Below are 115,343 nucleotides of genomic sequence, written 5' to 3'. Positions count from 1 at the left end.
ACTGAAGCGAGTGGTGGTTTAGTCCACGTCATCAGTGAAATGCAAGGCCGTTACCCTGGCATCGATACTCAATCTATCGCCAGCTTCATGCAAGTGGATTACAGCATCACACAAGATTGGTCACTACAGGCGGGTTATCGCTTCCAAAGAATGGACGTCGATGTGTCTGATTTCCAAGCGATCTCTCGTTCTGATTTTATACCAGGAGGCTCGACAGATTACACCGAAGGCTTGCTTAATCTAGGAACCATTTATCATGTAAACCCTACGTCTCAGGTTTGGGCAAACTTCTCACAAGGTTTTGATATCCCTCAGTTGTATCGTTACTACGGTAAAAGCGCAACTCAAGATGTCGACGCTTCTAAGCTCGACGGAATCAAAACTGACAGCTATGAGATTGGTTACCGCAATGATCTTGACGCTATCTCACTCCAATCTGCACTCTATTACTCGCACTCAAGTGCGACCGTTCAGTACGAAGATGATTTATCAATTTCTGGACTTGCAGAGCCTAAACGGGTCTACGGCGCGGAAGCACAACTTAGCTACTGGGCGACAGACATGCTACAGCTTGGTGTTTTAGGTCACTATGTGGTCACTGAAACCGAGACAAAAACGGGCTGGGAAGATCACAAAGCAATGGAAGCAAGTACTTCTAAAGCCGGTGCTTGGGTTGGTTGGTTCGACAATGACTACAGCCTTAAGTTACAAAGCCTAACTATGTTTGATTATAAAGATGCGGACCAACGAAAACTCGATGGCTTCACAGTCGTTGATTTCACAGGTAACTACCAGCTGCCTATTGGTAATCTCGGCTTCGGTGTAAAAAACCTGCTCAACGAAGACTACTACACAACTTGGAGTCAACGTGCTCAATACTGGTACAGAGGCAGCGATGCGCTATACCAGTACAAAGGTCGCGGCCGCACTTTCACACTAAACTACCAAGTGACGTTCTAATCACTTGAATACCAGAAGCCGCCCAACTGTGGGCGGTTTTTTATTATCAACAAACAGGCAAGCGACAGGTTAGAAACAGGATAATCATCACGCCCTCCGCCAAACGGTATAAACTCATCATAAGCGCGCAGCCCCCTACTTATCTACGTGAATTAAAAATATAACCCCTTGACGTATCGTTCAAAAAATCATCACGAGAGTTCAAGGTGCCTAGTCAAGGTGATCCATTTCTGGTAAAAGTAATGGCGTTGACTAATATTCGGGAAAATTCGAGCCATGACAGAAAGAAAGCAAGGCCGCAGAAGTGCCGAAGCCGCCGAGCAGACTAAGTGCCTGATCCTTAAAGTCGCGGCGAACATGTTCTGTGAGCTAGGATTTGAACGAGTTTCGCTGCGCAATATTAGCGAAAAAGCGGGGGTGTCCCACAGTTTGATTCGCCACCACTTCGGCAGTAAAGAAAAAATCTGGCAAGCAGTGAGTGACGGCATGGACGACTTCATGCAAGGCTACATGGCACAGCTTATCAGCGAAATGCCAGAAAACACCCCGTCTAACCAAAAAATCTACTTGTTCATGGTCAGAATGTTGGCATTTGCGCTCATGAATCCGCACCCCATCCAGATGATTGCAGATGCAATTCGTCAAGATGACGATGCCCTACTGCAATACTTCTTGCGTTCAGAAGATGAATTTGCGGCGATCTTCACGCAACTGTTCTCGGATTATAACCGTGAGAACTCTGAATCACCAACCGACCAGTGGGAGTCTAAGTGGCAAATGTTGTTGTTTGCTCATGGCGCAGTTAGCTTAACGCCTATGATGCAAAAAACATGGCCGCAGGCAGAAAGCCGCGAGAAGGCGTTACTCAAACATTGGGAGTTGTTCAACACCATCATGGCGAATCAGTTTGGCATCAGCAAAGAAAAAATGATTCACCCAACTCATCTGAGTGACATTGTCATCAAGATGTGTTGTCCGATTGAAGAACTGACCGCTTCAAGGATGTCCATAAAAAGAACATAAAGATACATATAATAGTATTTTATTCTGAAATCACCTCATGGTTATATGAGAATTTGTTTTTAAAATAAAGCGTTATACCCATCACCACGCTCAACAATATCCAAGTGCACATCATATCAAATGCCCTTTCGATAAAGGGCTCCACATTGAACCCAGTTGAGTGAGTGTAGAGGGTAACCGGGACTAATACCGCAGACATGAAACCGACTTCAAAGTTAGGTATGTCTTTATGGCGCAGGTCCTCATGTAGAGAAAAATAAATTATCACAGTGGTAAATAAAAATAATAGAACCGCGAATAAAGCTATATTATTTTGGTGGCCCAGCATCAAGACATTAAAAAACATCCCAACTAAACAGCCAGTAATTTGTATCGGAATAATAGAAGCGATAACCAATTTGCCCTGTTTTACACTGGAGCGGAGTGCGACGTTGATCGCAACAGATAAACAGAAAAGAGCGCGACCAATTTCAATCGCTAAAAATATCGTTAAGGCGCAAATAATAAGAGCAACAATCCATTGTTTATGCCGTTCGGATATTTGAGACTCTTGTTTTAATTCAACCTGACCAGTATCAACATGTTTAGAAGGGAACAATTTGAAGCATAGCCAAGCTAGAGGAATCATATAAGCAACGGCAAAGAGAAGCTCTCGAATGGTGTCCTCCATAATAAAGCCGCTAGTCGTATTAATCAGAGCATAGCAATAAAGGAACACAGGCACGCTGTACGTAATTATTTGCGATGGATACTTAATGAAGTAGAGTAAGCCCCAGAGCAGCAATGCACTGATTAATATAGTAAAAAATAGATTGTTGTAGAATATTTCTCCCACTAGAGTCCCCACGACGACAGAGCTGAGAATTCGTATGATATAAAACCCTGACTTAACAAAGTTGAATTTATGCCCACCAATAAGCGTATGGCCCAAAAAGATACATAAGACAACTGACCGCATGTTGAAAAGTTCAGCCAGCACAATGGAAGCAGTAAAAAACACACTCGTCCTCACAATCACATTTGTATTCATATCCTGCTCCTTAATAGATAAAGTGGAACCAAGATATAAATGTCATGATTGTTGAGCTGAAGGTTCTCCAAAACCCATGATTTTTAGGCTTGATCATTGCCGTGGCTTTTGATCCAGAAACTAGCTCTGCGGGTAAATTGTCTATTTCAATCACAGAGCGAACTTGTTGACTTTTTCTTATCCAACGATCGTCACGTTGTATGTAGGCTTCTTTACCTATATCGGCATCGGCATGCAGTGCGAATTGAACTGCTGAGTCTTTTGAAGTGACCTTCCCTTCAAAGATTTGACCCGGTAAAGCATCAAATACAACAAGGACATTTGCACCATCGAGCTTGCCCAAAGCTTTCTCGTTGAAGTTTGCAATGAGCCTAGTATGTTTTCCAGATGTAATAGCAACCTGCGGGCGGCTACTGTTAATTGCTTCACCAACGTTTAACTGCATATTGGTGACCAAGCCAGAAACTGGCGCATAGGTGGTCGTTTTAGCGATTTTGCTGTCTGATCTATCCAACAAGGCTTGTGCCAACAGTAAACCACCATTGCCTCCGTCTTTTCCCAACTCAATCTGCTTAGATTCAAGCTCAAGTTGGCTATCTTGTAGATCTTTCCTTGCTTCTAGGTACTCTAAGCGCGCATCGTCGAGCTGCTCTGTACTAATCGTGTGTTTTTTGCTCAGCGTTTTGTAGCGTAGAAAGTGGCGTTTCTTATTGTTAAGGCTCTCTTTTTGTTGCTCTATTTTTTCTTCAGTCTGACTGATTTCGACTCGTAAACGACTCAGGTGTTGTTGGATAATCACCATATTCGCGTAGGCAACGCCTCGGTCTTCAACGATATCGTGCTTATCAATCGAGAATAATGGGTCTCCTTCTTTTACAAAGTCTCCGTTGTGGACAAAAATCCTTTCTACGTTACCTTTCACCTCGGTCGTAATGGATACGACGTACTTTTGTAGGTACGCATTGGTCGTAAATGGTGCGTATAAATCACTGAGCACCATGCTTGCTCCGAGTAACAGCAAAATGATAAAGACAGTCATACCAACTTTACGAGTACAATGTTGTAAATTCATTCTTCATGATCTCCAGAGTTGATGTGTCAGTGATTTGGCTTGGATAAAGGTATGGATAATTCGGAACGGACTATGTACCCAAATAAATCCAAGATGACTTGTACGAGAATAACTGAGTGTGTAGACGTGGCAGCGATTCAAAATATCTCATGCATCTGTAAATCACTTATGTAGATGTATTTCTTTCGCTAGAAGAATAAAACGAAGTTTATCTGAGATCGATTGTGTGAAGCTTAATCAGCTTTTAAGTTGTACTTAATTGCCGTCACGAATCTTTCCATTGCCATTACGGCAGTAGTTGCACTTATCCAAGTTACAACATAGAGCGTGGAGGCACGGAGGAGCATACTTTAGGATGATGTAGATGGCAGTTTCAGCTTTCGTTACGGAAGGCTTGAGTCGCTTCTATCAAAGCGTTTCTTAACCAAACGTGACCGTTATCTTTGCTTTGAAATTTATGCCAAATCATATAGATAGGAATGGGTTCTATTTCGAATGGAATTTGAAGGACTTGGAACTGATTGTTTGTGTTAAGTTTTGATGTAAGCCGCCGAGTGCTGATGCATAACCAGTCAGTCTCGCTTGCTAAAATAAGGCCGTGTAAGGTTGAATTTGTTTTATACCCCACGTTGAGTTGCGGAAAATCGATTTGAGAAACCAACTTTAAAGTGTACTGATTCAGTGTATCTGTTTCCATTAAGATATGTGGTTCTGAGAAAAACTGATCAGCCGTAATCTGTCCTTGAACTCTTGGGTGATCAATACTCGCTACGACGACCAACTCTTCTTCAAAAAGCTTATGGTTGAGAAAGCCGTACTCCTGTAATGGAATAGTAGAAAGAGCAATATCGACTCTATGATGGCGGAGGTCGTTTTGTCTATCTATCACAGTGAGGTGACCGGGGCTCGCTTCAATCTTAGTATTAGGTGCGTGTATTGAGCGATATGCAGTAAACGGCGGAACGACAAGCAAGTCGATATCTTTATGACTGGAAATACGAAATGTTCTATGACTATTGAGCGCGTCAAAATGTAGGCGTGATTTTACACCATGGAGTAATAGATTGAGTGGTTCCTGTATTTCGGCGTGGAGCTCCATAGCGAAATTTGTTGGGATAATACCTCGTCCACTGCGGATAAAAAGCGGATCTTGATACTGCTCGCGAAGTCGATTGAGCGCTTGGCTTATTGCGGGGGCGGATATGCCTAGCGCATCAGCGGCGCCACTGACACTCCGCGTTTGGAACACGGTATCAAAGGTTTTAAGTAGGTTTAAGTCCATACGCAATTAAAAAGTTAACTAAAATTACAGTATGGATGAAGTCAAACTTTATTCAAAAATTTGAATGGTTTATTTGCCGCTATTTTCCCTTAGCTGCGCGAGTGTCCTATCCACTCTCGCTAAACGTCATCACTGGGGAGTGGCTCCATTGGCGTAACAAAACTGTTTTACTACGCCAATGGATTCATACTATTAACCGCGGTAGTATCGTTGCGGTACAAACGGCATTTTTTCTACCGTCATTGGAAGCATTTTACCACGAACTTCTGCGAACAACTCAGTACCAACCACCGCAAGGTCAGCGCGAACATAACCCATGGAAACAGGTTTACCTGCGTTTGGCCCTGCTGTTCCACTGGTTACCACGCCAATCTTGTTACCATCAGCGTCGAACAGCTCTACCCCCTCACGTACCGGTGCTTTCGTTTGACCGACTAAGCCAATACGCTTACGTGCCACGTCTTTAGTTTCGATCTGGTTAAGAATGATGTCCACACCTGGGAACCCACCCTCACGCTCACCACCCGCACGACGCACTTTTTGGATACCCCATAATAAGCTGGCTTCAACCGGAGTCGTGGTTGTGTTTAGGTCGTGACCGTACAGACACAGACCACACTCAAGACGAAGTGAGTCACGAGCACCAAGGCCGATCCACTCCACTTCCTCTTTGCCAGTTAACTCAAGGGCAAGCTCAACGGCTTTGTCAGCCGGTACCGAGATTTCGTAACCATCTTCACCGGTGTAACCACTACGAGAAACAATGCACTCAACGCCAAGCAACTCTACGTTACGAACATCCATAAACAGCATATCAGCGACTTCAGGCGCTAAGCTCGCGAGTACTTCCGCTGCTTTCGGCCCTTGAAGCGCCAACAGCGCACGATCATCAATGACTTCGAGCTCAACGCTAGGAGGAAGATGCGCTTGGAGGTGCGCAATGTCTTGTTCTTTACAAGCCGCATTGACCACCACGAACAGATGATCGCCCAGGTTGGCCACCATCAAATCGTCCATAATACCGCCCTGATCGTTAGTAAAGAACGCGTAACGTTGCTTGCCCTCTTCTAAGTCAACAATATCCACTGGGACCAGAGTCTCTAGGAAAGCGGCGGCACCATCACCAATCAAACGAAGTTGACCCATGTGAGAAACATCGAACAGACCTGCTGCGTCACGTGTGTGTAAATGTTCTTTCTTCACGCCGAGTGGGTATTGAACTGGCATGTCGTAACCCGCGAACGGGACCATCTTTGCGCCTACTTCAACGTGAAGTGCATGCAGTGGTGTTTTCAGAAGTTCTTGAGTCATTTTCGTCTCCATTTAAATAGACCCGAGAATGCTGTCGGCATTCGCTGTGTTTCCAATAATAAACATGCTTGCTCTAATATTGCACGAACAGGTATCGTTCGACTTGCAAAAGTGTGACTTTTAACATTCCAGTCACATCCAAGGCCGTGAACAAGACGCCTTTCTGACTGAATTATCATCAATTAAACGCCATCATAACGCATTAAAAGCCAATAGCAATCGTTTGCTTTCACTATAAGAAATTTACAACTATTTATCACTATTTGGCGGTCACCCACAAAATGTGCGCGTCTTCCTCGCTCACACTGGTCAACATGTGACCCATATTCGCATCGTAATAAACACTGTCACCCTCGCTCAATACTACGGGCTCATAGAACTCGGAATAAAGCGTCACTTGGCCAGATAAGATAAGCAAAAACTCTTCGCCATCGTGACGTACCCAGTCTTTGTATTCGTCAAAACTGCGGGCACGAATCTGGCTTTTAAAAGGCATCATTTTTTTATTAGAAAGTTGAGTGGCTAACAGCTCATGCTCATAGGTTTGGGTAGGATGTGGTTTTCCCTCTTTTTTCTTGGTCACATCCCTGCGCCCTGTCGCTACCTTTTTCCTTGGTGGTTCAAACAGTTGTGGCATATCGATTTGCAAGCCGTTAGCTAATTTTTGCATCGCTTGGAACGTCGGTGAAATCTGCTCATTCTCAATCTTACTCAACGTCGAACGCGCAAGGCCTGTGCGTTGGCTCGCCTCCTCTAGAGTAATACCGAGTTTGGAGCGGATATCTTTGATGCGTTGACCTAGCTTCAGCGGTTCGATATTTCGATCTTGTCGCTCTTTCGCCAATGTCATTGACGGGTATTCATCGTAAATGTTTTCTGTCATAAATCCCTCTATAAAACTCCCTTATACCTGTCCTCTAGCATTGTGCATGAAGCCCATAGTGGATAAAAGGACACCAAGTTAATTAAAGCGTGCTCTTGTTAACAAAACCAGAAATCACGTTTCCTATAGGAAATTTTTGGTTGATTGTTCGTGCCTCAAACGCTATGTTACCAACTTGTTAGCTATAGAGATGCATATTTCCGTAATAGATTGGCTAGGAAAATCACAATCCAACGGAGTTTTGCCCACTTTCTTCGGGCCGAGAGTCACTCTGTTCTGCTATGCAGTTCAGCTGTTTTGAGGACAAATGAGCCATCATCGCAAACATAATACTTCTACCGCGGGCTCATTTTCAGATTTGGAAGGTCAACTACCATGAACAAGAGTTACCCTAACCACAGCTTGGAAAACTTTTTCTCTACCAATCTCTCTGCAACAGATGATGCCGTCTTTGCTGGAATTCAGGCTGAATTCACTCGCCAAAGCGAACAAATCGAACTTATCGCTTCTGAGAACATCGTTTCTAAAGCGGTAATGCAAGCTCAAGGCACGTGCCTGACAAACAAATACGCTGAGGGTTATCCAGGTCGCCGTTACTATGGTGGTTGTGAGCACGTCGATACAGTGGAAGCCATTGCTATCGAACGCGCAAAAAAACTTTTCAATTGTGAATACGCAAACGTTCAACCCCACTCAGGCGCTCAAGCAAACGGAGCGGTAAAACTGGCGCTGCTGCAACCGGGTGACACCATTCTTGGTATGTCTCTCGACGCAGGCGGTCACCTAACGCACGGTGCACGCCCAGCCCTCTCTGGTAAATGGTTTAACGCTGTGCAATACGGTGTCGACCGTGAAACACTGGAAATCAATTACGAAGACGTTCGCCAACTGGCACTTGAGCACCAACCTAAAATGATCATCGCGGGTGGTAGCGCTATCCCACGTACTATCGACTTCGCAAAATTTCGTGAAATCGCAGACGAAATCAACGCAATTCTGATGGTCGACATGGCACACATCGCTGGTCTTATCGCAACGGGTGCACACCCTAGCCCGCTTCCACACGCACATGTAGTGACGACAACAACGCACAAAACATTGCGTGGCCCACGTGGCGGTATGATTCTGACCAACCACGAAGCCATTATTAAGAAAATCAACTCTGCGGTATTCCCGGGCTTGCAAGGCGGCCCACTGATGCACGTGATCGCTTCCAAAGCAGTGGCATTCGGTGAGGCGCTCGGTCCAGAATTCAAAACTTACATTAATTCAGTGATCAACAACGCTAAAGTCATGGCTGAAGTGTTGCAAGCTCGCGGATGTGACATTGTCACTGGTGGCACCGATACGCACTTAATGCTGGTTGATCTACGTCCTAAAGGTTTGAAAGGCAATAAAGCAGAAGAAGCGCTAGAGCGTGCAGGCATCACATGTAACAAAAATGGCATCCCATTCGACACAGAGAAGCCTATGATTACATCGGGCATACGTTTAGGTACGCCTGCGGGCACAAGCCGCGGCTTTGGCGCTGAAGAATTCAAACTCATCGGTAATTGGATTGGTGACGTACTGGATGGTTTGGTTAGTAACCCAGAAGGTGACGCAATCATTGAACAACGCGTGCGTAAGCAAGTCAAAGAGCTTTGCAGTCGCTTCCCTCTTTACCAGTAAGCAATTTTTTAAATCAGAATAGATCCTAACAAGTTATTTGGAGATTAAGCAATGGACAAAACACTGAAGTTTACAGATAGCCACGAGTGGGTACGTGACAACGGTGACGGCACAGTAACGATCGGTATTTCAGAGCACGCTCAAGAGATGCTAGGTGACGTGGTATTCGTTGACCTGCCAGAAGAGAATGATGAAGTCGAAGCGGGCGAAAGCTTTTCTTTGGTTGAGTCTGTAAAAGCGGCTTCAGACATCTACTCGCCTGTCACCGGTGCAGTAGTTGAAATCAACGAAGAACTAGAAGACAGCCCAGAGCTAATCAATGAAGAACCATACGAAGGTGGTTGGATTGTGAAAGTGAAGCTTTCAGACCCATCGGAGTTGAATGACTTAAAAGATGCAGACGAATACCTAAACTCTATCGAAGAAGAGTAATTAGGATGAAACGAAAGCTGTCCCCTAGCATAACCAATAGTGGGCAGCTTTTTTTCTAGGTTCGGACGTATAATTTATATTATCAGTAGCGTAAACCTGTTACCCGAACCAAGGAGTAGGTAAAGGACAATGACTGAATTACTTCAAAGCCTCAGCACACAAAACGAGTTCGTTGCTCGCCACAACGGACCAAACAAATCTGACCAACAAAAAATGTTGGAAGCGATCAACGCAGTAAGCCTAGATTCGCTCATCGACGAAACCGTACCAGCACAAATCCGCTTAGAGCAGCCAATGAACTTGGCAGAGGCAAAAAGCGAAGCCGACATGCTGGCAGCGATGCGTGAATTCGCTGATCAAAACCAAGTTAAACGTACATTCATTGGTCAGGGTTACTACAACACCTTCACCCCAAACGTCATCCTACGTAACGTGATGGAAAACCCGGGCTGGTATACCGCTTATACCCCTTACCAACCAGAGATCTCGCAAGGCCGTTTAGAATCGCTTCTCAACTACCAACAAATGGTAATGGATCTTACGGGCATGGAAATCGCGAACGCGTCCTTGCTGGATGAAGCAACGGCAGCCGCTGAAGCGATGACACTTTGTAAACGTGCCGGTAAAAGCAAAAGTGACGTATTCTTCGTTGCTGACGACGTTCACCCACAAACCATCGAAGTAGTAAAAACTCGTGCGAAATTCATCGGCTTTGAAGTTCTCGTTGGTTCTCTAGATTCACTGCCAGAACAAGATGTATTCGGTGCACTGGTTCAATACCCTAGCACCACAGGTGAAGTTCGTGATCTAACGGAGATCATCGCACAAGCGCAAGCGAACAAAACGCTCGTGACCGTTGCGACCGATCTATTGGCCTCTGCCCTTCTAAAACCTGCGGGTGAAATGGGCGCAGACGTCGCAATCGGCTCTGCACAACGTTTCGGCGTTCCTATGGGTTACGGCGGTCCACACGCGGCCTTTATGGCAACACGAGACAAGCACAAGCGTACAATGCCTGGTCGTGTTATCGGCGTTTCTATCGATACTAACGGCAATCAAGCACTGCGCATGGCAATGCAAACGCGCGAGCAGCACATCCGCCGTGAAAAAGCGACATCAAACATCTGTACCGCTCAGGCACTGCTTGCCAACATGGCATCTTTCTACGCGGTTTATCACGGCGCAGAAGGCCTACGTACCATTGCTCGTCGTACTCACCACATGACAGCCATTTTAGCTGCAGGTCTAACCAAAGGCGGCTTCGAACTTGCACATAACAGCTTCTTCGACACCATCACCATCAACACAGGTGCACAAACGGAAGATCTGTACGCAAAAGCACTCGCAGCAGATTTGAACCTACGCAAGCTAGATACACAGCTCGGCGTGAGCTTCGACGAAACCACCACGGTGGCAGATATAGAAGCGTTGTTCGCCGTGTTTGGTGTCAAAGAGCAAGTCGCGTCACTATCAACTGAAATCTCAGGTAACGAGTTTGCCGCGATTCCTGAAGCACTGCGCCGTACATCGAGCTACCTTACGCACCCTGTGTTTAACACGCACCACAGCGAAACACAGATGATGCGATACCTCAAACAGCTAGAGAACAAAGACTTCTCGCTCACACACGGCATGATCCCACTGGGCAGCTGTACCATGAAGCTGAACGCCGCAGCAGAGATGATTCCAGTAACATGGCCTGAGTTTGGTTCTATCCACCCGTTCGCACCAGCAGAACAAGCCGCAGGCTACGCTGCGCTAGCGAAAGATTTGAAACAAAAGCTCTGCGAAATCACAGGCTACGATACGTTCTCACTGCAACCTAACTCTGGTGCATCGGGTGAGTACGCTGGTCTTATCGCGATTCAACGCTACCATGAAAGTCGTGGCGAAGGTCACCGCAACGTGTGTTTGATCCCAAGCTCTGCGCACGGTACCAACCCTGCGACTGCGTCTATGGTGTCAATGAAGGTTGTGGTCGTGAAATGTGATGAAGAAGGCAACATCGACATCGACGATCTCGCTGCGAAAATTGAGAAACACAAAGATAACCTATCAAGCATCATGATCACTTACCCTTCTACGCACGGCGTATACGAAGAGCAAGTGAAAGAAGTGTGTGAAATGGTGCATGCAGCAGGCGGTCAGGTTTACCTAGACGGCGCGAACATGAACGCACAGGTTGGCCTCACCACACCGGGCTTTATCGGCTCTGACGTTTCTCACCTTAACCTACACAAAACCTTCTGTATCCCACACGGCGGCGGCGGTCCGGGTATGGGTCCTATCGGTGTAAAATCGCACCTAGCGCCTTTCCTACCGGGTCACATTGAAAACGGTGCAGATGGTGAAAACTTTGCGGTATCCGCAGCGGATATGGGCAGCGCATCTATTCTGCCTATCTCTTGGGCTTACATTGCAATGATGGGTGAAGCTGGCCTAACGGACGCAACAAAAGTAGCGATTCTGAACGCCAACTACGTGATGGAGCAATTGCGCCCTCACTACCCTGTTCTTTACCGTGGCTCGAACGGCCGCGTGGCGCACGAATGTATTATCGACATTCGCCCACTGAAAGAAGAAACAGGCATCAGTGAAGAAGACATCGCGAAGCGTCTGATGGACTACGGTTTCCACGCTCCAACTATGTCGTTCCCTGTCGCGGGTACACTCATGGTTGAGCCAACAGAATCAGAAGATTTGGAAGAGCTCGATCGCTTCTGTGATGCGATGATCGCTATCCGCGAAGAGATGTCGATGGTTAAAAACGGAGAATGGCCGCTCGATAACAACCCGCTTGTTAACGCGCCTCACACTCAGTTTGACCTAGCGAGAGAAGAATGGGACCGCCCTTACTCCCGTGAGCTTGGCTGCTTCCCTTCTAAAGCAACCAAATCTTGGAAGTACTGGCCAACGGTCAACCGCGTAGACAACGTATACGGCGACCGTAACCTCATCTGTTCATGTCCGAGCATTAATCACTACGAAGATTAGTTTTTGTAGAATCTAAATAGACAAAGGCGAACCGATTGGTTCGCCTTTTTTGTTTTTGGGCAAGACTCTTGAAAACTCACTTTTGGACATTTTCGTGTTAGGACTTTTGCACTAATGAAAACATTTCAGATTACCAAAAGTATGGAAAAGTTCTAAACCTGTGGCCAGTATTACTTGACCACTACAGTTGGTCTCTTACTTGAGATTGTTAGCTTTGTTTGTAGTCACTCAACCAATCCACCAATGTATTATAATCTGCCAACGTTACGTCCCATTTACTAGACGCTTCATGCTCAACAAAGTTTTTGGCACCCTTTGTGAAAGTTGAGGTGGTCACTAGAATCGTTTTATTTGGACCATCTTTCGTGTTTTTAACTCCTTGCAGTGCTCTTACTAGGGCAACGCCAACTTTTTTATTTTCTGCGTAACGCTTACATTCGATGAAATACTTGCTTTGTATTCCCAATGAATCTGTGTGAATTGCAATAACATCCTTACCACCATCGGCAGTTCTCTGAGTCAGATCAACTTCGTATCCTTTTGATCGAAATATCTCTGAAACAACTTCCTCAAACTCTCTCGGTGTAATTTCTCTCATTAGCTCTGGACTAGATCTCAGTGCAGCAATGAGTTCCTGAATGTTCTCATAGAATAACAGAAGATCTTCAGCACTATATATTTCTCGAAGATACTCAATGTCGGGTTCGCCTGATGTTTCTGCTCCAGTAGATTTATTCAGAACAAAGTTTAAAAACTCTACAGGATACTCTGACACTTCGTACTTTAGAGAAATGGGGCTGTTGCACTCACAGCAATCAAATTCATACGACAACTCGTATATGCATTCTTCGCCCATGCCTCTTTCAGAGCCACCGATACAATCATTGTTGAAATCGCTTATCGGTATAAGATCACTGTCGCCACAATTTTCACACGTATATTCAATATCACCACAAAATTGCCACATATGTTCGTATTTCCTTCTTGACGCTAACCGCGTTCTTCGAAATCATCAATCATGATTATTTTCCCAGACTCGGTATCTCGCCACATTTTATTTAACTTTATATGCATGTCCCGTAGCTCTGAAATCCTATTGATTAGCATCAACGTCTGGACTAAGAACCAATCAGCTTATCTAGTGTATATAGATATCTTAATTAGCTGGTTGCCAGAGAACATCATCAAAATGCTTGTCGTTGACTATGAAAGCGACGCTATACCGGGCTCTAGTAATAGCGACATACAGTTTATTTTGACTAGTTTGCTTATCGGCAAAAGCGCCATTTTGTCCTTTCAGAAACTTTGTAAAGCGGTCTGTCGGATGAATTAGTACATGGTCAACCGTTTGGCCTTTGGAGTCACCAAAGGTCATCAAGTTTTCGTATATATCTAACTCTTTACCTGAGTTAGCAGAGTGCCTGAGTATCAGGGGAGTATGTTGTTTGACATACTTTGAGACATCTTTTTTGGAAACGAAATGTATACCTGTATGTATGCCTATGTCAGGGGCTTCTACTTTAGATACTGTTTTGGAATACCCCTCTCCCTTATGAACTGTATCTGCAAACTCACATATTGGCTGTATTGATCGCCAACACTCGTTGAGAGCGCTAGAAATAAACCCCATTCTCCCGTAAGCCTCAAGTTTTTGTTGGCTATCGGATGGCGCTTTGGGCTTTGAGGAAGTGTGGTATATAGTTTGTCTAAAGTCCCCAACAGCATGAATCTCAAGCTCTTTAGATTTTGCAATTAGCTTGATTAAGTCAAAATCCCAGCCAGCAAAGTCTTGGGTTTCATCAAGATAAACACGGCTATATATCGAGCTAATTCTCTCAGAAATGGCAATGTTGTCCTCTTTTACAATCCTGCATCCTAGCTTTGAGAGAAACTCTGTATGGGCACGATTTTGGCTGGTCAGAAAATGCTTTTCATTGTATTTCGCTCCTATCTTTTCTTTCCTGCCAGGAATACTCATTCGCCCTCTCTTGTGGGGGTTACTGCTATTGAGGTTGATGCCATCAATGCGAGTGGTGAAAATACATCTCTGATATGGTCTTACTACATCTTCTAATATGAAGGAGTACCAGCCCTTGACTATGAACAAGTCCCTTCGCTGCCCGCCAAGTTCATCAAATTTCTTGTAAAGCTCATTTTGGTTACTACGTGTGTAAGTAATAACCAAAACCTTTTTACCTTCATCAGTCAGTTCTATTGATTCCTTGACTATTCGAGTTGTCTTACCTGCACCAGCACAGGCAATAAAGAGTTTCTTAGTCAAACTTCAATGCCTCCAACAGGTAGTTTGGATACTGAATGACGTCTGCGCTATCGAATATGCGTACAGCAGAATCTACTTTTTTAGAACCGTAGTTCTTGTCTCCTTTTTCACCTACGTAGACAGCCTTGAAGTATTCAATCTTCTCGTCCAAGCTTTTAATCTCTTTGTATTCGTTGTAGGCGATTTTTGATAAGGCTATTTCTGCGAATTTATCTAAAGTCTTTTCATCTTTTCCATTAGCAGCTATCAATGAAGGCTCTAGTGACTTTAGTTTGTCGTTTGGCTCAGAGAAGAACTTAATGTTTTTGAAATTGAAGTTATTTGCATAATCAACAATGTTGGTTTGGTATGAACCATCATTATCTTTTACCACGTTTACCTTGGTTCCGATGAGTTTAGCTATTTGAAGGTAGTGCTTGAAACCTATACCTCTCACAACGATGATATCAATGCCATCTTCTTCGGGTAACCTTTTGTTATCTTGTAAGTATTTCTTCTTCAGAATCAACTCATCAGAAGGACCTTCAACTAGAATGACTTTTTTGGAGAGAACAATTCTCAATGTGTCATATCCCGGTAATCTTTGAAGAGTTTTGGCTGTGCCAGAATCAATTTCTTTTAGCCTGAGATAGTCATCAGAAATTAAGCATAAATGGTTAAGGCTAAGCTTGTTAAGAACATAAGAGCTATGGGTGGTAATAAATATTTGGTTATTAGTATTTTCTGAAATGAATTTTACCAGCCTGCTTAGGTTTGTATGAGACAAGTGATTCTCTGGTTCCTCTACAGTAACAAAGTTGACATTGCCACCTTTATTTAAGAGAGCTAGCTTAACCTGTATTTTATTTTGCTCCCCTTTACCTATATGGTTAAACGATACTTCGTCTACCGCTAGCTGGAGCCCAGCTTCGACAGTTCCCGAGTTAGTGTCAGCTATTATCGAGAGGTTTTGCTCTGTGACCTGATTCTCAGAGTCAAGGTCATTGTTGAGATCTTGAATTTGCTGCTGCTCTTCAAAGGAGTTTTTCAATTGGCGATAGTTTAGATGAAGTAAGGCTTGCTGCTCCTTGGTTAAGGACGAGTTAATGATGTTGGATAAATATTGGGTCTTACCATAAGTGGGGTGAAGTCTAGTAGGATCGATAAATAGGCCCTTTACTTTTCTGCTCAGAAACTTGATCGGCTCCCAAGAAAAACTAAACCATTCGACTTTATAAAACTCTGTTGGGATACTTTCGACTTTAGCGCTTTTGCAAAACTCTTCATATGTGCTGGTTAAATCTTCATCGAAGCAAATCTTGATAAATACACCTTCATACTCTTTATTTTGTGAGTTGTTCTTACCTCTGTATTCAGGGCAGCCAGATAAATATGCTTCGATAAGAATTTCAGGCAGCGAGCCTTTGGATAGGTCCCCTTCAAGGTATGTTCTAACCGCCTTATTATTGAATAACTGTGGAGATAGAGAGGAATTTATAGATTTACCTCTGTAGTTAGAGCTTGAAACAAGCTCTAACGCTTCTAGTATTGTAGTTTTACCTGAATCGTTATCTCCAACGAGTATATTCACTTTCTCATTAAACTCGTATTCACCTGATTCGATTTTCTTAAAGTTCTTGATAGTTAGCTTTTCGATGTACATAAGATTACCCATACTAAATTACATGCTTATTAAATGAATATAACTTAATAAAAATCAGAAAAATATGTTGCAAATCATATATGTAGGTTTAGCTATAGAGTTTTGAGAAAAAACCTCACAGAGTGGGGTTTAGAAGAGCAAGGTAATATGTACGGAAGAGTCTAATAAGTATCTCTATCAGCAGGGCATGTATCGCTCACCCATTAAACATTAGAAAAACTAAACCAAAAAATTTCGTCAACTAAACCATAAAACTCTTGTTCTAACCCCAAAAGGGGCATTTCTGTGTTAAAAGTCGTCCCGTGGAAGTGTGATCACCAAGCGATTCTGTCGTAACTTTTTCTCATAACTGCTAATAAAAAAGAGCCAGCTTATCTATTTCTGGCTCAGAGTCAGAGATCAAATTAGTTTAATAAGTAACTAAGTCTCATTTTGACGATTTACTAGGCTTTAACCCCGGCGTATTACCTGGAGTTTTTTTATTGTCACGTCGACGTTGGTCAGGCTTTCCCGTCGATTTAGCAATTGGTTTTGGACCTGGTTTCAAACCCATAATGATATCCTTAGCATAATAAAAGTAATTTCCCATTCACAATCTTTAAGCAACAACGGAGTCTTTCAATGCGTGAATACAGATAGTGTAAGTTCCACTTTCTGAAACACGACTGGGACAAAAGTGAGACTTTCATTCATGCCCCTACCACCGTAACGTACATCATAAAATCAAAAAACTGATCCTTCAAAAGGGATATTGAATCGTCTCGATAGAAATTTTTCTTCTTAATGAGTGCTTGAACCTAGGTAGGAACATAATGCGTTGAAAGTAGATTCCTAGTCTCGCTTGGGCTCGCTGGAATAACGCTTGTGATGATGCCGAGTGTCGTGGGTCAATATGAGTGAAAATTGTGGCTAACGCTTTGGTAATCAGCCCCAAGAAACGACTGCCTCAGATCGCTGACAGTAACTCCAATCCCCCCCCTCTTTCGATCGTGAGCAGCCGATTCAAGGTATCGTCATTCTGAACAGTGAGGGACGAACGTGATTCAGAATCTACTCGCCAAGTGATGAAGCAACAGAAACTTGTCGGGCCGCTTTACACTTGAATGCTTATATTGGTTAGCTTTGCAATTAATCCACCTACTTAGAACCGTTATGAATATGGCAATGATGTCTGCCATCTAATGTAGCCAGTTTCTAAGGCTACTTATGAACAATTACTTGCGGCAAGTAAACCCAAAAAGTATTCATAACACGGATAATGTTCAGTTTGCCGATTTAAACCGTGATGGTCTCACTGATCTTGTGTTCTTTAATGGGTTCAAAGTTACCGTGTAGCCAAGACAAGCAAAAGTGATGACACCTTCACTCCAGAAGTTTATTTTATTAAACAGCACCTTGAATCAACAGAACTGACTGTGGACAATTCTGCTCAAGTCATTAATGCGTTCAATTATGAACCATTTGGTGATGTGGAAGCTCAGTTTGGTCAATCCGATCAAACGGTTTATCGTTTTACCGATAAAGAGCAAGACAAAGAATCTAGGCTTGGTTATTTCTCGCAACGCTATATGAACCATATCTACGGGCAATTCATCGCCCGCGATCCAGTGTTTGCGAGAGATGCCCGATTCATGGATCCTCAACGCTGGTCACCTTACGCCTATGGACGAGGATATCCGCTGAGGTATAGCGATCCTACGGGGGAGTCATCGGTGACATTATGAGTGGGCGATACGATTTAGGTAGTTTGGATTACCATGAAACGATGTCAAATATCGAAAGCATTGCAGCTAAAACCCATGCAGAAACAATAAGTAACGCTAAAGCTAGTACAAAACAAGCGGCAGAGGTTGCTTATCACGAAACGTCTAAGCAAGTGAGTCATATTGCTGGGGCTTCTAATGAATCTACCAATGAAGGGGCTTCTAGTACTGCTTCAGACAACACATAGCACCTAGGTCCATAAAATTAAAAGCCCTCATTGCGAGGGCTATATTGAAAAATTAATTTACAAAAGAGTTACTAGATGAAAATATCAAAATATAAGTACTCGGTAATATGCTTAATAGTCATCACTGTATGCAGTTACCCATTCATATACTTCCCTTCGGGGGAGTATGATTCAGATAGAGTTTACTTTGTTACTGTACTAAGCTCATTTTTTATGTTTTTTCTCTTAGTGTTTACCGTGGCACAGCTAGCACTGATAATAAAAAATAGGGATGATAAGTACCAAACTAAAAATCATCATATCGGTATTTATTTTATCATAGCCATATCACTATCTACTTTTTACTACTTTAAGGTTGAAGAGTATAAAGAAACAAGCACTAGTCACGTATATTGCGGATCAATATTAAAGATGAGAAGTTCTGTAGGGTTTTTAGAAAAGTTTGCAATCTCGAGAGATAAATGTTTCGAATGACTTTTCTCGCCGGTGTTGTAATAAAAATGTATACGCATTTATGAATCAGTGACTTTGTTAAATTGGGATTCATCGGTTAGATTTGGTGGGTAATTTTTGTTCGTCTTATTGACGAATATTCGCATTAGGTCGTCTTAATAATCGTCCAAATATTTGGCTCTTGTACAGGTCCTGAACGCGTTGAAAGTAGATTCCTAGTCTCGCTTGGGCTCGCTGGAATGACGCTTGCAATAATGCCGAGTGTCGTGGGTCAACCATGGCGTATAAACTAATTTTTGTTATCTAAATTTAACCGAAAGATCAAAAAAGCGAACCTGTTGGTTCGCTTTCAGTCTATGGTTACATTGTTTCATCTTGCGCAATAAATCAGCTAAGGAAAAGCTAACGATCTCGTTTAGATGATGACGTTGATGACTCTCTGCCGATTCGAGAAACACACATCTCGGCTTGGCTTAGATGACATCTTTGCAATCTTCGTTCTTCACAACGTACGTCAAAAGATGTTGGTGGTTTATATCAAGCCATGTGATATGCAGATTAATACCCATTTGAAGTAAATCAGGCGTTTCACACTTTTCAGCAAGTAACGCGTTTTTATCGACCTCTAATGTCTCATCTTCTGCAAATGTATCTTGATAAACGATGATCTGCTCTACGTAATCATGACCAGCAACAACGTCTTCAAAAACTTGAGATTCACTCATAGGAACCGGAAAGTCAGTCTTTTTTTTCACTTGATCAACGATGATCTTGATTTTTTCATATTTCTTTAAGGCTTTGCTCATCTGAGAACGGCTACTTTCAGACAGCTCTTCAGTGATTGAGGGTACAAAAGCCGCGAGTGCTTCTCTTTGGTTCGCCGTCGTTGCTTGCTCAAGCAAAAAGTTACAACCTGCCAATTGCTTATCTTTATAAGTACTATCCTGTTCCGCAAAAAGCGCATATTCAGTTAGATCGGCCCAACTAAAACTGTCACTACATGCCTCTGATTTGATCGCAGCTGCGAATACCTGCATCTGCTTGGGGGGCAGAACTTCCTTAAAAATTTTATTCAAACGAGCTTTATGTTCATCGCCAAAATATGATTTGATTAGACTCTCTTTGATAATCAGATGGTAATTTGGATCAGTACTAATGCTAGGTTTGTCTGGCATCCGCTCTGCAAACGCTTTTATGTAATGTTGTGCAACTTCTCCAACCTCATCAGCATTGAACAGCTCATTGATAACGTTGTCATAAATAGCGTCGCTTTGAGTATGGCTATGTTCGAGTTTAGAGGCTTTCTGATACCAGTAAATCGCTTGTGTAGCATCTCTTGGTACGCCTTTTCCCTCTGTATACATTTTTCCAAGATTACTTTGACCTAACTCGTGTCCCTGTTCAGCCGCTTTCCTGTACCAAGATACCGCTTGCTTATAATCTTGGAGTACACCTTTACCCTCCTCGTACATACTCCCTAGGCTGTTTTGAGCATCAGCGTCTCCTTGATCAGCAGCTTTTTGATACCAAGATACCGCTTGTTTATTGTCTTGTGGAACGCCTTTACCTTGCTCGTACATCCATCCTAGATTAACTTGACCAATCACACTCCCTTGCTCAGCGGCTTTTCTATACCAAGATACCGCTTGTTTATTGTCTTGCGGGACACCTTTACCTTCTTCGTACATCCATCCTAAGTTGTTTTGAGCTGTATCGTCTCCTTGCTCTGCTGCTTTTCTATACCAAGACACTGCTTGTTTGTCATCTTGCGGAACACCTTTACCTTTTTCATACATCCATCCTAGATTAGTTTGACCTCTCGCATATCCCTGCTCAGCCGCTTTTCTGTACCAAGACACTGCTTGTTTGTCATCTTGCGGAACACCTTTACCTTCTCTGTACATCCATCCTAGATTAGCTTGCCCAGTTGCCAACCCTTGCTCTGCTGCCTTTCTGTACCATGACACGGCTTGTACATCGTCCTGAGGGACACCTTTACCTTCCTCGTACATCCACCCTAGATTAGTTTGACCTCTTGCATATCCCTGTTCAGCCGCTTTTCTATACCAATATACAGCTTGTTTATAGTCTTGCGGGACACCTTTACCTTCTTCGTACATCCATCCTAAGTTGTTTTGAGCTGTATCGTCTCCTTGCTCTGCTGCTTTTCTATACCAAGACACTGCTTGTTTGTCATCTTGCGGAACACCTTTACCTTTTTCATACATCCATCCTAGATTAGTTTGACCTCTCGCATATCCCTGCTCAGCCGCTTTTCTGTACCAAGACACCGCTTGTTTATTGTCTTGGGGGACACCTCTACCTTCTCTGTACATCCATCCTAAATTAGCTTGCCCAGTTGCGAACCCTAGCTCTGCTGCCTTTCTGTACCATGACACGGCTTGTACATCGTCCTGAGGGACACCTTTACCTTCCTCGTACATCCACCCTAGATTAGTTTGACCTCTCGCATATCCCTGCTCAGCCGCTTTTCTAAATAAAAACACCGCTTGTATGTCATCTTGAGGAACACCTTTGCCCTCCTCATACATCCAACCTAAGTAGCTTTGGGCTCTTGCATAATCCTGCTTCACAGCTTTTCTATACCAGTCAACTGCTTGCATGTTATCTTGAGGCACACCTTTACCTTTTTCGTACATCCAACCTAAGTTGGTTTGAGCTCTTGCATATCCTTGCTTCGCCGCTTTTCTGTACCAAGAGACTGCTTGTGTATCATCTTTAGGCACACCTTTACCTTTTTCGTACATCCAGCCGAGATTGGTTTGTCCTGTAACGTAACCTTGATCCGCAGATTTCTTATACCAATACACCGCGCGAGTCATGTCTTGGGGCACTCCTTCCCCCTCTTCGTACATAGTCCCTAAGTTGTTTTGAGCTCGCTCATATCCTTGCTCTGCGGCTTTCCCATACCAATATACTGCTTGCGTATCATCTAGTGGCACGCCTTTACCCATATCGTACATGCGACCTAATCTGTTCTGAGCCCTTGCATATTCCTGCTCTGCCGCTTTTCTGTACCAATAAAGTGCTTGTGTATCATCTTTTGGTACACCTTCACCATATTCGTACATCCAACCTAAGTTCGTTTGAGCTTTTGGATATCCCTGCTCCGCCGCTTTTCTGTACCAATAAACGGCTTGAGCATCATCCTGAGAGACACCTTTACCTGCCTCATACATCCAACCTAGGTTCGTTTGAGCTATCGTATGTCCCTGCTCTGCAGCTTTTGTATACCAATAAACCGCTTGTGAGTGATCTTGGACTACACCATCGCCATTTTTGTAAATGTTCCCTAGCTTATTTTGAGCCTTAGCGTCTCCAAGCTCCGCATTTTGAAAATAGTTGCTATTTTTCACTTCCAAGTCGGCCTTATTCATCCCTTGAGTACACCCAGCCAAGGTAATAGAAGCGGTTAATAAGATTAAAGTTCGCATCTCTGTCTCTTAATATCGTTAGTCATTATTAGTTATGAGTGGTTCGCGGTTTTCACATAGTGGATAACAAGCTGCTGTCGTTGTAACAACGCGCAATGGGGCGACTTTATTGCTGAGCTCTCAATCTCGCCTTATATTCAACTCGATTTACAAACAACTCCGACTCTATAACTCGCTGTAGCGTGGGAGATATAAACAGGTTAATTTTGTTTAAAGCTTCAGTTTCAACAAAGTCGATAAAACCATTGTAAAAACGCTCAAATAAAAATGGGGGAAATTATAGGTCTGTTGTGACACACCTTTACCGCACTCTATGATTTATAAAATATCACCGCGCGTGCTTTAAAACATAAAATAAGAATTATTTCAATACATTGGGCTATCCAACGTGATGTTAGGGAGAGTTTTTTACTTTTATAACCCTTGAGATTGGAAAACTCGTACCGAGGCCAAATCCGAAGCAAGAGAATTGACCGCAATTTCATTTAGATTTTTAAGCGAAAGTAAAGCTCAACTTACCTCTCTAACATAACGATAGATAACGCTTAGGCATCCTGAAGCTCCGATAAACTAGCTAACAATCGTTCCCTACTCTCGCTTTGGTTCTCTGAAATAACTGACGTTATAGTGCCGAGTGTCATGGTTCAATTTTGAATACAGATTGTAGCGGACGATGCTCCTCCACTGCACTTTCACTGAATTCAAAAGCTGAGCTGCTTTATGACATTTTTTAACAATCTAAAACTTAACAACCATCATTGACAGATTTACCGATTCGGTTGGCATAGGTTGATTTTAACTGGAGAAACTATTGAGGCTGCTGACATGAGTGTATCAATCGAGCAATTATTTCAAGAGTTAGTAACAGACCTAGGTATCGGCTCAGTTCAGCCTAATGAGGATGGACATTGCACTTTGATGGTTGATGAGACGCTCTTATTAGACATTGAGTTGGATTCTAAACGCGAACGACTGGTTCTCAATTCTTTGATAGGCCCATTGAATTCCAAGCAAGATTTTAAACAGCTGTCGACTCTAATGACGTTCAATAAAAGCTTGTATAGAGAGCTCAACATGTCTCTCAGCTTAGAATCTCACACAAACAGTATCGTGCTGACTTACTGCATTGATGCGCAAGGTTGTAGTGTCTTTGACCTAGAAAGTGCACTCTCGCGTTTCATCAGTCAAACAGAGAAATGTCGACACTTGCTAGAGAGTACCCCAGAGGACTCCACACCTAAAAATAGAATGCTAACTACCGCGATTTGCGTTTAATTTGCCTCGATGATCTAGGGAGATACCATTATGGCTATACAATTACAGCAATTTCTGAATGTTGCTAGAGGTCACACTGTGGTGGTGAATCAGGACAACCAAGGTGGGGTCAGTTTAAAAAGTGGGCGTTTTGAAGGTAAAACGTTTTCTCCTTTTACAACGCAGACTGAGACTAAAGCTCGATCTGATCTTAACCTACAAACCATGGGGCTGTTTCTCAACTCATTACAAAAAGAGTACGGCAGTGATATCGCCTCGCATCTCGCTTCTAAGCTCGATATCACCTCTGGCAGTAAACCCTTAAGCGCAAGAGTCATTCAGAACATGGTTGGCGAGGCAGATGCAATCCGCAAAGCAATGACCACTTTCAATGCTCAATCTGTTCAAGATTTTATTCTCTCCCCGACTGCTAAAGCATTACTTGCTGAGCACGGACACGAACAATGGTTGATGCCGAATAACACCGCATCAAAACAGTTTGCAATTTTGCTCCACGAAGCGTGCGACAAACAACAACATCAATTGAGTCAAAAAGAAATTGCTGGAATCGCCAAATCCGTCATTGATGACGTGCACCACATTCAGCAAAGTATGCCGATCGAATTAACTCAGTTAACAGAGTCGTTCAATCAGGGGGATCATTACCAAATACTTCATAATCTAAACAGTTGTGCGCAGAAAGCTTATATCACCACGCAATTTGATACTTCAAAGAAAGGCGATGATTTTAACCTTCTTATTTCGTCCTCTAAGCTAATGGAAAGTCTATCTCCGACTCAAGCAAATGTTCTTCTTAACTCTATTCTTCATCACCCAACCAGCAAAGAACTGTTTATGTTGCTAACGCCATCATTCACAATGGAACTGGACCTAGAGCAAGCCAGTACTGAATATGAAGATCAGCAGCGAATAATGAAGCAACTATTTCAAAGTCACGGAATGCTTGCTGCAGTGATGGTGGAGTTAGATAAACGCGCACATAATAGCGACAGTGTATCGGAACGTTTAAATGATTGGGTCAGTTACTATTCACAATGTATTCGTGGTGGTGAGAGTGCGATTTCAGCGTCAGATCCTGAGTTTGCTTCTGCCTACTTGAAGATGCAAGCGACTGACAACCAGTTAAATCTTGCTGATTGCGGGGTTACTGCAGAACCAGATGCTACGTTAACCGGTCAATACATCACAATTACTGATCCAAGTAACGTCATCAATGCTCTAAAAGAAATCGCCGCAACAGTGAAAGAAACACACTCTAAACAATTTCTGGATGATTTTAATCGCCAAACTTTCCGAGTTGACGATGTGCAAATCAGTCGCAACGAAGACTCAGAAATGGATGATATGAGCATAATGCCAACAGAAGCAAGCTACTTTGCCCAGCAAGAGCTGTTTGCGCCTGTACTCGAGGATTTGATGAAGGAGCACGGCATCTCGCCAGTTGGTGCGTCAAAATCTACATTCAATTTGTACAACAAAGAAGATGGCACGATAGAGCTTTTCGCCCAGTTGGAAAAGCCACTTGAGAAAATGCTTTCTCTAAGCGATGGAGAACTAAATCTCGATCCAGATAAAAGCTCATTGATTCTCGAAGTGAATCTAACGATATCCAAACACAATAACCAAATTTCTGCCAACTTAAACGCACCAATTAACGTTGACTATCGAGCAACGCCCGCTTAAACCTGCATGCTGAGATGGGAAAAATAACAAAGCCTCGAGCGTATCGAGGCTTTTTGGGGACGAGAGTGCGTTTAATAGAATTAGTTCGCTTTTGACGCCTTGTGCTGCTGCTTCATGAACTCAATAGCTTGTTCATTTAAGCAAGATTTACTGATGTATTGGCGCTGTTTACCCAGGTGAAGAATAAAACCTAAATCGGTTTCCTCTAGCTCATCGATTTCACTCCAAGTGATACTGCGGTCGATGTTAGCACTCTTATAACTTACGCCATTCGCGCCCACTTGAAACGCCACTTTGCTGCCGCGGCTTGAGCTGATGCTCTGTCGCCATAACCACCATGTTCGCCTGCAGTAAACAGCGAACGCTTCAATCACACTTAATACGATAAAGAACCACCCCACATAACCGTTAGGCAACAGTTCAAACTCTAACAAGATCACGCCAAATATCAGAAACAATATCCCTTTTAGATAAGCATGTGGGAACTTAACTGGCTGGCTCGTTTGATTGTAGCACTCGGCAAAGAAGGGTTTATCGAGTGTGTATTCTGTCGTGAATTCAAAATCTTTAGGCATGTATGATTACTTTAGGTTTTCTGTGAATGTGTGTTTGGGCTTGCTGAGTTGAGCATCTCCACCAGCGGATAGATTTAGGCGCTCAGATTAATGATGAAACATGAGCTAAAAGTGTGGCAAAGCTGAGTTTAGAAAACGAGCGCGATGAGTAACACATCGCGCTCGCTAACAGACTTGGTTGAGTCGTCTGCTACGTGCCATCACATAATAAATACGATGTCGGCACCTAACAAAAATCAGGTTCGTTCAGTCAAATCCTCACAACCAAAGAAAATCACAGCGCATGAGGCAAGATAAAAGCTAATGGTGACTGCGTGCTGAAATGGTACATCTGTAAGGGCAGCGACAGCGTACCCAAGAACAATAAAAATGCCGGCGATAGATTGCTGTATATACGGATTACGAATACCACCTCGACACAACGAGGTGAACTTTTCACCGCTAGCATGTTGTTGCACTGTTTTTTTGAATAAGAAAAACGGGAGATAAAGCATTAATAAAAGCATCACAACGCCAGTCAAACCATCTAAAGCCCAATCACTAATAAATTCATTGTGGTAATGAGTAAATGGCACAGCATCTTGAGTTATAATACCTTGATCAGCTAATAATTGCTTGGCCTGCTTGTGGTCGTCACCGTACCCTAGTAATGGTTTTTCCTTGATTAGATAAACGGCAGCTTTCCACATTTGAAATCTTAAACCGATAGAAGAATTCATATCACTACTTTCAATCCTTTGCATTTCATTTGCTGTAAAATCTATACGGTTTTGAATTAAGTGAGTATTGGCTAACAGTGATACAATAACAATTAAGAATATATACGTAAGCTGTTTTCTTATTTCAAGTTTGGAGTAAACAGCAAAAAGTATGACAAGAGCGGCAACGGAGCAAAGCGCTAACGCCGTTCCTCTTGCTTGACTAAATATGATCACGTTTAAAGATAATGCAAATGACAACAGCATCATTCTTTGTATTTGCTTACTCGCGTTAGAAAATAAAAAATATAAACTGCCAACACCGATAGCGACTGATACCGTTGAATACGGTATCGGATTGATTGACCAAGCACGCCCCAACTCTAGAACGTAGGTAAACCAAAAACCGTAAACGAACGAAATAATACCAGACAAGAGTAGCAAAGCGGGTAGCTTATTTTTGATAGAACTGAACGTTGACTTGGGTATAAATGCAAAATATAAAAGTAAGCCGGAAAAAGCTCGAATCACACTACTGCTGTAGCCATGTAATAGTTTCAAAAAGACAGCACCAATAGTCAAAAACAACAGAAATTTAGCGAGCTGGTTTTGTTTTACATTATCAATAATTGTTTTCTTATCATGAACGATAAAAGAAGAAATTATTGCCAATAGAACTAAAATAACTTGTGTCTTATCCGCGCTCGGATAGATCAACATTCCTGAAAAACACCAAATCAATGGTAAATACATTAATACCATGAATATGCTTTTCACTCTTACTGAAAAATCACTCTTTACCAAAAAGTTAAACATTTAAGCTGCTCCAAAGTTCTGAATAATTCAATGTTAATCTTGTTTGAAGTTGTCAACCTAACCTTTGTCTTCCCTTCTTTTTCAATTACAAAGGGGGGATCGACTCGATAACACAAACTAGGGAGAGAGTGAATTTTGTTTTTCAAGACGAGTTCTTCTTTCATATGGCGACTTAACATTAATCGAAAATGCCTCAAGTGTGAGGTATTGTTTATGAGTAAATATAGCCGCATATTACCACTATTTAAAAGAAAGTACGCCAATGTTTTTGGTTATGGCTTTGTAAGATAATTCTGCCTTAGAGTTGTGTTGACTTGCTTAGTGAATCACGTTTACTAGTCAGCGGTAAGCTCACTTGGCTTACTTGTTGCAAATCATAAGTAGCGGGTTCGCTTTTCCTGCCCGTGCTTGGTCATAAGTTGTATGAACAATATTTATATCGCCATCAACACGCATGTTTACAACTCTTGTCCTGTGACTGCGAAGAGCAGAGCATCACGAGCCTCGTTTGATCGCTCCCAGAAGTTTGCCATCATTTCGAGGCTAATCGCCTCACAAGGAAGGCCTGTTGAAAACACAACAGTACGATCATCTGCCGCTAATGAAAATGCACCGAAGCCAATAATACCAGGATGATTATTCAGCAATAAAAGGGTGTGGTTTAAATCTTCATCCTGAGGAAGTCGTCCGAGGTGGAATGGAAATAGGATAAGTAGTCGATCTTGATTGAGTTGAATCGTAACCTGGTGCTCGCCCTCACTATTTGTAAGATGACACTCTCCATCTTCGAGTTGCCATTGATTTTGTGACATATCGGCTAGCCATTGATTGACGATGTTTTCAGTTTTCATTATCTACCTTTATATTGTTAATTATATAACTAATTAGTATCAATTTAAGAAAAAGCTAACATTGCTATAAATTCCGATATATTAATATTGAGCGGAATTTTATAATAAATGACAGAAACGCTTTTTATCGTCACTGTCAAATGGTGTAAATATATTCAACACAATAACTCTTACTAGCATCTCATATTGATTCACTGACTACGCTAACTCATGGTCAATCTAGATGCTTTAATCACTTAGAAATCAGTTAGCTTACTGATACTTAGCTATAAGTTCGAATTTCGAATACTCATTTTTTCAAGTAGACATTAACCAAACATTGGTGATAATGAGACCAAAATACAATTAATTGGGCCTTATTTTGCGATATATATCATTATTACTACTATCAATAACCAGCTTATTTAGCATGTCTGTTTGTGCACAAACACATTCAACCTCGCCGCAACTTGAGTCAAACCAACCACTTGATTCGTACCAACCTAAAGGCGCGACTTGCGTTATTCATAATAAAGATGGACAGGTCGTTTTAGTTCAAGACTACCTGACTCGCACGCTCTCTCTACCAGGAGGGTATATTGATAGTGGCGAGGAGCTGCGTGCAGCGGCAAAGAGAGAAACCTTTGAAGAGACAGGGCTTAGTGTTGAAGTTGGCGATCAACTTTCCATTGATAATAACAGAGTTGTGTTTGCTTGCCATCCCAGCACAAGTGTTGGCTATATCGAGCCAGCTGTTGAGAACGATTTTGGCGCAGCAATTATACCGGCTCTCAATTCCGAGCACTTTGGCAAAGAAATTCGTCAGGTCTACTTTACCTCTTTAACGCCAACGGTTCTCAATAAATACCGCTACCCAAACGATAATTCTGCTCTAATATCTTGGATAAAGGAAAGCCGCCCTAGCGCTTTTCATGTGATTGAAAACTTGACCGACAATGCAAGCGAACTGCAGACAAGGCAATTGTCCATCATGGCATCTTTCCAAACATGGATAAAATCGGTGCCCTTCATTGATAGCCTACTCAATTTAGCTAACGGTTTGGGTGACGGAACATTCGCCGTCGGACTACTGGTTTTGCTCTTACTATTATTACCTTTGCGCTATGGGCTGACATTCGCCTTTGCTCTGCTTGCAACAGCCTACTCGGTTAATCTTCTAAAAATGGGCTTTGCGATACCGAGGCCTTTCTATTTACTTCCCAGCTTACAGCAAGCTCAAGCCAGCGGTTTTAGCTTTCCTAGTGGTCATACGACACAAGCGGCCGCTATCTTAGGTCTGTTGCTGGGGTGGATAACAAAACGGGGTGATCAAGATGGTTATATTAGTGCTCGCGCAGCGATAGTCAGCTGGTTGATGCTTACCATTTTGGCCGGAGCGGCTAGAGTTTGGCTGGGTGTTCATTACCCAACCGATATAGTGGCAGGAATCTGTTTAGGTGGTTTGATTGCTTTCGCATCTTTAATCTTACATCAGCGTAAATACGCCGGGCAAAAACGTCTCATTGAATCAAAGCGTTTATGGCTGCTGTTATTAATCGTCTATCTCTTTGGTACTTTACAACTACTGCAACCTCTTTTTGTCTTCTCATGGTTTGCTGCCCTCGGATTGTTAGTCTCATTGTTTTTTAATAGAACATCACTCGAATTTAAGATCAATCCTTGGCAACAGGTCGCCGTATCCATAATCGGAGTGCTTGTAATGGCTGGAGTGACTATGTCTTTGGTCACGTCTGACACTACGAGCATTGTGATAATACTCGTTAACGCAATGGCTGTCTTAACTGGAATGCTTTGGATCTTGGTAGGCGCTCCCTGTTTAACTAGACGCTTTAAGAATTAACTTTTTGTGGCACTGTCAAGCTGGTTTTGGTTCTTTCGAGCTAGACAGTGCCACGGCTAAAGAGTCAACCAGAGAGGTTTTAACACAAAACCAAGCCCACCAAGCATAGAACCAAAATAGCTCGCTCTCTAGAGGCGCTAAGCTGGTATAAGAATGTTGCAAGACGACAGCGGAAGTCGTCCACTTCCCCACAAAATCTTACCAAATCCCAACCCTGACTAGGGTCTAACCAAGTTTTGATGGCTTTGTTCCATCTTTTGATATCCGAGTCGATGACCCTTGTGTGAAGAGTATTACAAGGTCATTATTGCTAACAGAAAGATAAATAACTATGTACAAAGCATTATCACCTATCCTATTTCTGCGTAGCTGATTGGCTCATCAGGATCTGACACCAGCGTAAGCACAAACAAAAAACCTTCATATACAACAAGATTAAAAGTTATTTATGTAAATAAACGCGAGCAATTTAGGTCTATATCATTGCAGATTGAAGCAAATCACGTAGAATTTGAAAGGTTAAAGAGACATAATGGAAGTTTAATGATGAAAAAAACATGTATTGTTACAGGCGGCAGTTCTGGTATCGGCTTAGCCGTTGTTGAACTATTCACTCAAAGTGGCTATGAAGTTTTCAATCTGGATATTACAAAAAGTGATTCCGATAACTTCATATATTGTGATATTACCGATCACAATAGCGTCATCGAAAGTATCCAAAAAATTGCTGAACATCACTCCATTGACACTCTAGTTACCAGTGCTGGCGTTCACTTCTCTGCCAATATAGAAGAGACCTCAGAACAGGATCTTCAACGTGTATTTGATATCAATGTCAAAGGCACCTACTCAGCAGTGCAAGCCGTTCTCCCTAGCATGAAAAAACGTGGCGCGGGCTCGATTATTGTTATCGCATCCGATCAGTCATTGGTCGCTAAGCGTAATTCGTTTGCCTACAACCTCAGTAAAGCGGCACTTGCGTCACTCGCAAAAACAACAGCATTGGATTACGCGCAATATAACATTCGCGCTAATGCAATTTGCCCCGGAACCATAGAAACGCCTCTCTATCACAGAGCAATCGAAAATTATTGTGATAAATCAGGTGACAACATTGAAGAAGTTCACAAGAATGAAGAAGCGTTACAGCCACTAGGTCGACTAGGCCAACCTCTTGAAGTTGCACAATACGCTCTGTTTTTAGCCAGTGATAACGCAACCTTTATCACCGGAAGCACACAAGTGATTGATGGCGGGTACACAACAGGCTAAGACAAACGACTAAGGGACGGACAATGATGGATTTGATTGATGCACATCTGCACTTTTTTGACCTCGATAAAGGTGATTATCAATGGTTAAAGCCCCATAACCCGCCGTTTTGGACAGACAAACCTGTCATTGCTCAAAATTGGACAGAGTCGGATCTTACCCTTCCATCAAACCTAAAACTTGCAGGCTATGTCCACATAGAAGCTGGCTTTGACAATACTCGTTCTTGGCGCGAAATAGAATGGCTCGAACACCAAAATCAGTTACCTTTTCGCTCGGTTGCTTGTATTGATCTTACCAAAAAGAACAAGGAATTTGTCCAAGACTTACGCCAGCTTAAGCAATACCAAACCGTTGTTGGAGTAAGGCACATCTTAGATGACGATGCCAATTCCCTTCTTAGTTTGTCGAGCGTAAAAAAGAACTTAGAGCAACTTGCCGATCACGACTTTCTATTCGAGCTACAAATGCCGTTTACCAACAAGGCATCGGTTGAACAACTTGATTCGATTCTGAGTAACATCCCCCACCTATCCATTATTATTAATCACGCTGGCTTCCCGCCTAAAGTCAGCGATGAACAATTCTCTCTATGGGTTAGCAATATGCGCTCGATCGCCAAGCACCCAAGAGCGGCAATCAAATGCTCTGGCTGGGAAATGAGTGATAGAGAATATGATTTAGAATGGGCCTTAACCGTCATCGAACAATGCATATACGATTTTGGTCAAGATAGAGTCATGCTCGCAAGTAACTTTCCCTTGTGCCTGTTTTCTAGGGGCTATTCTGAGTACTGGCAGTCATTTCTTAATTTGCCTGACGACACAAAAAAAGCATTGTTAAGTGATAATGCTCGTCGATGGTATAAGTTCTAAGCAATGTTCAACCTCCTCAAGCCGTGAGCACAGGGACATTAAGGGTTGGTAGGGTCTCACTCTGCTAGTGACGATAAGTGACACCTAAGCTGACGCCATACCCTTGATTCTGCACATCCACTTGGAGCTTGTTAGTGACTTTCATGTTCTTTCTCGCGTAGCGTTCACTAAAACCGCTAAAATCTAACGACAAGTTATGACTGAAGGAATAAGCGCCCCCAAAACGATAACGCACATCTTCACCACCTAATGGATCAGTGGCTTCATCAACACTTATGCCACCACGTAATGCTAAATCACCAACACGATAAGCCAACGACGTTGCGTAGCGCTTGCTGTGGCGAGCACCTCCCAAGAGTTGAATAGGATCACTATAATCTGCATAAGTGATGCCTTGTCCATTCCAACGTGACAAGCTGAAGCTATTGTGCCAAGACCAGTCGTCAGTGATCGAGATAGTACCGTAAACGCTGGTGATCGATGGCAGATCAAACTGAATATTGTGGTCACCAAAGTCACTGGCCAATCGATGCGTGGCAGCAAGCGTTAACCAAGTGCTCGCTTTCCATGTTGCGCTTAATGCTGCGCTCCAACCATCGGTGTCCCCTTTTGTGACTTTAAAGCGGCACTTTCCCCAAAAATTGCAATCATTTCGCTCGAGTAAATAATCCGCATATTGATATTCAATACCAGCACCGACACTCAAATCACCCCATTTATACGCCACACTTGGAGCTAATGACACGACAATAGGTCGAACTCGGGCTTGATCTAAAATCCGCAGATTAAGCGGCGGCGGAAGTTTAAACTCAGAGATAGAAATATCCGCTGCGGTGCGGCTATAAGCGGCTATCCCAACATACCAGTATGGATCAAGCGGTATGACCATAAAACTTGCGGGTATTGGATCGGATCTGGAGTAGACGGATTTGGTTCCTAAAATATCGTAATGTGTGTCCACTTGATATCGGGTGACGCTTGCCGTTAATGTCGTCGAGGTTAACTGCGTCATGCTGGAAGGTGCTGTTGCTAAAATACTGGCATCGACGGCGGCGGCGCCGTTTGCACTTGCAAGAGCACTGTTTGAAGTGGAAGACTCCCAAAAATTAAGCCCAGTAGCACTTGAAATTGGCGCGAGAAACGACGTCACTAAGCCTGTAGTGACGATGCAAGGCGTGAGAGACATTCTCGCCATAGTGGCGTGTAAAAAATACATAGTTTGAGACTTCACTTATGCTGGCAATATTGTTTAACACTGTGAGCATCATCATTTTCTTCCAGCTCTTTTTGTATGCGCCCAGCAAATATTCCGTGCATCTTACAAAGATGGTGCTGAGCATTCAAAAGCGTTGTTTGATTGTTTTCATCAAAATCTTTATTCGACGTGTAATGAACCTTTGTCCTAAACTGCTACTCATATTGACATGCATATTTTAAAAACAACAAACTCAATAAACATTTGTTTATTTTCAACGCTTTATTAGTGGTATGATTTTTTCATGTAACCCTTTGCACATTGTTAAGGGGATTACCATGAGAAGAATATCATTACTACTCGGGTCTATTTTGCTAGGGACAAGCGCACATGCAGCACCGTTTGATACATGTCCAAGTAAAGCATACCTATTTCAATCAACCCCCACTCAAATCTATGGGGTCAACCTAGTAACCGGCTCAACGGTCTTATTACAATCAGACACAGGAATATCAGGAAACGTCAATGCTGTTGGTTTTAATTTCACCGACCGCTATCTTTATGGCTACGATACAACCGAAAACCGCGTCGTCCGTTTGGGGCAGGACTTTCAAGCAGAAGTATTAAACGTGTCAGGCTTACTTGGCACGGGGAACCACTTTTTCGTTGGTGATGTTTACGATCACGTCTACTACTTATACAGAAAAAATAAAGGTATCTATAAAATCGATTTATCACCACTCGATAGCGATCCAAACGCGACACTATCATTGGTTCAAGTAAATCCTATCGCAACACTGAGTTTTGCGGACTTTGCTTTTCATCCCGATAACGGCAACATATACGCGGTGGATACGAATACGGGTCGTCTCTACAGCATAGATCGAACTAGTGGCTCAACGACATTGGTCGGTGACACGGGCGTTACAGGCGCTTTTGGCGCGGCTTACTTTGACGTTGATGCCAATCTATATCTGTCGCGTAACTCCGATGGTAAAATCTTCCGAATAGACTTGTCAGCGGCGAATCTCGCTGCAGGAAATGTACCTGCGGTCGAGTTCGTTTCTAATGGCCCTGTATCCAATCAAAACGATGGTGCTCGCTGTGCCAATGCTCCGATTATCGATCCAAATGAACCGATTGACTTTGGTGACGCACCAGACACCTACAGCACGAGTCTTACATCGAATGGTCCGCGCCACGAAGTTGATGGTGTCACTTACCTTGGTAGTATCGCACCCGATGGCGATGTTGGTGGACAAGTCGATGACAATGCCGTCGACACGGCCGATGAAGAAGGGGTCGGCTTCGTATCCGCCCTCGACCCAGGCTTAAGTTCCGTTATTGAGGTCACCGCTTCCACGACGGGCTATTTATCTGCGTGGTTTGACTGGAATAGAGATGGCGACTTTGACGACGCTGGTGAGCAAGTCTTCACCGATAAGCTGCTTGACGCTGGCAGTAACACTCTCCCATTTATTGTATCCGACTCTGCAACTGCTGGCTCAAGTTGGAGCCGGTTCCGCTTTAGTCAACAAACCGGCCTTAACTATACCGGTGGTTCAACATCTGGTGAAGTGGAAGATCATCCAATTACTATCACAGGAAATGGTTACTCCGTTGAACACTTCCCTAGTGTCGACAACTATGCTTCCGTCGCTTATGAGGATAACTGGCCTTACACCGCGGATTACGACATGAATGATGTTGTTGTGGACCTCCAAATAACAGAGACAACTCTCGCAGGTCATGTTGAGATTATAAAAATCTCCGGCAAGTTAGTTGCCTACGGTGCCAGCTACAAAAATGGTTTCGCTATTCGACTACCAGGCATCACTCGAAGTAGCATTGAGAATGCCTTAACAGTGTTGAAATTTGACGGTGTAGCGCAAGCATCGAACGGCCTTGAATCTATCTCAGATGAAGCGATATTTATTATCGGTGAAGACATGAGTGTTCATGCCAGTGCAAGTAGTGGCTGTGACTACTTCAGAACTGAATCGGGCTGTGATACCAGTGCCTCGTTGTTCAACTTTTCACTCGATATTTACTTTACTGAAGACTCGGATCGCTCGGCCATTACCAACATGCCGTATGACCCTTTCATCTTCGCAACACCAAATACTTATCACGGAGAAGGACTTCCATTCCAACCTGGGCGAACATTGGAAATTCACTTGCCGGGACAAGCACCAACGGAACAATTCGATGTCAGCTTATACGGTATCGGTGTTGATGCGAGCTTGAGCGGTTCAAACAACTACTTTAAAACCGCAACTTACCTTCCTTGGGCACTACTCATCGTTGAAGATTGGGAGTGGCCACTTGAACGCGTTGACATCGTCGAAGCCTACCCAGAGTTCCAAGTTTGGGCTGAATCCGGTGGCACGACAAGCCAAGATTGGCACCAATCACCTGCCGCTAACAAAACTTACGACCTGCCATAAAGAGAGGACATAATGAAATATTTAATTGCAATGATTATCGGCTTAGTACTTCTCGCACTGGCTGCATGTGGGGGTGGTGACAGCTCCGACGGCGGCTCCGGTAATGAAGACTATTCCACGCCTCCGGTAACTGTCGTCAAACCGGATGAGACGCCAAGCACGCAGGATTTAGTTGTGCCTGAGGGGTTTGACTACAGCCCGGTAAAATCTGGCACACTGAGCGTAGATATCAGTAGTTTTTCAACACAACGTGCACATTTGAGTTTGTACAAGCAATTCGAAGAAGACAGCTCTGGAAACTACAAAGCAAGTTACTCGAGTAAAGTCGCCTCTATCCCGTTACAAGATGGCAAGGCCGATTTTGAATTTAATGTATCTGATAGCCAAGGCGACTTACTGGCAGAGATATGGTTTTACGACGGCACTGAACCGATCAAACGAGTTATCACTGCAAAAGACTCAAACTTGATACTGTAGCCCGAATACACCGAGCAGATTATACGGCCTCTGTTTGAACTTAAAAATCGCATTGTTCCCCAGAACATGCGATTTTTTTATAGGATTTATTCACGCGATACGATTGTTTAAGTTCATCACATTACCACTAGTAACAAATGCATCACTTGTTATTGATATTACTTCTCAGTTGCACTACCATTCGCAACCTTATTCGGTAAGGACATGCTGCCTTACACATCAGAACTTCAAAAACGGAATCGTGGAATGGGCATTATGCAACGAGCAATCGCGTTAGTGATAGGTACCCTCGCCTCATTTGGATCTTTCGCACAAAATGAACGTGTGTTAACCGATGAGAAAGGAAAGTTTGCAATTTCAGGAACACCGCAGCGTGTGATTGCCTTAGAGTACTCTTTTGTTGATGCCTTAGCCTCTGTCGGAGTTTCTCCTGTCGGCGTAGCGGATGATAAAGACGTAAACCGAATTCTTAAATCAATTCGAGACCAAGTTGAGCCCTGGACTTCTGTTGGCATGCGCCCGCAACCAAGCCTTGAAGTCATCTCTCAATTAAAGCCCGACCTGATCATTGCCGATGCACAGCGACATTCTCCTGCTTATGACGATCTGTCTAAGATTGCTCCGACGCTACTTCTGAAAAGCCGAGGTGAGAATTACGAGCAGAACCTAGATGCGGCAATGAAAATCGGTATTGCTCTGAACAAAGAGCAAGAGATGAAGACACGCATTGAACAACACCAAAAGGTGATGGCCGAATACAAGGCTAAGATTGCCACTCGCGACACGATACAGTTTGCCGTTGCGACAGAAAAAAGTATGTGGCTACACGGCCCAGAGTCGTATGCTGGAAGCGTATTATCTCGCTTGGGTATCCAAAGCCCAGTCCCGAATGAAAAGGAAGGCGCTTACATAGAAGTTAGCTTAGAGCAGCTTCTTAAAACAAACCCTGACTGGCTTCTTATCGGTCCATACAGCGAGAGCACTATCGCAGATACATGGAAACAAAGCCCTCTTTTCAATCTCCTTAATGCTCAGAAGCACCACCATGTCACTAATGTTTCACCACAAGCGTGGTCTCTTAACCGAGGCATGCATGCTGCCGAGCAAATCGCACAAGATCTTTCTGAATTACTAAGCAAATAGATGTCTTTTATTAACGTTATGCCAAGTAGAAAAATTGTATTTGGCTGTTTTATGGTCTTTTTAGCGTTCAATCTAGGTGCAGTTGCATCTATGATCAGCTACTCCTCTTTCGAGCTCAAGTTTCAAGACTTGTGGGAGTTCTGGTTCAGCTTTGATGAAACGAGCTTAAAACATCAGATTCTTTCATCTTTAAGAACACCACGGGTACTGGCATCGATCCTGATTGGTGTTAACCTCGCAATTGCCGGACTGCTTATGCAAGGACTAACAGCAAATCCACTTGCTTCTCCAAGTATTTTGGGGATCAACGCTGGTGCGTCTTGTTTTATCGCACTTTCTTCAATGAACTTGGTTTTATTACCTGCATTGCCGCTTCCTATCAGCGCACTCCTTGGTGGTGTGGTAAGCGGACTGCTCGTGCTGTCTTTAGGTGGTTTCTTCACAGGTCAATCTCACCCAATTAAGTTGGTATTGGCTGGCATTGCCGTCAATGCTCTGTTAGTTGGCATTACGCGAAGTGCATTAATCCTAGCGGATGACATGGCTTACAGCGTGTTGAACTGGCTGGCTGGCTCCATCGCGAACGTCACGTGGGAAAATTGGGCGCAGTTTTGGCCAGTAAGCATGGTCGGCATCATATTAGCCTTCTCACTTGCTCGTAGCCTTAACTTGCTGACTCTTGGCGATGACATTGCAACCGGACTTGGAGTGAACCTCACCCGTACACGCATTATTGCCTGTATTGCCGTACTGTTATTGACCACATCAAGTGTTGCGATCGCCGGACCTATCGCTTTTGTTGGTCTCCTTGTTCCTCATATCGCTCGTAAACTTGTTGGCACAAACCACTTTGTTTTATTGCCAGTCACCGCAACGCTTGGCGCAAGCCTTTTGCTATGGTCTGACGTTATTTCGCGCATGGTCGCATTCCCAGCAGAAACACCCGTTGGCGTTATTACTGCATTGATTGGTTCGCCATTCTTCATTGCACTTGCCGCAAGGAGCAAGGTGTCATGAACAATACCAAAGCAATATCATTATCAGTTTTACTATTAATTTGCGGAATTGGCAGCTTATTCATCGGTAGTGTCTCTGTTTCAACAAGTGACGTTGTAACCACTCTACTTCACGGTGGCGATTTCGATTTCATTATTAATCAATACCGACTGCCACGTTTTATCCTAGCGATTGGCGTTGGTGCTGGACTTGGAGTTTCTGGTGCATTGATCCAAGGCGTTTTGAGAAACCCACTCGCCTCACCAGATTTAATGGGTATCAGCGCGGGTACTGGTTTTGCCGCAACGCTGCTGCTTGTTTATGTGCCAAATGCATCATTACCGTTGCTTGCATCGGTTGCCATTGCAGGGGGGATCACCGCCGCCCTAGGTATTATTGGTATCAGCTATAGATACAACCCAACCCCTGCAAGGCTTGCCTTGATTGGCATTGCAATCAGCACCTTCATTTCTAGCGGCATCGATTTTCTGCTGATTGTTAACCCAGTAGAAATCAATACCGCAATGGTCTGGTTAACCGGAAGTTTATGGGGACGTAACTGGTCGCAAGTGCCATTGATTTGGATGTCACTTGCCATCTTACTTCCTCTTGCGTTGCGATTGGCTTGGAAACTCGACTTAATGGGACTTGGTGAAGAAGCCGCTACCACGATAGGTGCTCAACCAGAACGCACACGCTTTATGGCGTTGGTTCTGTCCGTTTTGCTCGCCAGTATCAGCGTTGCTGTGTGTGGGACGATCAGTTTTGTGGGCTTACTATCTCCTCATTTAGCTCGTTTATTGTTTGGCCACAATCACAAATACTTGCTACCAATGTCTGGCGTTATTGGCGCCTTACTTGTTGTTATTGCAGACGCCGCTGCTCGTGGTATTGCCCCTCCCCTTGAGCTTCCTGCAGGGGTACTGACGTCGTTGATCGGCGCACCTTATTTCATTTTCTTACTTCAACGCTACAAGGGTTGGAAATAATGCTTAAAACGCATCAGCTGTCTGTTTCTTATGGCAAAGAGACGATTATTAAAAACCTCGATTTAGAGATACCTCAAGGAAAGATCACAGCGTTAATTGGTCCTAACGGCAGTGGCAAGTCGACGTTGCTGAAAACCTTGTGTCGCATCAACAAACAATTTGATGGTTCCCTGAGTATCTACGATAAATCGATCAAAGATTACTCCGATAAAGAACTGTCTCGGTATATTTCACTGCTGCCGCAAGTATTGACGACGCCAGAAGATATTACGGTTAGAAAGCTGGTTGAGTACGGGCGTTCGCCCTATTTATCTTACTGGGGACGCTTGACTCAAGATGATCACCAAAAAGTTGACCAAGCCATTGCAGAAACACAAATCAAAGACCTAATCGACAAGAAAGTGGATAGCCTTTCCGGTGGTCAGCGCCAACGCGTCTGGATAGCAATGGTTTTAGCGCAAGACACACCGATTGTCATGCTCGATGAACCAACAACATACCTAGATTTATCGCACCAAGTTGAACTCATGAAGTTGATTCAAAAGCTGAATGCCGCAGGAAAAACCGTCATCGTGGTGCTGCATGATTTAAACCAAGCCTGCCGTTACTGTGATCATTTGGTGGTATTGAAGAAGGGGCAAGTGACCCATCAAGGTGCCCCAGAAGAAATATTCACTCAATCGTTACTTAAAGATGTTTTTGACCTTGATGCCATGATCATGAATGACCCAATTTCAAACAAACCTATGTGTATAAACCGATAAAAATAGTCACATAACTTTCATTTAAATACTCAAGACAGGATATAAAAATGAGTAAACTTCCTTTCACTCTTTCAGTATTAGCACTTTCAATCGCGACTGCCCACGCAGAGACAGATACGCAAAATGAAGGCGTACAAGAGATGGAAACCGTAGTGGTAACCGCAACTCGCTATACCCAAACACCAGATAAAATTGCAGGTGCGGTCACCGTCATCGATTCTGAGGATATAAAACAGCAATCGATCGTCTCTGACGACCTGACCAGTATCCTTGCAACCCTAGTTCCAGGTATGACTCCCAGTCGTCAAAAGATGTCTAACCAAGGCGAGAACTTACGTGGCCGTCAAGCATTGATCATGATCGATGGTGTCCCTCAGGTAAACCCGCTTAGAAACGGTAACCGTTATGGTTACACGATCGACCCTTCAATGGTTGAGCGTATTGAGGTCGTGAATGGCGCAAGTGCGGTTCAAGGCATGGGGGCGACAGGTGGCATCATCAACTACATCACAAAAGGCGCAAAGCCAGGTGATGATTGGAAACAAACTATTGGCACTCGTGTGACTTCAAGCTTGGATAACGACGGTACAGGCGGAAAAGTTTTCTACAACATCAGCAAATACGATGACGAGTTTGACCTGTTCTTTGGTGGCTCATGGGACCAACAAGGCCTTTACTACGATGGTAATGGTAACCCTATCGGCATGAACGACATTCAAGGTGAAACCCAAGATAGTGACGCAACGGATATTTTCTTCAAAGGTGGCTTCAACTTTGATGAAGGTAACCAACGCGTTGAATTGACTGCAAACACCTACACAATCGAAGCCAACGGCAACTATAAAGGGGTCAAAGGTGATTTTGCCAACGGTATTCCTGGCACAGTTGAGCCCGGTTCCCCATCAGGTCAACCAGTGAGCAATGAAGCTCAATTATTCAACCTGCAATACACAAACTACAACCTGGGCAATGGCATGCTTACCGCTCAGATGTTCTATCAAGACTACGATGCGGTGTTTGGTCAAGCGACATGGAACCCGACCGAAACCAAAGCAGAAGATCAAGGTGCTATCTCTTCTCAAAAAACGGGCTTTAAAGTCGGTTATGAAACCTATGATTTGCTCGACCTTGATGATACTTGGGTATTTGGCTTAGATGGTCTCCATGATCAAACAGAACAAACGCTCGACCAGTCGGGTTTAAACGTGACACCTCTAATGGAGTATTACAGCCTAGCGCCATTTGTTCAGGGTGACTTCCTAGTGACGGATGCACTGCGCTTATCAACAGGAGTTCGCTACGAGAGCGTCCGAGTAAAAGTAAGCGATGGTCAGACTCTCTATGGTTATGGTATTGATGGGCACAATTCTGAGATCATTGGTGGCACTCAAGATTCTTCGAAAGCGGTATTTAACGTCGGCGCCATTTATACCTTTACCGATGAATTCAGTACATTTGCGAGCTTTAACCAAGGCTTTGGCCTGCCTGACATTGGTCGAGTCCTAAGGGGTGTCTGGATTAATGAGGAAAATACCCCTCCCCAACAAGTTGGTACCCCAATTGATTTCAATACCATGCTAGCTGTCGAGCCGGTTGTGACGGATAACTACGAATTAGGTCTTACCTATCGTGGTGACAAGCTATTTGCCAGCGCAAGTACTTACATGTCGGTTGCAAAATATGGTGCTAACTTAGAACTGAACAACAATGGTACCTACGATGTAAAACGCCAACGCACCGAGGTTATGGGTTATGAACTGACATCAACCTACCAAGTGCTCGACTCAACCAAACTAAGTGCTATGTACGCGCACGTTGAAGGTGAAGTCGATACCACAGGTGATGGCAGTGTTGATTCCGATATGGATCTTAAAAACCTATCACCAGATCGCCTGATGCTTGCGGTTAGTCATAATTTCTCTGATGTGTTAGCGAGCCGAATTCAATACAACTACCTATTTGATGCCAAGAAAAGCGCATACAAAGTCGCCGATGAGCAAAACTTTGATGGCTACGGTTTGGTTGATTTCAGCACGCACTATGATATGCGTGATAAAGGTCGTATCGCCTTTGGTATTGAAAACGTAATGGATGAGCAATACATCAACTACTTCAGCCAAATTCGTAACCACAACTCTTACTACTTCTCTGGCCGTGGGCGCACGTTCAGCCTTAGTTACGAGTTCGATTTCTAAGTTTGCTATTTTTGATAAAAAGCCCTCGCAGTAATACGCGAGGGCTTTATCCCCTGTGGGGCCAAGGTTTTCGTATTCATTGAACTTCTCTACAGATCGAGTATGTGCCTAGGTATCTTCGAGATGTTCAAGCGCGCTCTTCCTTGCTCTTATCCGTGATGACATACTCTGAACCATACACCACGACAAACGACATTAAGATCCAAACGAGCCACTGCACAGCATTTTGTACAACTGCGACTTCAATAGGGTTACCGATGAGAAAATCCATCAGCGGCTGACGAATTAATGCACCATGTAATGCAGTCAGTAATACTGTCAAAATTAGAAACGCCTTGAATTGACCAAATCCAATGATCTTATCTCGAATAAGAAAATATAAAGCCAAGACAGACACGCCATACTCGATCGAGGTAAACATAGCCACATTTAACACTTCAGGCGAGTAGCTAACTTCATGACCTCCCCTTTCCATAATTTTCGCGACCCATCCTTGCAGCCAATCGACACTCAAGGAATGAATAAGATAGCCACAGCCAGATGCAACGGCTGCAATCACAAAATATTGAAATATTCTCATAATAACCTCTTAACCTTGTCGGTGCTAAGACTCTCAAAAATTACACAAGTTTCAGCCAACAGAGAAATCTGGGCCATTCATAACCTTAAGATCAAAAAAGGCGAAACATTTAGTTCGCCTCGATAGTGAATGACAGCAGTGATTGAGTGACAGCCGACGCATTGCGATGATGTCTATTTTAGAGGATCATTGTCTGGTAACGCGCTATGAATCCAAAGTGCTAGCCTGTGTTTGATGTTTGCGCCATCGAGTTTACTCTCTGGTAGCGGCGTGATTTGTTTGGCATCGACCAAAAATAGATAGATCGCCTTCACTCTTACAGGTTGCGGTGATTGAGGGAGATCAAAACCCTGCATCTTTGCCATTTTCCCAGCAATCTCAAGTGCCTTCTTAACCAGTTTATCTTCATTGTGAAGCTTGGAACTTTTTGACATAGGTAGAATCCTCTTTTTCGCCCTCACTAAGCATACAGTAAGTGTGAGTGTTCGCGTATTAGTAAACTCGCATACTGATAAGATTTTGCGGCATTGCTAAGTGAATGGCTAAACAATGACCTTTAATGGTGGTGTTGCCATAACGTGATTCTCCCCAGTTACACAGTATTATTTCTACTTTCCATACTCTATCTGTCTGCTCTCTATGGGCTTTTCAATCCCAACTCTTGGAATCAACTTCAAACAAAGATATGCATTTTATTTATATAAACCTATTTGCATTTACTTTATAAAACCTTGTCTGATAAGCTCAGCTTTGTCTCTCAACATTGAGACTGAGGAAATTTCAGTCGAGTGAATTTAACTTCCGTTCTGAAAAACAAAAAATAAAACTATAAATAACAGGCTATTAACTATGAATATTAAAAAAAACATCGCCAGTCTGGCAATGCTCACAGCATTTAATGCTACAGCTTATGAACACTATTCGGTATTTGAAGATTACATTGACCAAGGTCTGGTCACTGCAAACCAATCTCGTTTGACACAAATAGCAAAATCTAATCAAGGCCAGCTAACCGTCGCTGGTTCGTACACCTATGATCAAGTTGGACGAGTAACGCAACGTGATTACGCAGATAGTACGTTTGACTATACCTATAATACTCAGGGGTGGTTAGAGTCAGCTCGAGCATTAATGAAACACGACTCAATCAACAGTTACGTAAGGCACACCAAAGAGAACTTCATTTCTCAGTACAGTTACAACGAACTTGGTCAAGTTACCATAGAGAATAAAAAGGTTTTTCATGACGATGCTGTCAATCTTGACGGCACACCTATCGCAACGTATCGCATTCAATACACCTACGGTGCCGATGGCAAACTTCTACAACGCCGCCAAGTAACTAAGTCTGGCGATGATATGTCGGTTCGAGAGTTTCATTATTCTTACCACGACGATGGCAAATTGAGAAAGCTCCGTGAGGTCAAGCTCTCAGAGCCAATAGAAAAGAACACCCTTCTCCTTCAATACTATCCGAATGGCGAAATCAAAAAAGCAACTCAAAAGTTGTTCGGCAAGGGCACAAAAACCTTTGAAATGGAATATGTAAATGATGATTCTTTAATCTATGGCGTTTACTATGTAGATCCAGTAAAAGAGTGGAAAGTTGACTTAGATTTCTTTGGCCTTGCCTTCCATCCGATCAAGTCAATGAAACAGACCGCCGGCGATTCAGTCAGCACCTATCGCTATCAATACCAAAATATCGATGGTGATGCGCTACCAGATAGCATACAGCTAGAGGTCACGCTTCCGGGCTTTAGCCAAGCTATTCAGTACAACTTGACGAATCAATAATGTCTAACCGCTATTAGAGCGAATACAACAAAGTCCGATACGGTCAAAACTGTATCGGACTTTTTCTTTTCATTTACTTTTTGCAAGTACTAAAAAATTATTGGCCTGTCGCCTGTCCATCAACAGACCGCTGATGTAGACATCGTATGTACCAAGCGCACAACCTAACGCTGCCGTTAAAACCCCGCCTCTTGAGATCAACTGCTAAAGAATTAATACAACAGGTTGCATACTGGTACTTTTACTTACTGCATAGATCCTTGTCTGATAATCTCAACTTTGTCTCTCAACATTGAGACTGAGGACACTTCAGTCGAGTGAGTTCAATCTCCCTCCTGAAAAAGAAATGAATAAAACGATAAACAGTAGGCTATTAACTATGAATATTAAAAAAAACATCGCCAGTCTGGCAATTCTCACAGCATTTAATGCTACGGCTTATGAACACTACTCGGTATTTGAAGATTACATTGACCAAGGTCTGGTCACTGCAAACCAATCTCGTATCACACAAATAGGAAAGTCTAGTCAGGGACAGCAGACCGTGGCTGGTACGTATGTTTATGATCAAGTTGGCCGAGTAACGCAACGTGATTACGTCGACAGTAAGTTCCACTACACCTACAATGCCCAGGGATGGTTGGAATCAGCCCGTGCATTAATGAAACACGGCCCAAACAACAGTTACATAAGACAAACCAAAGAGAATTTCATTTCTCAGTACAGTTACAACGAACTTGGTCAAGTATCCGTTGAGAGTAAGAAGGTCTTTCATAATGATGCAGCCAACCTTAACGGCACACCTATCGCAACATATCGCATTCAATACACTTACGGTTCTGATGGCAAACTGCTACAACGCCGCCAAGAACCAATGTCAGGCGATGATATGTCAGTTCGAGAGTTTTACTATTCTTACCACGACGATGGCAAGTTAAGAAAGATCCGTGAAGTTAAACTCTCAGAGCCAAAAGAAAAGAGCACCCTTCTCCTTCAATACTATCCGAATGGCGAAATCCGAAAGGCAACTCAGAGCTTGTTCGGCAAAGGCACCAAAACCTTTGAAATGGAATATGTAAATGATGATTCTCTGATCTATGGCGTTTACTATGTAGATCCAGTAAAAGAGTGGAAAGTGGACTTAAATTTATTTAGCCTAGCCTTCCATCCGATCAAATCAATGACGCAGACCGCTGGCGATTCAGTCAGCACCTATCGCTATCAATACCAAAATATCGATGGTGATGCTCTACCAGATAGCATACAGCTAGAGATCACACTTCCGGGCTTTAGCCAAGCTATTCAGTACAACTTGACGAATCAATAACGTTTCACCGCTATTAAAGCGAATACAATAAAGTCCGATACGGTCAAAACCATATCGGACTTTTTTTCATTTATTTTTTGCAAGTTCTAAGAAATTATTGGCCCGCCGCCAGCTGCATCAACAGACCGCTGATATAGGCACCGTATGTACCAAGCGCATAACCTAACACTGCCATTAAAATCCCTACTGGCGCCAATGCTGGATGGAATGCCGCTGCAACAACCGGAGCAGAAGCAGCACCGCCAACGTTGGCTTGACTACCGACCGCCATAAAGAACAATGGCGCTCGAATGATTTTCGCGACAGTAATCATGAGAACGGCATGAATCGTTAACCAAACAATGCCGATGAAAAAGTAACCCGGATTATCGAAGATCGCGGTCACGTCCATTTGCATACCAATGGTAGCGACAAGGATGTAGATGAAGGTTGAACCGATTTTAGATGCACCGCCATGTTCGAGGCTGCGTGTTGATTTAAAACAAGAAGCAATAAGTGCAAAAGTCGTGACCAATACGATCAACCAAAAGAAGCCAGAAGTTAAGCTGTATTTCGCCAGTCCTGGTGCGTTGGTTGAAATCCAAGGCGCAATGATATCACTAAAGTAATGAGCCAAGCCGGTTAAACCAAATGCGATCGAGGTGATCTTAATCAAATCCGTTGTCGTCGTCGGGCGGTCATTTTCTTCTTGATACTTAGAAACGGTTTCTTTTAGCTCTTCGATGGCTGACGTATCTGCTTTAAGCCATGCGTCGACTTTCTTTTGACGACCAACCATAATAAGTAGGACCGCCATCCAAACGTTTGCACAGATAACATCTACTGTAATCATGGCGGAGAACAGTTGATCATTCACTTCAAACACTTCTTTCATTGCCGCTTGGTTTGCACCTCCGCCAATCCAAGATCCCGCTACTGTCGTCAGGCCACGCCAAACGTCACCAGACACGAGATCTGGAGAGACTTGATCGATAATAAGAATCGCCAATGGACCACCAATGATGATACCTGCCGTCCCAGTTAGGAACATAATGACCGCTTTCGGACCAAGACCAATGATTTTGCGCAGGTCCGCAGAAATAATCAAAAGTACCAATGCACTTGGGAGCAAGTAACGGCTTGCGACGAAATACAGCTTAGAATTTGACGCATCAATGATACCGAAGCTGTTCAACAGTGAAGGAACGAAGTAGCAAAGTAACAGACCAGGAATGATCGAATAGAATTTTTTTAGTGCGCTGTTTTGGCTGCTTTCTGTAATGAAGATACCGCCGAGTATCAGGGCTAACATGCCCATGATTACTGCATCATTAGAAATCATTATAGTTATTCCTTTAAATTGTCTACTTTGTAAGGAGAAGAACCATACAGACAACGCAATAATGTTACAATATGTAACAGAGAAAACACTTTGAAATATCCCTGCAACATCACAACAATCGCTTTTCCTCCTTTTAGCTCTTTGAGATAACAACATCTTTGTGTAACTCAAAAAAATGACATGTTGGCACCAAGTTACGCATTAGGTTTTATAAGATGACAAGCACCCCCTCATGGTCAAACATTTCCGCTTTGACTTTGGATAAGTTTTTTTAATCCAAAGTCCGATAAACCAACGGTCAGAAACACCTTAAAAAGCGAGAATTTATACCAATTTTAGCGCCGTCACTCAGAAATATTTACCGATACGAACGACTACAGGCATGAACTAAGATCAACGCTAGCGCGTAGTAAAGAGAGGTCATAACTTAAGGAAAGTTTGATGTTTTCTTTTTTTAAAAACAATTCGGTGAAAAAACTCAAAAAGCGTCACTCAATGCTGTGTGAGCAAGCTATGCATGCCCAGCGTCGTGGCGACATTAAAACGTACTCATTGTTAACCGCAGAGGCAGAAGAAATCTTCGAGCAAATCAAAACCCTGAACACGTCACAAGATTAACGTTAAAAACAGATAAAAGCCCAGCATTGTTTATCATGCTGGGCTTTAGACTCTAATAAGTCTTTGATTAAGGTTTTAATTTGGTCTGTTGGTTTAATGGTTATTTTATGCCAATCAAACCACCAAACACCTTCATTATAATGCTAAATTTTAAGCATTATTCACTGAGGATTCGAGACACAGGAACCATAAAACTTACCGCTAGGTGCCTTGCTGTGGGTACTTCCAATCTTAAGGTCCACAACTATATAGTTAGACTCGTTTTCTTCATCCACAGTTGATGACAAATACTGATCGAAGCTGGGCCAACCACGCGCGTCCCAAAGGCCGTTTGTGAAACCAGCATATTTCTGTCGCAAAGCCACTAGTTCATCCCTTTCTGGACGACGCCAATCTGTTCTGCCCGCAAAATTCGAGATTCTTAATTTTTGACACCAACGGTCAAATTGGCCATTAATACCAGCATTATGATTATTGCCTTCCCCTGGTTTCACGACACCATTGCCATCCTGCCTAAATTCAGCAAATTCACCACCGAGAGGGCCAAGTTCACCCGTTTCCTCTCTAAGACGCGAATAAGTATCTCCACTGTTTGTCTCAGAAGAATCTTTTTCATAACCCATTGCTTCCATTACAGCTTCAGATGGGCTACTCGTAAACCACTTCCCTGATGAATCCGTAGCGACCTTTAAACATGCTTCTTTCGCGTTACTTTTGTCGGTATCGTCAATATTTTTCGAATCCGTCTCTTGAGAACCACAAGCCTCTAAAATAAACACTGAACTAGAACCTACCTTTCCTGCTTTATCGGCAGTGATACTGACCGTTCCGCCATGAGTTGAACTCGATACTAGGCCACCAATCACTTTCACCGACAATTCACCGTCACCGACATCTTCAACCGACCAGTCAACGGAGTTCGTTACATCCAAAGGCTCTTTACCGTAAGAGTAATACTCATACGCCATAAGTTGGACTTCCTGTTCTTCCGCGAGCGTCACTAAGGGCGGCGTCACAACAATCCCCAGCACTTCAGGCTTTAATACGGTCAGCATAGAAGTCGCAGGAGTAACATAGTTAGACAAACTTGCATCATTTGGTGTTGCGGTGAGCGTGACAGTGGCATTGCTGGCCTCAAAGAACGTCACTGTTTTATTACTTTCATCAATTAAAACAGTCGAGTCATCCGATTCCCATGTCACTTTATCGGTCGCATCAAACACCTCACCATTATTTTGCACCGCTGCTGCTTTCAGTTCGTAAGGCACACCAACCGCAACGGTGCTGCCATCCATAGGGGTTATTAGCAAGCTTGTGATATCCGCAGCCACCGTCGTAAACATCTCTACTGCGGGGGACTCAATATTGTTAACATTTGGAAAAGCCTCTGTCACTAGGCTCGCCGTTACAGTTACCCCTCTTCCTTCTTCCAGACTTTGCACTGTGTAAGTACCATCACCGTTGTCAATACCTTGAGCCGCAGCTTCAGGCGTGACAGTCCATGATACTTGGTCTTCAGACAGCTTCATGCCGTCCCCCGTATCAACAACCGCGAATGCCTCAAACTTTTGGCTAAAACCAACTGCCAATGTCTCAATATCTGGACTGATAACCACGCCATTAATGGACGCGTTATTGACCGTCACAACCGCCGATTTATCATCAATGGATGGCGTGTCTTTATAGCTCGCTCGCACACTGCCTGAGCCTGATGTCACAGCCTCTAAGGTGTCAACATGGCCATCATAGTCTGTGTCAATAAGACGCAAGGCGGCATCACTTCCAGTGGTTAAAGTCCATTCCACCGTATCATTACTCAACACCGCAGCACTGTCATCGTTGTAACGACCTAGCGTACTTAATGCTACTTTTTGACCCGGTATGAGTGTTAAGTTCTCTGGTAATTGGACTTCAAGTGACTGCAACGCTTTCTCTACAACGATGATGCTTGCGCTCCCAATCGGCACTTGACCATCGACTGTATCGTCAAGAGGCACGTTTTTCATCATTGCCGTTAACATGACGTCACCTGCGCTCGAACCTGCTGTTACTGTTCCTGTTGAAACATCGAGCGTTGACCCCGTAACACTTGCATCTAACATAAATGTCACCTGACTAGGAAGAAGTGGTGTCACTTTGCCATCAACATCAACACTATACACTTCAAACGTTTGTTTTTGTCCTGCCGCCACTTCTGCGACCTTAGGGGAAAGGGCCAGCGATGAAATCAACTTAACTGGCGCCACATCAAACTCTTCGGTGGTGATGAGAGGAACAAGTCCACTGTCAAATGTCTTGGTTGCGGTCACCGTTACGCGGCCTGGCTCTGAGGCATAAAAGACACCATCAGACGTGACTGTCGGTTTCTTTGATTCTTCGCCATCCCAATCAGTCACCACCACCGATAAGTGCTCATCATTAAATGCCAGTCTCTCCGAGGTCCCATCGTCATACACCATAGTCACTGTCAACTGCTGTGGTAGCCCGGCACTGTAGCCTGATGCTGGAGACAACGAAAGCGATGTAGGCACCTTGCTGTTCACCGTCACTTTAATATTCGGTGCCATATTGAGACCATCAAACACACCACCGACAGTCATTGTTTCTGCTTCAACCGTCTCTAATAACCCAGGTTTCTTCTTGGAGAAAGAGGCAGAAGCTCCATCACTGATCTCCCATTTCATACTCGGGCTCTCGGTCACGTTTTCTTGAAAGCCATCCGAGTACGTCAAAAAAGCTTCCATCTGTAGATTGTTGCCAAAATCAACTGTCGTATCTTTTGATGGTGAAATTGACAGCATGGTCGCCGTCGCATCCAACAACTCAACCTCGTACGTACCGCCATTTGTCGTCGTTACGGTAACCGTGCCCGCGTTTGAGTAATCAAGATTTGGGTCGAAACCGCTTTGGGGCGTTGCAACAAGAACGTTGCCTTCCATGTGGGCATAAGTCGTGTTGTCTAATATCCACGTTGCACCCTCTGTTTGGTCGACAATGCTGCCATCGCTGCCTTGTGACACAAACTTAAGTTGCATGGACGCCCCTTTTCGCAAGGTTTCCTCAGTTCCAACAATGCCCGCCTTCGGCTCTAACTGTTCAAAAATGTTAAATAAAAATGCACCAACCGTATTCGTGTTCTTCAAGGTGGCTGTTACTTCACCTATCCCTTCCATACGTCCTTTGACGAAGGCGCGGTTGTCCACTTCCTCAACCTTCACGTGGCCTGAATCGGCTGTCGGAGACCAAATTATATCTCGGTTGTCGATCAGTTGAGTTGTGTCATTTGACATGGTAGCAATGGCCACTACCTCACGGTTTGATCCAATCGCAAGGTCGGTGTTCCAGATAGCCCCATCCGCCGGTTGAACCTCAACACGAGTCACGGTCAAATCTGAAACGTTCAATGCTGCTTCGTCACTAAACGTCTGCCCTTCTACATTTACCGATACTGAGATTGGCAGCGTCTGACCAACAAGTTCATGGCTCGGCGTAACTAAACCCTGCTCGATAGTTTGTTCGCCCATCATCCATGACACCGCTTCTTCCGAGGTGACGTCTAATACTCGATTATCCGACAACACTGCGCTCGCATAAAACTTCTGACTCAACCCTGCGGGTATCGTCGCTTGCGGCGGGGTGACCTTTAGCGCCATCACGGTCGCTTCAGATACCATGACAGTGACGACATCACTCTCAACCGTTCCCATCACCGCTTTGATCTGCGTTTCAGTTCCCATACTTCCCGGATTTGCTTTAAAACGTTGTTCGTTGTCATTCGTTAGGCCATTTTCGGTAAAGTTCTCATTGTCTAGAACCCAATTCACCTCAGAAGAAACGTTTTTTACAGAGTCATCATTATACGTCGCAGTTGCTATCACACGCCCATTCAAACCAACAGGCACCGACACTTCACTGGTTACTTCGAGTGTAATTGACACCACCTCAGGAGCATCTCTCCCACCTGAACTATCGCTACAACCAATGATGGTAAACAAAGTTAATATACACGACATGGCAGAGCGCCATATCGACATCATCCTATTCATACTTGATCCTTAAATCCCCAAAATTCATTAACATTCATTTGTGCCTAAGCGGCAACTTAGTGCACTAACGCGCAGTGTAATGAATTCAATAGGCACCAAGATCGTAGATCGTAGGTTTGGTCCCATTTTGGTTATGATTGGGTCAATAGAATGATGAAGCTCACATATACTACGATACACTTAAATCATAGAGCGACTATTTTGACATTACTTTTATCAAACCTGCCCCTTTCGCGACAGGATCTACTCTTGTTAATCGCATGGCCATTGGTCAACGCCTTCATCGTATGTTCAGCGCTCTATTACATAATGTTAACGCTGTACATCCCTCTATCCGCCACCCTCATTTCTAATGTAATGACGGCTGTATTTTTAAAATGTGCCTTATTTTGGCTATTTCGTCGAATCTTCGAGGCAAACTGTGAGGCTGCTATTAGCCTCCGGCTGTTTTATCAAATTGTTATCAACTTAGCCCTGATTTCACTTGCCTTTGCCATTTCCGATATCGGGTTCACAGCACCAGCGACATTCGACAGTATCACCGTTTTCCAGTTGTTTCGCCTCAAGCTTCTCACCTATTTAAATATGTTACTTCAAGTGACGATTTACACAGTGGTCATCCACAGTTGGCAACTAAATCAAAGAGCTTTAGAACTGGAGATGTCATTAAAACAGTCCGAGATTTCGTTATTACGTATCCAGACAAATCCGCATTTCCTATTCAATACGCTAAACCTACTCCATAGTGAAATTCCCGAACGTCCGGAACTTGCTCAAAAACTCATCTTTGAGCTTAGTGATTTACTCCGGGGCACCATTGCCATTTCAGATAAACGACGGATCTTACTCAGTGATGAAATCGTATTGATTGAACACTACTTGGCGATTCAAAAGGCGCGCTTTACCGAGCGATTGGATGTTAAAATGCTTATTGATTCGACTAGTCAAGGGCTTTGCATTCCTCCCATGCTAATTTTACCTCTGGTGGAGAACGTCATAAAGCATGCTCTGAGAAAGACTACGAAACGAATTACCCTTGAAATAAAAACCCGTTATATCGGTAACGAACTGTCTATTCTTGTGAGCAATAATTGGCCAGGAAATACCATTCCTGAATATAAGATAGGCAGCGGTCATCGCAATATCAGCGAGACATTGAGGTTAGAATACCTCGATGCCACTTTATCGATAAACTTTGACAATCAAGTCACTTGTGCATTAGTTACTATTCGCCATGATTTTATAGGAGAGCCGAGTGTTCCGAGTGTTGTTGATTGATGACGAGCCTGCCGCGACTCAAGCTTTAAAGCGGGGATTAATAGCTTTTGAAGAAATCGAAGTAGTTGGCTGTTATCACGACCCACACCGAGGCATAGAAGCAATCTTTCAAAAGCGGCCAGATATCGTATTTTTGGACATAGAAATGCCAGAACTAGACGGGTTTGAGGTTGCTAAAAAAACCGAACATATCCCCTATCATTTGGTTTATGTAACGGCCTACCCGCAACACGCTTTAACTTCATTTGAAACTAAAGTTGTCGACTACCTATTGAAGCCAGTACGGGAGACCAGACTAGAGCGTTGCCTTAAGAAAATTAAACAACTTCCACCTAGAGCCGCTACCAAAAGGATTGAGGGCATCACAATTTATGATGGAAAAACGACCTATCGTCTTACGTCTCAAGATATAAGCTATGTCGAGAATATTGGGCGTTATCAACAGATAAATCTTACCGAGTTAGCTCAGGAAAAGTTCCAGATTCAAACCGTGGTAACTCAAGATACTATGACCAACTTTGAAGCGGCATTGGATTCCACTCAATTTGTGAGGGTTCACCGCAGCTATATTATTAATTTGCAGCTTTTAATGCGTGTCCATAGAGAAGCCAGAAATACTTTTGTTTATTTGATGGGTGTAGACAAAACCATCCCTATTGCTCGCTCTAAATTAGCTTTGCTCCTTGAATATTTGAATTAGCTTACCCAAAACAGGTTCCTCAACACAGGAAACTCACCCGCTGGTCTCCCCCTTCAAAGTCGCTTACTATGCTTGTTACCTAGAACGCGTTGTGAGCCATTCATGAGCAGAAAAAACAATAAAAACCTCAGTATTCTTCTTAAACTCAACACCTTCATTGCGCCTCATAAATGGCGAGTAGCTGCGGCCTTGTTCGCCCTTTTCGCGACGGCAAGTCTGACATTATCCGTGGGTTACGGTGTACGAATATTGATAGACCAAGGCTTCGCCCAGCAGTCACAGCAAGAACTCAACAATGCAATTCAGTTCATTATTGGCGTGACATTGTGTATTGCAGCGGGCACGTTTTTCCGCTTTTATCTGGTTTCCTCAGTAGGCGAGCGGGTCAGTGCAGACATTCGCCTTGCGGTGTTTAACCATGTGATATCACTGCACCCAAGTTATTTTGAGACCAACAGCAGTGGCGATATTATGTCGCGGATCACTACCGACACCACCTTGTTGCAAAGCATCATCGGGTCGTCATTTTCAATGGCAATGCGCAGCGCAATCATGTGTGTTGGTGCCATCATCATGCTGTTTGCGACTAATTTTAAACTTACCTTAATTGTGCTTGCCTCCGTGCCGCTTGTTTTAGTTCCGATTCTAATTTATGGAAGACGTGTACGTACGCTTTCTCGCAAAAGTCAGGACACAATGGCCGATGTGGGCAGCTATGCCGGAGAAGCCATCGAGCATATCAAAACCGTACAAAGCTTTAGCTCAGAGCAACATGAGCGGGCAGCGTTTGCGGTCGAGGTAGAAAAAGCCTACGAAGTTGGCAGGCAGCGAGTAAAACAACGCGCAATTCTGATCTCAGGTGTGATTGTGATTGTATTCAGTGCTATTGCCGGCATGCTATGGGTGGGCGGCAGCGACGTTATTCAAGGTAAGATGTCAGGCGGCGATCTAGCGGCATTCGTGTTCTATGCCATTATGGTTGCATCATCGACAGCGACGATTTCAGAAGTCATGGGCGAGTTGCAAAGAGCCGCAGGTGCGACAGAGAGATTGATTGAGATTCTGCAAGTAGAAAGTGATATCAACACGCCAATAAATCACTTGCCTATTACCGATGCCATGCCAGCAGAAATAAAGTTTGAATCGGTCAACTTCAACTACCCTTCTCGCCCAGACCAACCCGCTATCAAAGGGTTAAACCTAACGGCAGAACAAGGCAAAGTACTGGCGATGGTTGGCCCATCTGGAGCAGGAAAAACGACATTGTTCGAACTACTGCAGCGCTTTTATGACCCTCAGCAGGGGCTAGTTTTATTCGGTGGTGAAGATATTCGACGGTTCAACCCAAACGATCTTCGCCACCAAATGGCATTGGTACCGCAACAACCCGCCCTGTTTAGCCACGATGTTTTCCATAACATCCGCTACGGCAATCCAAACGCTACTGACGAGCAGGTCATTGAAGCAGCGAAGAAAGCACATGCTCATGAGTTTATCGAAAAGCTGCCGGACGGTTATTACAGCTTTTTGGGTGAGCGCGGCGTGAGATTATCTGGTGGACAAAAACAGCGCATCGCCATCGCTCGTGCCATTTTGAAAGATCCTAAAATTCTGTTACTTGATGAAGCCACCAGCGCTCTGGACAGTGAGAGTGAGTACCATGTTCAACAAGCGCTTGAGGCATTAATGACAGACCGTACGACGCTGATCATTGCCCATCGACTGTCGACCATCCAACATGCGGATAAGATAGCTGTGTTAGACGGTGGTGAGTTGATTGATATCGGTAACCACCAATCGTTGATGCAAAGCTGTGAATTGTACCAGCGCTTAGTGGCGTTACAGTTTAATACCAATCACAGTAAGTAATGGCTAAATACTACGGCAAAGAACAAGGCCCGATCATTATTTGACGGGCCTTGTGCTTCTCCCTTTGATAAGCCACCTAACAGGTTGAACCGTAATTAACCATGAGGGAATCAGAAAACGCCCTACTGTGTACTAAATCAACCCAGTGCTTAAATAGTAAACCTCGGAGACGACTAACATCGAGTTTGTTCGGTAGAGTTTGATTGGATAAAACATCGGATTAAAATCAATGTTTACTGTCTAATCAATTCTAGTGCTAATTTTTTATATTCATCGCCAACATTTTTATCTATGCTGAATTGCTCCTCCGTTTTTCGACCATCTATAGTCTCAAATTCCTCGGAGGGAATGAGGTAACCGTAAGAACCGTCAGTTAAACCAAGCATCATTTTATATCGAGAACTCATTGCTTTCTTGATTGGTAAACCTAGGTTGGTCAAGGCCTCTCCTGGGGAGGTAATAATAGTAAAGCTATCACCAAGCTCAATTTTAGTTACTTTAGCGTTAATATTATTCGAGCCATCAACATGGACATCTAAGGACTCTGCTCTTATCAATCCAAGGAAGTTAGGATTGGTTACCTCATGAGATAGCATCTTACTTTCAAGGGTGATTTCGCCTTTGATCCGCTGTCGATTTGAGAGAGCGTTCACAACATTGCTAGCGACTAAGTCACCAAACTCCTTAGCAGATGTGAAGGTTCTAAACTCACTCTTAAACTGAGCATCACCCAAGATGCCATTTACGAAAATGCTCATGCCTCCTAGCTCTTGCTCTAGCGCCTCACGGAGATAATAAACATAATCTGAACTCAGCAAGTGGTTGTTTTGATCTAATATGGTGGGATGCGCGCTCATGTTAATTAGCGTAGAGACATTATCGCCAGTGTCGACATCGACAATATGCAGGGTAGTGACTGTGTCGTCCACTTGCTTCAACCCCCTTCGATTTGAAACAGGTGCTGTCGTTGTAGAAGCAAATAACTTTACTCTCTGGGCATTAAGCTGAGCTTGTCTTACTGCTTTGGCTGACAAGCTTATTAGCCTCGCTTTATATTCAGGGCTGACACCTCCCCAAATCCCCTGGTAGTCAAGTCCTGCGTGAGTGTGCGTCGCTGATATGTATACGTTCTGTTCGTTAACAGAAATCTCATTTAATTCAGTTTTAATCCCATCGATGATTGAGTCACCAATACCCGGCGCATCTATGCTTACAATGTTAATTTGCTGACCATTTTTTTCTAGGTAAAGGGCTCGTACTGAAAGATCATCATGCTCCCCTTCTATGTTGCAGCGTAGTTTTGACAAAGGCATACCATACCCCCCCATACATAGCTCTTTATCCCCTTCTAACGGACCAAGGCTTTCTTTCCAAACACCCGCAGTGAAACCACGGGCGAAAGTGGGTGCAGTTATAACTAAACTTGTAGCTAACGTTGTTAATAAGATAACTTTTTTCATACAACTTCCTTTATTTTTATGTTGTCCGGCTAATACTAAGAACCATATTCATGAGCAGATAACACCCTAGTTGATATAAAGGTAAGTTCACTCAGCGTCCATGAATAAGTTTCATCAGAAAAGTTGATAAATAGACATTTATAACTACTGCATTGAAGATGCTATCAATTAAAATGACACTAATAACGATGAGCGAATTAGCTTAAATGCTTCTCATTTGTCGAATACTAATCAAATTAATCCGTGTATGCAATTAAATGATTGCTATAAATGTAAGCGATCTTTCTCCCTATCAGACATTCAGGTCTTTTGTACTATCTTCAGATAAAGGACCACAGATTTACAGGTAGCGTTTTACTGGCTCAATATTGTTTTTTTGGTTAAGAATTTAGCTTTAGGAAACATGTAAGCCAAACCGTATATGAGGTATTAATCAATATAATTTAAAACATTACTTTGGTTGCAAAAAACATAAACACCTAAAACTTAACTATTGACAAAATATAAAAACGTAAGACTTTACAAAGCTACCTATAATTTAAATAAGTGTGAACAATCCTAAGTAAATGAGCGCTCAACTCGTATCAAAATACCTTAACATGATATATCTTCCTGCACTACCTTATGACATGAAAGCCAATTTAAGTATTTTAATATCTATCACCATCAATGTGAATCCACTGAGTAATGGGGTAAAGGTACGTTTCTAAAAATGAGAAAATTAAGAGAATGAAGCACTCTTATTGTAAATCACTAACTTTAGCCTTCACTGACCTATTAAAAATACAAGATCGCAACAGTTAGAACATCCCGTTAGCATAAAATAAAAACATTCGCCTTTTACTGATATTTGGATCATTAATTTTCTTATACATTGACCAGAGTTAATAAATGTCAGCCATTAATTTTCGAAGGAAATGTTATGAATGTTCACTTTGGGTCAGTATCAACAACTGCGGCAAATATCAACCGTTCGGAAGATCACGGTATAAATAAAAACTCACCTGCAGAAGAAACAAAATCAATTCAACAACTTGTGATATCACAGGGCGGCTCGTCGGCCGAAGGTAAAGGTCTAGACAAGAGCTTTATTATCCGAGATTTCGATAGTCCGGAAGGCTTTGTAAAACGTGAATTTCAGAATGGTAAACTGCCACGCTCAAGCGAAGAGTCCTATGTTCCTTATGGTATCACTTCAGACTCAACCGTTGTTTACGCTAAAAGCGGAGAACATCGAGGGTTTAATCAAATTGCAAGTGATCTCAAACCTTATACCACCGAGGTAAGCCAGGAGCGTAGAGGGTTAGCCGCATCAGAACTAGGTGCAATCGCGTTGGATAAGAATCAGTACACCGAAAAAGCGGTCAATAAAGTTTCCGAGGGTGTAAAGAGCTTTCTGATGGAAAAGTTTGAGAGTAACCCTAAAGAAACGATGGCAACGGTTACCAAACAAATTGGCCACTATTTTTTTACTAACGAACGACTGTCCTTTGGAAGAATCTCAACGCAAGATGTTAAAACGATGTCAGAGGATCAAGTCTGGAATAAAATCATGGATGCGCTTGAAAATGGCTCTTTGGACCAGAAGATCTCAATTCATGATGCAGTAGGTCGAAAAGTATTACCGAAATTAGGTGGTGGCAGTGAGCAACTTGCGAAGTATCAAGCACTTGGAGAGACGGTAAGACAGGATTGGTTCGACAAAAAAGAATATCGCGGTAGAGCTAACGTAGCGGGGGCACAAGCATCCCACACAGCGGGTATCGCCGACAATAAACATGCAAACATCGTCGGGAGTTTTGAGCAACCAAGAAACCGTGGTGTCGATATGTTCGAACGTGATGTAAATCGCACCAGTCACACAGAAGCCAACAATTTTTTCGATGACATCGATTCACGAAACCTCCTATTTGGCGCAGGTATATCTGGCACAACCGGGTCTCTATTGCAAGCAGCAGAGGCCTTTGGCCCGCTCACTGAGATGGAAGACAAAAAGCAATATATGATGGCGATCGTAGGTTACCTAGTGGGCGGCGGTATGCACTCTTATCATGAATGCATGACCATTGGTGAAAAAGTCGGAATTCCGTATAACCCAGGCTCTTACGTAGAGTCGTTGCCTGAATCATTCACAAACAGCGAAGATTTTCAGCAATGGAATCATGACTATTACGACATCAGTGTTCTGGGCGCTACCCATTGGCAATTTAATGAAGGAAAGTTGCCTTCTCACCTAGAACTGCAAAGAGTAATGGAAAAGAAATTAGATGAAGACGGCTCGGTAAAAAACTCATTCATCGTCGGTTAATTAACATCGTCAGTCAATTAACCATGTTGCTATGCGAGCTAGATTACATGAACTAAATGATGTGATCTAAGCTGAGCTATGCGGGCCAAGCTTTGTGACCTAACCTTCCCTTTTGTCTTCTTTTCGCGTTCTATAGAGAAAAAGTCTCAAGGGAAGGAACTTGTAAATCAGCCAAGCCTTAATTAACACTAAAGCGCCCACATTGCATAATCTATCGAACAGGTCATTCTGAACAGCTGCTGTGATTGATATAATTCAACCTTGTGGGTTGTTCTTCGCGCTGATCTCTGCGTAAGTATGCAGGAGCTCCGTCAGCGTTTTCACCCAAGCAAACACATCTGTTGGCGTATTATCTAGTAGCTTTTCAACATGTTCACAGTGCATTTCTAGCGTTATCGCTTCTTCAAGACGAAATGAAATAGCGTAGAAGTGCCAAAGGACAAGGCGCGTCATCCGCACACTATTTTGCTTGGCATTATCCGATTCATCAAACGCTTGCTGAATTTCGCTTAGCGCGATCGCTGTCATACGTAACATCGCATCAAGACGCGCCGATAACATGCGGTCTTCACTATCTACTTCTTCTTGGTCGAAGGTAAATAGTTCATTCATCACGTCTTCTGGCACCATTTTACTGATCATGCGAGCACTAAACTCTTCCAGATCATGGCGTGGCATAGTCACCAAACAATCGAATGTGTAATCACGAAGCATAAAATCACTCTAAATTGGTTATCATTTTTAGTGTGCGCATTTTAAGGGCTATAGCATCGATTACCAGAGTTTATTGTCTCTGATGCAAATACAAACTCAATCAGGAAACGAGAACCAGAGGGCTTATTTAGCTTAGAGTACTGCAAACTGTTTACCTTGGTTAGCTGTTAAACCGTCGAGTTAATCACCCTTTAACATTTTGAGAAAAGCGAGTCGCGACTGCTGAGAACTATCACGATTTGTAATGTATTTCACATGCGTATTTTTATGCGCGAATTTAGACAGTTCAATACCCCACAAGGCGTCGATCTCGTTTGGTAACATAGAATAACGCAAATCAATGACACGCAACTCGCTCTTTGGGTCACGGGCGATAAACCCATCCGAGAACCAACGAAATCGTTCAATGTCTTCGGCTTGCTGCGATGTAAGAGACAACCAAGGAAAATCTTTCTCGAGGTTTAACTTTGCGATGGACTCTCCGGTGTAAAGTTTTATTGATGTTCCCAATCTCACCGCATCGACATGAAAGTCTTCCTCGGTTTCGTAGATGACCTTCCAAACTAGGGTATTAGCAAAGGTGGGTTTGGCTACCAGCCGTTGGGGCTTATGTTGTCTGACCTCAGCCAGCTCCCATCCCGCTTCTTCTGCTCTGTCTCTTTGAATTATGCCAATGATAAGGTAAGTAAACACCCAAAAGACAGCAAAGTGCGTGTACCAAGCGTTACGTTTCACCAGACTAAAAAATAAGGTGACCAATATAGGCAGCGTGAAAACAGGATCAATCACGGAGATGATATTCCATGAGTAGCGAGCATCAGTAAAGGGCCACAATAGCTGAGTGCCGTAGCTGGTACACGCATCCAGTAGTCCATGCGTGGCATACCCTAACACGCAATACCACCAACTCTGTTTGAACAATAACCCCAACCTTTGCCCAATCAGAGGGTGTAAGGCTAAAGCACAGAGAAAACTGCCGACGGGTATAAAAAATACAGAGTGAGTAAACTGACGATGATATTCCAAAAACAGCAGCGGGTCACTGCTTGATCGAATCAATATATCCAAATCAGGAGCCATGCCTGCGAGTAAACCGAGCGCACCCGCGGCCACCATATGCTGTTTTTTACTCGTCGATAGAGATAAAGACGCGCCAACTAATCCCTGAGTTAGTGGGTCCATGGTTTGCTCACTCCACTGTGTTTAAAAAGATAAATGATGCCCAAATCAAATGGTCATATTTGAATGAAAACGCTTGGTGTTGTTCGTTATAACGAACCTATTGAAAACTAAAGCGTTAATTATAGTGTAGATGGATTAGATAAGTTCGCGAGTTTGTCTTAATGCAACTTAAAAGTCGGGAGTGGCGCTTCAATCGATATCAGCCTCTTATTGAGCCTTCTATTCAGGTATAATCTTACAAATATAAATCTGTACTACTTTCGAGGCATGTCTTGCAGCTCAGCAGCTTTAAATACAAAACACGCAAAGGCCCTGATTATCGTCATGGTGATCAAGTGTCGTTCATCGATATCAAAGAAACATTCGGTATTGGTAGCATCCGTGTTGGTAAGTGGGTGAGCAATGAAGAAAAGGATCTCGCAGCAAACTTGATATTCGATTCTTTAGCTGATTTGGCTTACATATTAGCACTCCCTCCTTCTGCCATAGGGCTTCGCGGCAATTTAAACCTTGCTTTCGGCACAGGAGGACAAAAAGGAGTTCAAGCGCATTACGCCCCGAATCAACGTGAATTAGCATTGGCTAAAAACGCGGGAGCTGGTGCGCTTGCTCATGAGTTTTGGCACGCGTTCGACCATTACATTGCGGATAAAGCATTTGATATCGGTGACCGAACAGGCCCTCAGCGAAGCACTATTTTCGCTAGCGATTGTTGGCTGCGAAATACCGAGCACTTTCCACACCCTTTAAACGAGCGTTTGCTCAAGATCTTTGATGCGACTTTACTTAGTGCCGACGGCCAAGACAAACACGATTATATCTCTCGGAGTGTGCAAGCCGACAAAGCAACGGGTTTAAAGTACTTTTCACAGCCCACAGAAATGATGGCGCGGGCCTTTGAATCCGTCATTGAATCGTGCTCGGGTATTGAAAACGCTTATCTGGTCTCTGGTACGATCAAGCCTGATACCCTCCCGATCTATCCTGATATTGCGCATCGGCACGCCATTCATCAAGCAATGCAAGCGTACTTTCGACCTTTAGGTGATGCGCTAAGCTGCAAATGAGTAAATGAGTAAATGAGTAAATGAGTATATAAACGACTTTGAACCTTTCACTTTGCAACTATTACGAGCGAGAGCCCGGTCTCTCTTTTTCAATGCTCCTTAACTAAGTCGCCCTATATTTAAAGCGTCGCCAAAGGTCAATCCATTTTCAAGACCACATATATCTTTGGAATTAAAAATTAGAGTAATATGCAGGTAGCTTTACGTTCTTAAAGAATGTAAATGAAGTAGCCCTGTGCTCACACTTCTATATACTCAAGTCTTCTTATATTATTTGTGAATAAATTCATCTAAGGTGGCATAATTTTAAAAATAGTATGAGAGCTCGTATGTAAAATAATTCACTATCAACACTAATCGCTAGCTGGTGTTTGAACTATCCAAATATTACAACGTGGAGCCTATGATGAAATTTAATCGTATTATGTTAGGTATTATTACCTCCCTAGCCCTTGTATCCCATGTAAAAGCTAATGAAGCTGTTCAAAATTCCCCACTTGAAGGAGAAATTCGAACTTCACCAATAATCAGGCCTGCACCTTCTTATCTTTATAACTTCAATTTAATCAGTAACTACGGTAACTTAACTGATAAGTGGACTCATATAAGTGGTAGTAGCGATGTTACTGAAGAGCCAATTGAAAATATCTCCTTCAATGCATTAGGGTTTGGCAGCAACATAAATACTCGTGAACATACTATCGGTTTAGATAAAAGACTCATCCCTAGTTTAGATACTAATACAACCTACGAGCTCAGCTATGGGTATAAATTTAACAATACTTGCCAGGATAGTAAGATCGCAGCTACTGCAAGGTTTTATGACGAATCTGATAATCTCATTTACACATCGAGTGAATTATCACGACAAGTACCTAATGATTGCGAAGACGAATCAGAACAAGAAACATGGAAACTAGCTGCGTTACCATTCCAAATACCCTCCGAAAACCTCGAAAGTGGTATCAAACCAAGCAAAGTTACCATCGAATTAACGGTCAAAAATGGTAGCGACATAGAAAGAGTTTTGCTTAGTGACATGGGGTTTCGAGTCGTCAAAAACTTAGCCTCACACAACTTAGCGCATTACGGTATCTTTGACGAAAATGGCATGTATATTGGGCAAGAAAGCTACCGAAAGAAGAGTTCTAATGAACTTGTTTCGACCAGTTTCCACATCGAACAAGAAAACAAAAATTATACGTTCCGTCTTCCACCTTTAGCGTCTGGGATTACGATACCAGAACTTGCTGATGACTATACTCCCCGCAGGGGCGACATACCAAAGAGAGAGGGTAGCTACCTAGACGCCTCTGACTCCTTTGTCTCTTTTGCTTTTACTAATGTATTGCCGGGAGACCTTAATAATATTTCTGTTGAGGTTTGCCCCACAAGAGTAACGGAGATTAGTGAATATAAAGTTATCAGTGATCGATGTGAAGAAATCACCGAAAACGACATCATAAATAGAATTTTGATTCCTGAAGATAATGCTGAACTCGTAATTTATGAAACCTCAACATCTAAAATTGGTTGGGCAGCCACAATACGTGGTGACGGTGACAAGCAAGGCCTCATTATTCGCGTTAAGAAAAACGAATCATCGAGCAGCAATGATTTGAATTTTCATTTCCTAGGCGGCATGCAAAATTACTTTAACAGCCACAGGAATTATACTCTCTACAAAAATTAATCGCTTTGTTGAAGCTCTTGTGTTGATCTTAAACTCATTAGTGTGCTTATTTTAAGCTCAACGAATACGTCAAAGAACCACTAATTTGATAGCGCAAGCTGTTGAAGCTAAGCTTCAACAGCTTTTTGCTCAACGTAAAAATGAGATTAACAAAGTCGGGTAGAAGAATCAGAGCAAGTTGATACCAAACTGCTTAGCTATCAAGTTGGTTATCAAGAAACAAACCACAGAAACGGCACAACTAATGAGTAAAGTCATCCAAAATGAATACTTACTGAGTAGTAAAGGAAAAAGGAGAAACATTGGCAGCGTAGGCACGACAAACCAGAAGGTGTAAAAAGCGTGATTGGAGAGTTTCTCCATCCCTTGCCCTTCGATGTGCATCCAAATCAATGCTAAAATGGTCACGGTAGGTAAAGCCGCAACCAAAGCACCTAACCTATCACTCCGCTTTGCGACTTCAGATATCAGTACTACAATAGCAGCAGTCGTTAGGTATTTAGTGATAATCCATAGCATGTTATTACTCCCTAATAATGATTCATTCATAATTGTTTAAGCTATATTAAACTCCTTTTGCTTCACAAACGGAGTTATTTTTTACATGATCTGTCAATCACCACTATTTACAAGGTTGTTAATTCTTATACCTTGTGACCTCAAGAGTAGTATTAATAACCAGTAAACACTCAAAACGATTTTTCATCTCTAAATCAGGTAAGCCTCGCTACTTTAACATCTTTAAATACTGGATGTAATATGAGCAATATAGATATTTAACCGCCATAAATTGATTTCCAATAACATCTATCGCCAATCAAAGTCAATAAACTTAATTTACAATAAATTTTATAAACCTGAATGAAGATCATGTATAATACTTTTTCAATATATAGAAGGTTAATTATAATGAAAAAGGTTTTTTCCACTTTTAGTATCGCCGTTGCACTTTTTTCTAGTGCCTCTTTTGCTGCCGACAGCTATACGCTTGATTCCGATCTGTCCTCACTAAGCTGGGCAACCATTAAAAAGCAATATATTGTCGAGCCCGCGACCATTGATTCCCTATCCGGTTCACTTAACAGTGAAGGTCAATTTGATGTGGTTATTGATTTGAATAGCATCAATACTGGTATTCCGATCCGTAATACACGCCTTAACGAAGTATTCTTTGAGTCAGCGAAACACGCACCCGTACGAGTGACAGGTAAAATCGATTGGACAACACTGGGTGAAGGGTCACACAAAGTAAAAGTCCCTGCAGAAGTCACACTATTTGGTAACACTAAATCAATAGAGTTCCCTGTCGTGGTACTTAATGCAGGTAACACTGTGATGGTCAGTTCAAGTGCACCTGTCATCATCGGTGCTGCAGATTTTGGCATCCCATCAGAAAACTTAACCAAACTATCAGCATTGGCTGGTGGAATTGAGGTTTCGGACCGAGTTCCACTCACTTTAAACCTAACGTTTAAAAAGTAGTCGGATATAATTTAATAAAAAGGCTTGGAAGTTAACTCCAAGCCTTTTTATTTATAGTATGTTACATAGATTTCTATATTATTTATGGCTAATTTTGCTTAGACATATCAAACGCCATACTCTTTAATACATCATTGTTATTTACAAAATGATGTTTCAAAGCTGCCAGCACATGCAGTAACACCAAGCTCGCGAGTATCGCGCAACCAAAACGGTGAACAGTAAAGAAGAACGCATTCACCTCAGGATTTGAAATTGGGTTTTGAATAATAAACAGCCAAAAAAATGTATACTCATGATTAAGCATTAAAAAGCCACTGATAAACACAACGAACATTACCAAGTACAGAACGCCATGGGCCAGCTTAGCGATACTTTTCTGTGCCGTTGGAATCGTGTCTGGTAGCTCTGGCGTCTTACGAAAAAATGACCATCCCCACCGAACAATCAATAGTGCCGAAGCAATCGTTGCAAACGACATATTAAGCGTAGATAGAACGTGGAATAATTGTGGCTTATCCATAACAAATAACATGCCGTATCCAGCAACCGTGGCATAGATAATAATCACTGCCATAATCCAATGAAGCCATTTACTGAACACATCGTAATGTTGCATGGGGTTATTTGGGTCGTGCGGAGTCGCTTTCTGGCACTGGTCAGAATCTAATGTCGACATATTGTCACCACTTAGTTTTGTTTGAGATTGGCACGGGAATACAGCTAACAAAAGCATTCCCATGATAGAAATTGAATAAATAACGGAAGGCATAAAAGCCTTCCGTTATTAAGGTAGATTACAAGATGATATGTGTACTATTTGCTCACTCTGATCATGTCGTTAAAGTAGTCCACTTGCTCTGTCATCTTCAAGCCTTGGTTGTTTGAACCTAGCGTCCACATAAAGAAACCACCGTAGCCATTATCTTTCTGCCATTTAGCTCGCTCTAGGTTGTTCTCATACGTTTCAACAAAGTTACCGCCTGGTGCCCACTGACTATTGATCGTGTTACCTAAAACAATCTTCGACTTGTCTCCAACGTATTTTGCGTAGTTCGCCATCGCAACTTTGTATAAGAAGTTGCGACCCGCGTCGTACGTCATTACGTTGAAGAAATCAAAATCATTCTTGGTTGCTGTCAGTAGGTCAATTACCTCACCGTGGTGGGATGAACGGCCAGATTCTTCAATGTAAGAACAATTTTCGAATACGGTGTCATTTTCACACTCTACAGGGTCTGCACCTACGTGGTAGGTTGTCAGAGAGAGAACCTTAGTATTACCCACTTTCTCACGAATCAACTTAATTAACGCAGTCAAATCCTGGTTCTCTTTATCCGTAATTCGAGCGCCTTTCTCGAAGTCGAAATCTAGGCCATCGATATTGACGTATCCGGCTAACTGGAATTTGCTGTAGTCACAACTACCATCCGTTTTCGTAGCAAGACACTCACCTTCGACCTCTTCAGGTTTCAGGTTCTTTTTGTACACAGGGAACGGTGTATGCACTAAATCAACCAATCCGGTAGCAACCGCTTCACGGCTCTGAGGCGTACTGATTGCCGACCAAATGCTTTCGTACGTTTGACCACCAAATGCGACCATCATAGTAACATTTTCAATTTCATGTTTAAGCGTTGACCATGCAAGGTACTCTGTAGGCATCCAATCTGGGTTGTAATCAGGTGCCGTTAGCATACCATCAGAGATCGTAATGTTCCCGCTTGCGTCCCACTTACCAAATGACAATAGGTAACCATCACCTTCTGAGTTCAACAGCTCTTGGTAATCGCTCAGGCCCCAAGACGTTAGGTAGCTGATAGAACGGTCTGGGTTATTGACTAAACCGCCGCCGCCTGTGCTTTCTTTAACCGTAATATTAGACGTTGCAGAGCTTTGCTCTTGGTTCGCCGTATTCACCGCTTTCGCCGTAATAGCGTATGTCCCTTTCTGAACACCTAACCACTCGTATTCGTATGGAGCTTCGGTATCTTTAAACAGCTCGGTACCGTTGGCAATGAAGCTCACCGAGGTAATATCGCCTTCGTAACTCTTTGCATCCGCTTGGATCGAAATCGCACGCCCTTCGAAGTAGCTTGAACCATCGACAGGAGACGAAAGTGCAACAATCAAGTCTTTATCGGTGATCGCCAGAGAAATTGGTGCAGCTTCCGCACTTGCGCCTTTCTCGTCGTAAGCTTTGACTGTCAGCGTGTATTGACCTTCAACTTGAGCAGGAACCGTGATGCTATAGGTATCACCCTGCGAAGGTGTGCTTGCCGTCGCGACAACTTCACCGTTCAATTGAACGTCAACTCGGACAACCTCGGTATCATCCGTTGCATCTACAACCACTTGGAACGCTTGATTTGGCGCGATTTTCTGTCCATTTTGTGGCGATTTTACGTCCACTACTGGCACAGGATTCGGATCACACTCTCCGACTTCACTCCATGCATCTTTCCAAGCTTGTGGATAGTCTGTATGACCAGTACCCGGCGTCCATACAGGGTTACCACACCATCCCGCAACGGTACATGAGTAGATATTGCCAATGTTTGTAACTTCGTCACCGACTTTATATGCCACACCGTCTTTGTATTGAGGGACATCACCACAACTTGTACCTGTATCAGTCACCGTAACGGTTAGACTCTTGCGAGACACATGCTGCTCATCATCCTGAGCTTCAACACGTAGCGTTGTTGAACCAGCATCTTGTGCTGTCCAATCACACGAAAAATCTTGAGTTGTTTTCGCATCAAGAGAACAAACTTCGGCTTCATTTGCGAAAAACTTGACGGTCTTCAAGTCATCATCGGCGTCCGTTACAAGTGCAGAAATGGTGATGCTGTCACCTTTTTGATGTGAAGAACCTGCCTCTGGCGAAATAAAATCGATTACCGGTGGATTCGGTGCCGTCGATTCTGAGTCTACCGTTACCTTAACCACTTGTTCTGTAAGCTTGTCGCCACTTTCATCAAAGGCCATCACTGTGATAGCTGCCGGACCGATTTCTTTAGGCGCCCAAACTTGCTGGTATTCTTCTGTTCCCGTTGTAACAGATTGCTCACCGACCTTAGTGTTATTTACCCAGAATTCAAGCTTACTTGGACCTTCACCCTCAACACTCGTTATGATCTCAACGTTGCTACCGGTGTAAACTATCGTATTTTGCGCAGGCGCTAAGATTTCCAGTGAATAATCTGGCGTCGGAACAACGGCGCCATCAATTTTTACCGACACTGAATTTTCAAACGCGTTTAGATCAGATAACTCACCACCGAAAGAAATCGTCAATGCTGCAGATTCACCAGAAGCCAATTCAGTATCAACCCAAGAGCCCTCGGGGAATTTCAATCTCACAGAGTTCAACACACCATTTGCTTGAGGAGTATGAGAAATTTCCCATGATGGGTATGAAAGATGGTTTGAGGCCCAGCTAATGTCGTTAATCGCCACTGGCAATACAAATTCGATCACAGCTTCACGCATACTCGCACTATCTAGACCTGTGTTCGTGATGCCCAGCTTATAAGTGCTCCAGTATTGACTCTCAGTCTCGGCGACCACTTCGGTGTTGAACTCTGCTGCCATGGCTTGTGAAATTGGATTTAACAATAAACCAGAACACAGCATTGTTAGCCCTAACGTTCGATAGCCAATGGAGCTTTTCTTTTCAGCACTGCTTTTTCTTAGATACATTTTTAATATCCTTAGTTTTATATTAATTATTTAGTTATTTTATTAAAGCTTGCAATTGAGCATCCAATCACCCCTTGCAATCGCACTTAATTTATAAGCAAAAATAACCAAGACAAAAATTAATTATCACTTCTGGGATAAATATCAAAATTTATCTTTTTCAGAGGAAAAACGCATCATTATATAGTGATTAATTTCATTCCCTATTTATAGACAACCATTGATTAGATTTTTTTAATTTAGATAAAACAAATTAAAAAACATTCACTAAAGTACCATCTTCTTTACAAGAGTAGCGTTAACGGTCTTACGCCTATAAAACACGAAGAATAATAAAAATCTGACCACATTTTATGGGAATTAATCCTATATCAGATGGCTTCATGCAAATCCCCATCATCAGTTCAAGCTGAGAAAAAAGATTAAGCTATTGATTTTTAATATTTTTATACAAAAAGCGTGTGGAAACTCACTCCCCAAAGGTACTTGGTCAATAGAACGATCATATCTTGTATGATTTTTAGACAACTTTCGAGTAAAACCCGCCAGTTCTTTATACCGTCACCGCGTCTGCAAACCAAGTCGTTATTGCGTAACCAAGCATTTAAAGATATTTGCTTACACAGTCTAAAACATAAATTCGTGAGACAAACGCGTCGTTAGCTTCGCACAATTAATAAGCTCGACAAATGTGTTAACCCATTACATTTAAAATAATTATTAAATAGCAAAGTGATTATTATCCATTTATCCATTCTTAAATTTGACAATGAAATCACATATCTTTTAATAAAAAATTAATAAATAGAGTATTAATTCTATATTATAGAAAACCGAAAAATAAAAACTAAGCAATCCGAAACAGCCTTAGTATTTATCCAAGTAAAATCTAAGTTCGCTGACAATTTTACGCTTTTGCTCTATTTAATTTCTCTGCCATTTATTTTTCATCCACTCTAAAAAAATGGGGACCCGCAGTAACGTAATTAGCGTGCAAAGAGTCCAGATGTCGCCTCAAACTTTTTTGTTGTTGGTCTTTTTCCTGATGGTAACCATATCATCGAACTCTGCAACTCTTGCCAAAAATGCTGTTTTATCTTTGCTCGGGATAGAGCTCACTAATGGTAAGTCTGCTTTCATTGCGTCTACCGCTCGATTACGAACTAAAACTTCAAAATGTAAGTGTGGACCCGTTAGTCGACCTGTTGCTCCCGCTAACGCAATTTTCTGTCCACGTTTTACGCTATCGCCTTTCTTTACCAAGAAGCGACTCAAATGCAAATATCGAGTTTTGTAAACACTGTTGTGTTCTATCACCAAGTATTTTCCGGCATAGGGATGATTACGAACCACTATCACTTTCCCATCTCCAATAGAGTAAACTGGCGAACCGACAGGCGTGGCAAAGTCTGTGCCATTGTGTGGCGATATACGCCCCGTCACAGGGTGCTTTCGGTGAGGATTAAATGATGAGGTTATGTGACGAAACTGCTTATCGATTGGGTAACGATTGAACGCTTGCTCCAGGCTATTTCCATCGCGGTCATAAAAGCGTCCATCTTCCGCCAAAAACGCTTCCACATGTTTACCACGCATATTTATGGCAATGCCTCTTACTTCTGTATTGCCCGTTAAATGATCATTAACATATTGGCGACGAACTAACACATAGAAAGAATCACCAACACGAAGTTCGCGAGCGAAATTCACTTTATCGCGTAGCAGTTGTGTGATGTTTGCAATCTGGGTTGTGGTTAAGCCTTGTTGGTGCGCAGACAAAGAAAAGCTGCCATTGACCGTACCGGAGTACATCTCCTCGCGCCATTCTCCGGGCTCTTCGACAAAATCATAATCAAAAGTTCCATCTTCGTTTTTCTTGTAAATCGCTTGTTCGACAAGACTCTCATGGAAAATCACCTGGTTGAGTGTCTCAGTATTTTTATCTATCAAAAACTCAAGATGGTCGCCCGGTTTGATAGTGTCGAGCTTAAGTGTGGATAAGTCGGCTTCGAGAAGCTTTTGTGTGGTTTCGTAAGGGATACCCCATGAAGAGAAAATCTTACTCAGCGTGTCACCCACTTTGACGAAGTAATGAATTCGCGCAATATTTTTATTGCTTGCTGCAACAAACTCAGTATTTGTCGCCCGCTCATCGACTTTAGGTGCGTTGAATGGGTGAGTTTCCAGATCGGAATAAGGTGTGACCTTGACGGCTATTTCGTCTGCTTTCATTTTTAATTGATCGGTGAGATAGGCAGCGAGAGAGAATGCAGTGACAGCGATAGCAATGAGTGAGTAGCGGACAAACTTCATAATACTTAAATCAATTTAGAACACCAATTGTTATGTTATAACATCTTGGGCTTAAAGTTTAAACAATGAGTATTTGAGATCTTTGTTTCAAAGCTTTGCTGGAAATTCTGTGTCCCTGTTTCAGCAAAGAAAGCTCAAAAAGCGACTTACAGACTGAGGACTTCCGCCAGTAGAACTGATGAAAGAGCATTCGAAACCAAGTAAAGTCTCACTAAAGTGATCGATTCACCGTAAAAACGTTTCGTCCCGCTTGGCTGCCTACCGAAAGCGAATCAGACATATGAGCAATTAACATCAACCCTCGCCCTGAAGGTAACCAACAAACCTCATCAAATAAGCTCGGAGCCTCAATCTGTTGCTCGACGTAACGTTGGAAGACACCGTCGTCGATACGCAGACCATAATCAGCCACGCGCAATTCAACAAATGCGATTTTCCCTGTCGATACTTCACATTCTAACTCGACCTTATTTCCCTTCTGCTCCCGATAAGCATGAATATAAGCATTATTCATCAATTCAACCACACACAGCTCCAGTGCTTGAGCAACATGATGAGAAACTGAGTGTCGCTCAAGGAATTCAAGTAAATCCCTACCGCCTTGTCGTGAAGTCTCTAAAGACGCTTGATAGGATTTCTGGAGCAAAATACACGGTGACTCGTGGCGTTTAAACTGTTCTGGCCCCAACCATTGCACTCTTAACAGAGTGACATCGTCATCCATTTCTGTCTTACCTTGCCAGCTTTGCACTTTTTGTAACACCGCACTGGTCTGTGCATTTCCAGGCATCGGTTTTCTGCCGTCGATGTTCGATAGCAGTCTATCTATGCCATAAAGCTCATCATCTTGTTTCGCTTCCAACAGCCCATCAGAGAAAAACCAAAGTGCATCATTGGGCTTCAGATGGATACTTCCGCCTTGATACGTTATTGACTTCAATGCACCGACCATAAAATTGTTATCCCCCACTTGTTTCAAAGTATCCTGCGCAGCTCGTTGCCAGACAAATTTTGGATGCCCAGCAGTACAATAATTTAATTCACCCGTCTCAGTATTTAAGACAGCATATTCGATGGTGAAATAGAGCTTACTGTTAGGCGATTGTTGATAACGTCGATTAAGCCTTTCAATCACTTCTACTGGCTCACGCACACGGTACTCGTTCTCACCCCAGTCCAAGATTATTGAGTCTGACTTGTTACGTTGTGACAGCGTTTGTTGAATAGAGAACGCCATTAAAGCGGAAGAAATACCATGCCCGGAAACGTCGAAGACATAAAATGCGACATGCACGTCATCAAGCTCTAGATATCCCAACATATCTCCGCCGATCTTAGTGCAAGGCACGTAGGTATAGCTGAATTGTGCAGTCTGGACCTGCTCCTCTGCGGGCAGAAGCTGTGCCATTAACTCGCCGGCAGAATCCAAGTCTTGTTGGATAGTTTGATATGCGAGGGCGAGTTCTTGGTTCTTTGCAGTAAGGGCGTTATGCAGCTCCAGTGTGCGAAAGCCAGCTCGGATACGCGCATGCAGTTCAGCGACAGAAGTCTTCTTATCGATAAAGTCATCAGCGCCTGTATCCATGCCTTTAATGATGGATGCCTGATCGTTACATGAGGACAAAAGTACAAAAAAAATATAACGTGAGAATGCAGAAGACTTAAGTTGACGGCACAGCTCGAAACCATTGAGGCCCGGCATCATCAAGTCACTGAGCACAAACTGAATATCTGTTCGATAAGTCAGCAATTGTAACGCTGCATCACCGTCCTCTGCAGCAACAACTTCATACCCCTGCTTTTGCAGTGCACTGGTCATGTAGAGGAGCACCGTTTTGCTGTCGTCGACCAACAATATAGATTTCATGCCTTTCCTTGCTTGTATTATTGCAGCATGCCATTCATGGATTGCTCATCTCTAAAACGTCTGTAATCTTCTGCTAGAAGCTGATGTTGATAACGAACATAGGACAACGCTTCATTAGAGATAACTATTTGATGTTCTTTTTCCATCAATTGGACTCGTAGCTGCTCAATTTTCTGATGTTGCTCAATGTGGCTTTGATACATAGCAACGAATCCGCACGCCGAAGCAACGAGTAACATACACACCACAGCATTGATGGTTCTACTTCGAATACACATACCTTCTCCTTGTTACTTGATGTCCTTCATTACGGGAAGAAATCGAGTAATAGTGGACTAACAGCGCAATGCTTCAAACATTGAAGGAACCAATTGAGGTAACTTATTAACAACTCTAATTATAGAAGAAGGCAAGAAAAAGAAGAGAAAACCGAAAATTGAAGAGCAGTACACGAAAGAAGACAATATGAGCACCCAACGACAACGTCATTAAGGTTTAGCATCGTGTCACAATTCATCGATTTTCTCTTCTTCTAAGCAATCGTTAAAGTTACACTATCGCTAGTATTTAAATGTTCAGTAAAAAGACTACTGTAAAACACTTTTAACGCTTGTTTGTTTAGTGTGACTTTGGGTCCGCGCAGACCTGCTGGCCGGTTTTGATTAGGAAATAACATGTCGATTGAAGTAATAGCAGTACGCCTCACCAAAGGCATGGATTTGAAGCAGAGCATAGCAAAACTCGTCGATAAACACGGAATCACAGCAGGTTCAATCGCTTCATGTGTTGGATGTATCTCTGAACTCAACCTTCGTTTGGCGGGCGCGGAAAGTGCGTTAAACAAACAAGAGCCATTTGAAATTGTCTCTATCATGGGCACTTTGACACCCGAGCATCAACACATTCATATCTCAGCTTCTGATCGAAGTGGGCAGATCTGGGGCGGTCATTTAATGGAAGGCACTGTGATTGATACCACAGCAGAGCTTATCCTTCATTGCTACTCAAAGCTGAGATTTACAAGAAAGATGGATGACTCAACGGGGTATACAGAGTTGAACGTTCACTTTTTAAATGACTAATACATCTCATCGCCTAAATTACGATGTAGTCTACGAATTCATGGCCACAATATCAAAAACTACAAATCCATAGAAAATTACGATATAAATCTGGTTTACATATAAATAAACAAAATTATATATCGCACTTTCGCAAAGTTATTGGTTTGATAGTTTGCATCATCACCTTTTCACTAGCATGATTCACCACTGAGTCAATGTGATAAATATCACTGAAACATATAACATTCGCGCGATTATTATTTTTATAAAAGCGAGTTTTAAGTGAAAGATTCTCGATATGCGTTAAATCTAGGTAAATTAGCCACCGATAGTACTTGGACAAAACACGACACTCACTGGCTATTAAGCCTGTTTGGAACTGCCGTTGGCGCTGGTATTCTATTCTTGCCAATTAACTTGGGTATAGGTGGTTTTTGGCCGCTGGTTGTCATGGCACTTCTTGCCTACCCAATGACCTATTTAGCCCATAGAGGCCTCGCTCGCTTTGTGTTGTCATCAGAGATAAAAAACGCTGACTTCACTGATGTGGTAGAAGAGCATTTTGGCGCGAGAGCTGGCCGGGTAATTTCACTGCTTTACTTCCTTTCCATCTTCCCAATCCTTCTTATCTACGGCGTTGGCATCACTAACACCGTTGAGAGTTTTATGGTCAATCAAGCAGGTATGGAACCATTACCGCGTGTGCTTTTGTCAGGTGTTTTAGTATTTAGTCTAATTTCAATCATGATGGCTGGTGAACGAGTAATGCTGCGTGCCTTTGCTATCATGGTTTACCCATTGATAGCCATCCTGGCGTTTCTATCATTCTACCTAATACCAAACTGGAACATGCCGAATACAGTGGTACCAGAGATGTCCTCATTTGCGAGCACCATATGGTTAGCAATACCTGTAGTGATCTTCTCTTTCAGTCATGCGGCTGCAATCTCAAGCTTTGCCAACGTGCAACGTCGTCACTATGGCAAGATGGCAGATGAGAAGTCAGAGCTTATTTTGCGCCGCACTGGCATTGTGCTGATCGCGTTTGTCCTATTGTTTGTATTCTCTTGCGTCCTGACATTATCTCCGGACCAATTGGCACAGGCCAAAGAGCAAAATGTGTCTGTGTTAACCTACTTAGCGAACGTAACGGACAACACTTTTATTGCGGCGTTAGGCCCATTTGTTGCGTTTGTGGCGATAACATCCTCTTTTCTTGGTCACTTCCTCGGGGCACGAGAAAGCCTGAATGGATTGATAACTAAGCATTCAGATATGCCAAAACAACGCGTGGATTACATCAGCGTAATGGTATTGTTCGTATCTATTTGGATTGCAGCGATCATAAACCCAAGTATTCTGGGTATGATGGAGTCGCTATCTGGCCCGATCATTGCAATGATATTATTCATTATGCCGATGTTAGCCGTTCACAAGGTAAAAGGGCTGCAGAAATATCGTGGAAAAGTGTCAAACTATTTTGTGCTGGTAATGGGAATTGTCGCAGTCAGCGCGTTGATTTTTAGTTTGTCTCGTTAAGAGCAAAAACTTGGGGGCGATTTTCAGGGATATACCTTATCATTATTACCTAATTGTGTTCCGGTAATCCCTGAAATTTGCTGTAAGTTTCTATTCGATCACGATAGATGACTATCTCAATATATAACCGTAAAAACGCTGGCAATCATAAGTAATGACGCGATACAAATACGTCCGATAATACCAAGGTAACAAGGTTGAATCATTTCGTTATGCATAGGCGTTCTCCTTTATTAACCACTGATTATAAGCCTAATTTTTTATCACTCTATAACACTACACCTAAAACATCCATTTGCACAATGCATATTGATATTAAATATTTATGACATTAATATGAAATCTTAGCCGGACTAGATATTCCTCGAACAACAACCTCTGCGCCGTATTTCTTGGCCTTCAAGCATTAATAATTCAATTATGTCCTACGCCATAAATCATAATACTTATGCAATAAACCTAACATGGAGCCACTGATTTTTCTTCAGCTAACGAAGCCCTTCATTTATTTTTGTAAAAAAACCATTATTTGTGTGATCTGCTTTCACGCATTTTTTTTTATACCGAGACAAATAACTCAATGGCAATTATTTGTAGAAGAGAAATGTTAGACTTCTTAAGTGTTTCAATTTGAGGCTTCGCTTTGTTCAACCGTCTAAAACTATTACCGTTTAATAAGCTACGGTACCTAATACCGATTGTGTTTGGTCTTCTGTATTCAACGGAAAGCTTAGCAGCGATTAATGCAAAGGCAGAAAGCTATCTAAGACATAACCTCTCGATAAAAGACGAGTCGATGTTGGAGTTTTATTTCAACTCTATCGATCGACCTAACGCAATCAGTCTAGTCAACTTAACATTACCCAAAAACGCATCAGCAGATTCACAGGCTCTTTATTATTTCGGCCGCATTTATTTAGAACGTTACGAAGGTATTCCTGTTGATCAATCCCCTGATCTTATTGAGTTCGGTAAACGAAATAAATTACCTTGGGTGGTAGCAGAAGCTAAGCTAAACCAAGCTATTGAACTCTTAGACTCGGATGAAGTGTGGCAAGCCGAACTCCTTTTACATGACGTCATCAATATCTCTCGCCAAATTGGTTACCACTCTCTCACGGGTCGAGCTTACCGTTGGCTAGGTAATGCCGAAGTTCAGCGTTCTCAAATACAAACGGGGTTAAAGCATTACCAAACGGCTTACGATTTACTTGAGGGATCTGAGTTTGAAATCCAAATCGCCATGACACTCAATAACATCGCTTCACTTTACGTGGAACTGTCAGACTGGCAACAAGCCAAAACCTATCTAGACAAAGCCATTAACGGATACCTAAACAGTAAAAATACGTACAATAATACTCTGTTCCTTGCCATCATGTATGCGAACTCAAGTATTATCAACTATGGTATGGGGAAACACGAAGAGTCAGAGCGTGATTTCGATAAAGCAGCTAAACTCTCGATGGAGACCGGTTCTGTTAAAATCAAACACAATTCAATCGCCAACTTATCCCGAATTCTCAGTGAACTTGACAGGATAGAGGAGTCTTATGAGCTTGCACAGGCATGCTTGGAGCTTCCGAACCCACAGCATTTAAAAGGCTTAAAGTCCGTCTGTTACGAAGCATTTGCTGAAACTTACCTTAAAGATGGTAAATATAAGCAAGCGATTAAGAGTGCTACTGCAGCATTAAATAGCCTGAGTGAAACGACAAGCGAAGAAACCCAGCAACAAATGACCGCCTATTTAGTGCTTGTTCGTTCCTATCAAAAGTTAAAGGACTTTGAAAAAGCGTTCGATAACTTGGACCGTTTAAGAGACTTAGAAAGAAGCTTTGATAGCCATGCTCATGATGAGGAGATGATTAACATAAAACTCAACCTTGAAGCAAAACTGGCCCAGAACGAATTAACCCTTCTCGAAGCAAAGAACGCACTTCAAGCCTCTGAGCTAAAATCCCAGCGCTACCGTGAAAACTTTTATTTTCTCGTAATTGCCGCCGCGAGTTTTTGGTTATTTGGTTATATACACCAAATGAATAAAGTGAACGAGGAACTGGCGCAGCAAAATACCACAGACCCATTAACTAAAGTGTATAATCGTCGCTATCTCACCAGTTGGCTGGATAAAATGGCACGTCGAAGCCCCGACCGCAAGTTCGCCCTTGCCGTCATCGATATCGACCACTTCAAAGCCTTCAATGACCAATTCGGCCATGATATTGGGGACAAAATGCTGCTGAACGTTGCACATGCGCTCGACGAGGCAACTCGTGCGGATGATTTACTTGTTCGTTGGGGGGGCGAAGAGTTCGTACTACTTTTTGAAATTAAACTTGCTGCCGACTGTGCAAAAACACTAGAGCGTTTGCGACTTGCTGTAGAAAACAGTAACCTCGTGGTTGACTCTGACTCACTAAGCGCGACGATCTCAATCGGCGCAGTTAATGAACTTAGTGCGCAAAGTATGAAAAACCAATGGGACCAATGGTTTCTGGCTGCAGATCAAGCTCTGTATAATGCTAAGCAATCTGGTCGAAACCAGTATCAAATTCACTCGACGTCATAGAAAACACAATGAAAAAAAAATGGATTCTCGCTGTACTGTCCCCCTTTATATTAGTGGCATGCAGCAATCAACAAGCCGCACAATTAGGGATGAGAAGCAGTAGTGTCAATGTGTACGCTCAGCAAATGAGTAACATACAATTATGCGAAACGTTATATTACCAACGGGCATCTAGTCAAACACGCGTGGCAATAGGCGCTGAGTTTAACCGCCGCGGTTTAAACAAACGTTGGTGTGATCAGGAATATAAGATGACCTACATAGAAAAAGTCGTTGACGGCCTACTTTTTAATAAAGAACAAGGCCCTACAGAACCTAAGCCAACCACACGACCTGCTATATAAACCAATCAATTCTATAAAAAGCAGAAAAAAGCACTAAATTTTCTGCTTTTTAAACACGCAACCTCTTCTGCTCTTATCTAGATACCAATATGAACTCAAGCACTCATTACCAAGATAATGTCGTGCGTCGAAAAATAAAACTAAATAAGGCGTGACCCGTTTTCGTTTCCATTTGTAATCGTTAACTTTATTAATACCTGCTTAAAGGAATATCGAACAGGTATTAAAGTTCCTAACAAAGACATGAGGTCAAAAATGGAAACACGCATTAATCGCCTATTTACTGCAATGTTGGCAGTAGGCCTAGCACCTGCCGTTTCGGCTAACGATCCGCTCTACCCAGAGCAATGGCACTTAAACAACATTGGCCAATCTGCATTCGCAGCAAATCCTGCCATCGCTGGTAATGATTTAAACACTAAACTGACACAAGCAATGGGCATTGCAGGTGTCGGTGTAAAAGTCGCTGTCATAGACTCCGGTGTACAGATCGATCACCCAGATCTTGCAGCTAACGTTGTCGAGGGCAGCAAGAACTTCATTGAAGATTCTACCTACCCAGCTGAATATCCAGTTGATAACAATGGGCACGGGACAGCGGTTGCTGGTCTCATCAGTGCTGTTGGTAACAACAACGAAGGCGTTCGCGGTGTCGCTTCTCGCTCTTCCCTTTTGGGCTTTAACTGGCTCGCAAATCAAACTACTGAAGGTTGGTTAATCTCTCACGGTGCAGACACGTCAACGAGCGACGTTCGCGTATTCAACCAAAGTTATGGCTTTAGCCCCCTTTCCCCGATTACTTTCGATGAAAACGACCCTCAGTTCAAATTAGAATTGGATGTCATGCAGGACGTTAGCGAGAATAACGCTTGGGGTCGTGGTGCCTTATTCGTCAAATCAGCAGGTAACGGTTATCGCTACTTCAATACGGGTCGATTCTTTGTATTGCCGAGTAATTTTTTCTCTGGCGGTAACAACAACGGGCTACCTATGCACAACGCAGCGCAGTCTTACGACAATTCGAACTACTACAACCTAGTAACCAGCGCATTGCGTGCAAATGGTACTCGTGCCAGTTATTCTTCAGTCGGCTCAAATGTCTGGGTTGCGGCACCCGCTGGCGAATACGGTCAAGATTTTCCTGCAATGCTGACCACCGACTTGATGGGGTGTGAAGAAGGTCAAAACACCAGTGACGATATCGGTATTAACGGCCTGCATGGTGGTACTGACCAAGACCCAAATTGTAACTACACCAGCACAATGAATGGTACGTCATCAGCAGCACCAAACACCTCCGGTGTAATTGCTGCAGTCATGTCGACAAACCACGCGCTAACCGCTCGCGATGTTCGCGCGTTAATTGCAGAAACAGCCAGCGTAACAAACAAAGAACACCCAGGCGTTCAACTGGAGTTCGTTAATAACCAAGGTGACTTAGTGAGCTACGAGGCGATTTCGCCATGGCAGAAAAACGCCGCTGGCGTTGACTTCCATACCTTCTATGGTTTTGGCGCGGTCAACCTAGATGAAGCAATGAAGCGTGCTCGTATGACGAACAATGTTTTGCCAAAACAGATCATTACACCTTGGACGAACAATGCGACGAAAGTCAGTGTTCCAGACGCAAGCTTGGCAGGTGGTTCTTCAGTGATTGATGTGACCGATGACATCACTGTCGAATCAGTACAAGTGAAATTAACACTTGAGCACTCTCGTCTACCAGATTTGGCAATCGAGCTACTTTCTCCATCGGGAACGCGCTCTGTTTTACAAACGCCACGTAACGGCCTAGTTGGCCAATCACTGGACCCATCTATCGTCGGGTATGAAAACCAATTAATGCTCTCTAACCAATTCTACGGTGAAAACGCAAAAGGTGAATGGACACTGCGAGCAATCGATACCAACGGCGATGAGGTGTTCTCATTCATTGCCTATTTTAATTCTTCCGCAATCTACGATGTACCTATGGCAAACAATGCAAAACCTGGCGTTATTAAAAACTGGTCTATGCGTATTTTCGGTCACTAAGGAGTCACTAACATGAAATTAATCACATTATCTATTCTGGCTCTAACGTCAGCGGCATCGGCGGTCCAAGCTGAGCAAAAATTGCTTCAGCAGCCAACACCTGAACTGTTTGTGGCGTCTGATTCCGTAAAAATTAACGGTCAAGATTACCGAAAACTTTCTGTTGATAGCCTTGCCGAAGTGGCAGAGCTGCACGCTGGCGACGAAGTATTTAAAAGTGCGTTTAGTCACGTATCTAAGGCAACTGGACTTATTTTTGTTACGGTAAAAAACCGGGCAGACGCAAAAGCTGTAGCTCAGGACCTCAAACTTGAAGTCGTTTTTGCACGAGGTGAATCCGCCGTTTTTAAAGCCTCGGATGATCAAGACCTTCTGGGCATTAGTGACTATCTAAATGCCGACAGTCGCGTACAAGCGTCTAAAATTGAACTCAACAGTGGTAAATATCACTCACAATAACTGGTAAGTTAAACAATAAAAATGCCTTAACACACGTTAAGGCATTTTCTTTTCATTTATCCGTTGACTTGGCTTAAACACAAACAGTCAGTTTTAATTGTAAAAATTCACTTTGGCAGTAAACCTCACACCATCGTCGTTAAGTTCAAAAGACCAACTCATACGTTCGCAGATACGCTCAACAATCACTAAACCACAACCATACCCAGCGTTGTACGTCTCATTACCATCGTGACGGTTAACTATGGTTAACTGAGTACCACCGAGAGTAATCTCAATATCTCCGATACTGTAACTGAACGCATTCTTGATCAAGTTGTTAATCACGATAGTGACAAAGCTTTCGGGAGCATACACCACGCAACTATCTGTCTCTTCTAGCTTGTACTGTGCGCCTTGCTTAGCAAACAATGGCGCCAATTCAGCCAATTGTTTATTCAAGCAAACTAATAAAACGTGGTTCGCGTAATGCTGGGCCTCGACCTTCTCTTTCCCCAGTAGCAAGAACACTTCAGTTAATACCCGCATTTCATCACAGGCGGATTGAATACGCGCTACGGCCTTCTCTGCGATCGGTACCTGCTCCGGTACCCGATCTAGGATATCCGCAGAGCCTTTAATCACCATGATTGGCGTGCGAAGTTCATGGGAAGCGAATCGACTGAACTCTTGCTCACGGACAAAATAACTCGCGATTTCATTTTTACTGTCGAGTAACGTCTGCTCGATATGACGAGTTTCACTGAATTTCGTATCAACTTTAAACTGAGGTTTATCCGGTTGCATTCGGCCAATCTTATCCTCGATTTTCGCTAACGGTCGAGAAAGAATATGCACCATGTAAACACCATAAGAGACCATGATAATAAAGAACAAGCCACCTAAGAGAAAAGTGAATTGGTGCAAGGAGCTCTCGTAATCATCCAAATAGTCGTCTGAGTCATCTTGGAAAACAATGTACATGAGACCTTGTCCAGATGGGTGCTTAAACACCACAAAATGCTTATCCTCATCCCCTAGGAGATACTCGTAATAACCAGGAAACGTAAACGACAGCAGCCACTCCGGCGTGGGCGCCTCACTCCAATATGAGTCAAATTCCAGCATATTGGGTAAAGGTGCATCCCACCCCTGATTTTGGTAATTGGTTTTGTAGAGCGCCATTTCTGTATCCAGCCAATGATGCAAACTCAATACTTCAAGTTTGTTCTCAGCGATGTAGATCAGCGACCAAAACAGCGTAAACATAGCAAAAGTCATCAAACCGAAACCCCAGCGAATTTTACGATAGATACTTGGGTATTCTTTATGCTTTGAGTCTGTAACCTTGTCCATGAATCGTCTCTAATCTTGAATTATCAAATCCTTTGTCGATTGCTGTTCGTAAGCCATAGATATGACTCCTCAATGCATCACTACTCGGTGGCTCATCACCCCATACTTTTTCGGTCACTTCGGTGCGAGAAACAACAGACGGCGCACGCTTCAGTAACAGCTTAAGGATTTGGGTTTGAATACGACTGAGTTTGATGTGCTTACCCATGCGGCTCACTTCATCAGTGCTGGCGTTCAAACTAATGTCTGCAAACTCTAGTGTACCTATGTCTTGTCTTGGGCCGCGGTTTGCCAAGGCTCGGACTCTCAAGCTCAACTCTTGCATAGCAAAAGGTTTCATCAAAAAATCATCACCACCAGCATTAAATGCCGCAACTTTATCGTCTAAGGTATCTTTGGCGCTCAGGATTAGAATCGGTGTACCACACAGGAGCTCTTGGCGAAGTGTTTCAACCGTACTGATGCCATCAAGTTTTGGCATCATGATGTCCATAATGATCACATCGTAGTGATTTTCTTGGATTAAATTTAGCGCAGCCTCTCCATGGTAAGCGCAATCTATCGTCATCCCTTCCAATTCTAGATAATCAGCAATTGTCTCTGAGATATTGTGGTTATCATCTACAATCAATACTTTCATAAGCTTACATTTCTTCACGAATACTTCATGGTATGCGCAATAAGATACGACCAAACTCTTAAACATACTGTCAAAAATAGGCGGAAATTATGAGAAATCTTGCCAATCAAGCCTATTGTTGGCCTATATAATAGATGCTAAACAGCACCCTCTGAGATAATACCTTTGAGGTAAACAATCACAAAACAAATAAAGCACACTCAGATCACCATTTCATAAACTTATAAACACAACTCTTTGCTCGTTTGTTAGTATTCCCCGTCTAAAGCCTCACTATTCTAGCGTATGGAAATACTCAGAATATAAAAAGGAAAACGCCAATGCTAAAAACAATCAAAATTACAGCCATCGCTCTTATCGCTTTTCTAATTAGTCCACTGAGCCTTGCTCACGATTACAAATCTGGTCAAATTCATATTGAACACCCATGGAGCCGCGAAGCCCCACCAAATGCACCAGTGATTGGCGGTTTCTTCCAGTTAAGCAACCTAGGCGATGCTGATGATGCACTGATTGCAGCCGAAACGCCGATTGCAGATCGCGTGGAGATTCATACTCACACCAAAGAAGACGGCATGATGAAGATGATTAAGGTTGATGAAGTCGTGGTTGAGCCTCAGCAAAAAGTGGAATTCAAGCCAGGCGGCTTCCACCTAATGATCTTCAACCCAACCCAAACACTTAAAGAAGGCGACCGTTTCCCTGTGACTTTGACGTTCAAAAAAGCAGGTAAAGTGGAAGTAGAAATGGCGATTGAGAAGAAAGACCACATGAAGAAGCATACGCACCATCATTAATCCCTTAAACGAAAAGAGCCCGCTACTTCAGCGGGCTCTTTTGATTTTGGTTATTATGATTTTGATTTGAGCACTTAAGAGATTCCCTACTCGTTCGTTCCTCGCTCTAAGGAATGACCCTATTTAATCTTCTGCCACAGTTTGAGTGATTTCGTTCTCAGCACATTAGCCAAACTCCACCTTCGTCATTACGACGAGACTAGCCGAGATCAGGAATCTAATAACAGCTAACTCAAGCTTACTTAAAACAAACCTCTGCCCAGCGCGCTAGACCTGCGGTGACCGAACCAAAGTAGTTGCCACTCACCACCGGAATGTTTGGCAGCACGGTCTGCACAGCATCACGCAAAATCGGTGAACGTGCCGAACCACCCGTCATAAAGATCGCATCCGGTTTCACACCTGCTTGCTCTACCGCTTCAGTAACCAAAGCCGTCATCTTATTCTTCGGTGATTCAATCGCTTCGATCATCTCGTCGCGTTGAACATCCACTTCAATCAGCTCAGACAACAAGTTAATACCTGCGCGGTAAGACGCTTGATCAGACAACGCGACTTTAGCCTCTTCTGCACGACGCACAATGTTGTAGCCCAGCGACTCGTGGTAAACCTCTAACAAACGAGCCAGCTTCTCAGGCTCTTGCGCTTGCTTGTGCAGCAGCTTCAGCGCCGCTAAATTCTCACGAGAGTAAAAATCATTTTGCGCTTCCACATTGTTGATCGCTATTGGGTTCCAGAACTGCGTGGTTGGCATCAGGATGCCCGATTCCATCTTGCTCTCCATACCGAATGGGAACATCAGTTGTTTAAACGCCAACGCAATATCCAAATCGTTACCACCAATACGTTGACCACTGTGCGCCAACAGGCTTGCTGTACGATCGGCTTTACCTCGCCAAGATGGTCCCATCTGAATCAAAGAACAGTCTGTCGTACCACCACCGATATCGACCACCAGAATGGTTTTATCTTCGGCTAACGTTGCTTCGTATTCTAGACCTGCGGCTACCGGCTCAAATTGGAATTCGATATTCTGAAAACCGGCACGTTTTGCTGCTCTTAAAAGAATGCCCTCAGCTTGAATATTTGCCGTCTCACCGCCACGACCGTGGAAGTTGATCGGGCGGCCAATCACTGCATCAGTAATGATTTGCTGCGCGCTGTTTTCTGCTTGCGCTTTGATGTTATCCATCATGGCGCAAACCAGATCTTCAAAGAAACTCAACTGAACATCACGCAGACCAGAAGCGCCAAGGAAAGACTTTGGTGATTTCACGTAGTAGGTATCGCGAGGATCTTGCAGATAGCGATTAAGTGCAGCTTGGCCAAACGCCATGTCTTCTGGCTCAAGTTCAATACTTTCTTCACGATTGAGGTTAATAGCACGACGCAAGACCTGCTCACCAACCTGATCGAATGGTTTGATGCTGCGATGACGAAACAAGTGTTCAGACACCGACTCACGCGTTGGTGCAGAAAGGGTGGAAGGAATGTAACGGCTATTCTCTTCGAGGTTTAAAAGTTGCGGTTCACCTTGTTGCATTTTCGCAACCGAACAGTTCGCGGTGCCATAGTCAAAACCGATATACATAAATCCCTCCACTGACGAAAAAAGGTCGGCAATGCTACCCTAATCTGTGGGGAATTACTACTGCACCTCAATATGTTAAGTGGCGCTTACTCTTTCTCCACAGACTCTTTTTTCATCGATGGCAACACAACCGCAAGAAACAAGGCAAAAAACAGAAATATCGGAGTAAGTGTGAGCCCATACCAAATAGAGTAACCGTCATGGAACAACCAGAATATTCCGATGGTTAGTAGGTATGCAAAGTAACTGCAGAACACCAAGCTCATTGCGACAAATCGTGTGCGGCTAATGACCACGAAACGCACCAAATATTGGCTCATGATCTCCGCACAATGAACTGCCATTTGCCAATTAATGATGAAGCAAGCTAATGCGATAAACCCTGACGCCAACAAAGCATCATGAGTATTGAGGGCAAAATAGCTGCCAAAGCGACTAACAATAAAAGAGTGATCTCCTTCGCTAACTATGGACCAAGAAATAGCGTTTGCTGCGGCAACATAATTGGCAAAATATGCGATTGCATAAAAGGTGGTTTGAGAACTGAACGGATGAAAGACTTCGGAACAATAGCCCTGCCATTCTGCTTGATTCGATGTCGGGCCTACCCAATTACGTTTTTTACATGACTCCCGCTCAGCAAGTACATGGCCATTACGAAACAAAAGCCAGAATATATACAGCACGAGCATGACTAAGAGTATCGTCAGCATACCCCACCCCTCCAGAAATGTCTTTTTCACTACCAATGACAGTAGAACCACTTCTTTTTAATACTCAGCCTTATTTTAACGCTTTATTAAACGCTAAAATCGCACCCTTAACCAATGACCATTTTATCAGTATGATGAATAAGGTGTAGCATATGACGAGTGAACTTGCTGAATCTAGGTAGGCCAAATAGGAGGGAAGAAGCGGCCTAATCCGTGATTTATATTTCGAGCTTCTCCTCAAACACACCCAGCTCACGACCCAACCAAATCGCCCGTTCAGTGTGATCACGAAGCTCGTTTTCCGTCACAGGATGAATTAAAACTGAAAAGTTACCTCTGATGGTATCAAGCCAAGCAAGAAACTCATCACTGACCGATTCAATATGCAGTTCAAACATTGGCATCTTATGTGGGCCGACTAACTTGCACACCAACGGAGATACTCGCAATACATCTTGGCGTTCCTGACGAATGATCTCGTTGAGTGCTTGAGCTTTATCTTGTTGCTGAAGTGGAAAGTAAACATGAACGTGGTACATAACTTCTCCATGTGTATAAAAAGCTTTAATCAGTAGTCACACTACCTTCATATCATAGCATTGGGAAGTCACAAGTACTGTTCAAGCATTAAAGCGTGACAACTACACTTTATTATCGCCTCAAACTGCTGATAAAGCGTGCAATACGTAAAATCTAACAAAACAATTTTATTACAAATTTCACTTCCTCCTCAGTGAATCCCTTCAACTTTGAAATCGTACAAATCTAAAATGCAGTGTTTTATCCTAGAAAAGCGCAGTGTACGTGACATTTTACTAAGTAAAACCACTTAAATCAAAGCATAATTTAACATTTTGTTTACACTTAGTGTATCAGGTTATACCGAGTTTCATTTCTGGATAAGGCGTTGTAAACAGCAGTATTATGCGGTGCCTTGCGTTTTATCGGAATACCGTTTTGCTAGAGAGACGAAGGAAAGTATGTCGATATCTAACAAAACAACGGCAGTTCTAGGTATGACCTTTTGCGCTGATATCGAAGCCTGAGTACCCATACAGGCTTTGATCTAACCATAAGTAGCTGCCGTCCAAAAGACTCGCAGCTTCAAAAGGAGCTTGAGATGAACGTTCAGGCATTACCCATGCATCGGTTTATCGACCATAATGGGAACCTCGTCAGCCAACTACCCAACTGGGCTGACCTAGAAACACTGGTTGGTTTTTACCAAGACATGGTGTTAACTCGTATCTACGACAACAAAGCAGTTGCCCTACAACGCACTGGCAAATTGGGCACCTACCCTTCTCACCTTGGCTCGGAAGCTATTGGGATTGCGGTCGGCAGAGCACTGAAAGCCAGTGATGTCTTTATACCCTACTATCGCGATATGCCCGCCATGTGGTGTCGTGGAGTCGGCATGGAAAAGAACCTGCAGTATTGGGGAGGTGATGAACGCGGTAGCGATTTCGCCCCAGAAGGCAGTCCTTTTCCTAGCAAGGATCTTCCCTTCTGTGTTCCGATAGCAACCCAATGTACTCACGCGGTTGGGGTTGCGGCTGCCCTCAAAATTCAAAGTAATCACGATGCCGCTTTAGTGATGTGTGGTGATGGGGGAACGTCCAAAGGTGATTTTCTAGAGTCCATAAACTGCGCTGGTGCATGGAACATACCATTGGTCTTTGTCGTAAACAATAACCAGTGGGCTATCTCAGTTCCACGCACCTTACAATGCGCTGCGGAGTTTTTGTCGGAAAAAGCCAAAGGCGCCGGCATTCCCGGCATTACAGTGGACGGCAATGACATCATTGCCGTTTTTGATGCCACAATGGCCGCCCTCGATCGAGCGAGAAAAGGCAAAGGAGCAACATTAATTGAAGCCGTGAGTTACCGTTTAAGCGACCACACAACAGCCGACGATGCGACACGTTACCGCAGTGAGGATGAAGTTAGGATTGCGTGGCAATATGAGCCAATACAGCGTCTTAAATCCTTTCTAACCACTCAAGGTGCTTGGAGCGATGATAGAGAGAGTGCGTGGCAAGTCCACTGCCAAGAACAAGTTGCACTCGCCGTTGAACGTTATTTAAACATGCCGAACCAAGCGCCAGAAACAGGCTTTGATTTTCTTTATGACTCCCTTCCAAACGAGCTTCACGCGCAAAGGGATGAACTGATCAACAAAGCAATGCGAATGCAGGGAGGGAAGCATGGCTGAGCTCACATTAGTTGAAGCAGTGAACCTCGCACTGCACCATGAAATGGAACATGATCAAAGTGTTATCGTGCTTGGTGAAGATGTAGGCGACAACGGCGGTGTATTTCGCGCCACTGTCGGTCTCAAGCAAAAATACGGTCTCAAGCGTGTTATCGATACGCCCTTGGCAGAAGCACTTATTGGCGGTGTTACCATCGGGATGGCATCGCAAGGCTTACGTCCAGTGGCAGAGTTTCAATTCCAAGGTTTTGTCTTCCCCGCTCTGGAGCATTTAATGTGTCACGCCGCGCGAATGCGTAACCGAACTCGTGGTCGTCTTACCTGCCCTGCAGTATTCCGCGCGCCCTTTGGTGGCGGTATTCACGCACCAGAACATCACTCCGAAAGTGTCGAAGCTTTGTTTGCTCATACTGCAGGATTTAAGGTTGTCATTCCTTCATCACCGCAACGTGCTTATGGACTGCTCCTAGCTGCCATCCGTAGCAATGATCCGGTGATGTTCTTTGAGCCGAAACGCATCTATCGCACAGTAAAATCAGAAGTGATTGATAACGGCGAGGCACTTCCTCTAGATACTTGCTTTACCTTACGTAAAGGCCGCGACATAACATTAGTAACTTGGGGCGCTTGCGTGGTCGAATCACTGCAAGCGGCTCAAACACTATCTCATCAAGGTATCGAGGTTGAAGTGATCGATTTAGCGAGTATCAAACCAATAGACACCGCAACCATTTTCCGTTCGCTAGAGAAAACTGGACGCCTCCTAGTGGTACACGAAGCAAGTAAAACCTGTGGTGTTGGGTCAGAGCTACTTGCCAGAACCGCAGAACATGCTTTGTGCCTACTCAAGGCGCCACCAAAACGTATCACTGGTATGGATACCATTATGCCCTACTACCGCAACGAAGATTATTACATGATTCAGGAAGAAGACATTGTACTGGCCGCGCGCGAACTCATGGAGGATTGGAAATGAAAACCTTTAACTTACCCGATCTTGGCGAGGGTCTCGCTGAATCAGAGATTGTAAAATGGCATATCAGTGTCGGTGATATGGTCCAACTCGACCAAGTGGTGCTTACCGTAGAAACTGCAAAAGCGACGGTTGATGTGCCTGCACCTTATGGTGGTCGTATCGTGAGTCGTCACGGTGAAGAAGGTGATGTCATCAATATTGGTGCACTACTGCTAGAAATTGATGAAACTGGGGCAAAAAATACAGTCTCACAACAAAAGCAAACGGCCGATGCCGCAACGGTTGTGGGTAATGTTTCTCAGCACGCACACAATGTCAATGTGGATGATTTTTGGATTGGCGGTGAACATACCCCCTCTCCTGATAACCTCATCTGTGCTCTTCCTTCTGCGCGTTTATTAGCGAACAAGCTTGGGGTCGATTTAACGCAGGTGAAAGGCAGCGGCCCTGACGGTTTAATCCTTGATTCAGATATTTATGACGAAGCTGGCAAGCAACGTCCTGGAACTGAGGTACTGAAAGGGGCACGTCGGACCATGGTGTCGACCATGGCAGACTCTCACCATAATGTCGCGGCAGTCACCATTACAGAGGAGGCCGTCTTGGATGGTTGGAAGCAAGGCGAAGACATCAGTATTCGTCTTGTCCAAGCCATAGTTTATGCGTGTCGGGAAGAGCCCGCCATGAATGCATGGTTCGATGCCGAAACCATGACACGCTGTGTCCATAGCGCCGTAAACATTGGTATTGCCGTCGACAGCCAGTATGGTTTGTATGTCCCTGTTCTGAGGCACGCTGATGAATACGAACCGCAAGATGTACGTCGGTGGCTGGACCAAACCGTACGAGGCATACGTGAGCGCAAGGTTAGCCGTGAACAACTGCAACACGCGACCATTACGCTGTCAAACTTCGGTGCAATTGCTGGTATTTATGCAACGCCAGTCGTGACACCTCCGCAAGTTGCGATTGTCGGTGCTGGCAGGATAATAGATAAAGTGGTAATTCAAGACGGACAAGCCGTTGCAGTTAAAGCGATGCCGTTGTCGATTACCTTCGATCACCGCGCATGCACTGGTGGTGAAGCGGCCAGGTTCACCAAGTCCTTGGTAGAACACTTGAGGAGACCGAGCGTATAATTAGTATTCTTTAAAAATAAGCAAGGGCTTCCGATTGGAAGCCCTTTTGTTATGAGGACGAGTTTAAAGTGAAAATCCCAGCGCGTCTTTCCAGTAAGCCTAGGCGCGACTAGGAAAATCCATCGGCAAAGCACACTGAGGGGCTTTCATAATAGTGAATCCTCTACGAACTTTGATGATAGATTCTGAATCACGCTCATTCCTCACTATTCAGAATGACGACTTAAAATATTGAACAAGGGAGAGTGACCTTAAAGCTGCTCTAACAACTCTGGCATAATCTCAAACAAATCACCAACCAAACCATAGTCCGCGATTTGAAAAATCGGGGCTTCAGGATCACTGTTGATCGCCACAATCACCTTGGAATCCTTCATCCCTGCTAAATGCTGAATGGCGCCGGAAATGCCCACGGCAATGTACAGCTGTGGCGCAACAATCTTTCCCGTTTGCCCTACTTGCAAATCATTAGAGACAAAGCCTGCGTCCACCGCAGCACGCGACGCTCCAATCGCCCCACTAAGCTTATCCGCAAGCTGTTCTACCAGCGCAAAGCTCTCTTTGCTACCTAAACCGCGGCCACCAGAGACCACAACGTTCGCCGCTGGCAACTCTGGCCTCTCACTTTCAGCTTTTTGTTGAGAGACGAACTCACTGTGCTCTGAATTAATTACCGTTTCCAACGTCATGATGTTCTCAACCATTGGAGATTCAGACACAGTAATAGCGTCAAACGCAGAGCTTCGAATCGTCATCACTTTGACAGCATCGTCCGATCGAACTCTGGCTAGCGCATTACCGGCATAGATAGGTCGGACAACCGTATCAAGAGACTCAATCGCAATTACATCCGACAATTGCCCAACATCTAGCAGGGCTGCAACACGGGGCATCAGGTTCTTACCAAAGGTACTCGCAGGGGCAAGGATGTGCGAAAAACCCTCACTAATATCAGCGATCAGGGCTGAGAAATTTTCTGCAAGTGAGTATTTATATTCTACCGCATCGGCCAAAATGATCTGCGAGATACCTTGCACGCACTTCAACTCATCCAACACTGAATCACATTGATAACCAACTAACAGCGCTGTGACAGGCAAAGCTATCCCGTCTTGCTGGATCTGGGACGCAGCACTCAGTGTACGAAGCGTGTCTACTGAAAGTGATTGGTGATTATGTTCCACAATGACCAAGGTTGCTAACTGTCTGTTTTCCATAGTTATGACTCCTAAATCACCTTAGCTTCATTTTTGAGTTTGTCGACTAACTCACTCACACTAGCAAGCATTTCGCCTGCTTCGCGAACTGGTGGCGCCATAACCTCCAGAACTTGCTGAGAACGCTCAACACTCACGCCAAAGCAGTCTGCCGTCATTACCGATAGCGGTTTCTTCTTCGCCTTCATAATATTCGGCAAAGACGCATAGCGCGGTTCATTCAGACGTAAATCCGTACTAATAATTGCAGGTAAATCCAGTTTGAGCGTTTCTAGTCCACCGTCTATTTCACGGGTGATCAAAACCGTCTCTCCTTCAACTTTCACTTCCGATACAAACGTACCCTGTGGACGATTCGTCAGTGCTGCTAACATTTGAGCGACTTGGTTATTGTCTGTATCGACCGACTGCTTACCCAAAAGCACCAATTTTGCCTGCTCTTGTTGCATAACGGCTTTGAGTAACTTCGCAACTGCAAGAGGCTCAGGGGGCAGATCTACATTAATATGGATCGCACGATCCGCGCCTAATGCCAATGCTGAACGTAATTGTTCCTGACAACTAGCGTCTCCAATCGACACCACCAATACTTCTTCGGCAATGCCGCATTCTTTTAAACGTACCGCCTCTTCCACTGCAATTTCACAGAATGGATTCATCGTCATTTTTACGTTATTGGTTTCCACACCGGAACCATCCGATTTCACCCTTACTTTCACATAAGGGTCAATTACGCGTTTGATCGCAACCAGTACTTTCACATTCCCTCCTAGCAGATCGCTTACGCGATACGCGTCCTAGCAAATGGGTTATACGTGTTAAAGATCTCGATTAAAGGTCTAATTTTCAGCATGTTGCTTGCAAAAAGCCAAATTATGACCCTGTCACTTAAAGATCTTATCACGCCGTTTGACGTTACCATTTGAGCTTAGTTTAGTTTACGTTTACGTCAACTGGACTATAGTTTTATACGAGCGCTGTTTATTAAAAGAAGCACCTAACAAACAAATAAAGGGTTCTTAAAAAGGAAGAAGTGTAATGGAACGAGAATGCATGGAATTTGATGTGTTAATCGTTGGCGCCGGTCCAGCCGGGTTGAGTGCCGCATGCCGCTTAGGACAGCTCAACCAAGAGCGTGAAGGTGAGCAACTTTCTATTTGTGTGGTAGAAAAAGGCTCAGAAGTTGGCGCACATATCTTATCCGGAGCGGTATTCGATACACGAGCATTAGATGAACTCTTCCCCGATTGGCGTTGCATGGGCGCACCTCTTTCCACACCCGTCACAAACGATGCTTTCTTATACCTAACGACTGAACTAAATCACGTTCGTGTTCCCCACTTTCTTACGCCAAATCCAATGCACAACGACGAAAATAACTACGTTATAAGCCTAGCGAACTTATGTCGCTGGTTAGCAAAACAAGCGGAATCACTGGGGGTTGAGGTTTATCCGGGTTTCGCCGCTTCGACGCTTAACTATGACGCATCTGGCACAGTCACCGGCGTCAATACCTCTGATATGGGCTTAGACAAACAAGGAAAGCCCAAACCCAATTTTGAAGCAGGTATTGAGTTAAAAGCCAAATACACAGTATTCGCCGAGGGATGCCGAGGTCATCTTGGTAAAGAACTCATCCAACGATTTGGTTTAGACGATGGTAAACAGCCGCAACATTATGCACTCGGGCTTAAAGAGATTTGGGAGTTACCAGCAAACGCCAAAGAGCAATCGGGCAGCGTGATTCATTCTGCAGGGTATCCACTGAGTGAATCCAACACCACAGGCGGCGGGTTTCTCTATCATATGGAGAACAATCAAATTGCCGTCGGGCTAATTGTCGATTTAAATTACAGCAATCCTCACTTAAGCCCGTTTGACGAATTTCAGCGCTTTAAGCATCACCCGGCAATCGAAAAATATTTGAGAGGCGCTCAAAGAATCGCTTACGGCGCAAGGGCCATTGCCAAAGGCGGACTCTCTTCTTTGCCAAGACAACAATTCCCCGGCGGTATATTGATTGGTTGTGATGCGGGCACCTTAAATGTCGCTAAAATCAAAGGCAGCCATACCGCAATGAAATCCGGTTTGTTGGCTGCAGAAGCCATTATCGAAGCATTCACGCAAACCAATTCTGAGCCGGATTACCAAACCAAGTTTGAAGATTCATGGCTATATGAAGAACTCAGCGAGACCCGCAACTTTGGTGCTAATATTCATAAGTTTGGCAATCTGCTTGGCGGCGCTCTTTCGACGTTTGAGCATAATATCTGGCAGCCTCTAGTAAAGAGACCAATGCCTTGGACAATGCACGATCTCTCGCCCGATCATGAACAATTAAAACAGAGTGACGAATGCCACCCCATTGAGTATGGAAAACCTGATGGCATCATAAGCTTTGATAAGCCCTCATCGGTGTTTTTATCCGGAACACAGCACGAGGAAAATCAGCCATGCCATTTACATCTCACTTACCCTCATATTCCGATTCAGGTGCATTTGAAGAAGTTTGGCGAACCTAGCCAGCGTTACTGTCCTGCGGGTGTTTATGAAGTGGTGGAAGTTGAAGGCGAACGAATATTTCAAATTAACGCCACCAACTGCGTACATTGCAAAACATGTGACATCAAAGATCCGTCGCAGAACATCACATGGAAAGCACCAGAAGGCGGCGGTGGACCAAGTTATCAAAACATGTGACAAACAAAGTACCCACGCATTATTTATGCGCTATTGCGCTCGTTAATTACTTCGACCAACTAAGAACCTAACTCCGAGCTCAAAAAATCATTAAGCAACATAGGCTTGGCAAACAAAAAACCTTGTAGATAGCTTACCCCTTTATCTCTAAGGTAATCCGCTTGAGACTCTGTTTCTACCCCTTCAGCGACCACATCCAAAGACAGATTATGAGACAAAGTAATCATATTTTGCAGTAGGTGCCCAGTAATCGTATCAACGCCAATGTCTCTTACAAAGGTTTGATCAATTTTAAGATAATCCAGATCCACTTTACGTAAATTGACCAGAGATGAGTGACCTGTACCAAAATCATCTATCGCGATTTTGCACCCTATGTTTTTTAATTGAGTAAATATTTCATCAGTTAAATCGCAGTAATTTAGCGCTTCCCTCTCCGTGAGTTCCAAGACCAAGTTAACGTCCTCAGAATCAACAATATCGATGAACTCTTGGCAAACACTGACAAGCGTCTGTTTCGAGCAATGTTGCGGTGATATGTTGATGCCGACGTGAAAAGGTTTCGGTAACTTGTCCTTCCACAAACTAATTTCCTGTGCTGCCTGTCTCATCAATTGGTGCGTGATAGGGATAATCAAACCGGACTGCTCTGCTTTAGGAATGAAAAGGTCCGGGCCCACAACCCCTTGGACTGGGTGCTGCCATCGTAACAGGATTTCTATTCCTTGAATCTCTCTGCTTATGCTATTCAAAATAGGTTGCGCATAAGGAACAAACTCATTGTTTTCCATCGCCCTTTCTATTTCTAGATATAAATTTGATGGACGCCTTGATAACCAAAGAAGATAGAGTGCGAATAGCATCTGAATCACTAAGATCACAATAATATGTTGTTTATCTTTATTCCAAAACGCAGAGGGCATACTAGAATAATCAAAACCTGAGAACACGCTATAAGGAAAGTTAGTGGACAACACTTTGTGCCAACCGATAAGCTTTTCCGTCGGGTCCACTTTAAGTACAAGCTCTTTACTATCGAGCCATTTATCGCCCACCGATAGGACTGAGCGTAACTTATCTTGAGGCTCTAACAACTGCCTTAAGTACAAGCTATCTATGCCACTAAACGCGGCATTTTCATCCAACTCAGTCCTGACTACAATAAGCGGATGTTTAGCATCCACTTTGCTGCCTCGCATTAAGCGTAAACGCCCAGAAATATAGTCTGCGGGATCATACTTGTAGTGGCTTTCTCCCCAAATGGAAGTACAGTAAACAATCTTGTTTTTCGCTAAGTTTTCAGTTCGCACATAGGGGACTGTCGCGACCAGTTGTCGTAAAGCTAGACTTTGGGCCTCGCAGTTACTTGGGTTCTCAAGGAGCATCAAGGCTTTTTGGTTCGCTTTTTCACCAAATTCAAGAATCTGATCAACTTCTTCAACCACACTCAGCGCTTTCAACTTAGCCTGTTCGCTAAGTGACTGTCCTAAATTGAAATACAAGAACGCCAATGCGAAAAAGCTTGGAAGAAAAGAGAGCAAGATCAGATACTTTGAGTTTTTCTTACTATTCGCAAACATGCAAAACCTAGTTAATGGGATATGTGTTCAGTATTAAGCACTCAGCCTTTCGTCTAAGAAAAGTTGACACTTAACAACCTCATCGGTGCTATTAAGATATATATATCAGTAAACGATATGATTACTACGGCTCAATTTAGCCCAGCTCTCGTTTTTGCGGGTAGCGTTCTCAACTTTGAGAAAGACTAACACACTGATGAACATCTGTATCGATAGTTCTTGAATTCAAGAGCCATAAATTTTAAGCACAGCCACTTGAGTCCATCGTTATTTTGCTTTCAGTAAACGATCAGCGTAGTGTCAAATCTTCGCATGACAGAGAGGAATAAAGGAGGCGAAGAGAGCGCAGCACTAGAATCCACTAATGCGATGACACACCCTGAGAGTAATAAAGCAGCATTTATTAGTGGCAAGCGATGCAGAGAAATCATTTCAAGCAAACCGAAGTGGTTTAATACATGAATAGTAACTATAAAGAGTTCCCAGCGACAAAAGGCAGCTCTTTTAGTACCGAGCTGGTAGTTGATGCAATGACGCAACCACAACGGAATTAGTCAAAACGAACTTAACTACATTTACTCCACTTAAAAAGTATTAAGCCTATGGAGTACGGATATTATCGCTGATATCTGTACTCCGTATTTTTATGTCTCAAGTCTTTATAACTCATCTCTAAGAGTCACATAACCAACTTTCATCACGGTCAGATAGTTCTCCAAAAATGCAGGTGTTGCCTATAACCCATTGCACTATACATCGCTACTTTATTTGCTTTCTAAGTACCCCCCTCCCACCGACGTTATCTTCATCATCATTCGACAAACTTAGATGAAAAAACTTGTATTTCCGGTAGTTTACCTACAGTTTTATTTTGAGAGATTGCGTAAACTGCTGCAGAACTATTCATTGTTGCTCTATTCATTGTCGAAACAGTATTCACTAACGGCAAGGCAATTGAGCGCCTAAAACTAAAAAGAAAATACTTCGAAAAGGATTAATATATGAAGGCGTCAGTGGTAAACCTAATCTGGTTATCCGGTAAAATGGTGATGGCAACAAGTGGATTGGCGTTATCCGGTTTTGCGTATGGTTCCACTCCAGAAACCATTGGTGACATTCAGTTTGTCGACCCAAACTTTGCTGATTGCTTTTCTGGCTACGAAGCGTCTTCACCAAATATTTTGACCGAACTCGACTGCTCCAACAATAACATTACCTCTGTGGAAGAAATTAAATATTTCCCTGTACTAGAAGACTTGATTCTCCTAAATAACAATATTAAAAGCGTCGATACTACAAATAATCCAAAGCTCAAACGCCTGATCTTGGCGAACAACCAATTGACAGATATCGACCTCTCTCATAACCCAGAGCTTGAAACTCTGACTATTTCAGAAAACAACCTGACGCAGCTCAACATCAATAAGAACTTGAAGCTGAAAAGTCTCTACGCCTACAAAATGCCTATTGCAAAAATAGACATACGCCATCTATCACGGTTGCGTGACCTTGGATTCAGTGCCCATAAACTGACAGAACTTAACGTTAGCCAAAACTCCGAACTAAAGACGCTCTTTCTTGGAAGTGGCAGCCTAACTACGATCGACTTAAACCATAACCCAAAGCTTTCGCACGTATCTCTTCAATCAAACCAATTGCAAGAGATTGATTTATCGAAAAACGCGAATCTTAAGCACCTTAACGTGCGTAATAATAAGCTCACCAGTTTGGACTTAAGCCAACAGACACAGTTGCAAGAAGTTAAAGCAGACTACAACCAGTTAGCCGAATTCCAATTGGGTAAAAACCCAAACTTAACATCACTCGAGCTAAACAATAATAAATTGACCAAACTGGATCTGACTCAACAACTGGCCTTGAAGAAGTTCATAGCATTCAACAACCCACTTTATGATATTACATTGGCTAAAGGTCATGAGTTTGTTCTGTTTTCAGTCGAGGGTTCACCTTATGCCGCTGCTCTAACGACGACCTCTCAAGCAAGCGAAGAGAAAAACATCTCAAACCTACTATCTCCTCGTGTCAGCATTATTGAAGGTGGTGTAATAACGCAAGAGGGAAAAGAGTACACCGTGACTCCAACACAAATGGTGATGCCAAAACTCGGCCAATACATTGGCTTTCGATACTCGGTTACGTTGCCCAAGAATGCGCAGGGTGAAGTAGAGCCTAGCCTTGCAAAAACCAACAAATTCCCAATCACCGTCCGGATGACACATCCAAAGATTGTCGATCCTAAAACAGGCAAAGGGTTCACCGAATCCACTTGGCCTGACACCATGTTTAAGCATGATCGTAACCTCGCGATGTGGTATTTCGGCGATAAAAGCGAGCTGGTGTCTGGCCGTTGGCAACTCGAGATACTTTACCGCGATAGCGTGGTGGCAAAAAAAGCCTTCCAGCTAGTCAATATGGATGATCCGAAAGAACTCACTTCAATCAAGGAAGCTCTGGTCATGCAAAACTTATTCAGCAAAGGTTCTAGTTATGTTTGTAAAGAAACCGCCTTTCAGCGCTGTTTTGGGTTCGATAGTACTAGTAAATGTAAACAAGCTCTTGAGCCTTACACCGAGAGCTGCCAGTCATTAATGGCACGAGAAATCAAAAAACAAAAGGACAAATTTGACAGTAAAGACGCTCTGAAAAATGCTTTTCTCTTTTATACAGGGTGTTTAATAGGGACCTACGCAGAAAAAAATCATTTCGAGCGAACAGAAGTACTTCAATGTATGAAAAGTAAATAAGGTATTTTTGAATAGAGCCTCCCATCGAGTGAGGCTCTAGTACCGTTAAACTTCTACCCCTGCTTCATCTTCTTCTACGATATCCGTTTCTTGGCTCGCCTCTTCCAACCATTGCTGTAAAGATTCACTTGCTAGCACCTTTTGTTGGTAAGCTTTGGCACCTTCCGATAACTCGATGCCATAAGTTTGGAAACGCAATGCCACTGGTGCATACATGGCATCGACGATTGACCATTCTCCAAATAGCCAACCATTCGGATGCAGCATGGCTTGTTCTGCCCAAATAGCGTCAATGCGAGCAATATCTTTACGTGCACCTTCAGTTAAATCGACTTTTCTGCGCGCGCAGATATTCATTGGGAGTTCGTTTCTTAAATCAAAGAAACCTGAATGCATTTCTGAAGCGATGGCGCGTGCTTTAGCCCGTACTGCGGAGTTGCTTGGCCATGCTCTACCTTGCAAGTATTGCTCGTTTACGTATTCCAAAATCGCTAATGAATCCCACACGGTTGCATCGCCATCCATCAAGACCGGTACTTTCGCCGTTGGTGTAATATCTTCCAAGGTCTTATAAAAATCTTCCGTGAATAACTTGAGCTTGGTGACTTCCACATCCAGTTTGAATTGAGAAAAGATCAGCCATGCGCGAAGTGACCAGCTTGAGTAGTTTTGGTTAGCAATAAACAGTTTCATGACGCCTCCATGCGGTTCGTGTTTTGATTACCCATTCACAATATCTGATTGTATTTAAGAGGACTAACGGATAGTTTTGATGGAACACTTCAACAAAAACGATGGATGAGTTTTAGATATGGATATCGATGCGTTGCGCAGCTTTCTGGCTTTTGTAGAAACGGGAAGTTTCACTCGTGCTGCCAAGCAGATCAATCGCACCCAATCAGCATTTAGTGCACAAATGCGTAAGCTGGAAGACGAGCTCAGTGTCAGCTTATTTGAAAAAGAAGGTCGCAATCTTGTCTTAAGTGAAGCGGGATTGGCACTACGCTCTCATGCAGAGCAACTTGTCAGCTTACACAATCAAGCGCTGAAACAGGTGAAACGCTATGAAAATAAGCGTCCTCTTCGCTTAGGTTGCCCAGAAGATTACAACGACAATATCCTGCCTAAAGTCATCCGCGTATTACAGCAGTCTGAACCCACGTGTTCGATTCAAGTCTTTAGTGAGCCAAGCATCACCTTGAGAGAAAAACTCGATGAAGGAAAGCTCGACGCGGCGATTGTGACGAGAGCACCAGACAGTGAAGAAGGTTACTGGCTAGCAAGTGACAAAGGCGTGTGGATTGCTCACCCTGATTTTTACATCGAGCACGCCCAACCTCTCCCTCTCGCCCTATTCCAAACCGACTGTAAATACCACGCAGCAGCGGTAGACGGATTAACCAAACGTGGTATCCCTTATCAACTACTGGCGTGTTGCAATACGGCCTCTGCACAACGAGCGATTGTACGTTCAGGCATGGCTATCGGTGCTATGGGCAGTATTAGCGTTAGCGATGATCTCGAGATCTTAAACGATATGCCATCGCTACCTTCCGTGGATATCGTTTTAGTCACGGGGGTTGAGCCTCATCCAATACTGGATAAAGAATGCTTGGCGCAATTGGTTGAGTTAATGGCTTAACCGGATTAGCTAGCCAATCACAAAGTTAAATGCGCCCGTTAAGCGCCCGTCGATTCGTATAGTCTCAAACTGTAGATGATCACGGGCTTTGCCACCCCACCACTCATCACCAGTATTGCCTTTTAAGTATAACTGAGTGGTCAGCAGCTCTTGGTTATCCCGCCACAACTTAACGTGAATGTGCGGTGGGCGAGAGGCATAAGGCACGGGGTATAAGGTCTGAAATAAGTAGCGACCATCCGATTGAGTTTCGACTGCGCCAAAGCCTGCAAAGTGAGCATCAAACTTATCGTTATTTGGCTGCTTAGGATGCTCGTAAATCCCCTGCCCATCACATTGCCAGATTTCTACCTTGATGCCTGAAACTGGGTTTCCTGTTGTATCTACGACTTTGCCTTGCAACACGATAGGTTCACCGACCAAGCCCTCTGATTGCAGAATCAAGTTTTGACGAAGAGGAATGTTGACTACTGGATAAAATGGCCCTTCTGTTTGTGCTGGCGTCGGCCGCATTGGTGTTTTCGCTTTTAAAGAGGGTGCGAACAACAATGTCCACAGCGCTAAAAAGTGTCGTCGTTCCATAATGTCACCAATCGAAAAGTTTTGAGTTAAGTTTGGCGGAACTTGAGGAATTTGCCATGACGAATATAAAAAATGCCCCTGCTAGAGAGTCATTTGCAGAGGCACTGTGGAACTAAATGATGAGTGTTTGATTGAAGATTTATGCGGCTTCGAACGCCAATGCTTTCTTCTCTACCTGACGGAAAATGAGAGTTAGCACACCATTTACCGTTAAATAAAATGCGCCCGCAATACCAAATACCGTCAACGTATCGTAAGTTTGTGCATTAATGCGCTGCGCGTAACCCATCAGATCCATGATCGTAATCGTGCTGGCTAATGACGTACCTTTGAAGACCAAAATCACTTCGTTCGAGTAAGCTGGAACAGCTCGGCGAATGGCGTATGGCAGTAGCACGCCTAACGTTGCGATTTTGCCCATCCCCAGGGCACGACACGCCTGCCATTGGCCAGAAGGAATCGCATTAAACGCCCCTTTGAACAACTGAGCACTGTACGCCGCAGTATTAAGCGCTAACGCTAACATCGCACAGAACCAAGGTTGGCTTAACCACGTCCAGAATACACTTTCTCTTACGGCATCAAACTGACCCGGACCGTAGTACACCAAGAAGATTTGTACCAACAAAGGCGTACCAGTGAACAAGGTGATGATGCCACGACTTACCCAATGCAAACCCGGAGTACGTAGAATCAGAGTCAGCGTCATCATCAAAGCAAGAATACATCCCACAACCAGAGAAGCAGCCGTCAATTGAAGGCTGGTACTTAAGCCAGCCAACATTTGCCAAACGTGTTGTTCACTCATGCGGTCGCCTCCTGTCCCATGCTTATGCCTTGAATTGAGAACTTCTTATCAATCATTTTTACGACGCGCTGCGTAACAAGCGTAATTACTAAGTAAATTGCAGCGGCCGTTGCGTACCATGTAAAGGCCTCGTGCGTGGCGGCTGACGTTAACTGAGCTTGCTTCAACAAGTCCGTTACACCAATCAGTGAAACAAGCGCGGTATCTTTGAGCAGAACCAACCATTGATTTGTTAAGCCAGGTAGCGCATGCCTTATTGCTTGTGGTAAAACAATACAAACAAAAGCTTGCGTTTGGCTTATGCCGAGAGCACTTGCTGCCTCGCTCTGCCCTCTTCCCACGGCTTTCAGCGCACCACGCAAAGTTTGAGAAGCGTAAGAGGCGAAGATTAACGACAATGCCACTACACCAGACAAGAACGGGCTAACCTCAATAAAGTCACCGGTGACTAAAAACAAAACCTGCGTCGAACCAAAATAAATGAACAACACAACAAGGATTTCTGGCAAGCCACGCACAATCGTCACAAACACCGTCATTGGCCATTTAACGATAACGCGGCGAGACATTTCACCACTGGCGAATGCCACTGCCAGAACCAAACCGACTAAAAGGCTTGCGAAGGCTAGCTGGACAGTCATCCAGCTAGCATGAACAAGCGATAAAGAATAACCCGTTAATGCCATATTACTTACCGAAGTACTTGTTGTAGATTACGTCGTATTCGCCGTTCGCTTTCACTTTATTCAGTGCCGTGTTCAGTTTGCTCACTAGCTCGTCGTTACCTTTGTTTACTGCGATACCGAAACCATTACCGAAGTATTTAGGGTTAGTGACGTGCTCACCCACGTATGCTAGGTTATCTTCTTTCTTAAACCATTCTGCTACGACTGCTGTATCACCAAATACAGAATCAATACGACCGCTCTTCATATCGATGAATGCGTCTTGGTAGCTTGAGTAAGGAACCGCGGTTACGCCCGGCATTTGCTCAATCAGGTAACTTTGGTGTGTTGAACCGTTTTGAACACCAACACGCTTACCTTCTAGTGCTTTCTGATCAGCAACTTTTTCTTTGATAGAAACAAACGCTGCTGAGTTGTCGTAGTAAGGGGCAGAAAAGTTCACTTGCTTCAAACGCGCGTCAGTAATATCCATTGCGGAGATAGCCGCATCGTAACGCTTGAATTTTAATGCAGGGATCAGGCTGTCAAAAGATTGGTTGTGGAAGGTACATTGTGCTTCCATTTCTTTACATAGTGCGTTCGCCAGATCCACATCAAAACCTTGGATTTGGTTGTTTTCATCCATGTATTCGAACGGTGCGTAAGTCGCCTCCATCGCAAATTTGATCTCTTCTTGTGCTGCTGCGTTCGCTGCCATGGTTACAGAAGAAAGGCCGATTAGTGAAGCTAGTAAAATCTTTTTCATTGCAATACTCCGTGTGTACTTAGTGGGCTGACACTCGCAATGACAGCCGAGCTTATCTGTTAAATAGACTGAACTTTAAAAACGTAATTTAGTGATTTAGGTAATCGGCAAACTGTGTGGTTTGCGGATTAGCAAATGCGTCGCGCGTACCGTGCTCGACAACATGCCCTTTTTCTAGATAAAGAACATGGCTGGCAATTTTCTTAGCGAAATCCACCTCATGAGTCACGATAACTTGTGTAATTCCGGTTTCGCTTAAATCATTAATGACCTTGACCACTTGGTTGGTGATTTCAGGATCAAGCGCTGCGGTAGGCTCATCAAAGAGTAAGACGTCTGGTTTCATCATCAGTGCGCGAGCAATTGCCACACGTTGTTGCTGACCACCAGAAAGTTGCATTGGCCATGCATTCGCTTTGTCAGCCAAATGCAGCGTCGCGAGAATTTGCATTGCCTGCGTCTTCGCTTCTTCTTTGTTCATGCCAGAGACTTTTACCGGAGCCTCGACCAGATTTTCCATGACTGTCATGTGTGGCCATAAATTGTACTGTTGGAACACCATGCCCACTTTACGACGAAGCGCTAAACCTTGCTTCTCTTTGATTTCAGTTGAAAAGTCGAATGCGTCATCAGCGATGTTTAACTGGCCGTTATCCGCTCCTTCTAGAAGGTTAAGAACACGTAGTAGAGAGCTCTTCCCTGCACCGCTTGGACCAAGTAACACTAACGTTTCACCGCTTTCACAATCAAAACTGACATCGTGTAGAACTTGGGTATCACCGTAAGACTTATTGATACTTATAACCTGAATAGTCATGCTGCCATACTGCATTAATTATCACTTGAGAGTTATACTACTTATATTGATAATTTATGCAATAAAAATGTATAGAAATTTAACGCGCTGGTTTTTTTGTTTAACAAGCGACCAAATCAATAGCGTATCTGACTGGTGCAATGAGTGTTGGCTTGTTGTGTTTTTCCAAAGTTCACGAACTACCCACTCAATAAGAGATAGTCGAATATTGTAAATCAACGCTTTAACGCGGCCCTGTAAAAATGCCGCTCACCAGGCGGTGAACGGCATTTTATTTAAAGCCTCACACAGTACCTCTGAGCTTCTACTAACGGTTAGTTTGTTGTTTTTTCAAAATTCGCCACAATGCTGGTTTGATCGAAATCACGATAGCCACGGATCATAATATTGAATATTCCCGCTGGTTTATTGAGAACACATTGCTCATTGCTGCCGTTTTGGAATGGGCGGCAGTCAAAGTTTTTGAATGCCACTGAGTCATTGTATTTGACGAACAAGTCCGCATCTCCGCTTCGTGGCCCGGTTATAGTGATCGTCACCTGCCCTGCTTCTTGTGTTTCAAAGCTAAAGAATTGTTCCTCTCCATACCCTGCTTGTAAATTCTCCACTGGCTCACCATCTTGTAAAGGCGTCACGATGGCCACACTATCCATACTCGACTCCACCAAATAGGCCACTGCGAGCTTGGTGAAGTAACTGGCGTGGGTTGCTGTTGGATCAGCGTTTTCTAATGTGTCGAATTGGGTGTGAATATTCGGGTTGTATTCTTCAAACATAGTCTCGAAAGGCATTGCAGCTGGGTAGCCGGCATTGTGCCAAGATGCATGGTCAGAACATGCATAACCACATTGGTCAAATTCGTAAGTGATTTCTGGTGCATATTCATCGATCAACTCCGTTAGAAAGGCCGTTAAATTACTGTCCGTGTAATCTGTGATAAACGTAATATCATGGGCAGAACCATTGTAGTTGGTCATATCGAGCTGTAACACCGAGAGAACATTGGCTTCTTGGATTTTGTGCAGCTGAGCGATACCCTGAGATCCTCTTAACCCAACCTCTTCCGCCGCATAACCATAGAATTTAATCGTGCGATCGGGTTGAACGCCATTTTCGATCATCAGTCGAAGCGCTTCTGTGACGGTGGCAATACCAGATGCATCATCATCAGCGCCAGGTGAAATGGTTTGCTCATCTGTCCGAGTGCCCACTGTTGAGTCTAAATGACCACCCACGACAATAATTTCTTCTGGGTACTTGGCTCCTTGTAGAGTCACTTCGACAGATTTTTGAGGAAACCCAGCATGAGGGATTTGTCTCACAGACGCATAAGCGACACCCTCTACCTCCTTCCGCCAACGCTCTAACAACCAATTAGAAGCTTCTACGCCTGTCGGCGTTGTATAAAAGCGGTTAGTAAAAGCCATCATGTCTTCAATCGTTTTCACCAAGTTAGTGGGCTCAACCTGATTAATGAGTCTCTCTACCGTTTCATGATGACTGATAGTAGGTTTGCTAAACGCTTTCAACGTGGTCGGCATTAGCGCCGCTTGCGTAGCACTGGCTTCATCTGGATGTACCATATAGCCACCACAACGGTGTTTTTCGTGGTGCATGTGGCTGGATAATGTCGCGAGCTTATCCTGAGAAATTTTAGCAACGATAGCGGGACGTGCACCGAAAAAGTCAGAATAGACTATCGCGCCGTGTTGAATAGCTAAGTGCTGAGCATCGGCGTCTGTCGTGATCCAAACTTCTTGTTGTAACGGAGATTCACTCGCAACAACTGAACCAGTGAGCACTGCCATTGCTAATAAGCTTTTTTTCATTTGTTGTTTTTCCTTTTCTAGCCGTACATGACGAATTAGGGCTCCATTGGGAGCCCTAATTTATTGTATTAATTATTTTTTTGGTGTGATAAAACGGTAGCGCTTAGTTTCAGAACATACGTTACCAGAGGTACAAACTTGGTATTCCACATCGACCGTGCCTTCATGTTCAAACAGGTCAACGTAAGTCTGGTACTCTGTTGCGCCTACATTTTGGCCGTCGCGTTTCACGATAAAATAATCATCAGTGCTGAATCTCCATGATAACTTGATGCGAGCTTTATTATTTGGCAGCTTGTTACCGAAGCTCAGTTTCAGTGGGAACGCATCCGTTTGGTCTTCTTCGATCGTCACTGTTTGTGTCGTCGAAGTTGCACTACCTGCATCATCCGTTACGGTTAACGTTACCGCGTAGTCACCTGCCGCAGCGTAAGTGTGTGATACCGTTTCACCAGTTTGCGAATTACCATCACCTAGGCTCCATTGGTAAGAAACAATGTTGCCGTCGCTATCACTACTGGTGCTGTGAAGTTGGACCGTTCTGCCAGATACGGATTGGTCAAACTCTGCCACCGGAGGAAGGTTTGTACCGCTGTCACCGTAAGTGGCGGTCAATTCTGCATTGTCGTATTCAGCGTAACCAAACACATTAATGGTGTAGCGCCCTTGCTCTGGATTTTCAATCACACACACTTCATCACTTACCGACAAACTGGTACAAATGTTTTCAGTTGAAGAAGGCGCGTAATCGAGACCTACGTAAATATCTGGGTCACCATTCGGCACAGATAGCGTGATCTTCAACTGCTGTTTGTTTTCCGGCACTTCGATATCAAAGTAGGTTTTAGATCCGGTGTCGCCATTCACCGTAACCGAGACACCATTTGTTAGGCGTTGATATTCCGGTTCTGGTGGTAATGGTGGCTCCGCACACGGTTCAACGCCCACAATACCAAAAGCATCAACAACCGCAGAAGCATCGTAACCTAGGTCATTAGCGGCACTCTTGACACCACACGCCCCTTCCCAGAAGTCGCTATTTTGTTTCCAGTAGATTCGGTTAGCAATGACGAACAGTTCAAACGCTTTCTTCGTATCCCAGCCATCCGTCGTTGCAAGGTGGAAAAAAGCTTTGTTAAATACGCCAGAGCTATAGTGGACATTCAATCCATCATAATAATCTTCAGCATGGTTAATCGAAGAGCCATCACGCGACGGATCTTCCATGTAACGAAGTGCGCCATCTTCTTTAAAGATATCTTTGCCGACCATCCAGTCGTTTTCACCTTTCATATAGTACTCAGCGGCTTCCCCTGCCATATCCGAGAAAGCTTCATTCATCCCACCAGACTGATTTGCGTACACCAGCCCCGAATTTTGCTCGGTAAAACCATGGCTAACTTCGTGAGCTGAAACGTCAAGGCTGACCAATGGATAGAAGTAACTTTCACCATCCCCAAACGTCATTGCTTTGCCATCCCAAAACGCATTTTCATAACCCGAACCATAGTGAACGCGCATCATCAACTTGAAGCTCAGTGGCGCCGTATCGAACCAGTTTTTATACATGTCGAACACAATATTGCCAAAGTAGTGTGCATCGTTCAGTGGGGAATAAGCGCCATTGATTTCCTTAAATTCATTGCGCGGACACTCATAGCTGTACGGTGTAGAGCCATCGGTTGCACCATTGAGATTAATCGTGACAACGTTTTCAGACTCCATCACACAGTTAGTACCATCCTCTCGCACGTCTAGGAAGTGGTAATCCGAACCGTATTCGTACATGCCTGTTTTTTCATTACCACCTGGTCCTGTTCCAATTTCAGCATGCGCAATTCCTTCCCAACGTTCGATAATTTCGCCGCTGTGTGCGTCCAAGATGGTAAATGGTCGGGATGGCTGAAGGCTGTTCGTCAACAGATAGGAAACCACATAAACTAAGCGAGTCTTCTTACCATCTTGATAGATGAATAATTCATCCTCGACATTACGCAAGAAACTTGGGGCAAAGCCTTGCTTCTCGAGGTTTTTAGACGCCACTTTTAAGGCTTCTTGGCGGTTCAACTTCGGCTTAACGAAGCTGCGTTCTATGTCATTCACACGAAGATAATTGCCTCGCACTGCTTTCAATGCACCACCTTTAAAACTCTGGGTCGCATTCAGTGAATGCCCCCAAACAGGGACTCCCCAAATATTTTGTTGAATCTTGACTTTGTACACGCCACGTTTTGCTAGGTGAATTCTCTTAAGCTGTTCAAAGCTAGAAGCAGAATCGATACCAAATTGTGCGTTGAGGCCAGAGAAGGTGGAAAAGTTTACTGGCTCAGTAATGGTGACTGATTCGCCTGCATGTACTGACATTGTCATTACACCTGCAACAGCGATCGCAATCAGACGTTTCTTAATTATCATTTATCTATCTCCTTGATGTGTTCAAATTAAATCTATCAGAAAAAAACACACACAAATCGATAATTAACAGCAATAATATAGTTGTGATACATTCGCTAAACAAATTAATGAAACTGGCAAGTTTGATTGTTACAATTTTGTTAAACGTGAATTTTTCAGCGAAGGTACTCTCAATTATAAAATAAAGAAAATACATTTTTATCATTAGTTAATTTTTTTTGAAAAATATTGTTACTTTTATTTTTATGGGTGGCGAATTTTGGAAAGATTGAGGAAAGAGAGAGGTTTTATTTTTATCACTAATCAATGCGAAAAATATAGCATATTAAGCTCTTTATTTTAAATAATAAAATATCAAAATCCAGCCAATACGCATAAACTCAGAATGAATGTCCCCTTACATCCATGATACTTGAGTATATGCCATCACGTTTCGGTGTGGACGTGCTTCTCGATTCACTGTAAGATTTATTCCGAATCGATATAAGATCATATATAATTAAACACCAATAGTTATTAATCGAACCATCAAAGATAAATGACACTTAAAATCAAAAAATACTAATACATTTACCTCAGTTAAAAGAATTAATCATTTTCTAAACAACAAATATAAATCAAGAAAATTTAATCGAATGAAAATAACATCAAATGGTATTAACACATTTATTCCATTTCCTAGCAACCATCCAGTCTAATATAAAAAAACCACCCAAGGGTGGTTTCTTATTCATTTAATTAATGGCTAGTATCAGACTAATTCTCCAGCCCCCTTAATGGACCTATCACTGTTCTCGACAAGGAACGCGGTTGCTGTATGTTTTAACGTTTCCCATTCAGCATCCTCAACAAAAATGCCCTTTTCCCATGACATTTTTTGTGTACGACTCAACTCTTCAGCTTCAACATGAATCGCGTAACCTTTCGAGCTGGTAACTAGGTCAAAATCATTTATGGAGATCTCGATGACCATATCGTGGTAATCCGTATTTTCTCCGTAAACAACATCAGAAAAGAAAAGCTCCGGTGCTGTATAACCTCGATTTAGCACATACAAGGTGCGTTTTGGGCTGGTCCCATTAATCCATTGAGCACGGCAGGCAATACCCTTCGCTGACAGTCGAACCAACTCACTAAATGCCAACCAACGATTATGACATTGTTTAAGCGTAACCGTGACGGACTTACTTTTCACCATTTTCTCCAACGCAAAGTCCAACACCGCTGGCAAATAACAGGCAACACTGCCATTGTGCAAGTCCACTTCAATGGCCGCGTCCGTATTGCTTTCAATAGTGACAGCTGAGTCCGAATCTAAATGTAGGAAAAGACTTGCGTTGTTGAAGTGACGTACCCCATGCAAACCAACCATTTGCAGGTCAGCAACCATATTTGCAACCACATCTGCCTCACCGCAGTGACGTTGCATACCCAGAAAACCTTTACTTACCGCAGCAACTAACTCGTTGTAAGAGACTATCACCGTGCACGCCCTCCATCGATTTTTTGGCTGTCGCTTCGCACAATGTCCTCTCGTGCAGGCATTATTGGGAAAATCCAAGTATCCATGTAATCAGGGTTATTGATTTCATTCAGCAATGGCGCTCCTTGGAAAAAGGTCACGCGTACCCAACGGTCAGATCTTGGATCAAACTTCGTTGCACCAAACATGGCTAATTTGCAGCGCAACAAATGCATTGGCAACGCATCCTTACGAAGCACGTTCATTTGAATATCACCCATTTTGCGATGACCAAGCGTCCATACGCGACGTGTGATCGTACGATACTGCGGGTGTTGCAATAGGAACTCAGCCAATGATGTCTCAGGCTGAGATGTTCGTAGCGCATGGTAAAGTCGGTTTACTTGTCGACCAATATCGAGCGGCAACTCACGATCTTCACCATTTTCTTCGCCTCGAACTCCTAATCTTGGCTCCTCTTTGTCTTGCGAGCGATACCAAAACCAATAGTTGTTCTCTGCTAGTGAATAGTCCGCATCAATAGACCAACGGTATTTGCTCTCCAAAATCTGCAGAACATCTTTAACACTCTTTCCACCAGAGATTGACAGCGATTCGTCGCTATTCATCTGGGTCTCAAAAACATCGACCAATGATGGGTAAAGCTCGATTAAACACGAAGTGAGGATTTCTTGAGCTTCCAAACTCATTACAGTGCATTGTTTGAACACTCCGGCCCAATGCTCTTGTTCTGCCATCAAATTGCTTAGATGGCTCCGCAATGTTCGAAGATCCTCTATGGCGTGACTATTGAGTTGGTCTTGACGCGCATTGATGGTTCTCACTTGCTCTAGATGAAGCTGCGCTTTCGCCAATAACGTCTTCAGTGGCACTTCTTGGTAAGGCTCACAAGGCATCTCTAGCACTTGTGCAAAAGCACGCTCACGGGACGTCATCCATTGATCGACAACGCAAGGATGATTTATCAAGTAAGGCGCCATACCCAGACCTGTCGCATTACCTATGCCAAGGTAACGCTGCAGATCTTTGTGGAGTGCAATGGCATTATCTCCACCCTGCTGCAATGCTAGGTAATGAACCCAATCAAGGCTGAACTCTCTTAATATATACACCGCACACATTTGCGCACTAAATGCTTGGTTGAAATCGGTATTGTTCTCTAACAGTTTGAAGTCTGCGATGCCAAATTTTCCATTTCCGTAGACCGCTGTCGTTCGAAGTATGTAGCCTACTTCAGCAAGCTCATTGGGGTCAGGTTGCTCGCCTCTCGCTAGTGTGGCTACGAGATATTCAAAGACTCGGACACTCTTGTTCGCACGAGCAAGGACAATGACATTGTTGGGATTTCGGCCTGCCTCTTGCAGTGGCACATTGGCCCTTAGCTGTTCCAAAAGCTCAACATGCACCTCCCCTTTTACTAATGCAAAGGTAACATCCCATTTTTCTGAGATAACACGATCATTACGTTCCTCATCGGCAATCTCATCGCAAAATACAACTAGGTGATAAACATCGTCTGGCGTTGCTAGCTTATAAATTACATGACCGAAACCACTTGGACACAGCTGCCATTCATGTTTACTGACTTTCCATTTTTGTCTGGCCATCTTTCGAACCAAACTTCTTACAAAGCTGATTCGATTTTGATGCATAGCCCCTAGCCTGTCTGGTGCCATCACAGTAGCCGCATTACGAAGTGTTGTTTCAGTGAAAGTAGAACGATGTGCATCCATTTTGCTCACCACCTATTTTTTATTGTAAGAATATAGACTTGCACGAGTGCAATAGGGTCACCCGCACAAGCTCCACGTTATTGTTTATAAGCTGTCGCTTGTAAGCCATTGTTAAAATTCTATTTCTAACGATTTCTAGTAATTTATAATCCTTGTTCTTTTGCCATCTTGATGGCGATCTGCGGGGCATTCCAAAGTGACGGCAGTAGGATCAATGACACTGGCACTGCGGTGATCACAATAAAGGATTGTAAAGCTGAAATACCACCTGAGCCGAGTGAAATTAGGATAAGTGCAGTTACCCCCATCGCTGCCCCCCAGAAAGTACGAATAAAGGCATTTGGCTCTGTCTCACCACTGACTACAACGCTAATAGTGTAAGTCATCGAATCCCCTGTAGTGACGATAAAAATGGTCGTTAATACGAGGAACAAGATAGAAACCAGCATCGGCATTGGCAGTTGTTGAGTAACAGCAAGCAGTGCCCCAGGTAAGTTAAAACCTTCAAACGCCGCACTCACACTGCCTGGATTATCGATTTCAAACGCTAGACCTGAACCGCCCACAATAGTGAACCAAAAACACGTCGTTAATGGTGCTACGATACTGATGGTTGTAATAATTTGGCGGATGCTGCGACCACGAGAAATACGAGCCACAAAGATAGCCATCATTGGGCCATAACCTAAGAACCATCCCCAAAAGAATACTGTCCACCAGCTCAACCAACCCTCATCACCACGATAAGTCGCCATAGGGATAAAATTATCCAACATGGTGCCTACACCTTGAATATAACCGTTAAAGATAAAATCCGTAGGGCCGAACAGCAGGATGTAAACCATCAGCGCGAGCGCGAGAATAACGTTATAACGACTCAACATTTGCATACCGCGGTTCAGACCACTCAGTGCAGAAACGGTGTAAAGTACGATAGCAAACAGAATAATGATCAGTTGGGTCGTAAAACCATCAGGAATATCAAACAAAACATTTAACGCGTAGCTAACCTGCAGACCTAAAAAACCGATTGGGCCGATAGTACCCGCCGCTACTGCGACGATACAGCACGCATCAATCAATGCCCCTGTCTGACCTCTCAGTGCACGCTCGCCTAAGATTGGGTACAAGAGAATTCGTGGTTTTAATGGCAGCCCTTTATCGTAATGTAAATGCATCACAACAATCGACGTTAAACTGCCAACAATCGACCAAGCCAGGAATCCCCAGTGCATAAAGGATTGCGATAACGCGTTCACCGCGACTTGATGTAGGTCATCCTGCGTCCCATACAATGGAGGAGGATTAACGTAATGTGCAATGGGCTCTGCCGCTGCCCAAAACACCCCACCACCAGCAAGCAAAGTACAAAAGATGATCGCTACCCAGCGAAAACCGTCCATCTCGGGTTGGGTTGTGCCGCCTATTATCACCTTGCCTGTTCGCCCTGCCGCTAAGCCAAGGCCAATAAGAAAAGTGAGCAAAAGCAACAATTGCCAATACGGACCGAAGATATTTACCGACCAGGCAAACCCTGTGTTGACCAACTTAGATAGCAATTCATCATCATAAAGCGCGGTGGCAACAAACAGCGTGATAAAACCACCACTGTACCAAAGTGCTGGATTGCTGAGCCCAAATTTATCCAACGATTTTTCTGCTGCCGAAATATCTTGGTGCTCTGCTTGTGATTCGTTTGATAACACGCTCGTCGTTGACGTTTTCATGCTATGAGTTCGATTAGACATGCTCTGACTCCAGAGGTTTATTGCAGCTGCATTCATAGCTACAAAAAGTGATTTAAACACCAGCCTTATTATTATTTGTGTGGCGGGCTATTCCTTGTTTAGGTTACAGTTTATAACTTGGCCTCCAGTCCTTCTTTCAAAAAGTTAAACCAATTCTCGCCCAGTATTTTCCCAGCCTCTGACTCACTGAACCCATGACGTACTAAGCCGTTGTAAATATTCTCCATGCCTTTGCTACCACTAAACCAAGGTAGTGCGTCAGGCCAGCCAGAGTTACTTGCCGAACCTTCACCGTAATCCATTGCTTTCGACCATCGCCCATTACGCATCCATTCAAGAACCTGTTGCGGTTGGTTTAGACAAAGATCACTGCCAATACCTAAGTGTTCCACACCAAACAAATCAGCGGTTTTCGCCACCATGCGGCAAAAACCACCTAAGGTACATTGGCTTCCATTTGGTAGGTGAAACGGATACAAACTAAATCCTATCAAGCCACCTCGTTCCGTTAGCGCTCTGATGACGTTGTTGGATTTATTGCGCAGAGCCTCATGCGCGAACGAGGGATTCGCATGGCTGATACAAATCGGACGCGAGGAGAGATCTATCGCCTCCAGTGTTGATCGTTCCGCACTGTGCGACATATCGATAATCATCCCCACACGGTTCATTTCTTCGATCGCTTGTTTACCGAAGCGTGTCACACCGGAATCATTTTGCTCATAGCACCCCGTCGCTAACAAACTCTGGTTGTTGTAAGTTAACTGCATGATCAACAAACCTTGGCGGCGCATCACTTCAATCAGACCAATCTCATCGTCAATTGGAGAGCAATTCTGTGCGCCAAAAAAGACACCGACTTTTCCTTCTGCTTTCGCTTTTTCGACATCGGCCATAGAGTGAATTGGCATGATCAGATCTGCATGTTGCTCAAAGCGAAGGTTCCACTCGGCAAAGCGGGTTAAGGTTTCTCGCGCATTCTCATGGTAAACGACCGTCGCATGTACAGCGGTAATGCCGCTGGCTTTAAGTGTCAGAAAGTATTCTCGATCCCAATTGCAGTACTGCAATCCGTCGATAACAATCCGTTGTTGGAACATAGCCACTCCTTAAACGTAAGTTTGCCTTTAAGTTTGGCAGCAATAAGTTCTGCTGCCAGATTTCACTTAGTAAGGTCGTTGATAGGCGGTTTTCACCACGGTGTAGAATTCTTTCGCGTATTGGCCTTGTTCACGTGGCCCAAAACTAGATTCTTTGCGGCCACCAAACGGCACGTGGTAATCAGTTCCTGCCGTTGGTAAATTGACCATGACGCAG

89 protein-coding genes (2 of these 89 only partly in view) are annotated in these 115,343 nt (G+C 43.6%); 42 read left to right on the top strand and 47 right to left on the bottom strand.

Annotated elements, in window-relative coordinates:
* Both AND4_RS01930 and AND4_RS01925 read left to right on the top strand, forming a co-directional pair.
* A protein-coding gene (locus AND4_RS01930; RefSeq protein ID WP_009841199.1) for a TonB-dependent receptor crosses the window boundary here: on the top strand, nucleotides 1–960 show its 3' portion. 1,155 nt of this gene lie to the left of the window's left edge; the window shows 960 of its 2,115 coding nt (coding positions 1,156–2,115); its start codon lies off the left edge, out of view; the stop codon is at nucleotides 958–960.
* 276 nt (nucleotides 961–1,236) lie between these two features.
* Nucleotides 1,237–1,983 (top strand): TetR/AcrR family transcriptional regulator, encoded by a 747-nt coding sequence (locus tag AND4_RS01925; RefSeq protein WP_009841198.1) that lies wholly within the window; start codon nucleotides 1,237–1,239, stop codon nucleotides 1,981–1,983.
* 19 nt (nucleotides 1,984–2,002) lie between these two features.
* Here AND4_RS01925 and AND4_RS01920 read toward each other — a convergent pair whose 3' ends face one another.
* The 5 genes from AND4_RS01920 to AND4_RS01900 all read right to left on the bottom strand — a co-directional run bounded on the left by AND4_RS01920 (nucleotide 2,003) and on the right by AND4_RS01900 (nucleotide 7,561).
* Nucleotides 2,003–3,013: a hypothetical protein gene (locus AND4_RS01920; RefSeq protein WP_009841197.1), complete on the bottom strand. Its 1,011-nt coding sequence runs from the start codon at nucleotides 3,011–3,013 to the stop codon at nucleotides 2,003–2,005.
* A gap of 10 nt (nucleotides 3,014–3,023) precedes the next feature.
* Nucleotides 3,024–4,085, bottom strand: a complete 1,062-nt coding sequence (locus AND4_RS01915; protein ID WP_009841196.1) for an efflux RND transporter periplasmic adaptor subunit — start codon at nucleotides 4,083–4,085, stop codon at nucleotides 3,024–3,026.
* A gap of 373 nt (nucleotides 4,086–4,458) precedes the next feature.
* Nucleotides 4,459–5,367 carry a LysR family transcriptional regulator gene (locus AND4_RS01910; protein ID WP_009841195.1) on the bottom strand — a complete coding sequence of 303 codons (909 nt, stop codon included), beginning with the start codon at nucleotides 5,365–5,367 and terminating at the stop codon, nucleotides 4,459–4,461.
* A gap of 192 nt (nucleotides 5,368–5,559) precedes the next feature.
* Entirely contained in the window at nucleotides 5,560–6,678 is a 1,119-nt protein-coding gene (gene gcvT / locus AND4_RS01905) for a glycine cleavage system aminomethyltransferase GcvT (protein ID WP_009841194.1), read from the bottom strand.
* A gap of 259 nt (nucleotides 6,679–6,937) precedes the next feature.
* Nucleotides 6,938–7,561, bottom strand: coding sequence for an XRE family transcriptional regulator (locus tag AND4_RS01900; RefSeq protein ID WP_009841193.1), 624 nt, complete (start codon nucleotides 7,559–7,561; stop codon nucleotides 6,938–6,940).
* Nucleotides 7,562–7,936: 375 nt separating this feature from the next.
* Between AND4_RS01900 and AND4_RS01895 the strand changes: the two genes are divergently transcribed.
* The 3 genes from AND4_RS01895 to gcvP all read left to right on the top strand — a co-directional run bounded on the left by AND4_RS01895 (nucleotide 7,937) and on the right by gcvP (nucleotide 12,658).
* Complete coding sequence (locus tag AND4_RS01895; RefSeq protein WP_009841192.1) at nucleotides 7,937–9,232, top strand: serine hydroxymethyltransferase; 1,296 nt, start codon at nucleotides 7,937–7,939, stop codon at nucleotides 9,230–9,232.
* 51 nt (nucleotides 9,233–9,283) lie between these two features.
* Nucleotides 9,284–9,664, top strand: coding sequence for a glycine cleavage system protein GcvH (gene gcvH / locus AND4_RS01890; protein ID WP_009841191.1), 381 nt, complete (start codon nucleotides 9,284–9,286; stop codon nucleotides 9,662–9,664).
* Nucleotides 9,665–9,793: 129 nt separating this feature from the next.
* A complete protein-coding gene (gcvP, locus tag AND4_RS01885) occupies nucleotides 9,794–12,658 on the top strand; it encodes an aminomethyl-transferring glycine dehydrogenase (RefSeq protein WP_009841190.1) in 2,865 nt (954 codons plus the stop codon).
* Between the two features lie 208 nt (nucleotides 12,659–12,866).
* Here gcvP and AND4_RS01880 read toward each other — a convergent pair whose 3' ends face one another.
* The 3 genes from AND4_RS01880 to AND4_RS01870 form a co-directional block, all read right to left on the bottom strand.
* A complete protein-coding gene (locus tag AND4_RS01880; protein WP_009841189.1) occupies nucleotides 12,867–13,625 on the bottom strand; it encodes a restriction endonuclease in 759 nt (252 codons plus the stop codon).
* A 189-nt stretch (nucleotides 13,626–13,814) separates the two neighbouring features.
* A complete protein-coding gene (locus AND4_RS01875; protein WP_009841188.1) occupies nucleotides 13,815–14,939 on the bottom strand; it encodes an AAA family ATPase in 1,125 nt (374 codons plus the stop codon).
* A complete protein-coding gene (locus AND4_RS01870; protein ID WP_043991389.1) occupies nucleotides 14,932–16,581 on the bottom strand; it encodes an AAA family ATPase in 1,650 nt (549 codons plus the stop codon). The genes AND4_RS01875 and AND4_RS01870 overlap by 8 nt, the downstream gene beginning before the upstream one ends.
* Before the next feature lie 1,415 nt (nucleotides 16,582–17,996).
* Between AND4_RS01870 and AND4_RS01865 the strand changes: the two genes are divergently transcribed.
* Both AND4_RS01865 and AND4_RS01860 read left to right on the top strand, forming a co-directional pair.
* On the top strand, nucleotides 17,997–18,305 hold the full coding sequence (locus AND4_RS01865; protein ID WP_009841184.1) for an RHS repeat-associated core domain-containing protein: 309 nt from the start codon (nucleotides 17,997–17,999) through the stop codon (nucleotides 18,303–18,305).
* Nucleotides 18,302–18,532 (top strand): hypothetical protein, encoded by a 231-nt coding sequence (locus AND4_RS01860; RefSeq protein WP_009841183.1) that lies wholly within the window; start codon nucleotides 18,302–18,304, stop codon nucleotides 18,530–18,532. Before AND4_RS01865 ends, AND4_RS01860 begins: the two co-directional genes overlap by 4 nt.
* Before the next feature lie 926 nt (nucleotides 18,533–19,458).
* On the opposite strand, the gene AND4_RS20495 is transcribed toward AND4_RS01860, so the two are convergent.
* Entirely contained in the window at nucleotides 19,459–22,440 is a 2,982-nt protein-coding gene (locus AND4_RS20495) for an SEL1-like repeat protein (RefSeq protein WP_009841181.1), read from the bottom strand.
* Between the two features lie 825 nt (nucleotides 22,441–23,265).
* Between AND4_RS20495 and AND4_RS01845 the strand changes: the two genes are divergently transcribed.
* Together AND4_RS01845 and AND4_RS01840 are read left to right on the top strand one after the other, a co-directional pair.
* Nucleotides 23,266–23,715 carry a type III secretion system chaperone gene (locus AND4_RS01845; protein ID WP_009841180.1) on the top strand — a complete coding sequence of 150 codons (450 nt, stop codon included), beginning with the start codon at nucleotides 23,266–23,268 and terminating at the stop codon, nucleotides 23,713–23,715.
* A gap of 30 nt (nucleotides 23,716–23,745) precedes the next feature.
* On the top strand, nucleotides 23,746–25,398 hold the full coding sequence (locus tag AND4_RS01840) for a hypothetical protein (protein WP_009841179.1): 1,653 nt from the start codon (nucleotides 23,746–23,748) through the stop codon (nucleotides 25,396–25,398).
* Between the two features lie 80 nt (nucleotides 25,399–25,478).
* On the opposite strand, the gene AND4_RS01835 is transcribed toward AND4_RS01840, so the two are convergent.
* The 3 genes from AND4_RS01835 to AND4_RS01825 form a co-directional block, all read right to left on the bottom strand.
* The gene (locus AND4_RS01835; protein ID WP_009841178.1) at nucleotides 25,479–25,973 is read right to left on the bottom strand and encodes a YcxB family protein; all 495 of its coding nucleotides are present in this window, start codon (nucleotides 25,971–25,973) and stop codon (nucleotides 25,479–25,481) included.
* Between the two features lie 236 nt (nucleotides 25,974–26,209).
* On the bottom strand, nucleotides 26,210–27,487 hold the full coding sequence (locus AND4_RS01830) for an O-antigen ligase family protein (RefSeq protein WP_009841177.1): 1,278 nt from the start codon (nucleotides 27,485–27,487) through the stop codon (nucleotides 26,210–26,212).
* 458 nt (nucleotides 27,488–27,945) lie between these two features.
* Complete coding sequence (locus AND4_RS01825) at nucleotides 27,946–28,338, bottom strand: CesT family type III secretion system chaperone (protein WP_009841176.1); 393 nt, start codon at nucleotides 28,336–28,338, stop codon at nucleotides 27,946–27,948.
* Nucleotides 28,339–28,747: 409 nt separating this feature from the next.
* Between AND4_RS01825 and AND4_RS01820 the strand changes: the two genes are divergently transcribed.
* The 3 genes from AND4_RS01820 (at nucleotide 28,748) to AND4_RS01810 (ending at nucleotide 32,325) form a co-directional block, all read left to right on the top strand.
* Nucleotides 28,748–30,178, top strand: a complete 1,431-nt coding sequence (locus AND4_RS01820; RefSeq protein WP_009841175.1) for a bifunctional NUDIX hydrolase/phosphatase PAP2 family protein — start codon at nucleotides 28,748–28,750, stop codon at nucleotides 30,176–30,178.
* A gap of 543 nt (nucleotides 30,179–30,721) precedes the next feature.
* Nucleotides 30,722–31,450 carry an SDR family oxidoreductase gene (locus tag AND4_RS01815; protein WP_241210225.1) on the top strand — a complete coding sequence of 243 codons (729 nt, stop codon included), beginning with the start codon at nucleotides 30,722–30,724 and terminating at the stop codon, nucleotides 31,448–31,450.
* Nucleotides 31,451–31,473: 23 nt separating this feature from the next.
* Nucleotides 31,474–32,325 (top strand): amidohydrolase family protein, encoded by an 852-nt coding sequence (locus AND4_RS01810; RefSeq protein ID WP_009841172.1) that lies wholly within the window; start codon nucleotides 31,474–31,476, stop codon nucleotides 32,323–32,325.
* 64 nt (nucleotides 32,326–32,389) lie between these two features.
* Here the strand turns inward: AND4_RS01810 and AND4_RS01805 are convergent, their stop codons facing one another.
* Nucleotides 32,390–33,511, bottom strand: a complete 1,122-nt coding sequence (locus AND4_RS01805) for a hypothetical protein (RefSeq protein WP_206536066.1) — start codon at nucleotides 33,509–33,511, stop codon at nucleotides 32,390–32,392.
* Between the two features lie 347 nt (nucleotides 33,512–33,858).
* Between AND4_RS01805 and AND4_RS01795 the strand changes: the two genes are divergently transcribed.
* The 7 genes from AND4_RS01795 (at nucleotide 33,859) to AND4_RS01765 (ending at nucleotide 42,531) form a co-directional block, all read left to right on the top strand.
* Nucleotides 33,859–35,967 carry an LruC domain-containing protein gene (locus AND4_RS01795; protein ID WP_009841169.1) on the top strand — a complete coding sequence of 703 codons (2,109 nt, stop codon included), beginning with the start codon at nucleotides 33,859–33,861 and terminating at the stop codon, nucleotides 35,965–35,967.
* 12 nt (nucleotides 35,968–35,979) lie between these two features.
* Nucleotides 35,980–36,444: a hypothetical protein gene (locus AND4_RS01790; RefSeq protein WP_009841168.1), complete on the top strand. Its 465-nt coding sequence runs from the start codon at nucleotides 35,980–35,982 to the stop codon at nucleotides 36,442–36,444.
* Nucleotides 36,445–36,690: 246 nt separating this feature from the next.
* On the top strand, nucleotides 36,691–37,587 hold the full coding sequence (locus AND4_RS01785; protein ID WP_009841167.1) for a Fe(3+)-dicitrate ABC transporter substrate-binding protein FecB: 897 nt from the start codon (nucleotides 36,691–36,693) through the stop codon (nucleotides 37,585–37,587).
* Nucleotides 37,588–38,604, top strand: coding sequence for an iron chelate uptake ABC transporter family permease subunit (locus AND4_RS01780; protein ID WP_009841166.1), 1,017 nt, complete (start codon nucleotides 37,588–37,590; stop codon nucleotides 38,602–38,604).
* Nucleotides 38,601–39,572 carry an iron chelate uptake ABC transporter family permease subunit gene (locus AND4_RS01775; RefSeq protein ID WP_009841165.1) on the top strand — a complete coding sequence of 324 codons (972 nt, stop codon included), beginning with the start codon at nucleotides 38,601–38,603 and terminating at the stop codon, nucleotides 39,570–39,572. The genes AND4_RS01780 and AND4_RS01775 overlap by 4 nt, the downstream gene beginning before the upstream one ends.
* A complete protein-coding gene (fecE, locus tag AND4_RS01770; RefSeq protein WP_009841164.1) occupies nucleotides 39,572–40,336 on the top strand; it encodes a Fe(3+) dicitrate ABC transporter ATP-binding protein FecE in 765 nt (254 codons plus the stop codon). Before AND4_RS01775 ends, fecE begins: the two co-directional genes overlap by 1 nt.
* 47 nt (nucleotides 40,337–40,383) lie before the next feature.
* Entirely contained in the window at nucleotides 40,384–42,531 is a 2,148-nt protein-coding gene (locus AND4_RS01765) for a TonB-dependent receptor (RefSeq protein ID WP_009841163.1), read from the top strand.
* A gap of 127 nt (nucleotides 42,532–42,658) precedes the next feature.
* Here AND4_RS01765 and AND4_RS01760 read toward each other — a convergent pair whose 3' ends face one another.
* Together AND4_RS01760 and AND4_RS01755 are read right to left on the bottom strand one after the other, a co-directional pair.
* The gene (locus AND4_RS01760; RefSeq protein WP_009841162.1) at nucleotides 42,659–43,111 is read right to left on the bottom strand and encodes a hypothetical protein; all 453 of its coding nucleotides are present in this window, start codon (nucleotides 43,109–43,111) and stop codon (nucleotides 42,659–42,661) included.
* A gap of 173 nt (nucleotides 43,112–43,284) precedes the next feature.
* Nucleotides 43,285–43,545, bottom strand: coding sequence for a DUF5062 family protein (locus AND4_RS01755; RefSeq protein WP_009841161.1), 261 nt, complete (start codon nucleotides 43,543–43,545; stop codon nucleotides 43,285–43,287).
* 415 nt (nucleotides 43,546–43,960) lie between these two features.
* Between AND4_RS01755 and AND4_RS01750 the strand changes: the two genes are divergently transcribed.
* A complete protein-coding gene (locus AND4_RS01750) occupies nucleotides 43,961–44,908 on the top strand; it encodes a hypothetical protein (protein ID WP_009841160.1) in 948 nt (315 codons plus the stop codon).
* A 379-nt stretch (nucleotides 44,909–45,287) separates the two neighbouring features.
* Nucleotides 45,288–46,235, top strand: coding sequence for a hypothetical protein (locus AND4_RS01745; RefSeq protein WP_009841159.1), 948 nt, complete (start codon nucleotides 45,288–45,290; stop codon nucleotides 46,233–46,235).
* Nucleotides 46,236–46,329: 94 nt separating this feature from the next.
* On the opposite strand, the gene AND4_RS01740 is transcribed toward AND4_RS01745, so the two are convergent.
* The gene (locus AND4_RS01740) at nucleotides 46,330–47,556 is read right to left on the bottom strand and encodes a DUF819 family protein (protein ID WP_009841158.1); all 1,227 of its coding nucleotides are present in this window, start codon (nucleotides 47,554–47,556) and stop codon (nucleotides 46,330–46,332) included.
* A 441-nt stretch (nucleotides 47,557–47,997) separates the two neighbouring features.
* Here AND4_RS01740 and AND4_RS19985 point away from each other — a divergent pair, with 441 nt between their 5' ends.
* Nucleotides 47,998–48,174, top strand: coding sequence for a DUF6435 family protein (locus AND4_RS19985; RefSeq protein ID WP_009841157.1), 177 nt, complete (start codon nucleotides 47,998–48,000; stop codon nucleotides 48,172–48,174).
* Between the two features lie 161 nt (nucleotides 48,175–48,335).
* Here AND4_RS19985 and AND4_RS01735 read toward each other — a convergent pair whose 3' ends face one another.
* Complete coding sequence (locus AND4_RS01735; RefSeq protein WP_083796252.1) at nucleotides 48,336–52,220, bottom strand: DUF1566 domain-containing protein; 3,885 nt, start codon at nucleotides 52,218–52,220, stop codon at nucleotides 48,336–48,338.
* 201 nt (nucleotides 52,221–52,421) lie between these two features.
* On the opposite strand from AND4_RS01735, the gene AND4_RS01730 reads away from it, so the two are divergent.
* From AND4_RS01730 to AND4_RS01720, 3 genes are all read left to right on the top strand, one after another.
* On the top strand, nucleotides 52,422–53,498 hold the full coding sequence (locus AND4_RS01730) for a histidine kinase (protein ID WP_186004039.1): 1,077 nt from the start codon (nucleotides 52,422–52,424) through the stop codon (nucleotides 53,496–53,498).
* Nucleotides 53,476–54,198: a LytTR family DNA-binding domain-containing protein gene (locus AND4_RS01725; protein ID WP_144017018.1), complete on the top strand. Its 723-nt coding sequence runs from the start codon at nucleotides 53,476–53,478 to the stop codon at nucleotides 54,196–54,198. Before AND4_RS01730 ends, AND4_RS01725 begins: the two co-directional genes overlap by 23 nt.
* Before the next feature lie 102 nt (nucleotides 54,199–54,300).
* On the top strand, nucleotides 54,301–56,067 hold the full coding sequence (locus AND4_RS01720) for an ABC transporter ATP-binding protein/permease (RefSeq protein ID WP_009841152.1): 1,767 nt from the start codon (nucleotides 54,301–54,303) through the stop codon (nucleotides 56,065–56,067).
* A 233-nt stretch (nucleotides 56,068–56,300) separates the two neighbouring features.
* Here AND4_RS01720 and AND4_RS01715 read toward each other — a convergent pair whose 3' ends face one another.
* Entirely contained in the window at nucleotides 56,301–57,527 is a 1,227-nt protein-coding gene (locus tag AND4_RS01715; protein ID WP_009841151.1) for a hypothetical protein, read from the bottom strand.
* Between the two features lie 922 nt (nucleotides 57,528–58,449).
* Between AND4_RS01715 and AND4_RS01710 the strand changes: the two genes are divergently transcribed.
* Nucleotides 58,450–59,835, top strand: coding sequence for a hypothetical protein (locus AND4_RS01710; protein ID WP_009841150.1), 1,386 nt, complete (start codon nucleotides 58,450–58,452; stop codon nucleotides 59,833–59,835).
* 255 nt (nucleotides 59,836–60,090) lie between these two features.
* Here the strand turns inward: AND4_RS01710 and AND4_RS01705 are convergent, their stop codons facing one another.
* The gene (locus tag AND4_RS01705) at nucleotides 60,091–60,549 is read right to left on the bottom strand and encodes a hypothetical protein (protein ID WP_009841149.1); all 459 of its coding nucleotides are present in this window, start codon (nucleotides 60,547–60,549) and stop codon (nucleotides 60,091–60,093) included.
* Between the two features lie 180 nt (nucleotides 60,550–60,729).
* Nucleotides 60,730–61,731, bottom strand: a complete 1,002-nt coding sequence (locus AND4_RS01700) for a metal-dependent hydrolase (RefSeq protein WP_009841148.1) — start codon at nucleotides 61,729–61,731, stop codon at nucleotides 60,730–60,732.
* A gap of 272 nt (nucleotides 61,732–62,003) precedes the next feature.
* Between AND4_RS01700 and AND4_RS01695 the strand changes: the two genes are divergently transcribed.
* On the top strand, nucleotides 62,004–62,798 hold the full coding sequence (locus AND4_RS01695) for a CLCA_X family protein (RefSeq protein WP_009841147.1): 795 nt from the start codon (nucleotides 62,004–62,006) through the stop codon (nucleotides 62,796–62,798).
* Between the two features lie 403 nt (nucleotides 62,799–63,201).
* Nucleotides 63,202–64,491, top strand: a complete 1,290-nt coding sequence (locus AND4_RS01690) for a hypothetical protein (RefSeq protein ID WP_144017017.1) — start codon at nucleotides 63,202–63,204, stop codon at nucleotides 64,489–64,491.
* 168 nt (nucleotides 64,492–64,659) lie between these two features.
* On the opposite strand, the gene AND4_RS01685 is transcribed toward AND4_RS01690, so the two are convergent.
* The gene (locus tag AND4_RS01685; protein WP_043991388.1) at nucleotides 64,660–65,010 is read right to left on the bottom strand and encodes a DUF3147 family protein; all 351 of its coding nucleotides are present in this window, start codon (nucleotides 65,008–65,010) and stop codon (nucleotides 64,660–64,662) included.
* A gap of 390 nt (nucleotides 65,011–65,400) precedes the next feature.
* Between AND4_RS01685 and AND4_RS01680 the strand changes: the two genes are divergently transcribed.
* Nucleotides 65,401–65,973 (top strand): YceI family protein, encoded by a 573-nt coding sequence (locus AND4_RS01680; protein WP_009841144.1) that lies wholly within the window; start codon nucleotides 65,401–65,403, stop codon nucleotides 65,971–65,973.
* 88 nt (nucleotides 65,974–66,061) lie between these two features.
* Here AND4_RS01680 and AND4_RS01675 read toward each other — a convergent pair whose 3' ends face one another.
* The 5 genes from AND4_RS01675 to AND4_RS01655 form a co-directional block, all read right to left on the bottom strand.
* Complete coding sequence (locus AND4_RS01675; protein ID WP_043991412.1) at nucleotides 66,062–66,652, bottom strand: cytochrome b/b6 domain-containing protein; 591 nt, start codon at nucleotides 66,650–66,652, stop codon at nucleotides 66,062–66,064.
* Nucleotides 66,653–66,789: 137 nt separating this feature from the next.
* A complete protein-coding gene (locus tag AND4_RS01670) occupies nucleotides 66,790–69,678 on the bottom strand; it encodes an Ig-like domain-containing protein (protein WP_009841142.1) in 2,889 nt (962 codons plus the stop codon).
* Between the two features lie 1,014 nt (nucleotides 69,679–70,692).
* On the bottom strand, nucleotides 70,693–71,991 hold the full coding sequence (locus tag AND4_RS01665) for a peptidoglycan DD-metalloendopeptidase family protein (RefSeq protein ID WP_009841141.1): 1,299 nt from the start codon (nucleotides 71,989–71,991) through the stop codon (nucleotides 70,693–70,695).
* 211 nt (nucleotides 71,992–72,202) lie between these two features.
* On the bottom strand, nucleotides 72,203–73,858 hold the full coding sequence (locus AND4_RS01660) for a SpoIIE family protein phosphatase (protein ID WP_009841140.1): 1,656 nt from the start codon (nucleotides 73,856–73,858) through the stop codon (nucleotides 72,203–72,205).
* A gap of 17 nt (nucleotides 73,859–73,875) precedes the next feature.
* On the bottom strand, nucleotides 73,876–74,136 hold the full coding sequence (locus tag AND4_RS01655; RefSeq protein ID WP_009841139.1) for a hypothetical protein: 261 nt from the start codon (nucleotides 74,134–74,136) through the stop codon (nucleotides 73,876–73,878).
* Between the two features lie 396 nt (nucleotides 74,137–74,532).
* Here AND4_RS01655 and AND4_RS01650 point away from each other — a divergent pair, with 396 nt between their 5' ends.
* From AND4_RS01650 to AND4_RS01625, 6 genes are all read left to right on the top strand, one after another.
* On the top strand, nucleotides 74,533–74,940 hold the full coding sequence (locus AND4_RS01650; RefSeq protein WP_009841138.1) for a PPC domain-containing DNA-binding protein: 408 nt from the start codon (nucleotides 74,533–74,535) through the stop codon (nucleotides 74,938–74,940).
* Nucleotides 74,941–75,204: 264 nt separating this feature from the next.
* Nucleotides 75,205–76,461, top strand: coding sequence for an aromatic amino acid transport family protein (locus AND4_RS01645; RefSeq protein WP_009841137.1), 1,257 nt, complete (start codon nucleotides 75,205–75,207; stop codon nucleotides 76,459–76,461).
* A 796-nt stretch (nucleotides 76,462–77,257) separates the two neighbouring features.
* Nucleotides 77,258–79,033 (top strand): tetratricopeptide repeat-containing diguanylate cyclase, encoded by a 1,776-nt coding sequence (locus tag AND4_RS01640; RefSeq protein ID WP_009841135.1) that lies wholly within the window; start codon nucleotides 77,258–77,260, stop codon nucleotides 79,031–79,033.
* Between the two features lie 8 nt (nucleotides 79,034–79,041).
* Nucleotides 79,042–79,377, top strand: coding sequence for a hypothetical protein (locus AND4_RS01635; RefSeq protein WP_009841134.1), 336 nt, complete (start codon nucleotides 79,042–79,044; stop codon nucleotides 79,375–79,377).
* 255 nt (nucleotides 79,378–79,632) lie between these two features.
* Entirely contained in the window at nucleotides 79,633–81,411 is a 1,779-nt protein-coding gene (locus tag AND4_RS01630) for a S8 family peptidase (protein WP_009841133.1), read from the top strand.
* A gap of 12 nt (nucleotides 81,412–81,423) precedes the next feature.
* Nucleotides 81,424–81,870, top strand: coding sequence for a hypothetical protein (locus tag AND4_RS01625; RefSeq protein WP_009841132.1), 447 nt, complete (start codon nucleotides 81,424–81,426; stop codon nucleotides 81,868–81,870).
* Between the two features lie 93 nt (nucleotides 81,871–81,963).
* On the opposite strand, the gene AND4_RS01620 is transcribed toward AND4_RS01625, so the two are convergent.
* Nucleotides 81,964–83,205, bottom strand: coding sequence for a HAMP domain-containing sensor histidine kinase (locus AND4_RS01620; protein WP_009841131.1), 1,242 nt, complete (start codon nucleotides 83,203–83,205; stop codon nucleotides 81,964–81,966).
* Nucleotides 83,177–83,845 carry a response regulator transcription factor gene (locus tag AND4_RS01615; protein WP_009841130.1) on the bottom strand — a complete coding sequence of 223 codons (669 nt, stop codon included), beginning with the start codon at nucleotides 83,843–83,845 and terminating at the stop codon, nucleotides 83,177–83,179. Before AND4_RS01615 ends, AND4_RS01620 begins: the two co-directional genes overlap by 29 nt.
* Before the next feature lie 320 nt (nucleotides 83,846–84,165).
* Between AND4_RS01615 and AND4_RS01610 the strand changes: the two genes are divergently transcribed.
* Entirely contained in the window at nucleotides 84,166–84,642 is a 477-nt protein-coding gene (locus AND4_RS01610; protein WP_009841129.1) for a copper chaperone PCu(A)C, read from the top strand.
* A gap of 238 nt (nucleotides 84,643–84,880) precedes the next feature.
* Here the strand turns inward: AND4_RS01610 and yegD are convergent, their stop codons facing one another.
* From yegD to AND4_RS01595, 3 genes are all read right to left on the bottom strand, one after another.
* On the bottom strand, nucleotides 84,881–86,233 hold the full coding sequence (gene yegD, locus AND4_RS01605; protein ID WP_009841128.1) for a molecular chaperone: 1,353 nt from the start codon (nucleotides 86,231–86,233) through the stop codon (nucleotides 84,881–84,883).
* An 86-nt stretch (nucleotides 86,234–86,319) separates the two neighbouring features.
* Nucleotides 86,320–86,946, bottom strand: a complete 627-nt coding sequence (locus AND4_RS01600) for a hypothetical protein (RefSeq protein ID WP_009841127.1) — start codon at nucleotides 86,944–86,946, stop codon at nucleotides 86,320–86,322.
* A 218-nt stretch (nucleotides 86,947–87,164) separates the two neighbouring features.
* Nucleotides 87,165–87,485, bottom strand: coding sequence for a DOPA 4,5-dioxygenase family protein (locus tag AND4_RS01595; RefSeq protein WP_009841126.1), 321 nt, complete (start codon nucleotides 87,483–87,485; stop codon nucleotides 87,165–87,167).
* Nucleotides 87,486–88,066: 581 nt separating this feature from the next.
* Between AND4_RS01595 and pdhA the strand changes: the two genes are divergently transcribed.
* The 3 genes from pdhA to AND4_RS01580 are packed head-to-tail and all read left to right on the top strand — an operon-like array spanning nucleotide 88,067 to nucleotide 91,276.
* Complete coding sequence (pdhA, locus tag AND4_RS01590) at nucleotides 88,067–89,161, top strand: pyruvate dehydrogenase (acetyl-transferring) E1 component subunit alpha (protein WP_009841125.1); 1,095 nt, start codon at nucleotides 88,067–88,069, stop codon at nucleotides 89,159–89,161.
* The gene (locus tag AND4_RS01585) at nucleotides 89,154–90,137 is read left to right on the top strand and encodes an alpha-ketoacid dehydrogenase subunit beta (protein WP_009841124.1); all 984 of its coding nucleotides are present in this window, start codon (nucleotides 89,154–89,156) and stop codon (nucleotides 90,135–90,137) included. Before pdhA ends, AND4_RS01585 begins: the two co-directional genes overlap by 8 nt.
* Complete coding sequence (locus AND4_RS01580) at nucleotides 90,134–91,276, top strand: dihydrolipoamide acetyltransferase family protein (RefSeq protein WP_009841123.1); 1,143 nt, start codon at nucleotides 90,134–90,136, stop codon at nucleotides 91,274–91,276. The genes AND4_RS01585 and AND4_RS01580 overlap by 4 nt, the downstream gene beginning before the upstream one ends.
* A gap of 251 nt (nucleotides 91,277–91,527) precedes the next feature.
* Here the strand turns inward: AND4_RS01580 and AND4_RS01575 are convergent, their stop codons facing one another.
* The gene (locus AND4_RS01575; RefSeq protein WP_009841122.1) at nucleotides 91,528–92,493 is read right to left on the bottom strand and encodes an FAD-binding protein; all 966 of its coding nucleotides are present in this window, start codon (nucleotides 92,491–92,493) and stop codon (nucleotides 91,528–91,530) included.
* 11 nt (nucleotides 92,494–92,504) lie between these two features.
* Nucleotides 92,505–93,254, bottom strand: a complete 750-nt coding sequence (locus AND4_RS01570) for an electron transfer flavoprotein subunit beta/FixA family protein (protein ID WP_009841121.1) — start codon at nucleotides 93,252–93,254, stop codon at nucleotides 92,505–92,507.
* A 277-nt stretch (nucleotides 93,255–93,531) separates the two neighbouring features.
* Here AND4_RS01570 and AND4_RS01565 point away from each other — a divergent pair, with 277 nt between their 5' ends.
* Nucleotides 93,532–95,193 carry an electron transfer flavoprotein-ubiquinone oxidoreductase gene (locus AND4_RS01565; RefSeq protein ID WP_009841120.1) on the top strand — a complete coding sequence of 554 codons (1,662 nt, stop codon included), beginning with the start codon at nucleotides 93,532–93,534 and terminating at the stop codon, nucleotides 95,191–95,193.
* Between the two features lie 59 nt (nucleotides 95,194–95,252).
* Here AND4_RS01565 and AND4_RS01560 read toward each other — a convergent pair whose 3' ends face one another.
* On the bottom strand, nucleotides 95,253–96,773 hold the full coding sequence (locus AND4_RS01560; RefSeq protein WP_009841119.1) for an EAL domain-containing protein: 1,521 nt from the start codon (nucleotides 96,771–96,773) through the stop codon (nucleotides 95,253–95,255).
* Between the two features lie 1,001 nt (nucleotides 96,774–97,774).
* On the opposite strand from AND4_RS01560, the gene AND4_RS01555 reads away from it, so the two are divergent.
* A complete protein-coding gene (locus AND4_RS01555; RefSeq protein ID WP_009841118.1) occupies nucleotides 97,775–99,538 on the top strand; it encodes a DUF3859 domain-containing protein in 1,764 nt (587 codons plus the stop codon).
* Nucleotides 99,539–99,583: 45 nt separating this feature from the next.
* Here the strand turns inward: AND4_RS01555 and AND4_RS01550 are convergent, their stop codons facing one another.
* Nucleotides 99,584–100,231 carry a glutathione S-transferase family protein gene (locus tag AND4_RS01550; RefSeq protein ID WP_009841117.1) on the bottom strand — a complete coding sequence of 216 codons (648 nt, stop codon included), beginning with the start codon at nucleotides 100,229–100,231 and terminating at the stop codon, nucleotides 99,584–99,586.
* A gap of 118 nt (nucleotides 100,232–100,349) precedes the next feature.
* Between AND4_RS01550 and AND4_RS01545 the strand changes: the two genes are divergently transcribed.
* Nucleotides 100,350–101,180, top strand: coding sequence for a LysR family transcriptional regulator (locus tag AND4_RS01545; RefSeq protein WP_009841116.1), 831 nt, complete (start codon nucleotides 100,350–100,352; stop codon nucleotides 101,178–101,180).
* Between the two features lie 9 nt (nucleotides 101,181–101,189).
* On the opposite strand, the gene AND4_RS01540 is transcribed toward AND4_RS01545, so the two are convergent.
* The 12 genes from AND4_RS01540 to AND4_RS01485 all read right to left on the bottom strand — a co-directional run.
* Entirely contained in the window at nucleotides 101,190–101,762 is a 573-nt protein-coding gene (locus AND4_RS01540) for a protocatechuate 3,4-dioxygenase (protein WP_009841115.1), read from the bottom strand.
* Between the two features lie 139 nt (nucleotides 101,763–101,901).
* Nucleotides 101,902–102,570, bottom strand: a complete 669-nt coding sequence (artM, locus tag AND4_RS01535) for an arginine ABC transporter permease ArtM (protein ID WP_009841114.1) — start codon at nucleotides 102,568–102,570, stop codon at nucleotides 101,902–101,904.
* The gene (gene artQ, locus AND4_RS01530) at nucleotides 102,567–103,256 is read right to left on the bottom strand and encodes an arginine ABC transporter permease ArtQ (protein WP_009841113.1); all 690 of its coding nucleotides are present in this window, start codon (nucleotides 103,254–103,256) and stop codon (nucleotides 102,567–102,569) included. Before artQ ends, artM begins: the two co-directional genes overlap by 4 nt.
* A gap of 1 nt (nucleotide 103,257) precedes the next feature.
* Nucleotides 103,258–104,001 carry an arginine ABC transporter substrate-binding protein gene (locus tag AND4_RS01525; protein WP_009841112.1) on the bottom strand — a complete coding sequence of 248 codons (744 nt, stop codon included), beginning with the start codon at nucleotides 103,999–104,001 and terminating at the stop codon, nucleotides 103,258–103,260.
* An 88-nt stretch (nucleotides 104,002–104,089) separates the two neighbouring features.
* Entirely contained in the window at nucleotides 104,090–104,818 is a 729-nt protein-coding gene (gene artP, locus AND4_RS01520) for an arginine ABC transporter ATP-binding protein ArtP (protein ID WP_086026770.1), read from the bottom strand.
* A gap of 314 nt (nucleotides 104,819–105,132) precedes the next feature.
* Complete coding sequence (locus AND4_RS01515) at nucleotides 105,133–106,647, bottom strand: M28 family metallopeptidase (RefSeq protein WP_009841110.1); 1,515 nt, start codon at nucleotides 106,645–106,647, stop codon at nucleotides 105,133–105,135.
* Between the two features lie 72 nt (nucleotides 106,648–106,719).
* Nucleotides 106,720–109,062: a M4 family metallopeptidase gene (locus AND4_RS01510; protein WP_009841109.1), complete on the bottom strand. Its 2,343-nt coding sequence runs from the start codon at nucleotides 109,060–109,062 to the stop codon at nucleotides 106,720–106,722.
* Nucleotides 109,063–109,813: 751 nt separating this feature from the next.
* Entirely contained in the window at nucleotides 109,814–110,545 is a 732-nt protein-coding gene (locus AND4_RS01505; protein ID WP_009841108.1) for a DUF3726 domain-containing protein, read from the bottom strand.
* Nucleotides 110,542–112,278, bottom strand: coding sequence for a hypothetical protein (locus tag AND4_RS01500; RefSeq protein ID WP_009841107.1), 1,737 nt, complete (start codon nucleotides 112,276–112,278; stop codon nucleotides 110,542–110,544). The genes AND4_RS01505 and AND4_RS01500 overlap by 4 nt, the downstream gene beginning before the upstream one ends.
* Before the next feature lie 143 nt (nucleotides 112,279–112,421).
* Nucleotides 112,422–114,026 (bottom strand): BCCT family transporter, encoded by a 1,605-nt coding sequence (locus AND4_RS01495; protein WP_009841106.1) that lies wholly within the window; start codon nucleotides 114,024–114,026, stop codon nucleotides 112,422–112,424.
* A 110-nt stretch (nucleotides 114,027–114,136) separates the two neighbouring features.
* Nucleotides 114,137–115,126, bottom strand: a complete 990-nt coding sequence (locus AND4_RS01490; RefSeq protein ID WP_009841105.1) for a membrane dipeptidase — start codon at nucleotides 115,124–115,126, stop codon at nucleotides 114,137–114,139.
* A 66-nt stretch (nucleotides 115,127–115,192) separates the two neighbouring features.
* Nucleotides 115,193–115,343 carry the 3' end of an aldehyde dehydrogenase family protein gene (locus AND4_RS01485; protein ID WP_009841104.1) on the bottom strand. Its footprint extends 1,310 nt past the window's final position, so 151 of the gene's 1,461 nt are visible here — the last part of the coding sequence; the start codon falls outside the window, past its right edge; its stop codon occupies nucleotides 115,193–115,195.

Origin of the sequence: Vibrio sp. AND4 (genome assembly GCF_000171815.1) — a bacterium.
Taxonomy (GTDB): Bacteria; Pseudomonadota; Gammaproteobacteria; order Enterobacterales; family Vibrionaceae; genus Vibrio.
The sequence above is the reverse complement of the archived record's forward strand: the minus strand, read 5'-3'. Positions and strand labels throughout refer to the sequence as shown.

Coding starts and splice junctions, on each gene's coding strand:
- AND4_RS01685 (WP_043991388.1), bottom strand. CDS start 65,010: ATGCTATGGATTATCACTAAATACCTAACGACTGCTGCTATTGTAGTA.
- AND4_RS01525 (WP_009841112.1), bottom strand. CDS start 104,001: ATGAAAAAGATTTTACTAGCTTCACTAATCGGCCTTTCTTCTGTAACC.
- AND4_RS01600 (WP_009841127.1), bottom strand. CDS start 86,946: ATGCTGACGATACTCTTAGTCATGCTCGTGCTGTATATATTCTGGCTT.
- AND4_RS01795 (WP_009841169.1), top strand. CDS start 33,859: ATGAGAAGAATATCATTACTACTCGGGTCTATTTTGCTAGGGACAAGC.
- AND4_RS01880 (WP_009841189.1), bottom strand. CDS start 13,625: ATGTGGCAATTTTGTGGTGATATTGAATATACGTGTGAAAATTGTGGC.
- AND4_RS01845 (WP_009841180.1), top strand. CDS start 23,266: ATGAGTGTATCAATCGAGCAATTATTTCAAGAGTTAGTAACAGACCTA.
- AND4_RS01900 (WP_009841193.1), bottom strand. CDS start 7,561: ATGACAGAAAACATTTACGATGAATACCCGTCAATGACATTGGCGAAA.
- AND4_RS01540 (WP_009841115.1), bottom strand. CDS start 101,762: ATGGAACGACGACACTTTTTAGCGCTGTGGACATTGTTGTTCGCACCC.
- AND4_RS01670 (WP_009841142.1), bottom strand. CDS start 69,678: ATGTATCTAAGAAAAAGCAGTGCTGAAAAGAAAAGCTCCATTGGCTAT.
- AND4_RS01745 (WP_009841159.1), top strand. CDS start 45,288: ATGAATATTAAAAAAAACATCGCCAGTCTGGCAATTCTCACAGCATTT.
- artQ (WP_009841113.1), bottom strand. CDS start 103,256: ATGGCATTAACGGGTTATTCTTTATCGCTTGTTCATGCTAGCTGGATG.
- AND4_RS01510 (WP_009841109.1), bottom strand. CDS start 109,062: ATGATAATTAAGAAACGTCTGATTGCGATCGCTGTTGCAGGTGTAATG.
- AND4_RS01740 (WP_009841158.1), bottom strand. CDS start 47,556: ATGATTTCTAATGATGCAGTAATCATGGGCATGTTAGCCCTGATACTC.
- AND4_RS01610 (WP_009841129.1), top strand. CDS start 84,166: ATGCTAAAAACAATCAAAATTACAGCCATCGCTCTTATCGCTTTTCTA.
- AND4_RS01500 (WP_009841107.1), bottom strand. CDS start 112,278: ATGGATGCACATCGTTCTACTTTCACTGAAACAACACTTCGTAATGCG.
- AND4_RS01765 (WP_009841163.1), top strand. CDS start 40,384: ATGAGTAAACTTCCTTTCACTCTTTCAGTATTAGCACTTTCAATCGCG.
- AND4_RS01870 (WP_043991389.1), bottom strand. CDS start 16,581: ATGTACATCGAAAAGCTAACTATCAAGAACTTTAAGAAAATCGAATCA.
- artM (WP_009841114.1), bottom strand. CDS start 102,570: ATGAGTGAACAACACGTTTGGCAAATGTTGGCTGGCTTAAGTACCAGC.
- AND4_RS01915 (WP_009841196.1), bottom strand. CDS start 4,085: ATGAATTTACAACATTGTACTCGTAAAGTTGGTATGACTGTCTTTATC.
- fecE (WP_009841164.1), top strand. CDS start 39,572: ATGCTTAAAACGCATCAGCTGTCTGTTTCTTATGGCAAAGAGACGATT.
- AND4_RS01760 (WP_009841162.1), bottom strand. CDS start 43,111: ATGAGAATATTTCAATATTTTGTGATTGCAGCCGTTGCATCTGGCTGT.
- AND4_RS01690 (WP_144017017.1), top strand. CDS start 63,202: ATGATGAAATTTAATCGTATTATGTTAGGTATTATTACCTCCCTAGCC.
- pdhA (WP_009841125.1), top strand. CDS start 88,067: ATGAACGTTCAGGCATTACCCATGCATCGGTTTATCGACCATAATGGG.
- AND4_RS01735 (WP_083796252.1), bottom strand. CDS start 52,220: ATGAATAGGATGATGTCGATATGGCGCTCTGCCATGTCGTGTATATTA.
- AND4_RS20495 (WP_009841181.1), bottom strand. CDS start 22,440: ATGCGAACTTTAATCTTATTAACCGCTTCTATTACCTTGGCTGGGTGT.
- AND4_RS01565 (WP_009841120.1), top strand. CDS start 93,532: ATGGAACGAGAATGCATGGAATTTGATGTGTTAATCGTTGGCGCCGGT.
- AND4_RS01585 (WP_009841124.1), top strand. CDS start 89,154: ATGGCTGAGCTCACATTAGTTGAAGCAGTGAACCTCGCACTGCACCAT.
- AND4_RS01805 (WP_206536066.1), bottom strand. CDS start 33,511: ATGTCTCTCACGCCTTGCATCGTCACTACAGGCTTAGTGACGTCGTTT.
- AND4_RS19985 (WP_009841157.1), top strand. CDS start 47,998: ATGTTTTCTTTTTTTAAAAACAATTCGGTGAAAAAACTCAAAAAGCGT.
- AND4_RS01810 (WP_009841172.1), top strand. CDS start 31,474: ATGATGGATTTGATTGATGCACATCTGCACTTTTTTGACCTCGATAAA.
- gcvH (WP_009841191.1), top strand. CDS start 9,284: ATGGACAAAACACTGAAGTTTACAGATAGCCACGAGTGGGTACGTGAC.
- AND4_RS01675 (WP_043991412.1), bottom strand. CDS start 66,652: ATGTCGACATTAGATTCTGACCAGTGCCAGAAAGCGACTCCGCACGAC.
- AND4_RS01830 (WP_009841177.1), bottom strand. CDS start 27,487: ATGTTTAACTTTTTGGTAAAGAGTGATTTTTCAGTAAGAGTGAAAAGC.
- AND4_RS01515 (WP_009841110.1), bottom strand. CDS start 106,647: ATGAAAAAAAGCTTATTAGCAATGGCAGTGCTCACTGGTTCAGTTGTT.
- AND4_RS01780 (WP_009841166.1), top strand. CDS start 37,588: ATGTCTTTTATTAACGTTATGCCAAGTAGAAAAATTGTATTTGGCTGT.
- AND4_RS01560 (WP_009841119.1), bottom strand. CDS start 96,773: ATGTTTGCGAATAGTAAGAAAAACTCAAAGTATCTGATCTTGCTCTCT.
- AND4_RS01545 (WP_009841116.1), top strand. CDS start 100,350: ATGGATATCGATGCGTTGCGCAGCTTTCTGGCTTTTGTAGAAACGGGA.
- AND4_RS01785 (WP_009841167.1), top strand. CDS start 36,691: ATGGGCATTATGCAACGAGCAATCGCGTTAGTGATAGGTACCCTCGCC.
- AND4_RS01825 (WP_009841176.1), bottom strand. CDS start 28,338: ATGAAAACTGAAAACATCGTCAATCAATGGCTAGCCGATATGTCACAA.
- AND4_RS01550 (WP_009841117.1), bottom strand. CDS start 100,231: ATGAAACTGTTTATTGCTAACCAAAACTACTCAAGCTGGTCACTTCGC.
- AND4_RS01630 (WP_009841133.1), top strand. CDS start 79,633: ATGGAAACACGCATTAATCGCCTATTTACTGCAATGTTGGCAGTAGGC.
- AND4_RS01620 (WP_009841131.1), bottom strand. CDS start 83,205: ATGGACAAGGTTACAGACTCAAAGCATAAAGAATACCCAAGTATCTAT.
- AND4_RS01820 (WP_009841175.1), top strand. CDS start 28,748: ATGTCTGTTTGTGCACAAACACATTCAACCTCGCCGCAACTTGAGTCA.
- AND4_RS01790 (WP_009841168.1), top strand. CDS start 35,980: ATGAAATATTTAATTGCAATGATTATCGGCTTAGTACTTCTCGCACTG.
- AND4_RS01755 (WP_009841161.1), bottom strand. CDS start 43,545: ATGTCAAAAAGTTCCAAGCTTCACAATGAAGATAAACTGGTTAAGAAG.
- AND4_RS01925 (WP_009841198.1), top strand. CDS start 1,237: ATGACAGAAAGAAAGCAAGGCCGCAGAAGTGCCGAAGCCGCCGAGCAG.
- AND4_RS01555 (WP_009841118.1), top strand. CDS start 97,775: ATGAAGGCGTCAGTGGTAAACCTAATCTGGTTATCCGGTAAAATGGTG.
- AND4_RS01665 (WP_009841141.1), bottom strand. CDS start 71,991: ATGAAGTTTGTCCGCTACTCACTCATTGCTATCGCTGTCACTGCATTC.
- AND4_RS01700 (WP_009841148.1), bottom strand. CDS start 61,731: ATGGACCCACTAACTCAGGGATTAGTTGGCGCGTCTTTATCTCTATCG.
- AND4_RS01920 (WP_009841197.1), bottom strand. CDS start 3,013: ATGAATACAAATGTGATTGTGAGGACGAGTGTGTTTTTTACTGCTTCC.
- AND4_RS01660 (WP_009841140.1), bottom strand. CDS start 73,858: ATGAAATCTATATTGTTGGTCGACGACAGCAAAACGGTGCTCCTCTAC.
- AND4_RS01655 (WP_009841139.1), bottom strand. CDS start 74,136: ATGTGTATTCGAAGTAGAACCATCAATGCTGTGGTGTGTATGTTACTC.
- AND4_RS01860 (WP_009841183.1), top strand. CDS start 18,302: ATGAGTGGGCGATACGATTTAGGTAGTTTGGATTACCATGAAACGATG.
- AND4_RS01715 (WP_009841151.1), bottom strand. CDS start 57,527: ATGAAAAAAGTTATCTTATTAACAACGTTAGCTACAAGTTTAGTTATA.
- AND4_RS01495 (WP_009841106.1), bottom strand. CDS start 114,026: ATGTCTAATCGAACTCATAGCATGAAAACGTCAACGACGAGCGTGTTA.
- AND4_RS01910 (WP_009841195.1), bottom strand. CDS start 5,367: ATGGACTTAAACCTACTTAAAACCTTTGATACCGTGTTCCAAACGCGG.
- AND4_RS01625 (WP_009841132.1), top strand. CDS start 81,424: ATGAAATTAATCACATTATCTATTCTGGCTCTAACGTCAGCGGCATCG.
- AND4_RS01815 (WP_241210225.1), top strand. CDS start 30,722: ATGATGAAAAAAACATGTATTGTTACAGGCGGCAGTTCTGGTATCGGC.
- AND4_RS01580 (WP_009841123.1), top strand. CDS start 90,134: ATGAAAACCTTTAACTTACCCGATCTTGGCGAGGGTCTCGCTGAATCA.
- AND4_RS01615 (WP_009841130.1), bottom strand. CDS start 83,845: ATGAAAGTATTGATTGTAGATGATAACCACAATATCTCAGAGACAATT.
- AND4_RS01710 (WP_009841150.1), top strand. CDS start 58,450: ATGAATGTTCACTTTGGGTCAGTATCAACAACTGCGGCAAATATCAAC.
- yegD (WP_009841128.1), bottom strand. CDS start 86,233: ATGTATATCGGTTTTGACTATGGCACCGCGAACTGTTCGGTTGCGAAA.
- AND4_RS01575 (WP_009841122.1), bottom strand. CDS start 92,493: ATGGAAAACAGACAGTTAGCAACCTTGGTCATTGTGGAACATAATCAC.
- AND4_RS01720 (WP_009841152.1), top strand. CDS start 54,301: ATGAGCAGAAAAAACAATAAAAACCTCAGTATTCTTCTTAAACTCAAC.
- AND4_RS01595 (WP_009841126.1), bottom strand. CDS start 87,485: ATGTACCACGTTCATGTTTACTTTCCACTTCAGCAACAAGATAAAGCT.
- AND4_RS01835 (WP_009841178.1), bottom strand. CDS start 25,973: ATGCCTAAAGATTTTGAATTCACGACAGAATACACACTCGATAAACCC.
- AND4_RS01840 (WP_009841179.1), top strand. CDS start 23,746: ATGGCTATACAATTACAGCAATTTCTGAATGTTGCTAGAGGTCACACT.
- artP (WP_086026770.1), bottom strand. CDS start 104,818: ATGACTATTCAGGTTATAAGTATCAATAAGTCTTACGGTGATACCCAA.
- AND4_RS01640 (WP_009841135.1), top strand. CDS start 77,258: ATGTTGGAGTTTTATTTCAACTCTATCGATCGACCTAACGCAATCAGT.
- AND4_RS01705 (WP_009841149.1), bottom strand. CDS start 60,549: ATGCTTCGTGATTACACATTCGATTGTTTGGTGACTATGCCACGCCAT.
- gcvT (WP_009841194.1), bottom strand. CDS start 6,678: ATGACTCAAGAACTTCTGAAAACACCACTGCATGCACTTCACGTTGAA.
- AND4_RS01750 (WP_009841160.1), top strand. CDS start 43,961: ATGAATATTAAAAAAAACATCGCCAGTCTGGCAATGCTCACAGCATTT.
- AND4_RS01775 (WP_009841165.1), top strand. CDS start 38,601: ATGAACAATACCAAAGCAATATCATTATCAGTTTTACTATTAATTTGC.
- gcvP (WP_009841190.1), top strand. CDS start 9,794: ATGACTGAATTACTTCAAAGCCTCAGCACACAAAACGAGTTCGTTGCT.
- AND4_RS01680 (WP_009841144.1), top strand. CDS start 65,401: ATGAAAAAGGTTTTTTCCACTTTTAGTATCGCCGTTGCACTTTTTTCT.
- AND4_RS01895 (WP_009841192.1), top strand. CDS start 7,937: ATGAACAAGAGTTACCCTAACCACAGCTTGGAAAACTTTTTCTCTACC.
- AND4_RS01490 (WP_009841105.1), bottom strand. CDS start 115,126: ATGTTCCAACAACGGATTGTTATCGACGGATTGCAGTACTGCAATTGG.
- AND4_RS01635 (WP_009841134.1), top strand. CDS start 79,042: ATGAAAAAAAAATGGATTCTCGCTGTACTGTCCCCCTTTATATTAGTG.
- AND4_RS01650 (WP_009841138.1), top strand. CDS start 74,533: ATGTCGATTGAAGTAATAGCAGTACGCCTCACCAAAGGCATGGATTTG.